This window comes from Paenibacillus sp. FSL R7-0345 (assembly GCF_038595055.1).
Classification (GTDB): Bacteria; Bacillota; Bacilli; order Paenibacillales; family Paenibacillaceae; genus Paenibacillus_AQ.
The window spans coordinates 4,313,770-4,429,112 of the sequence record NZ_CP152002.1; the positions used below are offsets into that span (position 1 = coordinate 4,313,770).

Here is a 115,343-nt window from a genome sequence, read left to right on the forward strand (position 1 = left end):
AGGCGCCTCTGTTCTGCGATTTGAATCTGCGTATACGGCATGGGGAGACAGTTGCGCTTGTCGGACCAAGCGGTGCAGGAAAAACAACCCTGATGCGGATGTGCTGTGGCTTGCTCATGCCCAATGCCGGTCACATCTCTGTTTACGGACGGTCTGCATCCGGCGGACTTAATGAAATGCGCAGTATGATTACTTATGTCCCGCAGTCCCCTTATCTGTTCTCCGGAACGATCAGGGACAATATTGCTTTCAGCAATGAGGCTGCCAGTGATGACGAGATCCGGGAAGCAGCCAGACTTGCAGGTGCAGATGAATTTATTCTGAAGCTGCAAGCCGGCTACGACACCCAGATCGGTGAGCACGGGTCCGGGTTATCGGGAGGACAGCGCCAGCGTATCGCCATCGCCCGCGCTTTTCTGCGGGATGCCCCGCTCCTGCTGCTGGATGAAGCGACCTCTGCCCTGGACAATGAATCGGAGCTGCTCGTCCAGCAGTCACTTGACCGGCTAATGCAGAACCGGACCACACTCGTGATTGCCCACCGGCTGTCCACTGTGCGGGATGCCTCCAGAATTATCGTACTGGATAAAGGCGCTGTCGCCGAGGAAGGCACGCATGACAGCCTGCTCTCCAGCAACGGATTATATGCGGAGCTGTACAGGCTGCAATTTAAGGAGCCGGAAGCGGCGGTGGCTTTATAAATAAAATATCAGACTGATTCATTAATAAAGCAGCGGCAGCCCAAGACTCAATGAAGAGTCCTTGACTGCCGCTGTTGTTGTTCGGCTGATTCAGCCTCTTTATTTAATCAGTAATTTTTTCAAGCTCAAAAATAGTCGCCTCTGATAACAGGATGAGCCTATCGTTATTAACAACCAGAAAGCTTAAACCTGCATGTATGCTTATTTTTGTAACAGGGTCACTTACATTTATTGCTTTTACTTCATCATTTATATTTAAGCCTGGGATATCTATCTTATACAATCTGTAAAATGAGTCAGAGTTATAGCATGCCGATGTAATCTGATATAACGGATTCTTTAATTCATATTGATAATTACTATAGTTTTTAAGTCCTTTTGATGAAAAAAGGTCTTTTTCGATGACCATTTTATCTCCAATAAATCTTTGCCCTGTTGGATATTCAGAAGCATCATTATATGAATTTGCAAATCCTAAAAGCTTCTCAACTTTCCAGGTTCCATAGAAATAGGTTTCAGTTTCACTATCCAAACTTATAAGTTCTGCATTAACACATTCGGATTTGTTTTTGGGAATGATAGACTCATCCGTTTCAGGCTTAAGCACACCAAACGGAATTGGATTTATTGTCGTTTCAACATTTCCGCGGGCAGATACTAGCATCAGCATTATCATAATACAAGCCAATAAAGTTTTCATATCTCACCTCCTGCTATAATTATTCCCCCGTATGTAGTTGGATTTTTGCTGCTTAATTTCATCCAATCACAACTTTTCCGATGATTAGGTGCGAAATCGCTACTTAATTTAGGCTGCAAACCTCATTTTCGGCGGAAACCGGATCATTAAGTGTCATTTATCCAACTAGATTTCTCAAACCGTCAGTTTACGCGGAATTAGTTGACTTATTTACACTTAGCTCGCTCAATCATCTTCTGTAGGATCTGTTCATTAAGAAGCTAGTCACATAGCTATACTTTGTACAAACTAAAATGGACTTTTTTAGTCGTAGAGCCAGTTTAGATATATTCTGTGTAGTTAAAATGATTGAATAGGATCTTTTTGGGCAATTCCCCGTGTTTTTTAATACTATGTCCATACGACTTCCAGATTAACCTGCCCGTTTAGCGTAATGCCGAAATCCGTAGGGCAGACTGGGTCAATAACTCCAATGCTTGAAGATGTAGCTATCTGATGGACTCAACTCTTCTGTATTTTCTTCGAGGCCAGTATCAACTGCGCATAATAAGAATGTCTAACAAAGCTCCTTAATCATCACCGCCTCGTTCTCCCTGGTATAACCGTTATTTCCATAAGTCCGCAGAGCCGAATCATTAGTATTGCCAGTCAGAATTTTTATGCTAACCACACTGCGGCGGCTTAACTCTTTTTCCAGCAGATCAAGCAGTGCCGTTGCAGCCCCTTGTCTCCGGTAAGCCTGTTCAATGTACATTTCTGTAATCTCACCATAAGTTTCGCTGTAACAAAAAGATCTATAGCTCTGAGCGCAGCCGAATCCAATTACCCGGCCCTCCTGCACAGCCACAGCCACGGCCACCAGCTCCCCGCCTCTGGTTAAGCTCTCTGCTATTGCTGCCGCCTGCCGATGCTCTCCTCCATTAAATTCATAGCTCAGTCTGGCCAATGCTGCGGCATCGTCTACTGTAGCCAATCTCACCTTAAAGGACACTTGTGTCACCCTTCCTCTTCCTGCAATTTTTCATCTGTTTAAGCTACTCCCCCCTACTCCCCATAAATCAGCTTACGCAGCTCCTCATGATTTCCGGAAGGAATCGAATAGCCTTTGCCGCTATCTTTAGAGTCCACGAGCAGCCCCCTTACCCCCTCCTTTTTTGAATCAGAGATGTTGAGGCTGTAGACCTTTTCCCCGCCGTTTTTATACGCTGCATACATCCTGAACATCACACCATAATCCAGCTCTCCCTTTATCCTGCTTGCCTTATTGACCGCATTTACGAAAGCCCTGATCTCCTCCGGGTCCGAAAAGGTCTTCTCAGTAATAGCCGCTGCCTGCGGATCTTCCCTGTTGCAAATATCCACACACTCGATCCGGATACTGGACAACTCACTAACTCTAAGATTGCTGCAGCCCGCGATTATTAAAAATAATAAACAAATTGTCAGCGGTAACCAACGTCTCAGCATAGCAAATCCCCCTTTACAGACTCTCTTCCCACATATTTCTATATAAACAGAAAAAAGCCTGTAAACCAACCCTTTTTTCAGGTCAGCCTACAGGCCTCATTTATAGTATTTTCCGTTAATCAGATTATTATTTTACTTCAGTAGCTCCAGTTACTTTGCCTTCCATAACAGCGGAGGCTTGCACGTCTGCATTTGCGAAGTACAGGTTGCCGTCGATTGTAGCATCCTTGTACAGGTTAAAGCCGTTAGCTTCTACATATACGTCACCTTTAATGGTACCGCCTTGCACTCTGAAGTTTTCGCTTTGCACAGTTACTTTAGGTGCAGTCAGTGTATAAGTAGCTGTTACATTGTGGTCAGCATCCTGTGCATATAGGGCAAGCTTACGGTAGATTGCATTTTCGGCAACGCCTTTATCATGGAATTCACCGGCTACAACAACATCCTGATCCAGAGTAAGATCATTCAGGATCGCAACGATCCAGTTGCCTTCTGCGCTTACTGCCTTCACGAACGGATCTTGTTCTTTGACGATGGAAGCTGTCGATACTGCATCCGGTTGCGCAGTGGCAGCCGCTTCATTTCCCGCATTATCCTTATTCGAACCGCAACCCGACAACAAAGCAGCAGCAATACCGGCAACCATCAAACTTTTTACAAATTTCATCTCAATTCCCCCAATTAATTAATTTAATTTCTTTTTAATAACCTTATTATATATTAAAATTTGATAATTATTAAGTGAACTTTTTCACAATATTGTGTCTATTCCTATTTATTTTGCGCAAAAGAAAGACATTGGCGTTTATAGATACCTGGAATGCTCTTCTCATTTCGTTTTTCACAATAAGGCTGGTACACTGTTAACAGATATGTACACTTATTATAAGCAATCACGCAAATCAGCAGCAGAAGAAAGGAACTCAAAAAAAATGGATACATCCAAACTGTCCGCAGCGGTTGCCCCCTATCAGTTACGCAGCTGTCTGATCAGCCGTAAAGGCCAGCTCATCTACGAGCATTATAGAGAAACGAATACAGCCAATGAACTCGCCAAAATCAACTCCTGCACCAAAAGCGTGCTTTCCGCACTTGTCTGCATTGCCATGGAAAAAGGTCTGCTGCCGCAGCCTGATACGCTGTTAGCGGATTTTTATCCGCGGATTCGCCAAGATCGTGATCCGCGTAAAGCGGCAATTACCCTGGAGCATCTGCTGACCATGACACCAGGCTTTAACTGGACCGAGTTTGGCGGGCACAACTCCTTCCCGCGCATGACGCGCTCAGAGAACTGGATCGATTTTGTGCTGGAGCAGAAGCTGTCCCACAATCCCGGTGAGCACATGGAATACAATTCCGGTGTTTCACAGCTTATAGCAGCTATTCTGGTAAAAGGCACCGGAATGCCGGTTGCCCGGTATGCGGAGCTCGAACTGTTCGGTCCGCTGGGCATTGAACAATATGAGTGGGAGCAGGATGCCCAAGGTATTCATACCGGGGGTTTCGGACTGCGTCTGCGCCCGGCCCATCTGCTGAGGTTCGGCCAGCTCTATCTGCAGCGCGGACAATGGGAGCACCGGCAGCTGATCGCACCAGAGTTAGTTGACCGTTCTACGCAAACTGCCATTCTGGTGGAAGCTCCCCGCCGCGGCGGTTACGCCTGGCATTGGTGGACGGACAGCTATATTCATCCGGACAAAGATTCCGCAGTAAGTGATCTCTACTATTATTATGCCAGAGGATATGGCGGGCAGTTTGTTTATGTTCTCCCTGAGCTGGAGACTGTGGTAGTCTTAACACAGGATCATCGCGGCAAGCAAAAGCCTGTTATAGAGGTATTCCGTGAATCTGTTGCCCCCCTGCTGGTTCAGCTATAACTGCATATAACAAAACGCATAAATCCCCGACTACCTTATCAACCTAGGTAACGGGGATTTATGTGTTTGATCCATTATTCAATTCAATCATTTCCTCCAGCCACAATCCATATCCCTGACATGGTCATTGTTCATTCAAATTCGGTGTTTCCCGTTCGCTCCTGAAAAGGAGTATTGCCCCATGTCCTGCATATGGGATGAGTTCCCCACGTACACGATTACACGAAAAACGTTTTCACTGACGTTTTCCCTACTGTGTTAACCGTAATTGTACGCTTCGCTAACCTGCTTCAACGGAATCACGCTCCTTCGATTGCAAGATGAGTCTTGCCTGAATAGCTTGTCCCTGGTTCATGGTTTCTTTGGGAATCTCTCCTTCCTTGAGTACTCACCATAAGTAAGCTTAGACGATAGCTGCTTAGCAGTTATCTATGCAGTTACTTGTTGGTGATGTCCCTATAGTAGCGCATATCCGATTAATTTTAAACTTCCATAATTTTTGGTATTTTGTCGTATTCCCCGGAAATTCCCATTCTTCGAAATTGGGCGCTCTGGGTCTGACGATTTCTCCTTTTTTTGCGGTTTTACGTGTATTTTACAATTTTACAATCGTAAATCCCTTGTAATCACAAGGTTTATCCGGTCAAGTTAAATAAAATTCGCCATCTATTCCAGGTATACCGTCAAGGAACAGATGGCGAAAATCCATCTAAAATTATCTTTAAGAATGAATCGTCAGCAGGCTAAGCACTCAACCGGTTATCCGGCGCAGCACCCAGCTTTTTGCGGCGGCGCAGGTTGTAGACCAGATAAATACCGTACAGCACGTACAATACATTCAGAATCGCAATAGCCGTCAGCTCTTTATCCGGATTCTCCTGGGTCATGAATGCAAGTACGTCAAATGCAAAATGAAACAGGATCAGCGGAATAATATTTTCCGTCGTTTCAATCAGCAGAGCCAAAATTAAGCCGATCAGAAAGGCATTGATTACCTGAAGCGCAACACTTAAAGGATCTTTTCCGTTTAACGCATTTGCCATATGTAAGATTCCAAAGAAGACCGAGGAAAAAACGATATAAAATACAGGGCCCTTAAATTTCAGCTTATCACGTATAATGCCTCTGAAGATACTCTCCTCCGTAAAACCGACTATCGCAGTAAGCACGATGAATAACAATACCTCGGCAGCAGTGAGCTGTACATTAAACCCGCCGCCCACAATCGGTTGAACCAGGGCAATAATCAGCAGCGGAATATAGTACAGCGCCGCCTTTGACCCTGCTGCACGAATGGGCTTGAATCCGAACTGCGCTAACGTGCGGCCGCCTCTGGTCATGTAAACAGCAACAAATACAGCCATTACCAGAAAAGCTGCAGCCTGGGCCATATACATCCCATTATCGCTTAATTCCATAATGCTCGCGGCGGCTGAGGCGGCTGAGATCAGAAAAGTCAGCAGAATACCCAGCATTAACGAAAAAATAATCGGGTGACCTTTTTTACCGGTCTTTGTCATGTTATATCTCCTTTGATCCTGTTTAGCCATGCCCCTCAGGGCAATAACGAATTAATTGTAATATATAGCCGTTTAATATTCCACATTTTTCTAGTCATCTCCATAGTCAGCACTTGTTCTCTTTTATCAGATTTCTCAGCGGCTGATCATCCCACACCTGCACTTCAATATACCTCTCCGGGCCATAGGTACCGTCTCTATTCCAGATTTGCGGCAGACCATACTTTTGGATAAGCGGCAATATTTCATTGTATGTATACACCTGACCGCGGTATTCCCTGCCGTCCTGCAACCTGGAGCTAAAAGTCGGAAACAAATCGCCATAAGTAAATGATAAAGTACCAGAATCAAAACTTGAAAGATGTAAATGAACCGCCTCACCGTCAGCGTACCAGGATTTCAGCCACTCGCATTCACCGGCGACCATATAATGCGGAGCTGTCCGGATGGGCTTTCCGCCTTTTGCAATAAACATCTCCCTGGCCAGCTGCTCCAGCTCTCTTCTGCGCTCCAGGTATCCATCCTGTCTGCGTGAAGCCATCACCTCTTTTTCCCGCCGGATCGATTCCAGCACTTCCATCGCCTCTGCTGCCGGTAAATCCGAGAGATTCCTGAAGGGACCCAGTGCCCTTTCGTAATAATGATACAGCATCTCCATGTCAGCTCCATTGCCTCCTTGCAGCATTAAATATCAAAAACCCAGCCTAAGGCTGAGTCTTTGACAGATCATATTCATAAATCCGGCCGTCCTGTACCGCCTGATTCTTAAACTTCAGCAGATTGCCGGTGCGCCCGGTAAATTCCAGCCGGTCACCGTAAAACGGAATGTCATTGGTTTCCGCATACAGCTGCTGGTCAGCATCGAGCAGTTCCTTGTAAAGTAGTGTTTTATTCCCGCTGTTGCGGTCGATCAGCATAAGCAGCCCCTTCTGGTTGGGACGGATCAGCAGAAAATCGTCATCCATGGCTTCGACCAGATATTTATCGTCGATCCCGCCGAGCTTGACCAGATCCAGCGTCTCCTTTACCTTTCCGGTCCCGTCTTCAATCACGCGCAGCAGCTTGCCGTCCGTCAAAATAAGGTTGTCCCCGTACATTTTCACATTATCCCCGTACCGTTGCCAATACCCCACACTGGCCTGCCGGATCACCATGCCGTCCTTCAGAATCAGGGTATACCACTTATTATTAATATGCGGCTCCCCATAGATATCTTTGATTGTCAGGTAGAGCAAACCTCCATCCGTCTTCCGGAAATTAAAATCAATCATGTCATACAGCTCGGAGCCCAGATTGGCAATCAGCCGCGGCTGTCCCGCCGGAGCTTGGGCATACAGTTTTCCCGTCTGTTTATCCACAGTGTAGGTTACTCCTCCATAAACAGCACTGGCACTTGAAAAGAAATGCAGATTCCTGGCAGTATATACACTGCTCTTGGCGTTCCAGCTTACCGTCTCCCCTCCCAGTGCCCCAACTACGAACCGGGCCGGAAGATACAGTTCGTCTTTATACACAAAAGACTTGCCGCCAAGGCTGACCGTCTGGCCATCAAGCTTTGCGGTTTTACTTGCCGTTGTAACAGTCACTGATTTCTTCCAGCTGCTGTAAGTGTATACCGTCCGGCTGCCGGAGCCGCTCCGGGAAGCCAGTAGTCCCGCAGATTCCAGGATGTTGGCATTCGTATAGACTACCCCCTCTTTCAGCAGCGCCGGACTTGTGGATTGACCCCCATTTTCCCAAATCGCAGTAAAATAAGCAGTTGAGGCAGCCGAGGTTACCGGTGGAAAGCCTAATAAAAACAGCAGAACAGGCAGAAGCAGCCAGCTCTTTTTCATAAACAATCATCCTTTTTTTCATATTTTTGATTTATCTATTCTATGGACTCCATAAACAGGAAAAAGTTGCAGACATGCCCTAATTTTCATACGATGCATTAGAATTAGTTCATTTGAACCACTTTACCATAACTTCCAGTGTAAAAAGCCTGTGCTGCATGATATAATCGCTTATGGTTTTGCCGCGAAGGAGGATTTGTTACTATGAACAGTCATATTAAAATTGTGAAAGTCTCGGCGGCGATCGAAAAGGATGAATTTGCCGTCAAGGTCAGTCATTGGAGACTGCTGCTGGAGACGAACCGTTATTATGAGATTAGAGCCGAGGATGGTCCGGTAAAGCGGATCTATAAAGAAAAGCTTAATACCGTAGTGGATGATACGAAGGCTTATAGCGCCGGCCAATTGTCCTGCTCAGCCTTTTGCGCGGAAGACCGGGTCAATGAGATGCAGATCGAAATGCTCCGCAAGCTGCAGCTCAAAATCAACCAATACATGAATGAGCTTGAGATGAACATGAAGGCGATCCAGCGGCAGAACATCTGCCTTGAAAATATAAACAAGCCGGATTAGCATTACGTGAATTGAAGCACAAAGAGCCGCAGATTGCAGACAGTAATTCTAGTTCTGCAGTCCCGGCTCTTTCATGTTTAAAAAGGTGTTTACAGCAGTCCCGCGTTCTTCACAGCATGTTCCCAGCTTGGAAAATAGTACAGGGCACTCCGCATTAATTCCGGGTCATGCTGCTTAACCTGCTTCTTGTTGATGCTTCCTCCGCCCGACTGGAGCTGCTTGATCCGGCTGATGACCTCATCTGATCCCAATGTAATATCCAGCTTTGCCACTCCCTTCTGTTAAGTTATTCCCTATTCTCAACCAACAATTGGATTTATATACACCGCCAAAAATGAAAAGGGAGTGCTTCGGCAGCCCGTATATCCGGCTGATTGAAGCACTCCCTTTAAAGTTAATGACTTACAAGATATGCGGCATCCAAAATAACGGCAACGCGTCCGTTTCCGAGAATCGTCGCTCCTGAGAGGTGGTTCATCGGACCCAGGTAAGAGCCGAGTGTCTTGATGACAACCTCCTGGTTGCCAATGATCTCGTCCACGGCAAAAGCAGCAATTTTGTCAACCGACCGGACAATGACGACCGGAATGGTCCGGGAAGACCGCTCTGCACGGGCATAATGCAGCTTGTCGCGCAGCCAGGAGAACGGAACAATTCGTTCGTGATTAATAATCGCCCGTTCCCCCTGAACCGTCTGAATCTCTTCCGGGAGAATCCGGACAATTTCCGCTACATTATACATCGGCAGAATGAGCACCCGGCCGCTTACTTTGACCAGCAGCCCCTTGATAATGGCCAGCGTAAGCGGCAGCCGGATTGTGAAGCGGGTTCCCTGGCCGGGATTTGTATCAATATCTATGATACCGTTCAAACGGCCGATCTGGCTGCGGACAATATCCATCCCGACACCGCGCCCCGAGACCTCACTCACTTCAGCGGCAGTTGAGAATCCGGGTTCAAAAATAAGATGTACCGCTTCCAGCGGCGATAACAGCGCTGCCTTCTCAGGGCTGATTATGCCTTTGTTAACCGCAGAGGATCTAATCCGCTCAGCATCAATTCCCTGGCCATCATCCTCCAGACGTATGACCACATGGTTCTCTTCATGGTAGGAGGTCAGGGTAATCCGTCCCTTCAGCGGCTTGCCGCGCGTTGCCCGGACTTCCGGAGGCTCCACCCCGTGATCAGCGCTATTGCGGATCAGATGAATCAGCGGATCGCTCAGCTCCTCAATAATCATCCGGTCCAGCTCTGTTTCGCCGCCCTGCACCTGCAGCTCAATCTCCTTGCCCAGCTTATGCGCAAGGTCTCTAACCATCCGCGGAAAACGGCTGAACAGCTGGTCGATCGGCAGCATCCGCGTTTTCATGACACCTTCCTGCAGCTCCTTGATGACAGTTCCCATATGATCCGACACATTGCTTATATTCTGCAGCACCCTGGCGGGATCATTCCGCAAGCTGGTGGCATTCAATCCAGCCAGTGATGTCTGGTCGATCAGCAATTCACCGACGAGATTCATCAGGTGATCCAAGCGCTCCACGCTGACCCGCACGGTTGGCTGACTGCCTTTGGCCCGTTCCTCTGAGGGCTGTCGGGCCGGCGCTGCTTCCTGTAGTGTTACGCTGCTGAGGACCGAAGCCTTCAATAAATAGGGTATGATCTCCATGGTCTGCACATCCGAATCACCTTCGAGCTGCGACTGCACCTGCAGGAGCGCCTTCTCTGTAGCCGCCACCACGGCAAAACTGCCGTAACGGTCATCCTCTTCACCCGAGGCAGACTCCCCTGACAGCCGGGAGGAAATCACTGCTCCGCAGACATCTTCAATCCGCTGCTGCAGCATGAAATATCTCGCTGCCTTCATCAGGCAATCATCCTTCAGCGTTACGCTCAGCATGATCAGCTGCTGCCCGGCAGCGGCAGATTCCTCTGCCTTCAGCGTTTCCGCAGCGTCCAGAATAAGGGCAGAGACCAGCGGTGCTGCCGCAGGCTTTTTGATCAGTGCCTTGATCTCCGAGACGACAGCACTGCAATCAGCATAAGACTCACCACGGATATACTGGGTCCGCAGCGTTTTCATCGCATCCACAGCCCGGAACAACGTATCAACCAGTCCTGCGCTGATTTCCGGCTTTTTCTCCCGGACCCATTCAAGCGCATACTCGACCTCATGGGTCAGATCGCTCATCTCCCTGAAGGCCATCGTTGAGGATGATCCCTTTATCGTATGCGCTGCGCGGAACAGGGTCTGGATCAGCTCCGGGGACGCGGAATGCTCCAGGGCAAGCAGGGATTGGTCCATCCGCTCAAGCTGGTCATTAAGCTCTTCTATAAAAATATCACGGTAGGCCGACAGCTCCATCATATGTTTCTCCCCCTTCCTATCCGCCCAAAATTTCTTCAAGCTTCAGGATGCCGACTAGCCGTTCGCCCTGCTGGCCAATGCCCTCAAAGACGGCTTCCCTGCTGCGGCCGTTACTTCCGGAGGAAGGATGAATCTCCTCGTAAGTCGTTACTTTATGAACCTTATCAACGATTAGACCCACGAATTCCTCACGATAACGGACCACGATAATCCGTGTCTCCCTGGTATACGGCTCATCCGGCATCCCCAGCAGATTACGCAGGCTCATAACACAGACTACCTTGCCCCGCAGGTTGACAACGCCTTTAACTTCACTGCGGCTGAAGGGGATATCCGTAATACTGAGCATCTTGATAATCTCATGGATCTCTTCGATACGGATTGCACAGTTCTCGGCACCCACGGCCAATTCAATATATTGTTCCTTCTGCAGCGAGGACATGGCTTCACCTTCTGTCTGTAGGATTAGTGTGTTTTAAATGCGGCTGCAGAATTGGCCAGTTCTTCGGACAGCTGAGCGAGTGACTGGCAGGTTGCCGCCGTTTCCTCAGAGGCAGCGGCAGACTCTTCACTGGAAGCAGAAATCGCTTCAACCGAATTCATGACCTCAGCGGCCTGGGCCGATTCTTCCTCGCAGGCAGCAGCAATTTCATTGACCTTCAGCGATGAGTTGTTAACCATTGTAATAATCTGTTCAAAGGCCTGGCTTGTCATTGCTGACTGCTGCACGCTCTCGGCAACAGCGCGGACGCTCTCTTTCGTATTTTCTTGCATCGCTTTGATAATTTTCGTAATTTCCTTGGTAGCGTCACTGCTGCGTTCAGCCAGCTTGCGGACCTCATCGGCCACGACCGCAAAACCCCGGCCCTGCTCGCCGGCACGCGCTGCTTCTATCGCTGCGTTTAGTGCCAGCAGATTCGTCTGCTCGGCAATATCGTCAATCACCTCGATAATGTCGCCGATTTTACTTGAATCCTCTTCCAGCCGGGTCATCTTGTGATTGACAGCTTGCATACCTTGGAGCGAGCTTTCGACCACATAGCCCCCCTCACGGGCGGTTCTGACTGTATCATTGGACAATTCCGCAGCCTCTTCTGCACTGGCAGCCACCGAATTAATGGCCATTGACAATTCTCTGAATAACTCGGTAATATTCGCAGCCGCTGCGGATTGACTCGTACTGGTGCTTGAAATCTCCTGTGTACTGGCTGAAATTTCTTCCGAGGAGGCAGCTACACTTTGTGAATTCATGACAATTCCGTTTATCAGCTCCCGCAGATTACTGACCATCCGGTTCAGCGCGGCCGCTAGCTGCCCGACCTCATCCTTCGTATTAATATCCGCACTACGGGTAAGGTTACCATTCGCTACTTCTGTTGCCAGACCCAGCATCTGGAGCAGCGGTCTGGAAATTGAACGGGCAATCAGATTCCCGATCAATACGCTGATGATAATGGCACCTGCAACTACTGAAATAGTAATAATAAGCGAGGAAGAATACGTTTGCTCCGATTGCTGATTCGTTTCTTCAGCCAGGTTTACATTGAAGCTGATCAGCTCTGTCAGAATATCAGTAACCTTATCCCCTTGAATTCTCAATTCTGTTTTGTTGAAATTATTGAACGCCGTCAGATCATCCTTCTCTGCAAGCGTAAGCGCTTGATCAAACAACATCAGGAAAGCAGCATATTCAGTATCAAAATCCTTCAGCAGACTCTGCTCCTCAGCAGTAACCGCCACTGGACGGTAGCTATCCAGCTTCTTGTCAATGTCCTCACGGGCTGCAGCAATGTCCGAGTGGAAATTCGCCAGTTCATCAGCACCGTTCTCAGTGCTCATATCACGTAGATATACGCCCATTTGCTGATAGCTGATCTGAGCTGCAGATAGATCCCTTACCGAAATCAGATTGTTGCCATACATTTGATTGGTGTTCTCATTCATGCTCTGCAGGCTGGAAATGGAATAGACTCCAAGTCCCGCCAAAATAATCGTTACGAGTAAAAATGCGGAGATAATCTTCTTAGCTGTCTTCATGTTTGCATACCACTTCATGTGTACTCCCCCTGATACGATCTTTGTGATCTGAAATCTTGCTTACGCTAATGAAGAAAAGCCACTTCTCCCCATGTCTTTCAGTCAATCTTCTAGATATTCTTCGACATTTTTCGTGCAATTTTTTATAGCAAAAATAAAAAATATACATTTTTAGAGATCACTAACTACTCTCACAAAATGGGGCCTCTGCTCTAGTGATTGGACAGACCTTTGCTGGGACGCCAAAGCAAATATATACAATGCAAAAAAGGCACTGACTGAGCGTCAGTGCCCTGCTTCTTATACAAATTTCCGTGTCATTTTCCTCTTCTCCGCCAGCCGTAAACCTGTACATGCACAATTCCCTTGGTCACCAGGTTGGCTATGATATAAAGCAGAAGCAGCAATAGCACCAGCGGTCTGAATACGATCCAGGCCACAATCCAGACTGTGAGAATCTGCCAGCGCTTCAGCCTGCGGATATATTTGGTCGGCCACAGGAACAGGCCCAGCAGCTTATTCGTCTGCTGCAGGGACTCCAGAAATTCATCGCGCAGCTGCTTGTCATCCGGATCAAGCCGGACCGCATTTCTCATATACGTTTCCTTCAGCTTATAATCCCCTCGGTGTCCAGCCGCCCAGCCCAGATACAGCAGCACATATTCATTTTCTACTCCGGTTTGAACCGCCTGCCTGTCCAGGCTGACCGATTCGGCCATATTGCCGAGCAGTGCTTCCGTATAGCTTAATGTTGCCAGATATACTGCATTCTCCGGACTCAGCTCCAGCGCCTGCAGCAGCTCTTCCCTTGCTTCCTTATATTTGGCCCGTTTGTTCAGCACATTAGCTTTGATAAAGTAATAATGCGGCTCGTACGGATCGATGCGCATGGCTTCGGGCAGCGTCTCGTTAAGCACCTTATAGTTCTGTAAATCATAATAGGCACAGACCCTGATAAACCAGGCCAGCTGCTGCTCGGGATCACGCCGCAGCGCTTCTTCCGCCCAGTGCAGCGCCTTGCCGTAATCCTCCAGAGAAAGCTGAATATGAGCGATTACCGCAAACACATCCGGGTCCTCGGGATCCTCGCGGAGCACCTGCTCCGCTTCAACCAGCGCTTCTTTGTACCGTTTCATTCCCATCAGCTCATGCACAGCAGCCAAACCGTATCCGCTTGATTCATACTCCATCGTCAGGACCTCCTGCCCCGCCTGTACTATTTAATGCCATGCTTCTTGGCATAGTCGAGCACAACCTGATAATCCCGGTTCACATCACTGAACGTGGCATAGTTCTTCGCCGTTGCGAACCACTCCAGCGTTGTCGCCTTGCGGTCCTTCGCTGCCTGCCGCAGATCATTCGCCGTAATCGGCTGGATCTCCCCGGTTTCGAAGGTACGTTCCATCGCGGTCTCTACGGCATCGCTCACTACCTGCTCCAGATCAGCCCCTGAGAAAAACTTTGTCTCACCGGCAAGCTTGGCCAGATTGAGCGCTTCAACCGGTTTGCCGGCAAGCTTCAGGCCGAGAATCGTTTCCCGCTCGGCTTCCGCCGGCGGCGGGACAAATACCAGGTGGTTAAAACGTCCGGGACGGCGCAATGCCGAATCCAGATACCACGGTGTATTGGTCGCTCCGATCACAAACACCTGATCATTCTCCGCCTGCAGCCCGTCCAGCTCCAGCAGCAGCTGGTTCACCAGCATCCGGTCATGGTGCTGGCGCATCTGATGGCGGCTGCCGCCCATGGCGTCCAGCTCGTCGATGAAGATGACGCAGGGCTTGTTTTCCCGCGCTTTAGCAAAGATATTGTGCAGATTATTTTCACTCTGCCCTACATACATTGCCAGGATTGCCTGCAGCTCGATATGCATGAAGTTGGCTTCGATCTCTCCGGCAACAGCCCGGGCCAGGAAGGTCTTCCCGCAGCCCGGAGGGCCATAGAGCAGCAGACTCCCGCCTGCCTCCTTACCGTACGCGGCAAACAGCTCCGGCTGCTGCAGCGGCAGGATGAAGTTCATCCGGATCTTCTTCTTGACATCTTCCAGCCCGCCAACGTCGGCAAAGGTCTCTTTAGGCTTGTCTGATTCAATCAGCGCATCGTCTTCTTTACTGAATTGAATGAGTTTCAGGTTTTTGCGTCTTTTCTCCGCCAGCTCATCATATTCATCCGCCATATGCCTCTCACCCCTAACATTATTAAAATAAGTGTACCATATTTCATTGCAGGATTAGCCCATAGTTTGGAGAATATTAACAGGGACTAAAGTAACAGCATTTCCACTTCGGTGGACTCAGGAGGGAATATAATGGCTAACTTGTTTGGCGGTTTACTGGGCAACTATTCAGAGGTGACCATTCCGGAGCTGAAGAACCAGTACGGGGCTTATCTGATGCCGGAGGAACAGATCCGCACAGGCTTCAAGCTGGTCCGGGACGCTTTTATCATTACAGATGAACGGCTGATTCTGGTTGATCATCAGGGGGTCACCGGCAAGAAGACGCGGGTCGCATCCATCCATCTCAGCTCCATTTATGAAGTGACGATGGAGACCGGCGGCACAGGTTTTGATGATTGTGAAATCGTCCTGCATTATATTACCTCTCCTTATCATAAATCTAACAATCTGCAGACCGCAGCCTATACATTTGAATTCGCCAAAAAATTCAACGTACAGCCGCTCTACACCGCACTCATCAGCATCGCTCATGAGAACCACAAACGGTTGAATGGTTAGTCCGGCTTAAAAAGAAAACACAAAAACCTCTCTTATTTCATAAAAAAGAGAGGTTTTTTGTGCTTTCAGTTAGCGTGCTGATCGCTATTATTTCTCCAGCGCAAATCTGAGCAGCCGGCTGAGCGCCGCCGGCAGGACGCTGACATGATTCTCCCCGGAGAATTTGGCCAGACTGACTTCGAGGCCTTGCCCGGTTAACGGCTCCAGCAGCAACGGCAGCTTTTCGGCATCATTAACCATATGGCCGAGCTCGTCGGCACCGATTGTAATCAGCAGCTTCCGCTGCAGGCCAAGCGCCGGATAATTAGCCGTAAATGCCTCAAGCTCCCGCATTACTTCATAATCCCCCCACCAGGCGGATGGACTGCCAGCTGCATAATGTGTGAACAATCCCGGCCTGACGGACAGGGCATGCAGGACGAGCAGGCCGCCGAGCGAATGGCCAAACACCGCCTGCCGCTGCGGATCTACCGGAAACAGGCCGGCAATCAGCGGCATGATCTCCTCCTGCAGAATATCCAGAAAGCTGCTTGCGCCGCCGTGCTCCGGCCAGGCGCTGCCGTCCGGGCGCTCCAGTAAGGTCTCGTCCTCAACGGGCATGGTGAAATCGTAGCAGCGCCGGGTCATATCAAACGGCTCGCCGGACGGGTATCCGATGGCAACGATCAGCACCGGATCAAAGCCGTGCGGCTTGCGGGTCTGCAGCCGCGCGGCTTCCGCCAGCGTGTGAAATACTGCGTGCCCGTCAAGCGCGTAGATCACCGGGTATCCGTCCGGCGGGGCTTCGCCGGACGGATGCGAGAGCAGCAGCCGGTATTCAGCATTACGCAGACCGGCGGTAATCACAATCTCCTCGCAGCCCTGATGCGGATAGGTGAGTTCCTTGATGCTGCTCATGGTACGATAATTTCCAGTACATCATCTATAACGTTACTGTAGGCGACTATGCCGCCGCCGAGCCAGTACCGGTCATCCACATTATAGACATGTCCAGCCTGTACGGCAGGAATGCTTTTCCAGATGGAACTTTCGGTCAGCTCCTTGTAGAAGATCTCCCCGCTGTTTGAAGTATCATTAGCCAGGAAGATATAGTCGGCATCGATCTGCGGAAGCAGTTCCAGCGACAGCTCCAGGCTGTTCTCGGCTGCAACCAGGTCGCTTTTGGCAATGCCCAGCTGATCTGCCAGCACGAACCCGCCGTATACGCCGCCCATCAGGAACATTCCCCGGGCGTTGAAGCGGATGATCAGTGCTTTTTTGCCATCTGTAAATGGGGCTAATTCAGCTTTGGCATCTTCAACCTTCTGATGATAAGCGGCCAGCCCTTCAGCGGCAGCCTCCTGCTTCCCAACGAGTTCTCCCAGCAGTGTTACAGAGCTGTCCAGATCACCTGCCGCCTGTTTGAATACATAGGTCGGGGCAATCTTGGAGTACTGCTCATATACCCCGTTCTCAGCATAATTGGCGTTATGCAGCACAATCAGATCGGGCTGCAGCTCCATAATGACCTCCGGTGAAGGCAGCCCGCTGTTAAAATCAAGCAGCGGCACCCCGGCAAGCTTGTCCTGCAGATAAGCCTGGCCCTCCCCGTTGTTCGCCCACTGGGCTACAGGCTTGATGCCCAGCACGACCAGGGAATCCTCCAGATAGGGAGCAAAAACCCGCTGCGGCGCAGCATCCAGCGTCAGCTCATGGCCCAGCTCATCTGTGACGGTGAGCGGATACGCTGTTTGCGCTGTTTGCGCTGTTTGTGCTGCCTGTGCGGTAGCCGCAGCCGTTGGTTCAGCCGAAGACTGTGTGCTTGCGGCGGCAGCTGCAGAGGCGGAATTGTCCGCTCCGCCATCCGCTGACTCCGAACTGCAGCCGCTGAGCAGTGCTGCGGCCAGCAGCAGGCAGAATGAAGCGGGCAGCAGTACTTTTCTTATTTTACCTGCTGAAATGATTATGTCTTGCATAATGGACCTCCCCCTAATGATAATCGTTCTCATTAAAGGAGATTATAAAGGATAGACCTGCGGGTAACCATGGACTCTGTCCCCCTGCAGGTTTGGACATTTTCCGGTAATCATCAGCTGCGTCTCCTCCAGCATCCGGTCTACCGCCACCGCCGAGTATTCAAACCAGGGATCGGAGGGCAGCAGATGCACATAGCCGTTACGCACCGCCTGAAGACTGCGCCAGCGCTCATTATGCTGCAGCGACAGCCAGCTCATCCGGGTCGGGGAATCCGGGCAGATCAGCAGCAGCAGCTGCTGGGGGTCGAGAGCCTGCAGTTCACTAAATGTAACAGGCTCATTGTAGAGCCGGCTTGAATGGGTATAAGCCGGGCTGAAGCCAAGCTGCTCATACAGCACATCCCGTATCCCCCGGTTGCAGTAAGCATACAGCTGATCGCCGCTTAGGCGCATCACTATCACTTTGTCCTCATCTACCGCTGCAGATACTTGTTCTTTTATAAGCCCTGCTTTCTGTTCATACCGCTCAAGCCACAGCCTGCACTGCGGCTCCCTGTCCAGAAAAACTGCCAGCTCCTGCAGCTGCTCATCCCAGCGGCCATCCTCCCGGGGAATAAACAGGTTCTGGGCATTGCGCAGCAGGGACTCCCGCCAATCTACATCCATACCGGCATGTCCGATAATGGCATCCGGCCGCGATCTGATCAGCTTGTCAACCTCCGTCTCCTGGTCGAGCAGATCGACCCTGAGATGTGTCTCAATAAGAGAGTAGTATTTATTGTAATAATAGTGGGTCCATTTCGCATCAAGCGGTGCGGCGGCCGGGATAATATCCAGCGCCAGCAGCTGTCCGGTAGCCGCGGCGGAGCAGGCGGCAATCCGCCGTTTCTGCCGGCGGACGAAGGCGGACGGCGGCACCCCGATCTCTTTTTTAAACTTCCGGCTGAAATAGAATTCGTCACTATACCCGACCTTATGGGCAATTTCCCGCAGCAGATAGCCGGATTCCTGCAAATATTGCTTCGCCCTGCTGATCCGCAGATCGGTCAGGTAGTTCATCGGGCTTTGCCCGTACGTCTTTTTGAACAGCTCACTGAAATACTTCGGTCTGAACCCGGCCACGCCGGCAAGCTGCTCGATCGACAGAGGCTCATGAAAGTGACTGGCCATAAAAGCCCGGATGCCGGCCATGCCGATTCGTTCACCAGTATCTGTATCGCTTATATCAAGCGGTTGTACCCGCTCCATCGGAATCCCTCCATTCAAGAAACGCAGTTTCACGTTCATATTATTGATAATGATAATCATTATCTATTTATTTTTCAATAAAAAAGAGCGCTCCAGGCGCCCTTCTCTCGTACATATTATTATTTTTTCCCGATAGTCACAGGCTTAGACCGATGGTTCCAGCATCTGTCCGGAGCACAAAAAAGATTTCCCGCTGCTCTCCCGCTTTCACACCCGTCAGCACAAAACCGCGGAGAATGGCTCCCGGCTCGTAATCTGCTGTGTTTGAGCTTAGGAAGGCTGCCGGATTGATACCAAGCTTAAACGATCCTGCGCCTCCGTTTATCTCAACAATTCCGGAATCGTTATCAGGCATAATATATTTATAGCTGCCATCCGGCATCAGCAGAACATCTGTCAGTTCATAGCCGGCATCGATCTTTTCTTCAAGTGAGAATTCAATGATTTCCCCCAGCTGTACATAGGGTATATCACCTGCTCCCTGCTGCTCTATAATTGCCTTGTACTGGGCCTGCCGGACTTTCTGATCAGACTTCTTCTCTTCTGTCGCCCGGACAGCCAGAGGGATTTCAGCACCGGCCGCCATTATCATGACCGGGGAAGCTGCTGTATCTGTTGCTGTACCTTCCTCGTAGTTCCATGGTCTGCAGGCTGAAATGAGGAATAGCAGTAGAACACTTAGCACTCGCACCCTCTTAAAATACATTCTGCACCCTTCTTCCTGTAATTATTGATTATTGCTTGCTTCATAAGCCAAACAATAATACGGAAGGGTCAGAACAGGGCGGAAGCCCAGCTTTTGCGCAAGACGGTATGATCCGGTATTCTCCAGGCGGCAGGCCCAGACCGGCTCCAGGCCGTGGTCCAGACAATACTCAATCAGCGCTGCGCTGACCAGGGACGCATACCCTTTTGCCCGGTGATCCTGCATCGTTTCGATCCCGATCTCCAGCTGGTCTCTGCTAACACAGGAGGAGAAGGCAGCAGCGGCTATTTCCCCATCCTCCACAAGCACAAAGCCGGCTCCTTCAGAGAGGAAATGTGCAGCATCCCGCCAAAAAAATCGGGGGACCACGCCCTGCTCCAGTGCTGCAAAATGTTCTCCGGTCATACGGGCTATCCGCGTGTCCTGCCGGCCGGCATTTGCTTTCGCGGCCGCAAAGAGCGGACGGTCCAGGACAAAATTAACTCTGGTGTTGCGCTGAATGACTCTGGTGCTATGTGCATCCTGTAAATAAGCTGCTATAACGCCTGGTGAATGGTTATAATCGTCCAGAATGTCATCAACAATGCCGCTCCACTCTCCCGCCGGATCTGCCTGCAGCCACTCTGCTGCCCGCCTGGTTTTTGCCTTATTGATTATGTAGTCACTGAGCGCCCGGTTAAAAGCATCATTTCCAGACTCCCCAAACAACAACGACATTCCGTAAGGATGAGCTATGTAAAAAGCACGCGGATCGTCCGCGTCATCCGCATAAACTTTGCCCGCAATCTTTTGCTCCAAAACGGCTCTTGCAAACAAGGTGTTAATCTTTACCGAATCCAGCGGCAGGAGGACCAGTGCATACTTTCCGGCATTCAGTTCAATCATTGCTCCACCTCAAATTCTTGCTTGAATTGCTGGTACAGCCAGCGAAAGTTCCAGTCGAACATATGTGACATTTCCCATTCTGTAAATGGTGCAGGGACACCCCGGGCAAGCCAGTACTCTTCCGGTTCACCGCTGGCTGCCGCCTGACGTACATATTCAGGGATACCGGTAAGATAGCTTAGCATCTCGTCAAGGCTGCTGCGGTCAGTGACCTCCCCATGTCCAGGAATCAGCTTGCTGAACGCAAGCTCGCGTCCGATCCGCTCTATAATGCGGGCCCAGTTATCCAGATTACCGCTCAGCATGGCCGGATGAGTACGGCTGAGAACCAGATCACCCGCAATTAATACACCGGCATCCTCTATGTAGACCATGGCATCACTTTCTGTATGCCCGCCTCCAAAAGTTAACAGGGTAATGGACCGAGCGCTGCCATGAACCACCATTTTGTCGGAAAAGGTTAGGGATGCCGTTACTCTGCGGATCCCCGGGACAGCTTCCAGCAGCGCAGCTTTGTCCGCAATTTCATTAGTTAAGGCCGTTTGAAGTCTGCTGTCCTTTGCAGCCTTACGGCCTTTTTCAAGGAAAGTGACTACTTGTTGTAAGCCGGACTGCCAGACCTCCGCCTCCGGAGTACCCTCTTTGATCAGAAAATCCCGGGTCATATCCGTAGAGATAATCTGACTGTCCGTAAACACCTGATTTCCATAATGATGGTCTCCATGGTAATGGGTGTTTATAACGTATTTTACCGGATTTCCGGTCAGTTCCTCAGCAGCCCCTCTTAAAAACTCTGCCGCCTGCGGAAGACTGAATGTATCCACAACGACTGTACTGTCTCCTAGATCAATAATCGCTGCATTCCCCAATGCACCGCTGCCCGGAACGACAATTGCCGCCCAGACACCTTCCGCTACTGTGAATAAATTAAAGTATCTGTTCAAATTCAGCTCCCCTTTTTAACTATTGATTTCCAGTATTCGATTGTGTCTTCACTTTGGATTTTGTCTTTTCTATATATTCGATTTCCAGGTAAAAACTTCCTTTACCAAAATGTTGTTGACTTCTTCCTTATTATAAGTTAGCTTTCTGACATAGTAGTTAAGACCGAAAGGAACCTATATATGATCATTCCAACACCGGAAGTAAATTTTACAGCCTCCCCCTTCTATAATCCCAATCTCAAAAATGTGGTTATCCTCGCAACTGGCGGTACAATCGCCGGCAGCGGTGAAGCCCATAAAACCTTAAATTACGAGCCTGGGGCCCTGCCGATTCAGGATCTGCTGGACAGTGTGCCCCATCTGGAACGCGTTGCCAACAGTGTCGGTATTCAGGTGAGTAACCTGGGCAGCGCCGATATTACCAGCCAGCACTGGCTCACGCTTGCCTCCATTATCAACACGTTAGCCCAGCGCGAGGATATTCACGGTTTTGTTATTACCCATGGTACGGATACGCTCGATGAAACCTCCTATTTCCTGAATCTGGTCATCAAAACAGATAAGCCGGTCATCATCACCGGTTCCATGCGCCCTGCTACAGCCATCAGTCCGGACGGTCCGCTTAACCTGTTCCAGTCCGTTGCTCTCGCTGCCAATCCGGAGGCATCCGGCCAGGGAGTTATGGTCGTGTTCGCAGAAGGCATCTATAGCGGCCGGGATGTGCAGAAGGTCAATACGTTCAAGGCCAACGCTTTTGATGAGCGGGACTTTGGCTGTCTGGGGTATATGCGCGACAGTGAGGCTTTTTTCTACACCCGGTCTCTGAAAAAACACACCACCGCCGCCCAGTTCGACGTCTCCTCGCTAAGCGGGCTGCCTGAGGTATCCGTTGCTTATTTCCATGTAGACGCCGATCCCGGCATTTTGGATTACCTGTCTACCATTTCCAAAGGAATTGTCATTGCCGGAGCAGGCGGGGGCATCTACAGCAAGCCATGGATCGATAAGGTCGGGGAGCTGAAGAATAACAATATCCCGGTAGTCCGCTGCTCACGGATCGCAAGCGGCATCACTCTCAAGGACACCTACATTGACCTGTCCGCCAACTCGATTCCCTGCAACAGCCTGGTCCCGCAAAAAGCGCGCATCCTCCTCTCGCTGGCCCTGACCCAGACGACGCAGTATGATGAAATCGCAGCAATGTTTGATGTTTATTAAAAAGCTTAAGCCGCCCGTGGTAGTAAACGGGCGGCTTTTTTTGTTATGAGTAGCTGGCCTATGTCGGCCATTTGGCTACTTGGGCCTAAATCAGAGGCATTTTTGCCTTACATTTCGGCTGTTTGGCTGCTTCGGCCCAAATCAAAGGCATTTTTGCCTTTCATTCAGGCCATTTGGCTGCTTCGGCCGGAATCAAAGGCATTTTTGTCTTTCATTATGGCCATTTGGCTGCTTCGGCCCAAATCAAAGGCATTTGTGCCTTTCATTATGGCCATTTGGCTGCTTCGGCCCAAATCAAAGGCATTTGTGCCTTTCATTTCGGCCATTTGGCTACTTGGGCCTAAATCAGAGGCATTTTTGCCTTACATTTCGGACATTTCGGCTGCTTACCCTCCCGCCTGATAAATTCCCCGCTCACCCGCGGTCCTCGCGGTCCCCGCCGCTTCCTCCGGGCTCTTCAGCGGCCTCCATCTGCGCCCGGGCTGCGGAAACACGCAGCTGCGGCGTTTGCATCCCGCTGCGGCCTCCAGCTCTGCGGGGCAGTCTGCCTGCCGCGTAGACCGCAGCAAAGAATACGACCAGCGCGATGCCGGCAGCCAGCCCGCCACCCTGGCCGGGAATCAGCGGCATACTGGCCAGGATAACGACCAGACTTGCGATCGCAATCCACGAAGTGTACGGATATCCGCGCAAGCCGTGCCGCTCGGTAAGCGGCCCTCCATGCCGTTTACGCAGCCGGTAATGGCTGGCCAGAATGATCAGATAAGAGAACAGCAGCGAAAAGCCCCCGGAGCTGACCAGAAACAGGTAGACTCCTTGCGGGAGCAGCATGCCCAGACCGAGGCCGGCGAGCATTGATCCGCCGGAGACCAGAATGCCCCGGTACGGGATGTCTGTCCGGTCACGCATCCAGGCTGGCGTATGCCCTTCCTCCGCCAGCGAGCGCAGCATCCGGCCCAGGCCGAAGACGGATGCCAGCATGGTCGACAGTATAGCGGATACAAGAACAACGTTCATTACAGTGCCTGCCCAGCCAAGGCCATAGCGGGTCAGCGCTGTCACGAAGGGGCTGACCTGTTCAGAGACAGCCGTTGCCGGTAACAGCAGGAACAGGGCTGCTATGGCTGCGATATATAGTCCGACCAGCAGTACTATGGTATAACGGATTGCTTTGGGAATCGTCACAGCCGGGTTCCCGGCTTCTGAGGCGGCCAGCCCAATCACTTCGAATCCGGCATAGGTGAACATAACCATCAGCATGCTTCCTGCAATGCCGGCAAGACCTCCCGGCATCCAGCTTTGATTCTGCAGAATTTGGACGCCGGCGTTCTGCTGTCCCCCGGACCAAATTCCGGCTGCGATACCGGCCGCAATGAGGATAAATCCGGCGATGGCCAGCAGCTTAAAGGCAGCAAGTCCGCTCTCCAGCCTGCTGAGACGCGCAGCCCCCAATAGATTCAGCAAGGTTACAGCAATGATGATTCCGGCTCCAAGCAGCCCCAGCGGCAGCAGCGGGAACCAGCCGCGCAGCAGAATGGAAGCCGCTGTTGCTTCACTGGACATAGCCAACACAAGTCCTGTCCAGTATACCCAGCCCACGGTGAACCCTGCACCTTTGCCGAATGCATGTTCAGTGTAGGTACGGAAGGAGCCGGCCGCCGGATTGGCTACGGTCATTTCCGATAAGGCCGAGAGAATGAAGTAGACCAGAATCCCTCCGATTACATAGGCCAGTATGACAGACGGACCAGCAGCACGAATAGCCACTGAGGTACCCAGAAAAAAGGAGCCCCCAACTACTGTTCCGAGTGCGAGCATCGTAAGCTGCCATACCGATAACCCCTTTTCCCTTTGTTTCATAATGCAAGCCTCCTGGTCTTTTAGGAAAAGTATTTGCAGAGACCAGGAAATTTACCCATAAGATCAACAGCACAACAAACCCTCCGGCATAATGGCACCGGAGGGTTTTACTAGATTATTGGAACAAGGTAACCCGGTTTCGCCCTTCAGCCTTGGACTGGTAAAGGGCATCGTCGCTAAGCTTGTAGATGTCCTCTTCCCCGGCATCGCTGACCCGGACACAGGCTGTACCGATCGACACGGTCACAATGCCGAACTGGGGGCTCCTTGTATGCGGTATCTTCAAATCAGCAATGCTCCGGCGGATGGTCTCGGCATATTCACGGGACTGAGCGGGAGTAAAGCCGGTGACGACGATGCCGAACTCTTCGCCGCCCAGCCGGATGGCGAAGCCGTCAGCCCGTTCCGCCAGCTCCTGCAGCAATTTGCCTACTCTGCGCAGCACCTTATCGCCTTCATAGTGGCCGTAGGTATCGTTGTATTTTTTGAAATAATCGATGTCGAGCATCAGATAAGTCAGGTATTTTTGCGTGGCAGCGGCTTTCTCAACTTCCTCGGCAAACACTCTATTAAAATATCTGCGGTTATACAGGCCTGTCAGCTCGTCCGTATTCGAAATCCGCTCAATCATCCCGATATACCGGTTAAGCTCCTCGTTGTTCAGCTCCAGCTCCTTTGTCCGCTCGGCCACGAGCTCCTCCAGATGCTCCTTGTGCCGCAGAAGCTCCTCCTCCGCCTGCTTGCGCAGGGTGATATCTTTTACCGTCCCCTGGATAGCCATGTTGTCCAAATAATTAATCAGGGTAACCTTGTGGATAACGATAACCTCTCGGATACGGTCCTTGTGCAGCAGTCTGGTCTCATACTCGAAGGGCGCAGATTTGCCTTCCACCCTCCGGCTGTAATAATACATGACTTTATCCCGCTCCGCCGGGCTGAGGAAGCTCTCAAACGGCTGATCCAGCATTTCCTCCACCTCATAACCGAGCATCCCGGCCAGCGCTTCATTGGCATATTTGCATATGAAGTCCTGCGTAATAAAAATTCCGTCCTGCAGGTTGTTAACCAGCTCACGGTATTTTTCCTCTGAACGCTCCAGCTCTGAGTACAGGCTGGCATTTTCCAGGGAAAACACCATTTCCCGTGACAGCAGATTAATGATCTTCATCCGCTCTTTGGTGAATACGCCGGTTACCAGATTATTCTCCAGATAGATGACAGCAACCGTCTTGTTCTGGTTGATCAGCGGCATACAGACCATGGATTTGGTGCGGTGCTTCACGATATAAGGATCATTTACGAACTGTGTCTCCGAATAAGCGTCATTATAGATCAGCGTTTTGCCGCTCTCCTCAACTGAACGCAGGATGGAATCCGGAAGATTGTCAAAGCCGCTCCGGCTCTGGACCCCGACCGAGATCCGATCCTCGTCAGCCAGATATTCGCCCTCCACCAGCAGCCCTGAGCTGCCGGTCATCCGGATACAGCCGCGCTGTGCCCCGGCATTTTTGATGACAATCTGCATCAGCGCCTCCAGCAGATTGTTTAGCTCAATTTCTTTGGAAATCGCCTGAGAAGCCATGATCATGGAATCCAGATCAATGCTTTCACTATAATCGGATACAGTCCGTCCATGCAGAAATTCCTTGATGTTGATTTTGCGGACGATGTCCGGGTACCGGGCTTTGAGGAACTGGATTTTGGCTTTGGCACCCCACACCGAATAATAATATACGGACTGTCTGAGCAGGTAGGCGGCAAACTCATTAAACTGCTTAGCGTAATAAAATTTAGCTGCGAGCTCGTTGGTAAGCGCCTTATACCTGACGAATGTGCCTTGCTCACTGGCCTCAATTGCCAGGTCATAATACTGTCCCGCTTCATCATCCCGTCCTGCAATCCGTGCCCATTCCGCCTTCATCAGCATTTCGTGCTGCCGGAAGGTTCCGGGAGCATGCCGGGCCCATTTACGGACCCTGCCCATCTCCTTCTTCATTCGTCTTCTTGCTTTATACCGCTCTCTTCCGCGCAGATCAGGATAGCTGTAGGCAAGGTTCAAAAAGGTATAAAGCGAGAACTCTTCCATAAAAGCAGAGCCGGAGAGCGCGCCGATAATATCATAAGCCTTGTCGATGTACACTAGGGCTTCCTGGTAGCTTTCATAGGTGAACAAGAGCTTCATTTTATAGATATAATATATGGCAATCCCGGAATTGTACTTGGCCAGCTCCAAATCCCGCAGCATGCTTTCTTCGTCAAAAGAACCGTCACTGAATGAGCGGTTGCCGCCCATTTCGCCCATTAGATTGCGGTAATACTGCCGTACCAGCTGCGCGGTCGCCAGTGATTCCTTGTATTTGGTGCTCTCGATCATCGATATCATCCGGTTGCTTTCCAGCAGATTGGTCGCCAGATCCATCTCGGGATTCCAGATGTTAACGTAAAAGCAGGAATGAGCCAGGTAGAGCAAATCACCTGTGCGCAGACTTGCTTCAATCGAGGTTGTGAACCAGTCCTGCAGGGTGTCCCAGGGCTCTGTCCAGGCGTGGCTGAACAAGGTGTATAACACATGTGCCGCACCCCGCCACTGCACGTCATTGAATTTGTCATTAATCCGGATGCCCAGCCGGCCGAATTCAAACGCACCCTTTACATCGCCAAATCCGGACAGCAGCATCGCATAACCGATAAAGGCAATTGCCGATTCAGGCGAGTTGCCGTATTTCAGCGTCAAGCCCACCTTTTTGAGCACCGCCAGGCCGAACAGCGAAGTCTCACCGGAGATAAAAGCCGGAGGGATAAAGTTAATCAGCAGCCTCATGATCAGCTGCATTTCCGGGTCCTTCATTTCGCCGGAGGCAAAGATATCCTCAGCCGTCCTCCCCCGGAGAGCGGCCTTGATCTTCACCAGCTCCGTAAGCACGGAGGCCATCCCAACACGCTGCGGAATCTGGATGCCCATCTCCTGCAGCCCCTGTCTTCCGGCAGCGATCGCCTCCTTCATCATTCCGAGATACATGTAATGGTCAGCCTGCAGCTCATAGATCTGCGCACGGTCCACTTTTCCCGGTGTATGTCCCAGCAGAATAGCACAGGCAGCATCCGCTTCTTCAATATGATGGGTAAGATAGCCGCACTGGGCCAGCAGCCGGTAAATCTCCGCTGCCGGAAGCTCATCATCCTCCCAGGCATTGTCCGGCAGCCGCGGCAGCACCGCTTCAAGCAGTGCATAAGCGGAGTCATAACCAAAAGCCGCCTTAGCCTTGCCGGCAGCGCGCAGGTTAAGCCTGATGACCCCGTTAATCTCTGCCTGGCTGCGGATGAACTCCAGCCCTTTGTTCATATGGGCGGCAATATCGACGATCAGCTCATCCGCTTCCTCCGGAGGCAGATTCGCAAGCAGTACTCTGCCGATCCTAAGATGCAGCTCCTTGCTCTCCCCCTCATCGATCATCTGGTAAAAGGCCTGCTGGATCCGGTCATGCGCAAAGCCGAATGAGATCTTTAGCTCCTGTGGCGGCTCCGGTTCTATATCGGTTTCGTCCAGATAACCGGAGAACATCGCATAGCTGGCATCCGACGGCACAATCAGCTCTTCGTCGACCGCTGAGGCAATTGCCCGGACAATACTCCCCCGCGGCTCTCCGCTGATCAGCTTCAGCAGGCTGAAGTCGAACACATTACCGGCCGCTGCACACAGCATAAGTATTTTACGGGTCTCCTGCGGCAGATTGTTCAGCTTCATCATGAGAAATTCAACGATATTCTCGTTCACCGGCAGGCTCATAATCTGTTCCAGCTGCCAGCTCCAGCTGCCCTGCGGATCATCGAAATACAGATAACCGCTGCGGTACAAATCCTTAAGCAGTTCACTCACAAAGAAGGAATTGCCCTTTGTCCGCTTATAGATCACTTCCGCCAGCATATCCACCCGTTCCCGCGGGCTGTACAGGGTATCTGAAATAAGCAGATTCACATCCCGGACGGTAAGCGGCTCCAGTGTGATAACGCCGACCTGGCGGTTTTTCTCAATCTTGGCGACAGAAGTAAACAGCGGATGGCCGTCATGGATCTCATTGCCCCGGTAAGAGCAGACAATGAACAGCCGGCGCAGCTGGTGATCCAGCAGCAGCCGTTCAACAAGCTGCAGGCTGGAGAAATCCGCCCATTGCAGATCGTCCAGGAACAGCACCAGCGGACGTTCATTGAAGGTGATCCCTTCAATGAACTTGGCAAAGGTTAGAAAGAACCGGTTCGTTTCCTCAGCGGGATTAAGCGGCTCTGCCTCCGGCTGAATCCCGATCCAGCCGTCAAGCTCCGGAATCAGGCCGGCGATCAGGCTTCCATTGCCGTCCAGACCCTCAGCCAGTGCTTGGGCCATCCGCTGCTTGTATTCTGCGTCAGGACTATCCTGCAGCTGGCTGATCAGCCGGCGGAAGGCCTGGATAATCGCGCTGTATGGAATGTTCCGGTTGTACTGGTCAAACTTTCCTTCAGCGAACAGCCCTTTTTCCTGGCTGATGGATTTGTGCAGCTCATGTACAAGCGCCGTCTTACCCACGCCGGCTTCACCGCTAACCAGCATCAGCTGCGGCTGGCCGCTGATGCTTTGCCGGAAAGCCTCTGTCAGCCGGGCCAGCTCTGCATCGCGGCCGTATATTTTTTGCGGAATCCGGAACACATTATGCCGGTCCTCTGCCCCGATTATAAAACCGGCTTCACCGGCCAGCACCTTTTTCAAATCGGCCTTAATCCCGTAAGCGCTGCGGTATCTCTCCTCGGAGGATTTCTCCATCAGCTTCATGATGATTTCCGACAGCTCGGCAGATACCCTCCCTCCGGTCAGCTGGTAGGGCGGAACGGCCTCCTTGGCAATTATGGAATAGATCTGTTCCAGCATTTCCTGAGTGGTATAAGGCTTGCTCCCGGTCATCAGCTCATACAGCACTACACCCAGAGAATAAAAGTCACTCCGGTAATCTATATTGCGGTTCATCCGTCCGGTCTGCTCAGGTGAAATATACTGGATGCTGCCTTCGAGCACCCCGCTGTTCTGAAACTCCTTTTTCTCCTTGGGCAGCTTTACGGCCAGATCGAAATCGATCAGCTGCACCACGTCATCTTCCCTGTTCCAGATCATATTGGAAGGCTTAATATCCTTATGAATGACGTTATGCTCATGAACTGCACCAAGAATATCTACAATTTTGATTACCAGCTTAAGAAGCGTTGCCGTATCCGGAGGATCGGACTCCATGATCTCTTTCAGGGAACGCCCATGGATATCCTCCAGCACCATAGTATAAAAGCCGTTTTTTTCTTCAAGTTTAAGGGGTTTGATCACACCTTCAATCTGTGTGCTTAGCTCTTTGAGCAGCCTGTATTCCTGCTTAAACCGCATCACAGCCTCAGGGCCGGTAAATTCAGCTTTTAAAACCTTTAAAATGACCGTATCACCGGATAAAGCATCCCTGCATCTGTAGACCGCTTTCGAATACTGATCCGAAATGGTTTCCACAACCTGATAGTTGTCCATCGCAATCATGCCCACTCCACCTTTAGCGATTCTTTCCGGTTAATTCGAAATCTGCATCAAATTTAAACACGTAGGCAGCGATCAGCCACACAATCCAACAGTTTACACCGAAGAAAAGATATCCGTAATAACCCAGAATCGGCATCTCGGAGAAGATATGGATTTTGTCGAGATAAGGAACAGAGTACTTCCAGTAATTCGGATTAGTAGGCACGGAATCATGAAACCATTCACTGCCAAAATTCCAGAGCTCCCAAAAGAACCCGTTACACAAGGTGGCGAGCGCAATTAGAATAAGCTTTGACCAGTCACCGTTCTTAGCCGGGCTAAACGGAGTCCAGTAGCCGCATAAGGCCATGGCAGCCGAAAGCATAGGCACAAGGGCGACCCACAGTACCCAGAACAGCAGATAAGGATAATAACCCATACCGAATGCCAGAAATAACCCGATTACAAAATAAAGGATCAAAAGCGTTCTCGATACGTTGAATTTCGGCCCGTTGCTGTAACGTTCCTTGAACCCCTTAAAGGTACCCAGCAGCAGATACCATTCTACAATTGCCGGAAGCACGGTCGTATAGGACAGGGAAAACCAGAAGACATTGCCGAAGTTGGAGAAGACGTCTTCATTGGGATAATACCAGTTCTCTACTACAAAAAAGTTCAAATATTCAAAGGCAAACCAGCTGAAGCAGGAAACCACCGCCAGCAGCTGCATCAGACGAGGCTTGTGGGAGATGATCGAATTGCCGCCTGTCCGCTTATAGACGAGCCCGTCCAATATCAGAATGAAGGACCACCACAGCGGGACAAAAGCATAATTCTCCAGCGGCTCCAGCAGATCCAGGCGGGCCCACATGAGGAACCAGCTGAGCGCAAGCACAGGCAGGCTCCACCAGAACCACACGGGAAAAGCAGTTCTGCCATTCTGGGGCTGCGGAACCAGGGTTACCTTTTTGAATCCGAACATACGGGGAAATACAAGCACCAGTGTTATAATGACGGCTACGATACAGGCGAGAGAGAAATAGAGCAGGCTGAATCCGGGGTCTGCCTCAACCTTCTGCGAGGGAAATTCCCCATACCCCGGAGGCAAGCCTTTCCACTTGGCCAGACTGCCAAGCAGCGGCAGCAAAAAAATCATAATAAACGTTGCGATCAGGAAAAGCGTTTTCTGCCCTTTTTTCACAATAATACCCCTCTGTCATATGTAGTCTAAAGGTCGAATTTTGTTGACCCGCTATCTATTCGCTGCCAGCCCAAATTATTCCTGCTTGTATTCCCCGGGACCCAGAACGAAAGTTGCATTTAACATTCATTTAATAGTGCCCGTTATAATTTTACCCAATAGAAAAGACACTAGTTTTTTCTAGTGTCTTTTCCTAGCAGGAACGCAAGTAGATTTTGTCGAATTCCTTTTTATCCCATTTATTTGGCAGGAGGTTATTTTCTGAGACAATTTATGATTGGACAGTACGGCGGTTTTGATGAACAGAAGTTCAGAAAAGATTTCCGGAGCGGATTCTATGGAATTGAAGCTTGTATGTTTGCCTCTGAAGAGGATACTGCATTGCTGGTTGAAGCGGCCAGGTACGGCGGATTCGCCATAGGTGTACATTTTCCGTTTCGTAAAAATAACACCAGGCTGCGGGACCCGCTTGTCCTGTCCGCTGATCATGAGGTGCGTGCTGACGCTTTCCGGCAGATCGCCGCAGAACTGGATGCTCTGGCCGCAATCAAGCCGGATTACGTGCTGTTCCATTATCCTAAACCGGTCATACTCGATGAACGCGTAGACTGGACCGGATGGCGGTTCGGAGACCGCCGGGAATTCATCTATGAGCATGAAATTACACCCGACGAGTTGATTATCCGCACTGAGCAGCTTTTCCAATGGCTTGATGAACAGGGCCGGACCTACCAGTTCACGCCGGTGCTGGAGTTCGATGCCATCAGCCGGCTTATTTATGAGCAGAATTTTCTTGAACCGTTATTGATCAAATACCCAAGCATCAGATTATGCCTGGACACGGCCAGACTATTTCTGCAGGACAAGCTGGACCACCACTTTGACGCCAGGAAAATACTAACGACCTATTCGAAGTATGCCTTTCTTATCCACCTGTCGAATGTCCAGGTTCAAGGCAGTGTGCAAAACAGTCATTATCCTGTACTCCCGGAATTACATGAGGCCGACGGATGGGCACCGGTTGAAGCTTACCTGCAGATCATCCGGGCAGAAAATCCGCAGGTCAGAATCATGTTCGAGCACCGCTCGGACCTTATTACTGAAGAACAGCTGGATCAGTGTTATGCCTGGGTGGATCATATAATTAACGGTACTTAAATCCGTGCTTATTACGGAAGCATCCGTACAACCAGCCCTTCAAGCATGCGCAGCTGCCATTCAGCTTCAGAGGCGAATTCCGGCTTGAATGGTTCCCCGCTCTCCAGCTTGTATGTACGGAGGCAATAGGCCATCTGGATACAGGCCATCACGGCGTCTCTGGCATGCTGATTGGCCTGTCCGCGGGCATCTGTTGCCCCCGCTGCCGCTTTTGCGCTGATTGTAACCTCAAAGCCGCTGTCGATCTGTGTTTTGAAGCTGGCGGGAATGTCCTGCAGGGCATCTGGCGCGCTGCTTTTCAGCTTCAGCGCCTTCCAGCCGTGGCCCGGATAGATTTCATACAAGCGGGAAACATCTTCACGGTACGGCTGGAACGGATAAACCGCTGCTTCCCCGTGCAGATTGTGCAGCAGCCGGCGTGCCCCGTAGAGCATGGCATGCATCGCAATCGGCGTGGAAGATACCGGACTTTTGCCGTCAACCGCAATGTCTGTCAACCGGAGATCACGGCTGCTTTTGCCGCTGTGAATCTGGCCGAACCGCTGCTTGAACTGGTCCCTGCTATCGTCATAAGCTCCCTGGATGAACTTGTCCCAGGATGAAGAATACTGCTGCTCCAGATAATACTCCGGAATGGAGAACGGGAAATCCATACCCCAGGGTGCTTTGGTAGCCCTGATTTCATAAAATAAATCCAGCCTGTCCTCACAGCTGGACACCTGTTCCACGATGAAGCTGTTCCCGTCCAGCCGGCCGGAAGCAATGAAGATTTTGCCTTCCGGGTTTTTGGCTCCGCTGAAATCACAGCCGTAAATGTTCATGTTGTCCTCCTCCTGTGTTTCCAGTCCTGCTATGCTCCTCCACTAATCGTTGCAGGCGCTCATAGTCCAGCTGTACCGCCGGGATACCATGCTCAATCCGCATCCGGTAGAGATTAAGAATCCGGATTTGCTCCTCGCTCAGCTCTTTTTTATTGAAGTACAGATGCATCAGGTTATACACGAACAATTCCTTCAGCTGGAGCAGCAGCGGTAAATGACCCAGCATCTCTGAGGTCAGCGTATGCTCCTCCAGATAGCCGGTAAGCAGACTCTCGGCGAGCCGCTGGCCGTAATCCCTGATATTTCCCTGCCCGGCAAAAGAAAACTCCAGCGCTGAGTAAAGCGGCACCGCCAGATCATACAGATAATAATGGCGCTCACAATCCTGAAAATCAATGAGCGTCAGCGTCTCTCCCCAAGCCAGCACATTTTCCAGCCAAATATCCCCGTGTATAATACCGTAATTCTCCCCGTCCCGGGATATGGCCTGCAGCTTCTGAAGTACCTCCTGCGCAGCCGCCCGGATCAGTGTTTCCTCCGGCGGAATGGACTGCAGGAACTGGTACTCCCTATTCTCGGTCCAGTCCTTAATCTGCTCTGCTCGGCCATGCTGCTGCTCATACCTTTCTCCGGCCTTATGCAGTCTGCCTATCACCCGGCCCAGCATTTTAAACACCTCACCGTCCCATTCCTTCAGCGGCAGATGAGCTCCCGGTGCAGCCGCAAACATAACAATTTGAACGGGGTCTGCAAGATTATGGCTTTCTATCAGCTTTCCGCTAACAGAAGGGATGATCTCCGCAACATGGACCCCGGCGCCGCGCAGATAGACGAGCAGCTTCACCTCCTCTGCCTGAGCTTCATAAGGCTTGTAATCACTGACTCTTGCAAAATAAACCTTATTATCCGCCAGACAACGGTACATTTCCCCGGTTACAGCCTCGGCAGCCTGCAGCTCCAGCGGGTAAAGGGCATTAAGCGCCTGCAGCACTGACTGTTCCTGTTCATTCACTAATAACTCCACCCTTCACTTTCAGCCAACTCTCAGCCTGACTTCAGGGAGACTTAACCTTTCTGTTCTAAGCTTAACGTACGGATACAGATGAAGGGAACAGGAGAGATTTATTTATATGAAAAAAATACATGCTAGCCTTGCCGTATCGCTTATACTTGCCGTGATCGCGTCGGGCTGCGGCTCCGCGAGTACGGCAAAGGTAAATACAGCTGCAGCCGCCACTTACGCAGACGTTATTCCTGATGCTTCAGTTACTACTGCCGCACCGGCTTCAACCTCAGTTCCTGACATTCCGCAGGAAGCTGAGAATATGGACACAGATATCATTCTGGGCGACAGCGTAAGGATTGAAGGCGGGGGTGCTGAAGCACACGGCCAGCAGGTTACGATCAGCTCACCTGGCATTTACCGGCTTAGCGGAATCCTGGCAAACGGCAGTATGGACATTAATGCTCCCGGAGGCAGCGTTGAGCTTGTACTTGAAGGAGTCAGCATCCGTAACCCGGCGGGTCCGGCCATACAGATTACCGCAGCGGCTAAGGCAGTTGTCACCTTGGAGCCGCTGACCGTAAATACGCTGAGCGGAGCACAGCAGGCCGGCGGGGATGCCGCCCTGCTCAGCCAGGCACCGTTAACGATTACAGGTGAAGGCTATCTAAATGTAGAGGGGTTATATCAGACAGGGATTGCCGCCGCGCAGATTCTGGCCGTTGAAGACGGCATCCTGCATGTAAACTCTGCCGGAGCCGGCTTGCAGGCTGCTTCAGCCCTGACTCCATCCGGCGGCACCAGTGCCGGCAGCATCAATATAAGCGGCGGCTACCTGTATGTAGAATCCGCCGGCGCTAGTATGGAGGCAGATGGTGACATCAACATTTCAGGAGGCACCGTCATTGCTTTAGGCAGTCTTGATGAAGCCGCCGGTGATAAGAACCATGCGCTGAACATTAGCGGCGGGACCGTGATAGCCGCGGGAGCCACCGTTCCGGAGGCCGCTTCCGGCTCAGCCCAGTCTTCTGCTATGATCAGCTTTGATGCTCTGCAGAAAGCCGGAACACTGGCTGTAATTCAGTCCGGTGCAGGGAACCTGCTGATTTTCGCTCCGGCAGCCGCTTATGGACAGCTGCTTTATAGCGCTCCTGCCCTGCAGGAAGATACGGAGCTAACTGTGCGCACAGGCGGCATCGCAACGGGAGAAGCCGATGACGGCCTATACAGCAGCAATGCATACACCAGCGGCACTTATGCTGCTTCCTCAGCTTCCGTCACCATTAACGCGGGCAGCTGACCAGCCTCTGCAGCTTAAGACAGTATGGCAAAAGCAAGCCCCAAAAGTATATTTCTCTTTGGACAAGGCCATGCTACTATGTGGAAATAAAGCACTTTCCTTAATTTAACATCCTAGGAGTGAAGCCAGTGTCAGTTGATGTGTATATGAATTTCAATGGAAACTGCCGGGAAGCTGTCGAATTTTACGCCAAGGTGTTCGGTAACAGTGATCCGCAGATTATGACCTTTGGTGAAGCACCGCCGAATCCCGACTACCCGCTGCCGGAAGAAGCCCAAGCGCTGATTATGCATGCGCGGCTGAATGTTGACGGCAGCAACGTCATGTTCTCCGATGTGTTTCCGGGAATGCCCTTTACAGCAGGCAACAACATCAGTCTTGCGCTGGTCACCCGGAACGAAGAGGATGTGAAATCCTGGTTCCATCAGCTGAAGGAAGGCGGAAGCGTAACGATGGAACTGCAGGAGACCTTTTGGAGTAAACTCTATGGGAGCCTGAAGGATAAATTCGGCATAGAATGGCAGGTTAGCCTTGAAAGCACGGAAGCAGCAGGCCAATAAAGCTATATCTTTGTAGCTTCATTCGCTCACAATATGAGGGATACGACACACATGGCGGGGCACTGCTCCTGCCTTGGAGTGACGTATCCTTTTTTAATGCCTGCGGCGTCCGCCGTCTATTTTCCAGCCCTGGTACAGAATTAGTAATACGCTTACAATAGAATTTGTGGTTTAATGGATATACCGTTAGCACTCATCCTAATGTAAAGGAGACTAGCCATGGAAATATCTGCCTTTTTGCTGCCCAAGGATCAGGTCGCTTACATTACCTCCTCCATCTCCATGCTTGAGGCAATGGAGCAGCTGGAGCAGCACTATTATTCCGCCATACCGATTATCGACCACGAGGGGAAATATGTTGGAACGCTGGCTGAAGGGGATCTGCTGTGGAAGCTGAAGAATACGGCAGGACTCAGCTTCGATAACATGCGTGAGGTTAAGGTCAGCGACATCCAGCGGCATGTGCATAATGAGAGTGTCTACATCAAAGCCCAGATGGAGGATATGCTGACGCTGGCTGCAGACCAGAATTTTGTGCCGGTTGTTGACAGCGAGGGTGTCTTTCTCGGCATTATCCGCCGCAAGGATATTATTGAGTACTATACAAGGAATATAACGGATTAGCCGCACTAAATAGAAAAAGGGGCTGCCCTGCAAGCAGATTCATCATCTGCCCCGGGCGCCCCTTTTTACCGGAAACACCTGCTATATAATTTCAAAAACGTTGGTTAGCCGGGTCAGCTCAAAAATTTTGCGCACGTTCGGGTGAAGTGTGCGCAAGCGGATCGTGCCACCGTTCTCCGCACATTTTTTGTACAGGCTGACAATGACGCCAAGACCGGTGCTGTCTATAAAAAGGCAATCCTTGAAATCCAGTAAAAAGCTTGTCTGGCCGCTGTTAATGTAATCCTTAACGGTATCGCGGAAAGTGCCTGCCTCATCTACCGCAAACATTGCCGGCATATTCATTGTAATCTCATTCAAGCTACTCACCCCTTATTTTAAATTTCTCAACCAGGAATTCCAGCTCGCCTGCCATCGCACTGATTTCTTCTGCTGTAGATACAAAATTATTAACCGTAGCCGCCTGCTCTTCAGTAGCGCTGGACACACTCTCCGTATTCTGTACAGACATTTCCGAAATGGTCCCCATGGAATCAATCAGCTTGATAATCTGGTCTGAAGTAGCTACTTCATCCCTCGTGATTTCCAGTATTTCCTGAACACTTGCTGTTATCAGCTCAACCGATTCAATAATATGAATAAAGGCATGGTCGGTCTCCTTGACGATCTGTACTCCGCTGTCTACGGCAATGGAAGCTCCCCGCATTGATTCTACAGCCTGTCCGATTCTCCCTACCATATCGGAAACCAGACTGCTGATTTCTTCGGCCTGCAGATGTGTTTCATCTGAGAGCTTGCGGACTTCCCCGGCCACCACACTGAAGCCGCGTCCGTGCTCTCCTGCCCGCGCCGCCTCAATCGCCGCATTCAGCGCCAGCAGATTTGTCTGCCTGGCGATCGTATTGATCGTGCCGATAATAGCGGACACCTTGTCCGACAGAACGCTTACTGTAAGCAGCTGCTCCTCTGTTTCCCGGGTGCTGCTGCTGATGGAATCCATCGCGGTTACTGTGTTCATTACTCCGGTTCTCCCGGCCTGTGCCGCCTCGTTCGTATTATCCGCATTCTGTGAGGTAGCTGAGGCTTTGCTCTGGGCAAGCTGCACCAGGCTGGAGAGCTGAACCAGCACCTGTGAGGCGTTAACAACAGAGTGGTTAGCATTCTCTGCCCCCGCGGCAATTTCCTGGGTGCTGGAGCTGATCTCTTCAATCGAGGCGCTGATCTCCTCCGAGGAGGCTGCCATTTCCTCTGACATGGAGGTCAGGACGGCTGAGCCGTGTCTTACCTTTTCGATAATGGCTTCCTGCTTGTCGATCATGGCATTAAAGGATTCACTCAAGGATTGCAGCTCGTCCCGTGTATGTATAGCGGTATGTACAGTCAGGTCACCATTCCCGGCCAGCGACATGGCGGCCTGCAGCTGCTTGACCGGATTTATAATATTGCGGGTGGTGAAGAGATATCCCAGCAGCAGGGCAACCAGAATGAACGAGATGACCACAATCAGCGTTGTCGTGCGGATCTCGGCGGCCGGCTTCATGTATTCACTGTAATTCGCTGTCGTCGCTACAACCCAGCTCCCGGCCGGCTCGAAGGAGACATACTTATAAGTGCCTTCATATGTATAAAATCCGTGTGCAGTCTCGCCATTTTTCATCTGCTGCACAAGGGCATTCAGCTCAGCGTTACTGTTGCCATCCAGGTTCTCCTTCAGCACCTTGCTGCCGTCAGGGTGATAGACGATCAGGCCGGTCCGGTCCAGCATATATCCGTATCCGCTCTCCCCGATTTCGCTCTCAGCTACAGGAGCGGCAATCGAATCAAACAGGATCGTCCCGATCAGCACTCCGGTAATGTTGCCGTCCTGGCGCAGCGGCCGGGCCACCGCCACAATATTTTTATTGCTGTCCCTGGATACAAGAACTCCGCTTAACGCCTTTTCACCCGCCAGCGCCTGCCGGAAATACTCCCGGTCCGCCACATTCAGCTCCGGCGCCTCTGAGCTGCTGGTCAGCAGCACCTTGCCGTTCACATCAACAAGGATGAGCGATTCCAGCAGCATGGCATTGTCCTGCTGGATACCCGATAGATATGTATACACCGTCTGCTTGGCATTCTGTCCTGACGGATCAGCAGCCAATGCAGCCAATGCACCGTTGCGGCTGGCGACATCCAGGAAGTTACCCGCTGCCGTCAGCTCCGTTTCAACCGCCTTGGCGGCTGAGCTTGTTGTTCCTTTTAATTCCTCTTCAATGGTTTTCTGCAACGCGGTTGAAGCCAGATTATAAGAGACCGCGCCGGAGATGCCCAGCGGGATGCTGATAATCAGGAATAAAAGGATACTCATTTTAACCTTAATACTTAACTTCACTACACTCTCCCCTTTTCAGTGAACACATACGCTCTTGCTGATAAACATCGTATTGCGGATCATCTCCACACTGTCCGAGAAGCAGCGGATCAGATACAGCCCTCTTCCCCCGTCCTCCAGCAGCTCCTCGTCGGCGATTGCCTGCGGAATCAGCAGCTCACCCGCCCCGTCCCCGGAATCCTCAACCTGGAGATTGAGCAGCCCGCCGCACAGCAGGTAACGGATAATGATGGGCTTTGTACAATCGCTAAGATTTCCATGATAGTAAGCATTGGTTACAGCTTCCATGAGGATGAGCCGGATATCAAACGCATATGGTTCCAACTCCAGCTCCTGTATAATATTATCAATGATCGTTAGGTGACTCCCCAGACCGCAGAACATGACTTCCTTGTGTAAAGCCTCCATAGTTCACTTCCTTGGCTTATGTAATAAGCAGACTCAGCCATGTGCAGTCATCCTGCAGCACTGAACCTGCGATCTTTCCCTGCAGATATTCATATTCCCGGCACAGCTCATCGCTGCTAAACAGCAGCTCCATACCGTCGCTATAGAAGCAGAAGCGGTCACCTGCCTGAAAAGGAATTGCCGTTTGTTCGAAGGTACTGCCCGCGAACATCCCCAGCGGAGTGCCTTTTACAGTTATCCTCATTCCTTCTCCGCCGCCGGGCTTGTACATGAACTCGTTGATGCCTGCTGCAGCCGCCTTCATCATTCCCCTGTTAAAATCAAAATGAAAGCAGCAGCCCGCTATATAATCCTCACCCATATGCTCGATTGCCCTGCGGTTTAAATCCTGCAGAATCTCTACCGGTGCAAGGCCGCTGTGCAGGCTGTCCATAAACATCACACGCAGGGCGGAAATGCTGAGCGCAGCTGAAATCCCTTTGCCTGCTACATCGCCGATAATGCCAAGCACCTCGTAATCACTGATTCTGTGAAAAATAAAGAAGTCTCCGCTTAGCGTATTCGCCGGTATGTACAGCTTGTCCAGAACAGCTTTGTCTTCAAGGGGAAAGCCGACCGCATGCCGCTGCTCCTGAAGCCGGACCGCCCGCTCCGTCTCCTTTTTCTTCTGCGTAATATCACGGCATACCAGCTGCAGCGTTGCGGTCTCGTTATATGTAATCGGGACCCCGGAGATATCAAGGTCAAAGACCCGCCGGTCATGCCGCCGGATAAAGCGCTGCTCGATCCGGAAGCTGTCCTTGATGCCGCTCATCGCTTTCAGCTTATTATATTCCGAGCTGCTGAGCGGCTTTTCGATAAAAAAATCATCAATGCTTCTGCCGAGCAGCTCCTCCTTCACTATGCCGAACAATTTCTCTGTCCGCTGGTTGGCGAACAGGATCGTACCGCCGCTGTACACCAGAATCGCCTCCGGGCAGAGCTCAACCAGATCCCGGTAGCGCTCCTCACTCTCGCGCAGCCGCTTCTCCGAGCGCATACGCTCACTGATATCGTGGATCACCGTGTACACACAATCCCGGCCGAGTATTCTCATGGCTCCGGTGTGAATCTCTACATCAATGTGCTGGCCGGAGGCAAGCCGGTGATGTTCATGAAAAACCTGGTTCCCGCGGTACTTCCCCCCGGGCAGAGCCCTGTCCAAAAAGCTGCCTGTATCGTCTTCCTGTCCCCCATTCAGATCCGTTATCAGCAGCTTCCTGAATTCACGCAGCCTGTAGCCGTAAAAGCTACAAGCCGCCCTGTTCGCATCCACGATGCTGCCGTCAGCCGGGTCTACCATCAGGGTAATCAGATGGTTGTTCTCATAAATACATCCGTAATGATCCATACACTGGTCCGCACTTGGTGCCGCCAGCTCATTTTTGCAATGCTTGTCTGTTGCCATGTATTAATCCTCTATTCGATTCGCCATAAATTCACCCTATTATATTCATTTTCCTGACAGGCTGCCGTGAATTTCGACACATTTAGCAATGGAAAACAAGCAGAAACGGCTGCGCCGTCGTTCAGGAAGGGCGGCAACCGTCTCTGCGGAAAGATAAGGATTATTGATAGGCTAGAACATATACATTCTTATATTACAAAATAAACCCGGCCAGAGTCATACGTTCATGACAGACTGGCCGGGCTAAAACCGTTACAGATTACAGCTGTGTGAGGATAATGGTTCCCTGCGGCGTAATGGCCAGCGTGTGCTCATATTGAGCCGAGAGCCCGCCGTCAATCGTCCGGGCTGTCCACCCGTCCGCATCCACCTTGGTGCGGTAGCTTCCTGTATTCAGCATCGGTTCAATGGTGAATACCATACCTTCCTTCAGGCGCGGGCCTTTGCCGGCAGGGCCGTAGGAAGGCACATCCGGCTTCTCATGCATTTCGGAGCCGATGCCGTGGCCGATGAAATCACGAACTACCGAGAAGCCGTTTGACTCGGCATAGGTCTGGATGGCGTGGGCTACATCGCCGATCCGGTTGCCGGCAACCGCCTGCTCAATTCCCTTGAACAGCGATTCCTTGGTGGTGTCGAGCAGCTTCTGCGCCTGCTCACTGATGCTGCCTACACCGTAGGACCAGGCGGAATCCGCCAGCCAGCCGTTCAGATTCACGACCATATCAACCGTTACAATATCTCCGTCCTTCAGCGGCTCCTTCTTGGGAAAGCCGTGGCAGATCACATCGTTCACTGAAGCGCAGGTTGCGTACGGATACCCGTGATACCCTTTTTGCTCCGGAGTCGCTCCTTGGGAGAGGATGAACTTTTCAGCAAATTCATCAATTTCCCAGGTGGTAATACCCGGTTGTATCATTGCGGCAATCTGCCGGTGGCATTCGGCCAGAATGATGCCGGCTGCCCGCATTTTTTCGATTTCTTCCATCGTTTTCATGATAATCATCTGATTCGCCTCTTCTGTGCAGAACGCATTACTCACTATAATGGCTCTTGAATATGTTTTTGTTCCTTCTTTATATTATGTAAGAAAACCGCCGAAAATCCAAATTTAATCTGTGATTAGTGACGATCTTCCTGTTTTTTCATAACATAAGACAGTACAGCATCTGCAGAAAGGATTGTAAGAACCTCATGATAAAAAAAACAGACGCCGGATAAAACACTCCGCCAAAACCGTCCGCCTGGATCTTACAACCAGAAAATTTATTACTAAAACTGTTGTCCGGGCGCTTAAAATGATGCCCCAGCAGAACTACCGCTTACCCGAATCTAACAGCGATCATCCTCAGATCTCAAGCTTCGTTGAACATAAGCAAATCCGCATTCTGATGGTTTCGTTCATGGCAGGAGACACCATGTGGCAAATTGAACAGATGATTGCCGAGCAGCTAAGGCTGTTAGCCAAGGAACTGGTTGCCATCAAGGCTTTCCAGAGCTTCTCCTCAGCCCTGCACCAGCTGAACCCCGACCTGCTTCTCGTTGTGGGCAATGAAGAGCCGCTCTCAAGCAATGACTTGGATGCCATCCGGGCTGCTTCTGTCAAAAAAGCGATCTGGCTATCCGATGGCCCGGCCACCAGCAATTCTACCGCAGAGCTCGCTCTGCTGTTTGATTATGTATTTACACAGAACAGCCTTCATATTCCCTTTTATCAGCATTCCGGCTGCAGATCGGTGTTTTATTTACCTTTTGCCGCTAACCGGAGCCACTTCAATCCCCGGCCTGCGGATGAAGCGTACAGGTCAGACCTTTTACTGCTTGGCGATGTCAGCGCATCCGGTAAAGATTATGCTGAGACAATCAAGCATCTATTCCCCTTGAAAAAAGTGATTGCTTACGGGAGCGGCTGGGAGGTTTATCCGGAGCTGACTGTGCTGCCGACGGACATCGAGCCCCTGCCTTACTATAACGGGTCAGAGATCATTATCCATTGGGGCAGTCCGCCAAACCGTTTATTTGATATTGCGGCTTGCGGAGCATTTCAGCTTGCCGAGGCGCATCCCAACATATACGAATATATGAAGCCAGGCGAGGACATTGTTACTTTTCACACAGCAAAAGAACTGTTGGAAAAGCTGCATTATTACAGTAATCATCCGGATGCCAAGAGAGCCGTTGCATCCCGCTCCTTATGGAATAGCACCTACGATTACTCTTTTCTCCAAATGACTACAAAGCTGCTTCACATCGTATTTAACCGCTGATCCAGCATGATGGACCGCAGCAGGAGGTATGCTACTTGAAGCTGATCGCTTATTTACTGCCACAATTTCACTGTATTCCCGAAAATGACCGGTGGTGGGGCAAGGGATTTACAGAGTGGACCAACACTAAAAAAGCGGTTCCGCTCTATGGAGGTCACCATCAGCCCAAAGAACCGCTTGATCATTACTACTATGATTTGACAGATGCGGCCGCGAGAAACTGGCAGGCGAAGGTAGCGAGAGCCTACGGAATTTACGGGTTCTGTTACTATCATTACTGGTTCAAGGGGAAGACGCTGCTCGAACGCCCGTTCAAGGAAGTCTTAGCCTCAGGCCAGCCGCAGTTTCCATTCTGCTTATCCTGGGCAAACGAATCCTGGACACGTAAATGGGACGGGGGAGACCATGATGTTTTGATCCAGCAGGATTACGGGGATGAGGCGGACTGGGAACTACATTTCTTTGAGCTATTGGACGCATTCCGCGACGCAAGGTATATCCGTATTGACAATAAACCTGTATTTATCATTTACAGACCGGGGAAGATTCCCCGGTGTGAAGACATGATGAAGCTGTGGAACAAGCTGGCGGTGAGAAATGGGCTGGACGGCATTTATTTTGTCAGGACACTGGGCGGCTTTGAAATTCCCAGCCAAGGCGGATTCCAGGCAAGCGTCGAGTTCGAACCTCATTACACCTTTGCCCACGGGGACACGCAGCGCCTCTGGCATTACATGAATATAAGCGGCCGGGAGCATCTCGTATTTGATTATGACCAGGCCTGGCTAACGATCCTGAACCGGTCCCATCACCGTAACGGTGAAACTATTTTCCCCGGCGCATACGTCAACTGGGATAATACACCGCGGCTGGGCATACGGGGACAGAGCGCCATCGGAGCCTCCCCGAGTAAATTCGGCTGGTACCTGACGAGGCAGATTGAACGCGCTATGAAGCTGTACAGAAGCGAATTTCTGTTTATCAATGCCTGGAACGAGTGGGCTGAAGGCGCTTTTCTAGAGCCTGACCTGCAGCATAAGTTCCGCTATCTGGAGGAAGTTAAGAAGGCGCTGGAGCACACGGGTGCTTTTCCAATGGCAGATTCCACGTTGTAAAGGGTTCCGATACGGTATTCTGTGCTTAAGCAGGTTGAATAGCCAGGCTTGGTGTGCCGCTGCTGACATCTATGAATAGCACGTAATCCAGCCCGTCTGTTCCCTTCAGCATCAGTCCCGGCTGGGATGCTGCACCCGTAGCATAGAATCTGAGCTGCTGCAGACTTGCTCCGCCAGCGGGAAGCACAGGCTGATTGCTCACCCCTGCCCGGTAATTGGACCAGAGGCTGCCGCCGGCGTCTACATCCGCTCCGGTTGCCAGACTATTAACTATCGATTGATTGCCGTTAATCTGCAAATCTCCCTGAATCGTTTGACTGCCATTGACATTCAGATTAATCTGCACGGTTTCGTTTCCGTTCACATGGAGGTCCTGCTGTATAAGCTGGTTACCGGTAACAAGCACGTTGTCAAAAGTAGGCACGGCTATCATTCCTTTCATTTGTATTACTATATTGTATGTAACTTATAGAAAACGGATATAGTACAACCATACAAATTTTAGATTGTTTCCAGTGTGAAGACAGCATCGAAAAAAAAACCTGCCCTCCCGCCAACTTTCAGCTTGGGAAGACAGGTTCTTTATATTTGCCGCTTAATCCCATAATTCCGGGTCAGTCGTGGAAATTAAGTCCGGAGGTTACAGCCGCGACGTATCCGCTGCGGATGACGAAGTCACCGAAATGCTCGCCGCTGATCCGTTCGCTGGCGTAGCGGTGAATCATCGGCTCCAGTGTCTCCAGAATTTCCTGCTCGCCGATATTTTCCTTGTACAGCTTGTTCAGACGGTCACCGCTGAAGCCGGCTCCCAGGTACATGTTGTATTTGCCCGGCGATTTGCCGATAAAGGATATCTCCCCTAGCGCAGGACGAGCGCAGCCGTTAGGGCAGCCGGTCATCCGGATGACAATCTCCTCATCCCGCAGGCCGGCCTTATCAATAATCGGCTCCAGCTTGTCGAGCAGATGCGGAAGATAACGCTCCGCCTCCGCCATGGCCAGACCGCAGGTCGGCAGAGCCACGCAGGACATGGCACTGCGCCGCAGTGCGGAATGATGGGCGCCGTCAGTCAGGCCGTATTGCTTGGCCAGCTCGGCGATCCGGCGTTTCTTCGCGCTGCTGACTCCGCCGATAATCAGATTCTGGTTCGGGGTAAGCCGGAAATCACCGGTATGAATCTTGGCGATCTCACGCAATCCCGTCATCAGCTGATACCCTTCCTGGTCCTGAATCCGTCCGCTCTGGATATAGAGGGTCAGATTCCATTTGCCGTCATAGCCCTTTACCCAGCCGTAACGGTCGCCGTTATGATCGAAATGGTAGGTGCGTGCCGCTTCGAGCTCCCAGCCCAGCCGGTGGTGCAGCTCACCTCTGAACCATTCCAGCCCGTGACGGTCAATCGTGTATTTGAACCTGGCGTTCTTGCGGACAGAACGGTTGCCGTAGTCGCGCTGAATCGTGACGGTCTTCTCCGCAACGTCAATGATCTGTTCCGGACGTACAAAGCCGATAACCCGGCCAAGCTGCGGATAGGTGTTGGTATCGCCGTGCGTCATCCCCATCCCGCCGCCGACAGATACATTGAAGCCGGCCAGCTTGCCGTCTTCAAGAATGGCGATAAAGCCCAGATCCTGCGAGAATACATCAACATCATTGGAAGGCGGAACCGCCAGACCAATCTTGAATTTACGCGGCAGATAAACAGGCCCGTAGATCGGCTCAACCTCCACATCCGCCTTGCTGTCCACTACCTTCTCGCCGTCGAGCCAGATTTCGTGGTAAGCCGGAGTCTTCGGAGCAAGGTGATCGGTGAGCTTGCGGGCCCATTCATAGACCTCGGCATGCAGCTCAGACTGGTACGGGTTCGGGCTGCTCATCACGTTGCGGTTAACATCGCCACAGGCCGCCAGGGTGGTCATAAGGGTATCATTTATGGTTTTGATTGTTTTTTTGAGGTTCCACTTAAGCACGCCGTGCATCTGAAAAGCCTGCCGGGTCGTCAGACGCAGTGTGCCGTTGCCGTACTTATGAGCGAGCTCATCCATCACCAGCCATTGCGCCGCCGAGGCTACGCCCCCCGGTGCTACTACGCGAAGCATAAACTGATAGGCCGGCTCCAGCTTGGAGCGCTCGCGTTCTGCACGCAGATCACGGTCATCCTGCATGTAGCTGCCGTGGAATTTAAGCAGCCGGTTGTCATCCTCCGGCAGTCCGCCGGTAATAGGGTTCTGCAGCGTCGATTCCAGGGCGCCGCGCAGGTAATTGCTCTCCAGCTTGATATGTTCAACATCGCTAGGCGGTCCGCCGATCGGCTTCACCGCTGATTCATTATTTGCCACTATTGATCTTCTCCTTCCGGGGCCATCCGCTGTCCTTAATATACATCGCGCTGATAGCGCTGTTCCTGCTGCAGGTTATCCAGATATGCCGCCGCGCCTTCAGGGCTGAGGCCAGCTTCCTCCTGGATTACGGTCAGGAGTGCCGCATGAACATCATGCGCCATATGCTTCTCGTCGCCGCAGACATACACATGTGCGCCCTCTTGCAGCCAGGCATACAGTTCTTTGCTGTGCTCAAGAATGCGGTGCTGCACATATACCTTCTCCTCTGTATCCCGCGAGAAGGCTACATCCAGCTTGTTCAGTACGCCTTCCTTCAGCATCCGCTGCCAGTCTGTCTGGTAGAGGAAGTCGGTTACGAAGTGGCGGTCACCGTAGAACAACCAGGTCTTGCCGCCTGCCCCCTGCTCGCCGCGTTCCTCCAGGAAGGAACGGAACGGGGCAACGCCTGTGCCCGGACCGACCATAATAACCGGTACATCCGGATTCGCCGGAAGCTTGAAGTTCGGGTTGCTCTGGATATACACCGGCAGCGCATCTCCCGGCTGGACCCGTTCGGCGCAATGCACCGAGCAGACACCGTAGCGCTCGCGCCCGTGCGATTCATAGCGCACTGCCCGGACGGTAAAATGAACCTCTTCCGGATTGGCATTATAGCTGCTGGAGATCGAATATAATCTCGCTGGCAGCTTACGCAGTATAGATACAAAGCTGCCCGCTGCAACATTCCATGGTCCGAAATCTGTGATCAGATCAAGCAAATCACGGCCCTGGATGTAGGATTTCAGCTCCTGCTGGGCTTCCGGTGCCAGCAGTGCCTGCAGGCCGGGTGCGGCGGACAGTTTAGCCGCCTGCTCCAGCAGCGGTTTGGTCAGGACAGTGATTTCGTAATGGCGCAGCAGCGCTTCGCGCAGCGTGCCTTCTTCGCCTTTCTTATTAAAAGGAACGGTTTCGTCGGGATTCCAGCCCATGGCCGCTATAATCTCTGCTACAAGCTGCGGATGATTCTCCGGATAGACACCGAGGGAATCTCCCGGTTCAAAGGTCAGATCCGAGCCGGCAAGCGACAGCTCCAGATGCCGGGTCTCCCGGTCCGATCCGCGTCCGTTCAAGTTCAGATTCTCCAGTACTTCAGCATAAAAAGGATTATTGCGTGAATACGCAGATTGCGGCTCGTCAGCTTTCTCGGCTGCCGCCACTGCCTGATCCGCGATCTGCGGGGCATTCTGCGGGCCGTTCAGCGAGCCAAGCACCTGTTCAAACCAGTCAGCAACCGGCTCATCATAATCCAGATCGCAATCCACCCGCGGGCTCAGGCGCTGGCCGCCGAGCTGCTCAAGCCGCTGGTCAAAGTCTTTGCCGGTCTGGCAAAAGAATTCATAGGAGGTATCGCCCAAGGCCAGAACCGAGTAGCGCAGTGCTTCAAGCTGGGGTGCTCTTTTGCTGTGCAGGAATTCGTGGAAAGCCCGGGCGTTGTCAGGCGGCTCTCCTTCCCCGTGTGTACTGACCAGGATCAGCAGGTTCTCGACCTTCTTGAGCGTATTCGGCTTAAAGGCATTCATCGCTGATACGGTCACTGTGAAGCCCTGCTCCTCCAGCTTGCGGGACAGGCTTGTCGCCAGCCGCTGGCAGTTGCCGGTCTGTGAGCCGAACAGTACAGTCACCTCTCGGGATAATGGAGGTGCCGCTGCTGCAGCGGCAGGCAATATTCCCTGGGCTGCTGCTGCAGGCGCCGAAGGTTCAACGGCTGCAAGTAGCGCCCCGGCTCCCCGCAGGGACATTGCGGACAAATATCCGCCAAGCCAGATTTGCTGCGACTCTGTCAATGTCGGCAGCAGCTGGTTCAGAAGCTGGGCCTGGCTCTCGTTAAACGGGCTGTTCGTAACTTGTAGTTGCACCAATATGGACCTCTCCTTAGCGTAAACTCTTCTTCTCTTCTAACATCTTGAACTCAGGCTATCATAATTATCAGAAACGATCAACGAGTCTGATCATGACTTAAATTTTACATTATTGTCATTTTATCCAATAAAATGACGAAAAGCGGCTTAAATCAGAGTAAAACACTCCGATTTGGGCCGCTTCATTATTATTAATGATAAGTTGCATTAGATAATCTGATATTACAATTTTGCTCCTGACTCCTTTTTGAGCATTCCGTTTCCTTCAAGCAGCCCTTCAGCAGGGATATTCCCCCGTTTTCGGCGAATGAGCAGCATCAGCGGGAATCCGGTCAGCACCAGCAGCGCTGCAACCACAAACACGTCATTCACACCCATTGTAAAGGACATCAGTCCGATATTTCCGCTGCCAGATGTCCCGGCGGTTCCGGCCAGCTCCTTCGCATGTACTGCCTCCCTGCTCGACAGCAGCGAGGTAAATACAGCAATCGCGAGTGAGCTGAGCACATTGCGCACCCAGTTATTAATCGAGGTCGCATGCCCGGACCATTCCGCCGGGATTTCCTCCATGGATGCGGTACTGCTCGGAACATTCGCCAGCCCGATCCCCAGGTTCCGTACAACCATCGCCCACAATATAAAGTTATGGTCGATGCCCACATGCAGCCTGCTCATCAGAAACAGGCCGGCAAAGATGAAGGCGATACCGGCGGCGATCAGCTTCACCGGACCGAAACGCGGGTAAAGCTTGCCGACCACCGGACTGAGCAGTGCCAGCAGCACGGATGAAGGAAGCAGAATCAGGCCGGTCTTGAGCGTAGTAGCCCCTTCTACCGTCTGCAGGAACAGCGGTGTCAGATAGGTTCCGGCATACATGGCTACCGTAACAATGCTATAGATGCTCAGCATCGCCGTAAACCGCCGGTTTTTTAATACACGCAGGTTAAGCAGCGGTACCTCAGCCTTCAGCTCCCGCAGCACAAACAAAATAAGTAAGACAATGCCGAGCGCGATCAAGGACATTGTCTTCCAGGAGGTCCAGCCCCAGCTGCCGCCCTGGCTGAATGCACCCAGCAGAGACAGGCTGCCTAATACAACCGTTAACAGCCCCGGCACATCAAAGGACTTCGGAACATTCATCCGGTAATAGGGAATCAGCAGCTGCGTCAGGATGATTGCTGCCACCCCGACAGGCAGGTTGATCAGGAACAGCCAGTGCCAGCTGGCGAACTGGAGCAGCCAGCCGCTGAAGGTAGGGCCGATCGCCGGAGCCACCATGGCCGACAGCGACCACAGGCTGACGGCAAAGGGCCGGCGCTCCTGCGGAATGACCTGAAAGATGATGGTCATCGTACAGGCCATAATCAGTCCGCTGCAGGAGCCCTGCAGCATGCGGAATACGATCAGCATCGCAGGATTCCAGGAGACGGCACACAGCAGTGAAAATAGAGTAAAGCCCGTTAACGCGAACGTATACAGGCGCTTGTAACTGAACCGGCCGCCCAGATATCCGGCCAGCGGCGCTGTAACTCCTGTAGCGAGCATAAACCCGGTAACCATCCATTGCATCGTGTGCAGCCCGGTCTGGAAATGATCCATCAGGATCGGAACGGCTATATTTATCGTTGTCGTGCTGAGCACGGAGAGAAAATTCCCGAAAAAAATGGCGGTCATAACCGGCCAGAAATGAATTTTGCCTTTAATTGCAGCTTCCAAGAATGATTCCCTCCTCATCTATATGTCTACTTTTACATATGTAACTTGACTTTATTAATGTTATAATCACACAATATATATGTCAATGCTGACATATAGGAGCTATCTGCAGTAAAATCGGATTAACAGAGACTGGAGGACACTACAGCCATGAATACACTGTCTTACGGGCTGCTTGCATTGCTTACAGCAAATCCCCTGACGGGCTATGAACTGACTCAGGGCATCAAGCCTTTATGGCGGGCAGGCCACAGCCAGATCTATCCCCTGCTGCAAAGGATGGAGGAAAACGGCTATATCCGACACGAGCGGATTGAGCAGTCCGACAAGCCGGATAAAAAAATATACACTATTACAGAAGAAGGTATCGCCGTTCTGCAGGAATGGGTCAGGCAGCCGGCAGAACCAGCCGTCCTGCGCGATGAGCTGCATTTCAAGCTGTACAGCCTCTGGCTGACCGAGCCGGAGGAAGCCAAGGCGCTGCTGCTGCAGCGGGCGGAGTTTAACCGCAGTGAGCTTGAGCGCTACAAGCTGCTGCTCAAAGCCAACGAAGCTCTGCGCGATGAGCGCGGGGAGACCCGGGAGCTGAAGGCAACCACCTTCGGGCGCTACCTGCTGCTTCAGAAGCGGGTAATGGCGATGAAGGCCTCCATAGAATTCTGCGAGTGGGCGATAGGCGAAATGGAGCAGGGCAACCCGCCGCCGGCCGAATAGGTCTGGTGAGCCTGCTGTACCGCATGCCAAAAGGCTGTCCGCAAGTCATCTTTTCATGACTTGCGGACAGCCTTTTCATTTTGAACATTTTCAGCTGTGGTTGATTTGCTTGCGCTTCTGCAGGCTGCTCTTTACTTGTTCCACAATCAGATGAAGGATGAACAGCAGCGTTCCTGCATTAATCGCAAGATCAGCCAGATTCAGGATTCCCCCGCCATCGCCGAACACCAGAAAATCAGTCACCTGATGATACAGCACACGGTCAAGCCCGTTGCCGGCAGCCCCGCCGACCAGAAAACCGCTGGCAGCCTCGAGAAGCGGTCCCTTCAGCTCTCCCTTACGCCGATAGTAGAACACTACTGCCACAAATACCACTGATACTATGGCAAAATATTTTCCGTACCCCTGAAACGAGCTGAAGGCTGCACCGCTGTTCTCATAATAAGAAAACGTCAGATGACCTTCCCAGAACGGTATAATTTCCCCGAGCTGCATATTTGCCCGTACAATCCACTTGGCAGCCTGGTCTGCCGCAAATACCAGTATTGCAATTACATAAAAAAGCAAAACCAGCGCCTCCTTTACTTTGTCTGATTTTCTTCAACCGGTTATTCTTCCTTCAGCTTATCACATGCGGGCAGCTGTTTTCATCTTTGCCACATTTGACATAGGTTTCATCTGCCAGCCGGTAAAGACAGGCATCTGTTACGAGCAAATCGCTAATGGTTAAACATTCTTAGATAGATTGACCGACTGGAGGCGGGCACCGCATGGAAGAATACGGACTGATACTCATCAAACTGGTTGCAGGCTTTATCGGACTATGGGCAATGACCCGGCTGCTCGGCAAAAAGGAAATTTCCGCCCTCACTCCGTTCGACTTCATTTCGGCGGTTATCCTGGGCGATCTTGTCGGCGAAACGATTTATGAAAAAGAGCATACCGTGCTGATGCTGCTGTTTACGCTGGCGGTATGGACTATATTATCAATTACTTTTGAAAAAATAACCCTCCGCCTGCCCAAGCTCCGCAAACCGCTGGAGGGCGAGCCGGAAATTCTGATCCGGGACGGAAAAATGGATATGGGCAAGCTCCGCAAAAATAAACTGGATTTCGAGCAGCTGCGGATGATGCTGCGGGCGAAGGACACCTTTTCCGTCAGCGAGGTCGCTTATGCCATCTATGAAACAAACGGCTCTCTGAGCATCCTCAAAAAAGCGCAATACGAGCCGGCCACCCGGGAGGATCTGCTGGTCCCTGTATCGGAATCCGTCCTGCCGAAAAGCGTCATTGAAGACGGGATTGTCCAGCGGGGAACCCTCGACAGGCTCGGGCATGACGAAGAATGGCTGGCCAAGGAGCTCCGCAAGCTGGGCTATAACGGACCACAGTCCGTAGCTTACGCAGAAATTACAGAAGAGGGCGAGCTGGCTGTCATCTCCTCGGTTTCGCACTAAGGTCACTGGCGAGAGGGCAGACTTTTGGCGATTTCAGAGGCATTTTTGCTCTTCATTTCCGCCTCTCGCCCACCTTTGGCGATTTCAAAGGCATTTTTGCTCTTCATTTCGCCCTCCCGCCCACCTTTGGCGATTTCAGAGGCTTTTTTGCTCTTCATTTCGCCCTCCCGCCCACCTTTGGCGATTTCAGAGGCATTTTTGCTCTTCATTTTCGCCTCCCGCCCACTTTTGGCGATTTCAGAGGCATTTTTGCTCTTCATTTCCGCCTCCCGCCCACCTTTGGCGATGGCGTAAAATAAGTTGTGTACCAAGATTTGGAGCCTAGCAGGCAACAAAAAAGTAGGGTATTCTCGGGATTACCACACCACCGAGAAGGAGCCCTACTCAATGACTATTGTACCCGAAAATATGCTGAATAATCTATTTGAAAAACTTGTCACTGACTTCGTAAAAGAAAATTTGGAATCGATCCTGCGTGCGGAAATTGGGGCCTTCATGTCCAGTGAAGCTGCCGGTACACGCAACAGCCGCAACGGATACTACACCCGAAATCTACACACGAAGTATGGCAATGTGGAGGATCTAGAGGTCCCCCGCGACCGTCAGGGCCTATTCCAGACTCAGATGTTTGAACCGTACCAAAGACGAGACGGTTGGCTAGAAGAGGCTGTCATCCAAATGTACAAAGCAGGCATGGGCACACGGGATGTAGCCCGTTTCATTGAAAGTATGTTTGGCAGCCACTACTCTGCGACCACCGTCAGCAACATTACAGCAACTGTACTCGAAGACATCCAGCAATGGCAGAAACGGCCGCTAAACAAACGTTACTCGGTCATCTATCTGGATGGTTTATACGTCAAACTGAAGCGCGGAACCGTGAGTGGTGAAGTCGTCTATTTCGCGATGGGAATCGACGAAGATGGACAGCGCCAGATCCTTGGCTTCTATGTCGGCGGCCAGGAGAGCGCAAACGGCTGGCGTGAGGTGCTTAAAGATCTGTACAGCCGCGGCGTCCATGAAGTCTTGCTGGGTGTATTTGACGGGCTGCCAGGACTAGATACCGCCTTCCGTGAAACCTATCCCAAGGCGGATGTGCAGCACTGCGTCGTCCACAAAATCCGTGGAACCTTTCCTAATATTCGGGTTCAGCACAAGACCGATTTTTTTGAAGATTTGAAGACAGTGTATACAGCTGTAGACCATGAATTAGCACTGGCTGCGTTCGATACGGTGAAGGCGAAATGGGGCAAGTTGTATTCAAAAGAGTTACAGTCTTGGGAGAACCAATTCTCTACCTTGCTGACATTCTACAAGTACCCTCCGCTCATAAAGGAGGCCATTTACACCTCGAATCCAATTGAACGAATGAACAAGGAAATCCGCAAGCGTCTTAAGCCGATGAACAGTCTGACGAACATGGACGCAGCAGAGAAAATTATTTACCTTGAAATAATGGAGTACAACAGCCGTTTTGCCGAGCGAGTCACTCGTGGCTTTGGCGATCCGGGAGTCCGGAAGAAACTGACTGCTATGTTTGAAGCCAGGTACCCGGTGCTAGAAGACCTGTAGCAAGCAACCTAATTCCCGTGTTCTAGGGCCGGGGTTCCCCCGCCCCTAGAACACCCATATTGAAATAATAAAGACCTGAGAACCCACTTTTCACTTTCTTACACAAACTTCTTGACGCTACCCCTTTGGCGATTTCAGAGGCATTTTTGCTCTTCATTTCACCCTCCCGCCCACATTTGGCGATTTCAGAGGCTTTTTTGCTCTTCATTTCGCCCTCCCGCCCACATTTGGCGATTTCAGAGGCATTTTTGCTCTTCATTTCGCCCTCCCGCCCACTTTTGGCGATTTCAGAGGCATTTTTGCTCTTCATTTCCGCCTCCCGCCCACCTTTGGCGATTTCAGAGGCTTTTTTGCTCTTCATTTCGCCCTCCCGCCCACCTTTGGCGATTTCAGAGGCTTTTTTGCTCTTCATCTCGCCCTCCCGCCCACCTTTGGCGATTTCAGAGGCATTTTTGCTCTTCATTTCCGCCTCCCGCCCACATTTGGCGATTTCAGAGGCATTTTTGCTCTTCATTTCCGCCTCCCGCCCACATTTGGCGATTTCAGAGGCATTCCTTCCCTGCACGACCTCAACACAAAGGAGCGGCCTCCCTGTTAACGGGAAGCCGCTCCTTTGCTGTTAACAGCTATTTACCAGGCGTAAGCCTCCGGTGCCGGACGGCCCGGACCCGGGAAGATTTCATCCAGCTTTTTCAGGGTTTCCCCATCCAGCTCGATTTCGGTTACGCGCAGTGAATCTTCAAACTGTTCAATCGTTCTTGGCCCGATAATCGGGGCTGTAACCGCCGGATTAGCCAGCACCCAGGCCAGAGCAACCTGATCCTCATGCTCGCCCAGCTCTCTGCAGAGCGCGGAGAACTGCTCCAGCTTGCTGCGGTTCTGCTCCAGCTTGGCTGAGCGGGCGCTGCGTACGCCGCTCTTGGCCAGCGCGTTGCGGCCCAGCAGCCCGCCGGCCAGCGGGCTCCACGGAATAACGCCGAGGCCAAGCTCCTGCGAAGCAGGCAGAACCTCCAGCTCCGGTGTCCGCTCCAGCAGGTTGTACAGATGCTGCTCCGAGACGAGGCCGAGGAAATTGCGCGCTTTAGCCTGGGCCTGGGCAGCAGCAATATGCCAGCCCGCAAAGTTGCTGGAGCCGATATAATCGATTTTCCCCTGGGCGATGGCATTCTCGAATGCGCCCCACAGCTCATCCCACGATACATTCCGGTCAACGTGGTGCATCTGGTACAGCTCAATATGATCAGTCTGCAGACGCTTCAGTGAACCGTCGAGATGACGTCTGATCTTATAGGCAGACAAGCCGGAGCCGGAGTTAGGCCCGTCAAGCTCATCAAACATATCACCGTATACTTTGGTCGCCAGCACCACCTTCTCGCGCCGTCCGCCGCCCTGCTTAAACCAGCGTCCGATAATTTCCTCTGTCCAGCCGCGGCGTTCCTGGCCCCCGTAGACGTTGGCCGTATCAAAAAAGTTAATTCCCGCATCCAGCGCGGCATCCATAATCCGGAAAGCATCCTTCTCTTCGGTTTCCGGGCCAAAATTCATCGTTCCGAGACAGAGCTGGCTAACCTTAAGGCCTGATTTACCCAAATAACTGTACTTCACTCGTATTTCCTCCCTTTAATCCCTTAGTGGTTGTCCGCCATTCATTTTCCACTATACCCCTTAGAGTCCACTATAAGGCAAGCTTTTTCTTTCCCCCACAAAGTGAAGCCTTTCATGGATGCTGACCCAGGTACTTTCCGGGGACCCCGCAATTATAAAAAAAAAACAGGCGTTATCCTGTATAAGATACGCCCGTCCTACTAATTACTGCTGTTCATCTGATTGTCCGCTGTCCGGAAACAGCACTTCCCCGGTCCCCTGGCTGATATTGTTTACAATCTCCTGCAGGGTGCCGGTCAGCTCATTCGGCGGATACGGCTTGGTCAGATATTTTTGCACATTATCCATCATATTCTTGTCCGTCTTATCCAGCGCGGAAGAAATGACAATCGGCACATGTTCGGTGCGTCTGTCGTTCTTCAGCATCCGGATCAGATCCCAGCCGTCCAGCTCATCGCCGAGCATCAGATCCACAACGATGGCCACGAACGGGGTCTTGAGCGCCTGTTCAAAAGCCTGCTGCGGATGATAATGGTGGGTTACGCGGAAGCCCTTGCCCTTCAGCTCCTCGGAGAGCAGCAGAGACAGGCTGTAATCATCCTCCACAATCATTACGTTCGGCTTCTGATCCTTTTCGGCACTCAGCTTGACCGGCTCGTCTTCATGACGGCTACCCGAGGTTTGCACAACGGGAAGGCTGAACCATACTGTCGAGCCTACACCTTCCTCCGACTCAATGCCGATAGAGCCCTTCTGCTTCTCGATAATTTCTTTACAGATAGCAAGACCCAGTCCGGTTCCGCCGATCCGTTTCGAGGCACTGTTGTCCACCCTTCTGAACTTCTGGAACAGCTGGCCGATCTGGTTCTGGGGAATGCCCAGTCCATGATCCTGAATCTGTACGATAATGCTGTCAGCCTCGTTATGCAGTGAAACCCTGATCTCGGAGGCACCGGGAGAAAATTTGATTGCATTGCTGAGCAGATTCGTCATCACCTGTACGATTTTATCCCGGTCTACCTCAACCTCGGCGTTATGTGCCTCATCCTCGAACAGGAAAGTATGCGTGCCGCTGAGCTTGTATTGATCAATAACGCCAAGGACAAGCTCGCTGAGGCTAAGCGGCTGCGGATTGTACTGCTGGGTGCCGGATTCCATCCGCTGCAGATCCAGAAAATCATTGATCAGATCGGTCAGCCGCTGGGCCTCCCGGTGAATGGTCTCCAGATATTTCAGCTGCTTCTCCGGTTTCATCGTTCTGGACAGCAGCAGCTCGGTGAAGCCCAGCACGCTCGACAGCGGGGTCCGCAGCTCGTGGCTGACTGTACTGACCAGCTCTGATTTCATCAGATCAAGCTCATATTCGCGGGTGATGTCGCGGTGGACGAACAGCGTCCCGAAGCGCATCTCCCGGCGGAAGACCGGTATGGCGTACATATCCACATGCTTCAGCGGATCTGAGCCGATGGAATATTTCATGGAGCTGGACTCTATGAAATACTCGGACATGGCCTTCTGGTAGAATAGTTCAAGCTCTTCCGATTCATTGGCTGTCCGGATGAAATGTCTCATCCAGCGCTCTTGCGGAATCAGATCACCTTCTGACCAGTCATGATAGTTGAACAGCTGCGCCAGGGACTGATTCATCTGCAGCATGCTGCCGTCCATCTGTACAAACTGGATACCCTCATTGACATTGTTCACGATGTCCCGGTTCAGCCTGCGGCCGTGCTCTATCTCCTCATACATGAACAGACGCTCGATGGCCAGGGCCACCCGGTTCATCATGCCCTGAATTTCGTTGATCTCGTCGTCGCTGAAGGAATGCCCGATCCGGGTTCCGCAGAAGACAGCGAGCACCTCGTTCTCGGCATTTACAACGGTCGAATAGTAATCATAAGAGAGAACCGGCTCAGGTGCGATTCCCTGTTCCCGTAGCGTGGCCGGACGTTTGGTAATATAGGATTTCTCCGTCTGCATCCGGTGGAGCATGTTGCCGCTCTCGCTGCCCAGGTAACGCTCAACATTCTCCTGGGGAACTCCCCGGACCACCGTAATCTGATCCTTTACCAGGAAAAAAACGCTGGAATCAAAGGCATACTGCCGGTTCATAAATTCGATGAACTTCTCGGCGAACTCCTGTTTGTCGAGCGTGTAGGTAATATCGTGATTCAGCTGATTGCTGCGCTCCAGCATGATTTTGGTCTGTTCCGTACGCTTGAGCGTCTCCGCCAGCTCTTGCTGGACATTTTTCATGGAGGTAATATCATTCGCAATCAGGATGTACTGGTAAATCTGCCCTTCATCATTCAGATAAGGCATAATAGCCATTTGCAGCCAGAGCGGGGTGCCGTTCTTCTTATCCATCAGCACCTCGTCACTCCATACACCGCCGGTGCTCAGCTTGCCGACAATCTGCTGCATCTGACCGGCAGCAAGATTCTTCAAATCAAGCAGCCGGTAAGTAAAGCCGATCAGCTCATGATTTTTGTAGCCCGTATATTCGCTCATATTCTCATTGGCATACGTAAAGATGCCCTTAGGCGATAGGATGGCTACAGCGGATGACTGGTCCAGCGCCTTCATCATGCTCTCGATCTCGCCAAGCGAGCGTTCCAGCTTGAACTGCTGATCCTGAAGCTCATCCTGCTGGGCATGGAGCTCCTCATTCTGCATCATCAGCTCTTCCTCTTTATCCTGGATGCTGTGCGCCATATTGAGGAACGCCTCGTAAAGACGCCCGATTTCATCCTGCTTATGCAGCTTGCCGAGCATTACGCCCTCTCCGGCAGCCAGCGAATTGGTAGCCTCCTCGAGCTTAACGATCGGATCGATGAGGATTTTGAGCATCCGCCAGATCATCAGGGTGAACAGCAGCAGCAGCAGTGTGCTTAAGCCGAAGGCCAGCAGCGTAAACTCATTCGCACGGCTCAGGGAATGATCCACCATATCGTTCAGCTGCTTGTCGGAACGCATTTTGTACGCTTTGGTATATGTTATGAACTCATTCACTGCCTGCGTATTGCCGTCACTTGCCAGAGCTCGCAGGCTTGTATAATCATCCTGCTCGACAAAGCCGATGGCCTTGGGCAGGGTCACATTCCGGTACTGGTCCACAAATGCCGCCAAGTCTTCCTTGAAGCTGGCTTCCTCTGCAGAAAGCTTGAGCCCGGAATAGTCAGCGAGCACATCCCTGAGCTTGTCCAGCGCATCATAAGCCAGCTGAAGCTCATTGCCGCTCTTGAGCAGACTGTATCCTCTGACCCGGAAAAACACATCATTCAGCGTAACTGCCATCTCGTTGATCGTAGCCGCCTTGTTCTGCAGCACTTCCTGATCATGGTTCAAGCGGGCCTGCTCTGCATGTATGTAAACAAAGAGACCAATACCTGACAATAAAACAGCTGTAATCAATCCGGCAATTATGCGGAAATATTTGTTTTTGATGCTCATTTTACTGAGGTTTCTTCTGATCACCAAGAATTCCCTCCACAATCTGCAGCAGCTCCATCGGGCTGAACGGCTTAGGCATAAAATAGCGGGCTCCCGCTTCTCTGGCTCTGATCCGGTCACCTTCCTGCGCCTTGGCAGTCAGCATCAGAATGGGAGTAGCCGACTTGATCTCATCGCTCAGCAGGCCCAGCACTTCAATTCCGGTCAGCTCCGGCATCATATAATCCAGAATGACCAGATCGAACTCGTTGTTAGACAGCTTGGTCATCGCCTCGCGCCCGTTCTCCGCAGTATGAAGCTCAACCTCCTCCAGATCCTCGAGGGTGTCTTCAATCAGCATACGCAATACATCTTCATCATCAACAATTAATACCTTTTGCATCTTTCTCTCACCTTTCAATTTGCAGTGACGCTGCTTGCCTTAAAATAAAAACCTGTGTGCCAGCCGTTCGACCCTGATCAGCAGCTCCGGTAGGTGGAACGGCTTAATGATATAATCGTCCGCCCCCATCTGCAGCGCGTGGATAATATCCTGCTGTTCATTACGGCCGGTAAGCATAATGACAAGAAGATTGATCTCCGGATAGCGGCCGCGGAGCTGCTCCAGCACCTCCAGCCCGTCCAGCCCCGGCATAACGCCGTCCAGCAGGACGATATATTTATCATCGGGAGAATACCAGTCAGATTGAAGGAACCGGACCCCGCTTTCGAAGCTGGTCACCTCGACCCTGGAGATATTCTCCGGCTTCCACTCCATGAACTGCTGGACAACGATTCTGCGCATCAGCGCATCGTCATCAACCATAATGACCTTCAGCAGCTTCTCCGCCTTGCCAACCGGGAGGTAATCATCGTACAGGGTTGTCTGATTTCTACCGGCATGCTTGCTGGCATACAGTGCCTGGTCCGCATCCCCGATCAGCGCCTTCGGATCATCCCGTGTAACCCGGATTTCGGTAATTCCGCATGAAAAGGTTACACGGAACTGCTCATGCTTGGCCTGGAAATCCATCCCCGCGAACTGCCGCTGAATCCGTTCAACCACAAGCAGCGCAGAGTCTGCCGGCGTATTGGGCATAAACAGCGCAAACTCCTCTCCCCCATAACGGCAGAAGGTATCTTCCACCCGGATTGAGCCCCTTACCAGCTCGGAAAAGGTCTGCAGCACCTCGTCCCCGACAAGATGTCCATACGTATCATTGATCTGCTTGAAATGGTCCAGATCCATCAGCGCCAGCGAAAAGGTCCGTTCAGTCCGTCTGAAATCAGATATCAGCTGTTTCATCGTCTGATTAAAATATTTGCGGTTAAACGCACCGGTCAGCTCATCGATAATAATGGACTTCTGCCACTCCTTCTTCAGCTCAAAGCGGTTTTTAATCAGCATCAGGAACAGATCGATATCCACCGGCTTAGGCAGGTAATCCATCACACCTAAAGAATACGCGTACAACTGGATGTCCTTGGAATACTCGCCGCTGATGATAATGATCGGAATCCGCTCTTTTTTAGCTTTGCCGATAATCTGGTGCAGCACATCTATTCCGCTCTGATCCGGCAGCAGGATGTCCAGCAGAATCATATCCGGCCGGCTTTCATAAAACAGCTTGAGCCCGCGCTCAGCCGACATGGCTATATTCACATAATAGGACTGGCGCTCCAGCGATTCTCTTAAAAAGGCCACCAGCTCCACATCATCGTCAACGAGCAAAATTTCATATTTCTGCTGGATTGTGCCGTCTGACAGGCTGACCTCATGAGCGGTATCGGGCACCGCCCCTGTAGATTCCTCACGGCCGAACAGACCGAGCAAAGGAAATAAAACCTCGCGCCACTCTGCCTCCAGCCAGACTTTGTCACTATGATCCGAGAAATACAGCTGCGCACTGCCGGCAAACTGCTCTACAACGTCCAAGCCGACTGTTCCCGCAGTTCCCTTCAGATTATGCAGAAAACGGTATATCTCCCGCTCCCCGACCGACTGCTGCCCCGCCCACTTTTCCAGAGTCTGCCTAGTCCGCTGCTCCACCAGCTCTTTATATTTTCTCGTAGTCGTCATGTATACTCCTTTGAAACGTACTATCAAACTGTCAAGCTATCAGTTCATCATTTTTTTCATATACTGTCAACACTATTGTAAAGAATAAAAACGTCAAGATCAAAATTGTAATCAAACCGACAAAAAACCTTTGGTTGATGACTGTGCCGCCATTTGCAATAATGATAAAAACGGTTCATCCCGTTAAAGCGGCGATGAAGATTAAATTAATAGGAGGCTTTTTCATTGAAAGGAATTATTACTGTACTGGGAAAAGACAAAGTAGGGATTATCGCCAGAGTCTGTACATACCTTGCCGAGCACAATCTGAACATCCTGGACATTTCGCAGACGATTGTGCAGGACTATTTTAACATGATGATGATTGTCGACATTTCCGCACCAAGCAAGACTTTTGAAGACATCGTCCTGGATCTGCAGCAGATCGGCGGGGATATCGGAGTGGAGATCAAGCTCCAGCATGAGGATATCTTCAATATTATGCACCGCATCTAGCAGCCAAAGGAGACGATGACAATGATATCACGGGTTGAAGTACAGGAAACGAATCAGATGATCCGGGAAATGAATCTGGATGTCCGCACCATTACAATGGGAATCAGCCTGATGGACTGCGCCCATACCGACATGCGCGTATTTAACCAGAATGTTTATGATAAAATTACGCGCTCGGCCGAGAAGCTGGTCAAGACCGGCGAGGAGCTGGAGCGGCAGTTCGGCGTACCGATCGTCAACAAGCGCATCTCCGTTACTCCGATTTCGATTGCTGCAGGTGCTGTACATACAGATACCTATGTGCCGGTTGCAGAAATTCTGGACAAGGCCGCCAAAGAAGTCGGTGTTAACTTTATCGGCGGATTCTCCGCACTTGTGCAGAAGGGCTGCACCAAAGGGGACCGCATCCTGATTGACAGCATCCCGGAAGCGCTGGCTGTAACCGAACGTGTCTGCTCCTCCGTCAACGTGGGCTCGTCCCGGAGCGGGATTAATATGGATGCCGTCAAGCTGATGGGCGACATTATTCTGCAGACTGCAGCGCGTACCAAAGACCGTGACTCGATCGGCTGCGCCAAGCTGGTTGTGTTCTGCAACGCGGTAGAGGACAACCCGTTCATGGCCGGCGCTTTCCACGGGGTCGGAGAGCGCGAATGTGTCATCAACGTGGGTGTCAGCGGACCCGGTGTAATTAAGCGGGCGCTGGAGGAAGTAAAGGGCCAGGACTTCGAAACGCTCTGCGAGACCATCAAGCGGACGGCCTTCAAGGTAACCCGGGTCGGCCAGCTTGTCGCCCAGGAAGCCTCTAAGCGGCTCGGCGTGCCGTTCGGCATTATCGACCTGTCACTGGCGCCTACTCCGCTGATCGGGGATTCCATCGCCGAAATCTTCCAGGTTATGGGACTGGAGGAAGCCGGGGCTCCGGGAACTACCGCCGCACTGGCAATCCTTAATGACAATGTCAAAAAAGGCGGCGTTATGGCCTCCTCCTACGTCGGCGGTTTAAGCGGCGCCTTCATCCCGGTCAGCGAGGACCACGGGATGATCCAGGCCGTGCAGCGCGGTGCGCTGACGCTGGAGAAGCTGGAAGCTATGACCTGCGTCTGCTCGGTCGGCCTCGATATGATCGCCATTCCGGGCAGCACCAGCAAAGAGACCATCTCCGGCATTATCGCCGACGAAGCGGCCATCGGTATGGTCAACAACAAGACGACCGCAGTCCGCGTGATCCCGGTAATCGGCAAGGAAGTCGGCGAGATGGTCGAATTCGGCGGTCTGCTCGGCTATGCTCCGGTTATGGCCGTGAATCCGTTTAACTGCGCCGGATTTGTTAACCGCGGCGGCCGGATTCCCGCCCCGATCCACAGCTTCAAGAACTAGAATGTACGCCAAAAGGCGCCGCCCCCTATGTATTTAGGCGGGCGGCGCTTTTGTATTGCGATTAACAGATCAGTTAGGCGTTGCTTGCATCCATTCAGAGATAATAGCGGTTTAATTAATCGGCCGGTGCAGGCAGGATATGGCCAAGCTTCTCCGGGCCCATAATCAGATAGAAGCTCTGGATCTGCTCCCCGCTGCGGTTCAGGGCCAGACACAGCACCCCTTTGACTTCCCCCTGATATCTATAGACAAGATTGGGCTCCCCGTTAACCTGTTCAATAGCAGCCTCCCAGCTTCTCATCCGGCTGAGCACTCTGTGCGAGGTTAACAGGGCCAGCACGCCTTTGCGGCCAATCATCGGCCGCAGGATGGTATGTACATCCTGCCCGCCGCCGTCGGCCACAAGTACAGGCTGCTCGGTCAGCAGCGCCAGCATCCCGCTCACATCATGAGATGTAAAAGCGGCTGTAAACCGCTGAAGCAGCCCCCTGCGGGCCTGCTCCGGCGCTGTTGTGAGCGCCTCCGCAGCAGGCGCTGCCTGCAGCGTCCGCTTCACGCGGCTGAATATCTGCCGGCAATTGCTTTCCGTTTTGCCGATCATTCCGGCAATCGTCTCATACTCGTATTGATACGCTTCGCGGAGGACAAACACCGCTCTTTCGACCGGCGACAGCTTCTCCAGCAGCACCAGGAAGGCAAAGGTGAGCGTATCCTTTCGCTCAGCCACCGCCTCCGGCCCGTCGTACAGCTCACTCACCGGCTCAGGCAGCCATTCGCCGACGTAAGTCTCCCTGCGGACAGAAGCAGATTGCAGGAGGTTCAGACAGCGGTTGGTAATGCTTTTGGCGATATAGGCCCTGATGTTCTCAATACCGCTCCGCTCACGATGCTGGAGGTCGGCGAAGCAGTCCTGGACCACATCCTCGGCATCTGCCACTGTGCCCAGCATACGGTACGCGATCGAGAAGGCATATTTTTTATAGGTAACGTACAGCTCCCCGAAATCAGCCTCCCGCCCTGCTTCCTTCTGTTGTTCAGCATCCGCCGGCTTCCCATGCTCTGTTCCTGCCGCTCTGCTGTCGCGTGTATTTAACACAAGCTGTCCCCCCGCTCCTTCTATTTAGAACAAGCCCGGATACATCCCTGTAGAAATGGCAATCCGGTTCCAGCTGTTAATCATATTGATGCTCATGATCCAGTCGACGTACTCCTCTTCGCTGACGAATTCGCGCACCTTGTCATAGACTGCCTGCGGAACACCGTCATGGCTGATATGGGTAACGGCCTCGGCAAGCTCCAGCACTGCTCTTTCCTTCTCCGTAAAAACCGGCGCCTCGCGCCACACACTGACCAGAACCAGCTTATCCTGGTAATCCCCCAGCTTCAGCAGATCCTTGGCATGCATATCCAGGCAGAACGCACAGCCGTTAATCTGTGACACTCTTATTTTAACCAGCTCGGTAAGCACCTTGTCCAGTCCGCGTCCGCTCGTATGCTGCTCCATTGTCATCAAGGCCCGGAATGCGGGCGCGTTAACCTGTCTGTAATTGAATCTCAAGCTCATTTCAATCGCCTCCATAAGTGTTGTTCACTAATAGAGACAAATCAGACTGCAGATGTGTGACAAATCCGGCAAAAAAAAAATTTAAGCCCGGGCCCGCTTGCTCTTACGGATCGTGATCATCCGCCAGCCAGTCAGCACCGCCGATACAAGGCAAATGGCTGAAGAGGTCATGAACACCACATGCATTCCCGCGAGGAAAATATCCGGCCGGCCGGCAACCAGCCCGGTTACCCGGTACCCGGCCCTGCTGCTCATTACGTTGAACAGGATTGAGGTGGCAATGGTAATCCCGACCACCATACCGACGTTGCGGACCAGGGAATTGACACTGCCGGCTGAACCGAGCTGGGTGCGCGGCACCTTGCTCATAATCAGCGAGTTATTCGGTGACTGGAACAGCCCGCTGCCGACCCCGAGCATCGCAATCCACAGGCCAACGAGAATGACGGAGCTTCCCTCATGGAGCCGGGCCAGTCCAAACTGGGCGATCACCATTACAATCAGGCCGGCAAAGGTCAGAAACTCGGAGCCGATTTTGTCGGAGAGTGCCCCGCTGAGCGGTGCAATGATCACCATCGAAATCGGGAAGAGCATCAGCAGGAACCCGGCGTAAAACGGCGACAGGCCCAGCATATTCTGTGCATAGAACGGCGAGATGATGTTAAAGCAAAAATTGGCGGCAAAGACCAGGAAAGCACACAGAATACTTAAGGAAAACAATGAATTTTTGAAGAGCGACAGCTGTAGCAATGGGGCTTGGCTGCGCAGCTCGACAATCAGAAAAGCGGCAAACGAGACAGCAGCGGCAGCAAGTGCCGCAAGGATCCGGCCGTCGCTATATCCAAGCTGCTGCCCCAGCAGCAGGCCTGCGAACAAGGTAATGATAAAGAAAGAGAACAGCAGGCTGCCCGGCAGATCGATTTTGGATTTTACCCGGACCAGATCTTTAGGCAGTACCTTTGTCCCCAGCACAATCGCAATCAGGCCAATCGGCACATTCACCCAGAAAATGTACTCCCAGCCCAGCGTAGACACAATGATTCCGCCCAGGCTAGGACCGGCGATGCTGCCCAGCGACACAAAGGTCCCGATCAGGCCCAGCGCCTTGCCGCGTTCATTAGCCGGGAAAATATCCGTCACAATCCCCTGGCTGTTCGCCATCGTCATCGACGCACCAATCGCCTGGATGACCCGGGAGACAATGAGAAACGGAAGATTGGTGCTGAGACCGCAGAGCAGAGACCCGATAATGAACACAATTGTACCAATTTTAAAAATTTTGATCTTGCCGACCATATCGCCGAGCTTGCCGAAGAACAGAATAACGGAGCAAATAGCCATTAAATAACCGGTAGTGACCCATTCGACCTGGGCTACCGGCAGATTGAGCTGCTTTACCAGCACTGGTAGGGCAATATTGACAATACTCCCGTCCAACGTGGACATAAATGTAAACAGGTTAAGAACGATTAGAATAATCCAGCGTTTTTTCTGAATCGCTGCATCATCCTGATAGGTTGCACCAATAGAACTCAATACGAACACCCTCTTGCTTTATTTTTCAGATTTAGTTGCGTATGCAACAATCTACATTACACAGTGTACAGCAATTTAGTTGCACGCGCAACAAGTTTCCGGTAAACTTTTGGCAAAGGCGAAAATGTTCGGTCAGAATGTTCAGCCGCATTAATCCAAAGAGGTGTCCGTAGTGAAAAAAGAACCCGTCGGCAAGCTGATCACCTATCTGCAGCGCCAGAATACCAAAATACTAAGCAGGGAGCTTCAGCCTTACGGGCTGGGCAGCGGCGGACAGCACAGCTTCCTCAAGCTGATTCTCGGCAATCCCGGGATTACCCAGGACCAGATGACCAATGAAATGAAATTTGATAAAGCGACCACCGCCCGCTCGGTCAAGCACCTGGAGCAGCTGGGATACATTGAACGGCAGCCCGATCCCAAAGACCGGCGCTCGTCCCATTTGTACCCTACGCCCAAGGCACTGGCTTTTGCCCCTGAATTCCAGTCGATACTGGATGAGCATAATGCCAGAATGACTGCCGATCTGACCGGTGAGGAGGCCGACATGCTCGTAGCCCTGCTCCAGAAGGTCATCTCGACTACCGAAAAACTGCTGTAACACAATATGCCTCTCATTTGGCCCGTTTAGCCGTACCGGGCGGAATGAGAGGCCTTTTTGTCTTTCCTTTAGGTATTCGGCCTGCCTGGGCGGAATCAAGAGCATTTTCCCCTCTAAATTCTGCTACCGCTGCTTACATCAGACTGATGCCGTCGAGAATATAGTCCCAGGTAACGTTATCCCCTGCCCGGTTCGGAATGCTGAGCGAGCAAATGCCCGGGTAGCCCCAGCCGTTGTTGACCACGCTTTCCAGCCCGTCGACCCCGTTGACAATCAGAATCAGAAACGCTCCGCCGGTCAGAGGCATTAGCGACTGTTGAAGCGCGGCGGCTTCCTCGTACGTGCTGCCCCAGCGGATGAATAATGTCCTGCGGCTGACGGCCAGCTGATCCAGAAGACGCTGGCTGCGCATCTCGATTTTGCTTTTGAAGCCGGGATAGACCGCGCTCCACTCCTGCCCGTCCAGCACAGGGAAATCATGAACTGAGATTACATTGTAATGAAAATCTTTTATAAAATATGATTTGACCGGCATAACCACTTCATTCTCCACAAATACATCATTACCATCAATCGGCGACATATTCTCCAGCTCCATATAACCTGCAAAACGGCTGCTGAGAAGCCTGTTCACATCCGTAAGTGATAACGAAACAACCCAATCAAGCGGAGAAGAAAAGGTTCTTAGCCCCTTTCTGCGCAAATGAGCCGCCGGTTCACAGGAGCTGCCCAGGCTGACGATGCAGTCGTACGTTCCCTTGATTTCATTTATATCCATCTGCCTCACCCCATTAGATGTTATATCTCCATATTAAATGCATCTGCTGGCTAAACGGCTTGGATGGTGGTGACCCGTCAGTTTTCTTTTGCCCAAACCGCTAAAAACAGTTAAAATGTAAGACAACATGAAAACGCATGAAAGAACATTGTAATTCATGAATATTCAATATAGGAGTGTCAGCTGTGTCTATTGCCAGAGTAAAAGATCAATTCCGTGCCTGCGGCAGCACGAATTCCGCCACTGAGCTGACCTGTGCAGAGCTTGCACTGGACTCCGGCTCCAAGGAACGGGTAGATTTTTTTGAAAAATGGTCCGAAACCTCCCCCGGGAGCAGAGACGGGCGGGCCTCATGAAAAAGAACACGTCCAAACAGGCCGGCAGCCGTTTTCCGCTGTCTCTGCTGTGCCTCACTCTCGGTGCTTTTGCCATCGGCATGACCGAGTTCATCATCATGGGCCTGCTTCCCAATGTCGCAAATGATCTTGGCGTAAGCATCCCGCAAGCCGGCCAGCTGATCACCAGCTATGCGCTTGGTGTGGCCATCGGTGCGCCGATCCTCACCGTGTTCACCCATAAGCTGCCGCAGAAAAAGCTGCTGGTCATCCTAATGTGCATCTTCATCGCCGGCAATGCCATATCCGTTATCGCGCCTACCTATCTGCTGCTGATTACTGCGCGGGTACTCACCGCATTCGCTCACGGTACATTCCTTGGCGTTGGAACGATTATCGCCGCCAGACTGGTACATCCGGACAAACGTGCCGGTGCAGTATCCGTGGTCCTGGCCGGTCTGACCGTTGCCAATATCATCGGCGTGCCGTTTGGAACCTTTATAGGCCAGCAGCTCGGCTGGCGGGCTTCCTTCGGTGCCATTACGGTACTCGGAATCATCTCATTATTCGGCATCATCCGGTTTATTCCGGTTATTGTGCAGCAGGAAACTGCGAACCTGCGCGAACAGGTGCGGGGCCTTCTTAATCCGCAGGTGCTGCTGATTCTGCTTACCGGAGCACTCGGATGCGGAAGCCTATTCTCTCTGTTCACTTACATCACGCCTATGCTGACGGACATCACAGGCTTTGCCGAGCAGAGCGTGACCTGGATTCTGGTCCTGTTCGGAGTCGGCGTAACTGCCGGCAATATTGCCGGCGGCAAGCTGGCTGACTGGAAGCTGATGCCCTCGCTGATGGTCAACTTTGCCGTGCTGGCAGTGGTCATCTCCCTGCTGACTGTAACGATGCAGCATCCTGTACTTGCGGTCATTAACATTTTCTTCTGGGGGATTGCTGCATTCGGCATTATGCCGGGCATCCAGCTGCGGATTATGAATCTGGCGCATAAAGCTCCGCTGTTAGCTACCACCTCCAGCCACTCTGCACTCAATCTGGGCAATGCGGCCGGAGCTTATCTTGGCGGAGCTGCAATTAATTCGTTCGGACTGACCTCAATTCCCTGGCTGTCTGCAGTCCTGGCCATTCTGGCTTTGGCCGGTGCCTGGTTCAGCTATGTATCAACTAGAGGTAAAGCCTCTGGTTCAGCTAAGAGTGATACTTCTGCTGCATAGCAATTATATTTGCTTAGCAGTGCATGCTGGTGGAACGAATATCAGAAAAAGGCCGGAATCTCCTGAGCGGAGGATTCCGGCCTTTTTGATTGGGAGCAGCAGCATCGGAGGAGTGCAGCACTGGGGACTGGTAGCTCGGCGCAGAAGGAGGAGAGGCTGTAACCTGCCCAAATCCCCTCGCTTCGGGCTATCCCGCTGCCTGATGCTCACTTTTGATTCAGTACTGTATGGTCTAACGGACTCAGATGACGTTAAAGAAAGAAAAACGGGCATTTCCGCAGTCTAACGGACTCCAGCACCGTTATTATGGAAGAAAAGCCCGTTTTGGGGCGCAGCGAACGCAAATAAAGTCACTTCGGTCCGTTAACGGCAGAAATAGCAGTTTTACTGCAAGATAAGGGCGCTGGTGTCCGTTAGCTTAGTGTGTTGTAGTGGTGCCGGGTAGTGCTGAGTTGCTGCTGAGTTACTCTCGGGCAGCTCCGAGTCGGTGTTAGGTCAACTCGGGGTAACGGCGGCCAGTGGCGGGTCAGCAACGGGGCAGTATTGGACGGCTAGCCTCCCCATCCTCATCATCTACCAGCATCCCTGTTAACCGCCGCTGTCACCTCCTGCGTAATCCGTTCCCCGCCCAGGCGCTTCCATTCCTGAACAAACTCATCGAATGCGCTCAGCGGCGTCTCGCCGACGATGATGTTCAGAAAGGTCTCGCTCTCGAGCGTCTGCAGCTTCGGCCACACGGCCGGCATGCTGGGGGTGCTGCCGTAGAATACGCTTTCCACTTCTTCAATTGCGGTTGAGGTCAGGACAGCTGCCCCGTATTTATACGCGTTAGTAGCTTTCCAGCCTTCAAGATTCTTCTTGGGCTGCTCTTCTTCCGCAATCCAGCGGTCATAGAGGAGCCTGGTGTCCGGGTCGAGCAGCTCCGGATCGATCTTGCCGTGCAGCGCCTGCTGGACATCCGTATAGTGCTGCTCAATTGCATCGCTGTAGTCGATCAGCAGGTCGAACGGATAATAGGCGCGCGGCTGGATGCCCGTCTCCGCCGAGAAGTCGTCGAGCGCTTTGACCTCTGCGGTGTTCGGGTCACGTCTTCTCTCCAGCCGGGTGAACACGTTCAGCAGCTTCACTACAGCCTCGGGGTGCTCGTAGTCCTTGCGGACCACGAGATAGCGGTCCGTCGGCGCTGCCATATGGGCAACGAACTTGCCGCTCTCATCAAGCGGAGCCGCAAAAGCCCTCCACTCCGCCCGGGTATCGGCGGCTACCGCTTCGGACAGCGGATAATACGGCATCCACCACGGGCCGAAGAACATCCCGGACTGCCCGGCGATGATCGGCTCCTGGGTCTCTTTGTACAGGGCAAAGCCGGGATCAATCAGCCCCTGCTTATACCAGTCAGCGAGCTTGCCGAGTGCGGCCTTCGTCTCAGGGGTAATAGATCCGTAAACAATCGAGCCGCAGCTGTCCTTGATCCAATTGGTCGGAAAAGAGTGGAACGCGCTGAATACAGCATCCAGCCCGTTGATATGCGGCTTCGCCCCGTAGATGATATTTTTGTAGGCGCTGAGACCGGTGGTATCACGCTTGCCGTTTCCGTCAGGGTCCTGCTGGGTGAACGCCTTGGCAATCCGTTCAATATCCCCGAAGGTAGACGGACCCGGAAGCTCCAACCGGTCCAGCCAGTCTTGGCGGACCCACAGCAGCATCGGGGAATCGGCCCGGATCGCCACATTCGGCAGGCCGTACAGCCTGCCGCCGCGTGAGGCATCTTCCAGTGCGCGGCCCCCGGTTGAGTCGTACATATCTTTGATCAGCTCGGAGCCGTACTGCCCGAGGACGTCTGTAAGATCGGCAATCATCCCGCTGTCCATCAGCTTTTTCAGCTGATCCCGGTCAACGACCATCGCATCCGGCAGGTCGTTGCTGTCGATGGCCAGCTGGGCTTTTTGCGTATACGGCTCCTCGCCCTTTGCCTCCCAGGAATGGATGACCCTGATATTCGTCCGGCTCTCCAGATAACGGGAGATCGGATTATTGTCGTTACTGTCCCCGTTATTCAGCCTGGCATCAGGCACCTTGAAGCCGATCCGCATCGTAACCGGCTGCTCATATCTGCCGTAAGCAGCAGCTTCGGCAGCATCTGTCACCGGAGTCTCTGCATCCGGACCGGGCCGGTCGCCGCTGCAGCCCTGCAGCATGAGCGCCGCCAGTAAAACAAGCACGAACCTTAAGCCATGTTTCATAGCCCCATCCTTTCTGCACGGCAACGGCATGGCAGCCGGCCAGTAGCGGGCCAGCATGAACAAGCAGGCGTACAACCCTTCTTCACAGCTTCTCTCCTTGCGCGCGGTATTCGCTAGGCAGCCGGCCAACCCGTTCCCGGAACAGCCTGCTGAAGTACCGGTCGTCCTCAAAGCCTGAGCGGCAGGCGATCTCATGCACCGGATGAGCGGTCTCCAGCAGCAGCGCCTTGGCCAGCTCCAGCCGCATCCCGCGCAGCACCTCGCCGAAGCTCTCCCCCGCCAAGCGGGCAAAGCACTGGCTGAAGTACCCCCGGCTCATATTGATATGGGCCGCTACATCGCCCTGGTTGATTTTGAGGCCGGCGTTCTGCTTCATGTACAGGACAGCACGGATCAGGCAGAACATGACCTCTTTGCTCAGTCCGAGCTCGATCATCCGCCGCTGGACATGCCCGGCGAACTCCCGGAGCCACTGCTTCCAGCTGCACCAGTCCACGTTGCCGCTAATAGCAGCCTCAAGCTCAGCAGCCTCTGCCGGACTCAGCAATAGCGGGCTCCAGCTCTCCAGCAGCGAATGCCCGAAGTCCGCTATCACTTCAGGAGCAGGCCGGCGCAGCAGCACTTCCGCAGTGAAGCTGTCCCAGTCTCCCCGCTCAAGCGCCCATCTGAGCTGATGCCCCGACGCCGGAAACAGCTCCTCCCCGGCCGCTCCCTCCGCTGCCAGCGCAAGCTCCGCGAACTCTAGCTTCGGCGGCAACTCCGCGCCGCCGTAATAGAACAGCGCCAGGCGCGCCGCCTTGCCCAGCACCTGCTCCAGCTCCCGGCACGGCCTGCCCTGCAGCCCGCTGACCAGCGCGGCCTGCCAGCGCCCTGCCGGCAGGGCAGCCAGCTCACGCTGGAGCCCCTCACCACTCAGCCGGCTCTGCAGCGGTACAATCCACTGCCCCTGCAGGGCAATCATCGGCTGATTCTTCGCCAGGGGGAGCTGGAACAGCTCCTCTTCGCTCTCCTGCCCCTTCAGCGGCACCAGGAGCAGCGCCCTGTCCGCAGCCAGGCCGGCCGCACCATCCCTCCGGCTGAGAGATTCCCGCGCGGTGTCCTCCCACCTTACCCGCTCGACCAGCCGGCTGATTGTCTCATCGGCGTTCTCCACCTCGAGCAGCGTTTTAACAATATAATCGACAGCTCCCAGCCGCAGCGCTTCCTGCACATAGTCGAACTCATGATGGCAGGTCAGCACAACACAGCGGATAGCCGGAAACTGCTGCCTCACCTGCCTGATCAGCTCAAAGCCGGACATGCCCGGCATCGTAATATCCACGAACAGCAGATCGGCCTCCTGCTCACGGAGCAGCGCCAGCGCCGCATTGCCGTCCCCGGCTTCACCGACAATCACCACTCCGAAGGACGGCCAGTCAATCAGCGAAATAAAGCCCTTGCGCACCAGCCGCTCATCATCGACCACAATTGCTTTAATCATCGAAGTCCTCCTTGCTTTTGCGGGGAATGGTAATGGAGATGTCCGTCCCTTCTCCCTCGCCGCTTTTGATCTGCAGCTGCATTTGTCCGCCATAATAGGTATGCAGCATCCGCATGACGTAAGCGAAGCCGATTCCGAGCCCGCGCTTTTTGGCACTGTCGTCCGACAGCAGCTCGTCGATCTGGGCCTCATTCATCCCGGAACCGTTATCCCGCACGCACAGCCGGATTTCAGCTTCCCCCTGTCCCGCGATAATGACCTCCACCCGCCCGTGGTCGCTGAGCCCGTGGTAGATTGAATTTTCCACCAGCGGCTGAAGCAGGAACCTTGGTACCGCCGCATCCAGCACCCCGTCCTCCGCCTGCACCTTGAATTCAAATTCATAATCATAGCGGATTCGCTGCAGCTCCATATAGTTGCGGATCGCCTCAATCTCCTCCCCGATCGTGACAATAAGGCTCTGCTTGCCCAGATTATAATGCAGCACCTTCACCAGCAGCGTAACCAGCCGGTCTATCTCCTTCTGCCCGTTCAGCCGGGCCAGCCACTGCACCGTATTAAGCGTATTATGCAAAAAATGCGGGTTAATCTGGCTGAGCAGCTTTTCTATCTCAAACTGGCTTTTCTGCTTCTCATTGCGCGCTACCGCCTGAATTAGCTCGTTGACCTGGTCCTTCATCTGCTGGAAGTTGCTCAGTACAAAATCAAACTCCTCCACATTCGTAAAAGCAACCGGCGCGGTAACATTCTCGGCCATACGGATAATCTCCAGGTTAACCTTGCGCAGCGGACCATAGATCCGCCTCCAGATCAGCCAGGCCAGCAGACCGGCGAACAGCAGGGTCGAAAGGGCGAGCAGAATCATTTTGTAGAACCAGGCGTAGATTTCGCTGTTGAACACCGATTTTTTGACGGCAGCCACCAGCTTCCAGCCCTGCGGGCTCTCGTAGCGGAACAGATGATAGCCCTCCAGCTCCTCATGGGCCGGACGGCCCCTCAGCCCCGCAGCAGCGAGTATCTTGTCAGGCACCTCACCATCAATCGCATAGGTCGACGTCCCCGCCTGATTGACCAGCAGATGGTTCACCGCCATCCCGTAGGCCTGTTCATTAAAAATTTTGCGCAGCAGGCTATAGTTCGTCTCGAGATAAATATACAGCTCATGCTGGCCGCTCACCCGGACAATCCGCTGCTCCGAGAAAACCACATTATCGCCGACAGCGTACATCGTCCCGTGCGGTCCAAAATAATCCGCCCCGTTGTAGCGCATAAAAGCAGGCAGCTTCCCCGTATCGAATCCCCGCCGCATGCTCATGTTGGTGAACAGCACCGGGTCCTTGACGCCGGGCATAACATAGGCAGTCAAGCCGATATAGGGATTGGTGAAATTGACGAGATTGATCTTCTGATTGATGGAATTCATAATCTGTGATTTGCGGTAAATCTGTTTTTCCTGCAGAAAAGAGGACATTTCCTCCACAATCTGCCCGTCAAGCGCAAACTGCTTGGAGGCGAAGTCCAGATTGTCGATGGCATTCTCCAGGCTGAGCGCTTCCTGGCGCAGACTTGCACTGATGCCGCTGCCTATTTTACCGGACAAAATGGAATAGATAGAGGTGTAGGATACGATTCCGACAATCAGCAGCGGCAGCAGCGTACCAACCAGCAGATAGATAACCAGTGTTCTCCTCAGGGATTTCACAGCCGGCGTGGGGCTCCCGTTCTTCATTCTGCGCATTCTGCTAGCCCACTTCGCTTTCTGTAAGCGTTTTATCTGATAGGATCAGAATACCAGATTTACCCTGGATTGAATAGAATAAGGCAGAACAGCTGCTGCGCCGCCCTGCCTCCTTTTTACCTACTTCACACTTTTGCGGGCCTCGAACAGCTCCTCCGCTTTTTTAATGGAAAAATCCATCACTTCAGCATAACCCAGCCCGTTCACCTTATCGTGCATTTCCTTGTTCAGCTTATCGAATTCAGCCTGATCTTTGGCAAAAACCATCTTCCAGGACATCTGCTGGATCACGGTGCCGATCTGTTTGTTTTTCTGCTCCAGCGTTTTGTCCATCGTCAGCGGCTCTTTACCGGTGAAGCCCTGAGGGGCAACGGCAAGCAGATTATTTTTCTCAAAATATTCCTTCGGCGTCAGCACGCCCATCTTCGCTCTCCAGTCACTATCCAGCTTGGACGGGTTGCGCTCCAGCGTTGTCTGCCACAGATTGTGGTCAAACGGCTCATTCGTTTCGGGATTGACCATTGCCGGTACCACAAACGAGAAGTTCATCTGGTTCGAGCCGTAGTAGTAATCCCCGCCGCCGTATTCCGCCGGAACCTGGGTGTTCTGCTGATCCGTGTAGGCCTGCCAGCCAAAATCCGTTACGACCGGCTTGCCGTTTGCGTCTATATCCCAGGTCAGTCCTTTCGGCCCGTTAGGTACAGCTGTCCCGCTGCCTGCCGAGAGCATCGCGCCTTCCGGGGTGTACATCCAGTTCAGGAATTCCATAATCCGCGCCGGTTCCTTTGCTTTGGCTCCGATTGCAATGATGCCGTTGCCGCCGTATACGTTGAAGCCGGTGGAATACATCAGCTCATCCTTGAACGGCACCATGGCGAAGCCTTTTCCTTCAGCCGTTCTTTCCGCGGTGTTATAGTTGGCGGCGCCAAGCCACGGGAACCAGGAGAACAACAGGCGGCCGTCTTTATATTTTGCCACTACATCATCAAACTTCTGGGTCAGGGAGTCCGGATCAAGCAGCCCCATCTGGTTGGCCTCGTAGTACAGCTTCAGCGACTTCATATACCAGCTGTCCTCGGACAGGAAGTCGTAATATTTCTCTTCATCGGCTTTGACGAAAATCGCGGTCTCCGGAATTTCATCATAGCCCATCATGTTGGCGAACTGCTTCGCCAGCGTCATTTTGTAATTGCCGTCCCAGTCCGCCCAGAGCGAGAAGGCATAGGTTTTTTTACCCTGCTCATTCTTCGGCTCCAGCTCCTGCATCTTTTTCAGTACTGGCAGGTACTCCTCGATCGAGTTAATCTCAGGTGCGCCGATTTGCTGATACAGATCCCAGCGCAGATCCGGTCCCCAGGTCATATCCTTGCCCTCGGAAGGTCCTGACGGGTTCGAGGCCACATTGTTCCCGATGCCGTAAACCGAATTCCCTCCGCCAAAAGCAACCTTAGCTTTTTCTATAGCCTTCGGAAACTGCTTGGCAATGTCAGCGCCGTATTTGTCCAGCAGCCCGTCCTGGGTCCAGTCCAGCAGCAGCTTGCCTTTGATCGCATTCGGATAATGATTTTTGTCATCACCGAAAACAATGATGTCGCCCAGGTTGCCGGAAGCCATCATCGCCGAGATTTTCGTATCCCCGCCGGTCAGATTGGACGCGACGATATCCAGCTCGATATTGAATTTATCTTTGATCACTTTAGCGAACCAGCCCGTCTGCGGCCCGGCATAGTTGGCGGTTGTCGAGAACACGGTCAGCTTCAGCGGCTTGGAATGATCCAGCGCACCGTCATCCGGCGCAGCCGTAGCCTCCGTACCGGCAGTGGCCTCTGCCGCAGGCTTTTCTGTACTTTCCGCCGGGCCTGCGTTACCCCCGTTATTGTTGCCCCCGCCGCAGGCTGCCAGCACGAACACCATAATCGCGCTCAGCAGGAGCAGCGGCAATTTTTTCAACTTCATACTTTTACCCCCTAATAAAGTTTATAGACCTGTACATGCATGAAGCCGGCTGCGGCCTCCTCAGCCTTTGACCGCGCCGATCATAATGCCTTTGACAAAAAAGCGCTGAAAAAACGGATACACAATCAGAATCGGCAGCACAACAATCATCGTCACCGTCATCCGCACAGAGGTCGGCGTCTGCATATTCTGCACACTGGCCGCCATATCCGGGGAATTGCGGATCAGCGCCGCCAGCGAGCTGGACTCGTTGAGGTAGCGCCAGAGCAGAAACTGCAGCGTGAAGTATTTGGTGTCGGTCATGAGAAACGCCGTATCGATGAACGAATTCCACTGGCTGACCGCTGAAAAAATCGTAATCGTCGCCAGAATCGGCGTCGTCAGCGGAACGATAATACTCCAGAATACCCGCAGATAACCTGCCCCGTCGATGCTGGCTGACTCCTCGAGTGAGGGTGGAATCGCCTCAACAAAGGTTTTGACCAGAATGATATTGAATGGGGTAATAATGGTCGGCAAAATATACGCCAGATAGTTGTTGGTCAGATGCAGATTGTGCATGGTGATGTACCACGGAATCAGTCCAGCGCTGAAATACATGGTGACGACAATGCTGCGGTACCAGATCTGACGGCCCCACATCTCCTTTTTGGTGAACAGGTAGCCGAGAAAAGCCGAAGCGCCGACGGTCAGCAGCGTACCCACCACTGTCCGGTAGACGGATACCAGCGCCGCGTGGCTCAGCCCGCTGATCCGCAGCACTTTCGAGTAGTTGTCAAAATGGATATCCCGCGGGTAAAACTTGATGTAACCCGCCGCACTGAGATCATTGGAGCTGATGGTGTTAATGAACAGGTAGTAGAACGGATACATGCAGCTGAGCGTGAACACGCCGAACAGCATGTAGATGATTCCCTGGAACAGGGCATCGCCTGGCTTGAGCTTTTTGCGCAAATGGAATCACCCCTTAAATAATCGATTCATCCCGCACAACCTTGGATAAGGTGTTGGCTGCGAACAGCAGCGCCACGCTGACGACCGATTTCAGCATGCTGACGGCTGTCGCGAACGGAAAATTGTTGGCAAACGCGATATTGTACACATATAAATCCAGCACCTCAATCGTGTCCTTGTTCATCGCATTCTGGAAAGCGAAGTACTGCTCCATCCCGTTGTTCACAAAGTTCCCGATCGAGAGCAGCAGCAGCACGAAGAAGGTGGGGATGAGTCCCGGTACGGTGATATGCCAGATTTTGCGGAACCGGCTGGCCCCGTCCACCTCTGCCGCCTCATACAATTCCTGGTCAATGCCGGCAATCGCCGCCAGATAGAGGATCGCTCCCCAGCCGAGCGACTTCCACCAGTACCAGGCAATCATCGTCAGCCAGATATGGGAGCTGGAGGCCAGAAAATTGAAGCCCTCATCCACCAGTCCAAGCTGAACCAGCACATGGGTCACGACGCCGTTGTCTACTGAGAACAGCGAGAACGCCAGCGCATAGACGAGAATCCAGCTGATAAAATTCGGGATCGTGGTCAGTGTCTGCACCATTTTGCGGTACCAGCCTGCCTTGATCTCCGTCAGCAGAATGGCGAAAATGACCGGAAACACTGAGGTGACCAGCCCGAGTGAGCTCATCGCCACCGTATTTTTCAGCACACGCAGCACCTCTGCGGTCTGGGTCGGATTCTCGACCATGGTCCGGAACCATTTCAGCCCGACATACGGCGTATCCGACAGCGGAATACCCGGTATGAAGTCATAGAAGGCGTAAATCCACCCGCTGACCGGCAGATAATAGAAAATAAAAGTAATCACCAGAAACGGCAGCGCCATCAGGAACAGCTTATACTTGCTCTGCAATGTCCCGCGGGTCCGGCGGGCCGGCTCGGCGCTGTGCTGCAGCTTGCCAGAAGGTACTCCCATGCCTCTATCTCCTACGCTCCAGATTTTTGTTTACGCTTTCATCGTAGCAGATGAATCGGCTTTTCCGGGATAGAGGCCAGCCACCGGTTAAGCGAGAGCCGTCCGGAAATTGCGGACCATTTTCGCAGGGGAGTGAACCGTTTTCGCAGGAGAGTAACATTTCACAGGGGAGTGAACCGTTTCCGCAGGAGAGTAACTTTTCGCAGGAGAGGCAACCATCATCACAGCGTGGAGCTTTCGCATACCCTTTAGCACGCAAAAAGGCTCCACGTTTGTACGGGAAGCCTGACTGAAGATTTTATTAATGAAATAGGGGCTGCTTTCAATATTAAATTTAGGCAGAGAGAATGTATCCGGTTCCATATCTCCATACCTACCGATTCGTTGCCGCTGAGCAACACCCTGCGCGCCCGTTAAACTTGGATGGCTCCGCCAGACTGTAGCGCTCCGGCAGCTAATTGGATTTTTGCTACTTCATTCTACCGATTATCAACTTTTCTAAACATTAGTTGGAGAATCATCACTTAGATTAGCCTATAAAGCCCATATGGCACGAAAACTGCTGGATTAAGTGTTGTTTTTCCAACTACCTTCTCTCATGCGGCAAGTTTCCCAAAATTAGTTAGCCATTTTCCACTTAGCCCGCTCAGCAGACAGCTGAAGACTCGCTCCCGCCACTCAATGAACAACATAGCTGCATTTTGTACACTTAAAACACCTGATTTTCAAGCTAACGGCCGTTTAAGTGTACTCCGTACAACTATATCACCGTAAAAAGCCCATTTTGCCCGATTTAGCCGGATTTAGTTGTACAAACTGCAGTTATCTCGCGCACTTACACCAACTTACTATTTTTAGTTGCACCAAATACACTTATTCGGCCGGCTCAATGTAAATAGTAGGCTGGGCGGTAACGCATCCAAGCAACATTACCTTCATGTGCTGCACAAGCAGGCAATCAGCCATAAAAACAGTTTTCCTGCAAGGCGTTTGTTTGCCGGGAGCTCATATCATCCTGCTCGTCCACTTATTCCCCCGGCTAATAACTGTATCTGTCACTGCTTACATGCCGCATCAGTTGCAGCATCACGCTGCAACCGCTGCGACTCATACACATCAGCATCATTCACTCCGGAAAATATTAGCCGCGTTCCCCTGCACGCCCGGCTTGAACCGGAACAGCCCGCCTGTCAGCGGCCAGCGCTCCAGCTGTTCTTCGCTCATCCCGTTGCGCGCTGTCGTGATGTACAGCTCGTCCAGGTCTTCACCGCCAAAGGTACATGAGGTTACATTCAGCGCCGGGACTTCCACCCTGCCGATCTGCTCCCCGGTATGGGGATTCCAGCGCGACACGCAGCTGCCGCCCCACTGGGCGACCCAGAGCATGCCTTCACGGTCGATCGTCATCCCGTCAGGGACATCACTGCCTTCGGGCAGATGAATAATCGCCCGGCGGTTGCTCACCTTTCCGGACTCCAGATCATAATCCAGCGCATCTACCGCTCTGGTTACGGAGTCAATGTAGTACATGCGGCTGAGGCTGTCATCCCAGGCCAGACCGTTGGAAATGCCGACGCCGTTCAGTACCTGCTGCACCTTGCCGTCCCGTTCCATCACATACAGGCTGCCAGCCGACCGGTCCGAGCCCATGCTCATCGATCCGAACCACAGCCTGCCGGCGCTGTCACATTTGGCATCATTCAGCCGGTTACCCGGCAGCTCCGGCTCCACCTCGGCCAGCTGCTCAAGCTGGTCCGGATCGCTGCCGTCATACCTGTAGATACCATCCTGAAGCGCAAGAATCCAGCCGCCATTAGCGCCAGGGACTGCGGCACTAATTCTCTGCGCGAACGTAACCGCCTGCTCATCACCTGTCGCCGGATCATAGCTGCGCAGCTGCCTGCCCTCTATATCAACCCAATACAATTTGCTGTCTGCGTCATTCCAGTGCGGACCTTCACCCAGCACCGCCCTTGCGTCTAATACCAGCTCTGCCTGATTGGTCATTATCCCCATCCTCCTAAGCTTCCTTGATGTTAGTATTCTCCCGTCTATTCTACCTTTCATTACCGGGAGAATCCAATGTGCGGCGAGGCGGCATTTATTTATTTTAGAGTCATGTATAATGCCGGAGTCAGTTCTTCACTTTCAATTCCATTTATTTCACAATCTTCACCGGCTGCTTAACTACCGCACTTTTATGAATCTCCAAGTAGCTGCTATATTCCACCTTCTGAATAACGCAGCCCGCACCAATAATCACCTTTTCGCCCCGCACGATGTCCGCATGCGTATTCTCCAGCTCTATATAGTCGCCTTCAATCAGCCCGGAGGTGAACCGCATCTCCGCATGCTGTCCCGGCTGGAGCAGCGCTTTGCTCTTGCTCCGCTTGACCGTAATCGTGCCGCCGCCAACCTCAGCTGCGCTGCCCGGACCATACAGCTTCAGCTGCAGCTTATCCGCACTCAGCAGCCCCTTCACTTGCAGGGCTCCGCTCAGCTCCAGCTCCTCGGCCTCACAATTTCCGCTCGTCTCCAGGCTTCCGCTGAGCTTCAGCCGCTCGGCGGCGAGGCTGCCTGCCTTGATGTCCCCTTGCCCGCGCAATGCTCCGCCTTTCAGCCAGCCGTTCACCGTAAGCTCACCTGCCAGTTTCAGCTTCTCCACCTTCAGGCTGCCGGACACTTCATTTTCCCCGGTTATGCTGAGGCTGAAACAGTCAACATCCCCGTTAAATCTGCACTCTCCGGTTATCTTTACGTCCTGAAAAAAACCGCCTAATGAACTTGAGGTACCAAGTACCTTCAGATTGCTCCGATCTGCAGCTTCATTCACCATTTTTCTCCACCCTTCCTACTGCGGCATCCGGATGAACCGTCAGCTCAGTCAAATATTCCACACGGCCGATGCTGCACCCCGGTCCGATCCTTACCACGCCGCCGCGCACCACTTCCGCGCTCGTGCATTCCAGATCCAGCACATCACCCTCAATTATTGTCGTGATCAGCTGCGCTTTAAGCTTTGATATGATGCTGGACGCCAGCTTATTCCAGATTCCTCCGTCCAGGCTGCGGATAACCAGACTCTCTACGCCGATTCCTCCTGCTTTCGCCTGCCCATGCAGTGTAAAATTCACATGCCCTGCGCTAAGCAGACCTTTGATTTCGAATACACCCTCACCGTTCAGTTCTTCCAGGTCACAGTTTCCTTTGACGTTCAGCTTACCGTTCAGTCTGCAGCTTTCTCCGCGCAGATCCCGGTTTACAGTCACCAGGCCGTCTCCCCCGATCCGCTCCGCCTGCAGGCTGCCGTTAATCTTTATTTTCCCGTTAGCCTGCAGCTCTTCCGTCACAGCATCCCCCAGAACGGTGATGACCCCGTTTCCCTGAAACATCCTGGCACTGACATTTCCGTTAACCTTGCACACCCCGTCCAAAGACACCTTGTTATAACGGCCCCCTGCTCCTCCGGTAACTCCTGTCAGCAATAAATCCGGCAACTGCTGTTCATCCATCTTTAAGCCCCTCCCGTAACATTCATGGTCTGTTTAATTTTCCGTTGAGCTGCTCCATTATGTCAGTCAGACTTATCCGCACTACCAGCCGGGCTCCCTTATCGAATAGGATTTCTGCCGGTGCTGCACTGAGCAGGAAGAAGCTAACCCCCATTTTCCGGATAAAAAACAGCTCCCAGCCCTTCGCTCCAAACCTCGGTGTCTGCTCGGCAAGCGTGTGAAAAAGCTGATCCGCCTCATCCAGGTTCAGCTCTCCACCGCTGAGCAGCCGGTCTAACGTGAACAATTGTACAACTTGCCCGAAATCATACGTCTTCGTTTTGTCCATAATATCCCCGAACCGCTCCAGGCACACTCTCGAAACAATGTTACGTTCTATAATCTGGTCCGCTGTAAAAGCTAGTCCGTTAACCAACGCCGTATCAGTCAGTTTATCCGCCAGTTCATCCAGAGAAAACCCGTCTTTCAGGTTAATGATGTTATGGATACGCCCCAGAATCCGTTCCTTTGGAAAAAAGGTTTCCTGACCAGTAAACACCGATTTGCGGATGAACCATTCCTCCGGAATCAGTTGCTTGCGTTTCCAGCGGTAGAGCTGGCCGTAAGAGATTCCTGTCAGTTCAAGCAGTTCCTTCTTGGATATCAATTCTTCTTCCATACGATCACTCCTTGGCGCTATCGTAACATAACACTGTTACGTTGTAAATCCCGATAAAGGACCGCTCCCTTCTCTCCTTCACACTACTTTGATCTATCCCGGCTGTTTAACCCACTACACAAAAAGGAGCAGGCCGCTCCCGCTAAGGAAAGGCCTGCTCCTTGTATATACCCTGCTGTTACGCCGGGATATTATTCTTCTGTCTTGCCTTCGTCCGCATTCTCCGCAGCTGCCGGTTCTTCTGCAGCTTCGCCTTCTGCCGGATCTTCTTGGACAATCGGCGGTGAGATCCGCACAATCAGTGTATCCTCCGGTGTCAGTACCTCCCAGCCTTCATGCTTCGGCAGGTCAGATACCAGCAGCTGGTCACCGATCTCCAGATTGGTGATATCCACTTCAAAGGTCGGGGTCAGCTTATCCGGCAACGTTCTGATATCCAGCTCATAAAGCTCGACCTGCTGGATGCCGCCTGCTTTTACACCGGCTGGTTCGCCTGTGAACTGGAAAGCAACCTTCGTATCCAGCTCTGCCTTCATATCAATCTGATGCAGATCGACATGCAGCAGCTTGCGGGAAAGCGGCTGGCGCTGAATTTCTGCGATTACAGCGTTTTTGGTGCCGGAATCCGGGAGCTCAACCTTGAGGATCGCCCGGGGGTTTTTGCCGACAATTTCTGTAATGGCCTTGGCATCTGCCGAAAAGGATTGTGTATCTGAACCTGCACCGTAGACGACAACCGGTACAAAGCCTTTGTTCCGCGTTGCAGAAGCCGAGCCGGATCTTTCAGTCAAACGAATTGTAGTATTCATGATAGTTCCTCCTAGTAGTTTAGTTAGCTTCTGCTTCCGTGAGTCTCTTTGAACGAAACTCGCTCCGAAAGCATTTGCCATGATTTGTGGGTCGCCGACAAGCATGGTGCACATGCTGTCAGCTTAGCTGCGTCGCATAGTGCTTCTGTAGATGCTGCCTGAGAAGACTGAACCTTGCGAATAGAAACAAGGCCTACTTGAGCTACAGGCCCGATTAGTCTTTTATTAACCCCATTTTGCCGCCGGGTAAACATCAGACCTCGCTTTTTGTCATTTAGAATAGTAAAATAAAGCCATATTACAGAGGCAGGAGTGAAGAATATGGAACAAATTGAACAAGGTGAAGGCCGTTTGTATATTGCAGGTGACGGAAAGAATCTTGCCGAGATTACATACAGGCTGGAAGAGGCTACAGGGAACTGGATTGTTGATCATACCTATGTCTCGGAAGAGCTGCGCGGACAAGGGACTGCCGAGAAGCTGGTGCGGGAAGTAGTGGAAAAGGCCCGTGAAGCGGGTGTCAAAATTATTCCGGTCTGCCCTTATGCCGTCAAGCAGTTTGAACGGCACAAGGAATATTCGGACGTGCTCAGCGGAGACGGAAGCGCATCATAACGCTGGCCGTTTCCTTGGGGAGCATGAAGAGCGGCAAGAGTATTAGCTCAACTTGAGGAGGAAACGGATTGAATTCTGCGGATACGTTAAAAGATATTGAAGAGCTCCAGCTGCGCTGCGAGCAATATGAGGGAATTTCCCTGAAGCTGAACTGGGACATGCTGCGCAATACCCCTGAGGCCGGAGGAACAGAATGGCTTGTCACTTATGAGGAGGAGCAACTGGTCGGCTTCATCGGCCTGTACGGGTTCGGCGGCGAGATGGAGGTATGCGGCATGGTCCGGCCGGGTTTCCGGCGCAGAGGCATCTTTACATCGCTCTGGGAGCTTGCGCAGAACAAGATTCATAAGCGCAATATCTCTACCCTGCTTCTGAATGCCCCGGCGGTCTCATCATCTGCTGCCGGCTTCCTGAAGACGCTGCCTCTGAAATTCAATCATGCCGAATACCAGATGAAATGGGATCAGGCAGCCGTCCTGCAGGGGCCGGGAGAAGTGAGCTCCGCTGCCGGAACGGTAACGCTGCGCCCTGCCCGTGAGGACGAATCCTCTGTCCTTATTCAGCTGGACAGCGCGGGATTTGATCTGTCTGAGGAAGAAGCAGCAGAAATGTTTGAGGAGCAGCGGCATGAAGCGCTGCAGGAGCATATTATCATCGAGCTGAACGGCCGGCCGGCCGGCAAAATGCGGCTCTGGACCGATAACAACGAAACCTGGATTTACGGCTTTACCGTTGACCAGAAGCTGCGTGGACTCGGTATCGGCCGCAGTGCGCTGCAGCAGACGATCGAACGGGAGAGCCGTAATTACAACGGGGTGAATCTGGAAGTATCCCTGGACAATCCCAACGCCCTGAAGCTATATGAAAGCTGCGGCTTTGTTATTGTGAACCGGCAGGACTATTACCGGTACACCGGCTCCCTTTAGGACATACCAAAGCCCCCGCCTTCCGGCAGATTTGCCGGAGGACGGGGGCTTTCTTTTCATATCTGCCTCGTCTCAATAAAACTACATCAGTCCGAACCCGCCAAAGGCAGCCTCGCTCTTCTCATTCCTGCGGCTGTCCACACTGACGTTCCGGTCTGCCGTCTTATCCTGTTCCAGGAATACGGACAGTAGCCGCACATAATCCAGCGATTCCGTGAGCGGCACGCCCGCCCCGTCAAAAATATGCCTCCGGCCGTCCATCAGCGAGTAGATTTCGATCGTATCCGCCGGCTCCCCGTAAGCCTTGTGACAGAACACATTGGCCATGTGCAGGAAACCGGTGATTACATCCTCATGCCCGGACACCATAAATTTCTGTATGTTCAGGCAGCGCCCGCTGCGCTGCGAATTCCAGGCCAGCTGAAAGATCATCGCCAGCTCGACTGACAGCTCGGGTACCGGGGTGTGCCACTGCTCATAGAGCATAACTGGAATCTCCCCTGTATGATTGACTGGTGCCAGCCGCATCAGCTCATCGGCCACCGCCGTCTTTACATCCCAATAATGCATCAACGACGGAAAAGCGGTGCTTCTCAGCGGCCAGCGCCGCTCCAGCAGAAACTGAACCGGTGTCTCCCGGCGCACCGCAGGCTGCAGGCTGTAGAAATCATTCAGCGTATGGCCGATTGCATATTGTACCTGCTGTCTCCAGCGGGGAAGCCCGGTCGAAGCGGCTCCGACGGCAAGCGACTCCGCGCCGCCCAGCATGATGTGCTCCATGCGGAAATCGTTCAGCCTGGCGTACCGGACCGCCTGCGCATCCGCTTTTCCCGTGTCCATCATTCCTGCCGCGCCGCCCATCGTCAGGAAACCGCCGCGCAGGTCTCAAGAAACTGGCGTCCGAAATTCCGGCAGCTGTCCTTTTCCGCCGCATTCGGGCCGTATTCAATCTTCAGGCTTTCCTGCACAACTTCCGCCCCGCGCTCCTTCAGCTTCTCTTCAATCAGATCTACAGCACCGCAGTATATGGAATATCCGGTATCTCCGCTCCCAAAGGCAGCCGCCTTATAGCCGGCCAGATTCAGCTCATCCATCTCCTCATAGAAATCAAGAAATTCATCCGGCAGCTCGCCGTCGCCCCAGGTATAAGCTCCCAGCAGTACAGCATCATAGTTATTTATCTCATCTGCGTTACAGTCGGTTACCGATTTCAACACGGCCTCCCCGCCTGCCTGGCGTATTCCTTCTGCGATCAGTTCTGCAATCTCTTCCGTGTTACCCGTTAAGCTGGCATATGCCACAAGCACCTTAGCCATGATTCTGTCCTCCCTATTTATGCTTGAAGTATATAACGGCCCCTGAACGTACCCAGAAGCCAGAATGAATTATTCCTATTCTATTTGATAATGATTCTCATTGTCAACATATAAAAAAACGGACAATCGCCCTGCAGTCAGGCTATTGTCCGTCTCCCTCTTTTACACGCTGTGTTCGGAAAATATTCTTAGGCTTAATATGCGCCTTCAAGCAAAGTAATGCTGTTGCCGTCAGGGTCTTTGAAGTTCATCTCTCTGCCCCCGTATTCCATCGTAACCGGCGGTTCGCAATCAAGCCCGCGGGCTTTAAGCTCCGCATAAGTCTCATCCAGGCTGCTGCAGGAGAATACCAGGTTGACAACCCCTGTCGTAAGCTTGTCCCATTTGTGCTCGTCCCAGATAATAATACCCGGCAGCCCGCCCGCAAAGCCGATCTTTGCCCCGTCACTGTTGCCGAACCCCTCGAACGGGACGGGAATTCCAAGAACCGCTGAATAAAAAGCCGCCAGAGCAGCGGTGTCCTTCGTATACAAGTTAATTCCTTCAAATGCTGAGATCATGCAGAGCTCCCTCTTTTCCTATGTGATGTCAGCCATTCCCGGCTACTGTATCCATTCTAACCGCCAGTCCCGCCCCTGTATTGTAAAAATGCGACCTTCATTTCCGCGCATATGCCAGCGCCTCACGCGGAGTCTGTCCGGCAAACCTCCTGAAGCTGTTGTTAAAATGCGACTGGTCGCTGTAACCGAAGCCATGGACGAGATCCTGAATATCACGAAACTGCGGTGCAGGGGAATACAGATTCCGCCACACATTCTGAAACCGGACCAGATCGGCTGTCTGCTTCGGGGAAATGCCTATATATTCGCGGAACAGCCGCTCAAGCTGCCGGCTGCTGAGCACCGATTCGGCAGATAGTCCCGACACCGACATCACTCCTTTGGCCTGCAAAATGGCATGTACCGCGTTCATCAGCCCGCTGTTGACATTACCCGCACTATTCAGGCGGCGCAGCAGATACTCCTCAGCCCAGGCAATCCGCTCTGTCAGTGTCCGCGCTGCAGCCAGTCTTTCCCCCAGCTCCTTGCGGAAGGAATTGAAGTAACGGTCTACTTCCCCGTAGAAATTCTTTACATCCCGGAGATGTTCATCCGCAAACAGCTGCACGGCCCAGAAGTGAAACCGGATGGCAAAACGTTGCCTGCCTGCTGTCCCGCCATCTCCGGCCACTTCAAACGGAGTATCATTGATTCCGCAAAATACGCCATCTGCAGCACCGGAGGCTGTATCCCACTCCCAGATGATGTCCATGCACGTATCAGGGATAATGATTTCCCGCTCCGCCGGCCGGCCGGGCAGCTTGTCCGTCAGCAAGGAGTACTCCGGCTGCTCCATTGCAGTGCCCCAGAAGCAGCGGATATAGGGCCGTAGCGCCTTGCACGGCATAAATTCCCCTGCTCCGCCCGGTCTGGCGGTAACCGGATAATACAACTGTGCCAGATTGTACACACTTGTTCCTCCTCTCTCTCTTGGAATAACGCCCGCTGTCCACGCTTCCTGTAACTCTGATCATACACAATCAGTAACGGCATATAAAGTCTGGACGTAATTACTTTGAGCCATTATGGCGGGCAGGCCGGATGGGCAAGCTGAGAATAGTCGCAGCTTCGCAACCTTTTTGTTTGTAGCTGTCCTGTTAAATGTTGTACAATAAAGTCTAAATGAATTTTTGAAGGATGGATTAATGATGTATATTGCAGGCGATTGGAAAGACTATGAAGTTATTGATACCGGAGGCGGAGAAAAGCTGGAACGCTGGGGTGACATCATCCTGCGCCGTCCGGACCCGCAGATTATCTGGCCGTTGACCCAGGAGACAGCAAAATGGCGTGATGTGCATGGACATTACCACCGCAGCTCCTCCGGCGGCGGACAATGGGAAATGAAAAAAACGATTCCGGACGACTGGAAGATCAGCTACGGCAAGCTGAAGTTCCACCTGCGTCCGACTAATTTCAAGCATACAGGCCTCTTCCCTGAGCAGGCAGCCAACTGGAGCTGGATGATGGACAAGATTTCTGGCGCGAACCGCCCGATTTCTGTACTTAACCTGTTCGCTTATACCGGTGGAGCTACTGTAGCAGCAGCCAGTGCCGGCGCTTCGGTTGTGCATGTTGATGCAGCCAAAGGCATGGTTCAATGGGCAAAAGAAAACATTCAGCTGTCCGGTCTCGGCGAACGTCCAGTCCGTTTTATCACGGACGATGTATTCAAATTTGTGCAGCGCGAACAGCGCCGCGGCAGCAAATACGATGCGATTATAATGGACCCGCCGTCCTACGGCCGCGGACCGGGAGGCGAAATGTGGAAGCTGGAGTCCAGCCTCTATCCGTTCCTCGAAAGCTGTATGGAGATCATGAGTGACAGACCGCTGTTCATGCTGATCAATTCCTACACCACCGGCATCTCGCCGACCGTTCTGCGCAATATGCTCTCTATGACCATGGGCAAGCGTTACGGCGGCAAGCTGACCTCAGGTGAAATCGGACTGCCGATCACCACTTCCGGCATGAACCTGCCTTGCGGAATTCTGGGCCGCTGGGAGGCGTAAGCCATGAATACGCAGCATAACGGCGCCGCAGAAGGACAATCCGGCGGACAGTCGCGTTTTGAGATCCTGTTCGAGGACAACCATCTGCTCGGCATTGTGAAGCCGGTAAATATTCCTGTGCAGGAGGATGCCACCGGCGACCCAGATCTTCTGAGCCTGCTCAAGGAGGATATCAAGGAACGGTATAACAAGCCCGGCAATGTCTTCATGGGGCTTGTGCACCGGCTGGACCGTCCGGTTGGCGGCGCCATGATCTTCGCCAAGACCTCCAAGGCAGCCTCACGGCTGTCGGACAGTGTCCGCACCCATGTCTTCCGCAAGGTGTATCTGACCGTTGTCCACGGCAAGCCCCCGGCTTCCCAAGGCCGGCTGGTCAACACCTTGCTGAAGGATGCCAAGAGCAACACCGTCTCCATTGTCCGCAAAGGGACTCCCGGCGGCAAGGAGGCCATTCTTGACTACACCGTGCTCGGCAATGCCGAAGGCTATAGCCTGCTGAAGATCGATCTGCTGACCGGCCGCTCGCATCAGATTCGTGTACAGCTGAACGGAATCGGCTGCCCGCTGTTCGGAGACCAGAAATACGGCGCTGCCGTGAACCGTCCCGGCCAGCAGATTGCCCTCTGGTCGGCTGTGGTCGGTTTTCCGCACCCGGTTACCAAAGAAGATACCGAGCTCATCTCGCTGCCCCCGCAGGCCCATCCCTGGGATCTGTGGCCGCAGCAGGTACAGAAACAGGCCATCCGCTGAGGATGGCCTGTTTTTTGGGTGTGATATGATAGACAACTGGTTCCAGATTCAATCTAAGTGGAAAATCGCTATCTAATTTACCCTTGAACGGGTGAATTAGAAATCTAGTTGGAAAAACGCCACTTAATCTGCTCCAAATGGATCCTAGAGCTATAAACAGCCAATTTAGTTGACGTTTTTCCACTTAATAGCCTTTTTTCAAGAAAAATTATATTTAGTTAGCATTTTTCCACTTAGCTGTTTCAGCTACATCCTGTGGAATCGTTTCCTAAAGCAGATAACCTTCATCCACTCCGGAGTTTACGGTGTCGAGCCTTCAGGTGCCGGGGCTGGAGCTACCGCCATCTTGCCCATAAGATACAACAGCAGCTGCTGATTATGCGATGAGATCGGGTCGAGCGCCTCGGCAAAAAAATCACTGCGCACCTTAAGTCCGCGCGCGGTCTCGTTCCGGCCTACCTCGGTAATGCTCACCCAGACAATCCGCCGGTCTGCCGCATCGCGTTCGCGCTTGATCAGTCCGTTCTTCTCCATCCGGTCAAGCAGCATCGTTACCGCCGCCGGGCTGGTTGCCAGATGGGGCGCCAGATCGGAAGGCTTCATAGCATCTCTTTCCTGCAGCAGTTCCAGTACGGTGAGCTGGGCATCAGTCAGTGTAGGGGCAAGATTGCTGTCCATATGTAATTTGTAATCCTTTAATATTTTGTGCCATATTTTACTGAATTCAGAGGAGTGCACACTTATTCCTTCCTTCCCTGCGGATCTCTATCCGGTATATCTACATTTTCGAGAAATAAATTCCATTTCCTGCTAAACAAAAAAATATTTATATGACCAGCCCGCAGGATTAATTTTTCCTTTCGGCAAAATAAAACGGCGCATGCTCAGCTTCCGGAAAGCTGCGCACGCGCCGTTGTCACTTATATTATTTAAACTGGCTTTATCCGCTATTTAATGGCCGGGAAAAGCGAGAGAATCTCATCCTTCTTCTCCACCGGAACCAGGACCTTGCCGATGGAACGGCGTTCGCCAAGCGGTGCCGATTCAGTTGAGAAGGTATGCACCTGCCCGTCACGGGTAATAGCGACCAGCTCCAGCGGCTCCTTGCAGTGGAACGCACCGGCGATCCGGCTGCCGTTCGGTTTAACACGTTTGCCTTCCTTGAATTCAAAGGTCGGCATCCCCTTGCCGCCGCGGCTCTGCGAAGGATAATCTACCAGCAGGCTGCGCTTGCCGTAACCGATATCGGTCACTGTAAGAATCTCTCCCTCATCTTCACTAACCCAGAAGCAAGAGACCACTTCGTCGCCTTCGCGCAGCTGAATACCTCTAACCCCGCTGGCTACACGGCCCATCGGGTTCACTTCGCTTTCCTTGAACCGGATGCTCATTCCCTCACGGCTTATCAGCACGATATCCTTTTCCCCGCTGCTTAGCGCGACTGTGAGAATCTCATCGCCCTCAGCAACCTTGCAGGCCGCTACAGCTCCTGAACGGCTGGTAGAATACTCCTTGAGCTCCGTACGCTTCACCTGACCTTTGCGGGTAACAAAGACAAGACTGGACTGCGGATCGTCCAGATTGCTGACCGGCAGCATGGTGACGACACTGTCACCCTTGGCCAGGCTGATGACGTTAACGATTGCTGTCCCCGGCTCCTTCCATTTGAAATCCGGTATCTGATGAACCGGAAGCAGGAAGTACTGTCCTTTCCGGGTAAAGACAAGCAGGCTGTCCCGGGTATTCAGATCGAGCAGCTTGACGATATGATCGCCTTCCTTGACCCCGGAAGCATTGCGTTCGCCGCCGGAGCGTGTAAAGGACGGCATGCCCGTCCGCTTGATATAACCGTCGGCTGACAGCGCCACTAACACATCTTCTGCATTAACCAGCACTTCCAGGCTGACCTTCAGCTCCTCTACTTCGCCTTGAATGAGCGAGCGGCGATCGATGCCGTATTTATCGCGGATTTCCAGCAGTTCCTTGCGGATAACCGAAATCAGCTTCTTGTCGCTGTTCAGAATGCCGTTCAGCGTGTTGATCCGGGCCAGCATTTCATCGAGCTCTTTCTGCAGTGAATGAATCTCCAGATTCGTCAGCCGGTACAGCTGCAGGGTAAGGATCGAATCAGCCTGCCGCTCACTGAAGCCGAACATCCAGACCAGGTTATTCTGGGCATCCTGGCGGTTTTTGGAAGCTTTGATCGCAGCAATAACCTCATCCAGAATGTTAAGCGCCTTAACCAGTCCTTCCAGGACATGCGCACGGTCTTCTGCGCGCTCCAGGTCAAACTGGGTGCGGCGGGTCACAACCTCACGCTGGTGGGCGATATAGGCCTCCAGAATCGCTTTGAGTCCAAGCTGCTGCGGAGCTTTGTTGACGATGGCTACCATATTGAAGTTATACGTAACCTGCAGGTCAGTTTTCTTCAGCAGATAAGCCAGCACACCCTGTGCATCGGCTTCCTTCTTGAGCTCAACTACAATCCGCAGCCCTTCCCGGCCGCTCTCATCGCGGACTTCAGCAATACCGTCGATCTTTTTCTCCAGCCGGATATTCTCCATCGCGGTAACCAGGCGCGATTTTACGATCTGGAAAGGAATTTCGGTAATAATAATCTGCTGCTTGCCTCCGCGCAAATTCTCAATTTCAGTCTTCGAGCGCAGGTAGATCCGCCCTTTACCGGTACGGTAAGCGTCCATAATGCCGTCGCCGCCCATAATCGTACCGCCGGTCGGGAAATCCGGACCTTTGATAAAGGTCATGATATCTTCCAGCGGAATATCCGGCTTCTGCATCACGGCGATGCAGGCGTCGATAACCTCACGCAGGTTATGCGGCGGAATTTCAGTCGCAAAACCTGCGGAAATCCCGCTTGTTCCGTTAACCAGCAGGTTCGGAAAACGCGATGGTACAACTACCGGTTCCTTCGCGGTATTGTCAAAGTTGTCCTTGAACAGGACGGTGCGCTTCTCGATATCGCGCATCATCTCCATCGCAATCGGAGACAGGCGGGCTTCGGTATAACGCATCGCAGCTGCCGGGTCATCGTCCATCGAGCCCCAGTTACCGTGACCGTCTACAAGCACATGTCCCATTTTCCACGGCTGGGCCATGCGGACCATACCGTCATAGATGGACGAGTCACCGTGGGGATGATAGTTACCCATAACGTCCCCGACGGTTTTAGCCGATTTGCGGTACGGCTTGTCCGGGGTATTGCCCGAGTCGTACATCGCATACAGAATCCGGCGCTGCACGGGCTTCAGCCCGTCGCGTACGTCGGGAATCGCCCGGTCCTGAATAATATATTTGGAATACCGGCCAAAGCGGTCACCGACGACCTCTTCCAGAAAAGCCGGCGAAAATTGTTCTGATAAACTGCTCACTTGGCTCACCTTCTGTTCCTCAATCTATCCGAGCATTTGATTCAGTGATTCACGCGGGGCTTCGCAGGCTGGCTTGTTCTTCCGCTCTCCGCTACTTACAATCTTCAAATATAGCAACAATATAGATTAAATCTGAGTTTTTTATTTAAGGCTTCGCTGTGACTCCAGAGAATATTTGGACTTCCGGCCGCTGTTGTCTGCAGATTTCCTGATTATAACCGCCTTTCGCGGTAGAAATCCGCAGACTGCATATGCTTCCGTAGCTAGCTTTTCTGCGAAAAGCTTTCAGGCGGTCGCTACCGCTCCTACAGTTCCAAAATTCCCCTCCGCCACTTTTTCCTAAATATATTTTTTCAGAATCAATCTATATAGTACCTTTGAAATTTGAATTTAAGCCTACGCTACGCTCCTACAGAACAAATCCGCCTGCTCCGCACGCGTATCACGAAAATCAACAATCACGGAAGCAATCGTCACTTCCGCTTATAACTTGACCGCTTCTACTCGATTATCTCTGTGAAATCAACATTCTCAACGATCCAGCGCTTGCGCGGGTCAACCTTGTCACCCATAAGCGTGGAGACACGGCGCTCCGCTTTGGCAGCATCCTCAATCTGCACCTGCAGCAGGGTCCGGGTGTCCTGGTTCATCGTGGTTTCCCACAGCTGATCCGGGTTCATCTCGCCGAGTCCCTTATAACGCTGCAGCTCAAAGTTTTTGCCGAACTCTTTCAGGTAGTTCTGCAGCTCTTCATCACTCCAGGCATAACGCACGGTCTGCAGCTTGCCCGATTTGCGGGTCAGCTTGTACAGCGGCGGCTGGGCGATGAACACCTTGCCGGCATCAATCAGCGGCTTCATATAACGGTAGAAGAAGGTCAGCAGCAGCACCTGAATATGTGCGCCGTCCGTATCGGCATCAGTCATAATAATAATTTTGGAATAATTGCTGTCCTCTACGGCAAAATCCGGGCCGATCCCGGCGCCAATCGCCGAAATGATCGCCTTGTATTCATCATTCTTCAGAATATCCAGCAGCTTGGCCTTCTCCGGATTCATCGGCTTGCCCTTCAGCGGCAGAATCGCCTGGATCTTGGAATCACGGCCCTGCTTGGCCGATCCGCCGGCGGAATCCCCTTCGACGATAAACAGCTCGGTACGGGTCACGTCCTTGGATTGTGCCGGTGACAGCTTGCCGCCGAGATTGGAACTCTCGCTGCGCTTCTTGCCGCTGCGGATCTCGTCCCGGGCTTTACGCGCCGCTTCGCGTGCCTTCGAAGCCTGGATCGACTTCTTCAGCAGGCTCTGGGCCACCTGCGGGTTCTCTTCAAGGAACCGGGCCATGTTCTCGGCCACGATATAATCGACGGCGCTGCGGGCAGAGGCGCTGCCGAGCTGATCCTTGGTCTGGCCGACGAATTCGACCTCAGCCATCTTGATGCTGATGACGGCCATCATACCTTCGCGCAGATCGTTGCCCTCGAGATTCTTGTCCTTTTCCTTCAGCAGCTGCGTCCGGCGGGCGTATTCATTCATCACGCGCGTATAGGCTGTCTTGAACCCGGTCTCATGGGTTCCGCCGCTGCGGGTAGGAATGGAGTTTACGAACGAAGCCAGCGTTTCGGTGTAACCGGCGTTATACTGCAGCGCTACTTCAACTTCGATGTCATCCTTCTCCGAACTGAAGTGAATGACATCGTGCAGCGTGTCCTTACCTTCATTCAGGAACTGTACAAACTGGCTGGCGCCGCCTTCATAGAAATATTCGTCCTGGCGTCCGCTGCGTTCGTCACTCAGCGCGATCCGCAGGCCCGAGTTCAGGAAGGCAATCTCCTGTACCCGTTCTGCAAGCGTATCATAGTTCAGGGCAATCCCGTTTGCGAAGACGCGAATATCCGGCTTGAAGGTGATCTTCGTACCGGTTTTGTTCGTATTGCCGAGAACCTCAAGGCCGGTGACAGGCTCCCCTACATGCTCCTTGCCGTTCTTGTCCACCCAGTATTCAAACCGCTGGCGGTGGGTTTTGCCGTCACGGTATATTTCAACCTCCAGCCACTCGGACAGGGCATTGGTGACCGAAGCGCCAACGCCGTGCAGTCCGCCTGATTTTTTGTAGCCGGAGCCGCCGAATTTACCGCCTGCATGCAGAATCGTAAAAACAACCTGCGGAGTCGGCACCCCGGTCTTGTGCATTCCGGTCGGGATTCCCCGGCCGTTATCGATGACGGTAACCGAACCGTCCTTACGTAATGTAATGTCAATTTTGGAACAAAATTTGGCTAAATGCTCATCAACGGCGTTATCCACGATTTCCCATACAAGATGGTGCAGTCCCGAAGAACTCGTACTGCCGATATACATGCCGGGCCGTTTGCGGACCGCAACCAGACCTTCGAGCACCTGAATGTCGTCAGCATCGTATCCGGTCCGGCCTGCTTCGCCGTCCTTGGAGACTTTTGCAAACATATCGATCTGTTCGAGCATTCATGCTCCTCCTTCTCTATCTCACTTACTCTGAAATGCAAACAAACGTTTTCGTTCACTTTGTACATTCTAATTCAAAATATCCCGTTTCGTAAAGACGGCGAATGAAATGATTATCGCGGCGAGTCCCCAAACAGACAGTACTGCCAGCGAAAAGGGCAGTGTCATTCCCTCAATCGGAGCAGGTGTGCCCGCCAAATACCCGGTAAGACCCAGGTTGACCATAAATAAATACTTTGCGGTCGACCAGGCTGCAGCCATATTCGTGAGTATGGTTCCGGCAATCAGCGCCGCCATCATTACCACAATGCTCGCTGCCGTACTTCGTACCAGAACTGAAACCATGAAGGCCAGCAGGGCTACAACTACGCTTACAAACCAGATTAGCCCGCCCTGCATCAGCAGGTACTTCCACTGGGGCACGGAATGAACGCCGCTCATATCGACGGTATCCCCGCTCAGCTGAAAGCCGGTGAATACCGGAATGCTAAACCCTTTATAACCAAAAGCGAGCCCGGAAACCAGGTAGCTGACCACAAACACCGATAGCACAATTAGAGAAACGAACATGAGCAGGGCAGCCATTTTGCTGAACAATACCTTCCAGCGTCTAACCGGCCGGGTCAGCAGCATCTTAATGGTGCCTGTCGTCCGTTCACCGGACACAAGGTCCGAAGCAACCGCCATAATCAGCAGCGGAATAAACAGGGAGACCGAGTTATCAAGAAATTCACGGGTAAAGGTTACCCCGCTCGGCTCATTGGGATTAACATCATGGTCCAGATAATACTGCAGCTGCTGGATAAAAATCCGCCGGTACGACTTCCACTCCTCAGGAATGCGGTCGCTGCTCAGCGAGTTCTGGTTATCCGTGATCCGCTGCTGGATTTCTAAACGCCAGTCCGAATTGAACTTGTCCCGGCTCCGTTCAGCTACCCGCATCTGCGCATAGGTAAACATTGGTACAAGCACTAGCAGAATCAGCAGTATAACATAGAAGCGCTTCTTTTTGATAATTTTTGTGCACTCATTGCGGATGAGCGGAAGCAGATTAGTCAATAGATTCACCTTCCGTTAGCTTCAAGAATAGCTGTTCCAGTGTAGGATTGATTTTATGCACGGCATTTACCTCCACTCCTGCCGCAACCATGGCTGCAACAGTTTCCGGAATGATGGCTTCGTCCATAGCTGTAATGACTGATCCGCCGCCCATTCCGGCGATTACCGAGTCATCAAGCGTAACTTCATCCAGCCTGAGCAGCCGGATACCGTGATGCTTTTCCAGAATGCTTCTGGCTGCCGGAACGGGCGCAAGGTCCCATAGCACATAAGGAGAATTGCGGGCAACAAGCTCATCGACTCCGCCGACAGCCAGCACCCGGCCCTTGCTGATAATGGCCACCCGGTCGCACAACAGCTGGATTTCACTCAGCAGGTGGCTGGAGACGAAGACAGCCAGGCCGCCCTCAGCCAGCTTGCGGATAAATTCACGCAGCTCCTTGATTCCCTTGGGATCAAGCCCGTTGGTCGGCTCATCCAGAATGAGCAGCCGCGGGCGGCCAAGCAGCGCCTGGGCAATACCGAGCCGCTGCCGCATCCCCAGGGAATAGGTGCTGACCTTGTCATGGATACGCTGGTCCAGCCGGACAATCTCCACTACCTCGGCAATCCGCTGCGCGTCCACTCCCGGCTGCATCCGGGCGAAATGCTGCAGGTTTTCCCAGCCGGTCAGATAGGTGTAGACTTCCGGATTCTCGACGATCGACCCGACGTATTGGAGCGCTTTTTCGGGATTACGGTTAACGTTGTAGCCACAGACTGTTATCGTCCCCTCAGTGGGACGGATCAGATCGACGAGCATCCGGATTGTGGTGGTTTTGCCGGCGCCGTTGGGCCCGAGAAATCCGAAGATTTCCCCTTTCTTCACATCAAAAGTGACATCGTCGATGATCCATTTCCGGCTGATTTTTTTGCGGACGCCCCTTACCGACAGCACCACATCTCCCGGCTCTGTCTCTCTCACCTTTTCCATATTTAAACAACTCCTTGCTGTCGCTCATGTCTCATATTGTTGGATTGCATTCTGCTATTAGCGTATAGCCTGTACAATCCGTTCGCTGATCCGCTGGTAACCGTCGCCGTTCGGGTGAAAATGATCATTCGAGAGATACTTGTCCAGATGGCGGTTAAACAAATCAAAGGTCGGAACAAGCGTCATATTGCTGTGCGTGTTGATGATGTCCATTGCGGCATTGTTCCAGGCGGTTACCGCCTGATTCCCAGGCACAAGCAAATCCTCAATATCGCCAAAAGGGTTGTACAAGCCCACATAGTAAACCTGCGCCTGCGGATTGATCTCTGCAATCGTCTCCAGAATCTCCCCCAGCCGCTTTGCCGCATCCGGCAGGGCAGCCAGCAGCGCTTCCGGTGTCAATTCATCTTCATTTGGCTTCGGGGTAGAGGTAACAAGCGCGCTCGGCTTTCCGTCAAGAATACCGCCGGGCTGCGCTGCGCTGGTGTCGCCCTCAGCATCGCCGGCCGGAGCCTGCTCCGCCTGTACTCCCTCTTCTGTCTGCATCCCTGTTCCGGTTCCCAGTAGATCCGAGCCCCGGAACAGGTCGTTGCCGCCGATGGATACCAGCACCACACTCGCCTGCCGCAGCGCATACTGGACGCCCTCCTCCTGCAGCTTGGTCTGCAGTCCGGCCGTTGTCAGCCCGTTAATCCCCATATTCCCGAGCAGCTCCGCCTGGCCTCCGCCTTCGGTTAAGCCGTCCAGCGTCCGTCTGACAAAACCGCTGCCGCTGTTGTCGCCTGTGCCTTTGGCCAGGGAGTCGCCCAGCGCCAGTATCTTCAGCTTATCTGCTGCAGCCGGCGCAGGTGTGGCGCTCTCCTGCGGCAATGAGCTGGTCAGCGTTTCGCCCTGCGGATTAATAATATCGTTTGCTGCATACACAAACCCCACAATTAAAAGAAGTGTAGCCGCTATGGAAATCAGGCTTACTATCCGCCAGGTCCATTTCGAATCCTTCACAGCAATCCCTCCGTATGCCTCTATTCTCCATTGTTCCACATTTTACAAACTTCTTAACGTATGTAAATAAACATAATTCTTCTATACACAATTTGCAAATAAGCAGCTAGCATTACAAAGCCGTTAACCCTTTTTCACTTTCTTTTAATATTAAGGCTGTATGCTGGAGACAACTAAGCGTTTAAGGGGTGGACACGAATGCCTAACATTTGGATGCATCTGGAGTACGGACAGCAGCTTGCGGAGGAGCTTCAGGGGGAAATTGCTTGTCTGGCAGACATTAAAACCTCACCCGAGCTGTACCAGCTGGGCTGCCAAGGGCCGGATATTCTGCTGTATCACAGCTTTCTTCCCTGGAAAAAAGAAAACCGGGCCCTCCGGCTCGGTGATATCATGCATACAGAGAAATGCGGCCCGGTGCTGATCGAGTTCTGGGAGCGGACAATGGCCCTGCCTGACGGGGAGCGGCGGGAAGCCCAGCAATATTTTCTCGGATTCGTCACCCACCATCTGCTTGACCGCAATCTTCATCCCTATATCAACTGGAAAGCAGGCTACAAGCACCGTAATCACCAGCGTTTTGAGATTGTGCTGGACACTTTGTTCATGAAGTCACTGAAGCAGATGAATACCTGGCAGCATGCCTCCTGGAAAAGAATCAATGTCGGCTCCCACCTGCCTGTAAATGTCCACAGTATTCTGCATGAAACGGCTTTGCGTTGGTATCCGGAAACCGGCAGACTGCCTGCAGAGATGTGGGATGAAGCCTATCTCGATATGCTGCTGGCCCATAAGTTCCTCTACGATCCGAAGGGCTGGAAGAAATCCCTGCTGCGCGGCAAAGCCCTCCGGCTCTTCTCACAGCCGCTGACCCCTGCTGAGGAGCAGCTGGATTATTTGAACGAACAGCGTGGCGAGTGGCGGCATTCCGCCCTCTACTCCGAGGTGCGCACAGAGAGTGTCTGGGATTTGTGGGAGCAGGCGCTGGCAGAAGGGCGGACTGTCCTGCGGGCGCTTGCTGCTTGGCTGAACAGCCCGTCAACAGCGGAAGGAAGCCGGGCACTGGAGCATTTTAGGCTGGTGCTGGGTGACCGTTCCTACGATACAGGCAAAGAATGCAGCAGCCGGCTGAAGAATCAGTATGCCGAACCGATCTGGGAGGCAGGCATTTCCTGAACATCCGTTACGGGATTCCGCCAAAAAAAGGACTGCGCTGGAGTGAGCTATTTTCGCGGCTCATCTAGGCAGTCCTTTATATTTTAACTATGCAGCTTATTTCCCGATAAACTCCTGTACCCAGTAGTTGTTGTCATACCCTACTCCGATATAATTAAAGTTAGCACTGAGAATGTTGGCACGGTGACCCGCACTGTTCATCCAGGCCGTCATAACCTCCTGAGGTGTTTTCTGGCCCATAGCAATGTTCTCACCGGCTGCCCGGTACGTTACGCCAAAGGACTTCATCATATCAAAAGGTGATCCATACGTCGGCGAAGTGTGGGAGAAATAGTTGTTAACACGCATATCTGTCGCCTTGGCCGCCGCCACCTTGTTAAGACTGTCCAGGGCAGACACAGGAGACAGTCCGGCTGCAGCGCGCTCTTTATTCACCAGGTCTACTACCTGTTTTACAAAAGAAGCCTGTGCAGTAGTTGCAGTTGCGGCCGGTGCTGCAGTTGCGGCTGGCTTGGCAGTGGCTGCAGGTGTTGCTGCTGGCTTAGCTGTAGCTACTGGTTTAGCAGTCGCTACAGGTGCAGCTGTTGCAGCAGGCTTGGCAGTTGCGGCCGGTGCTGCGGTATTCTGAGGTACAACCGGTGTTTTAAACTTCGTTACTGTTACTGTATTTCCGTTAAAAGAAAATTCCTTGTTGCTATATTTAGTGAAGTATTGCATGAATTGGGCAAAGCTTGTAGTGTTCGCTGCTGTAGTTGTTCCGCTGGCTGCATCCGCCTGTAACGGAAGAGAAATGCTCAGCGCCATCACCGCTGCTACGCTTCCACCAATCATTGCTTTTACAGTTTTGCTCTTCATTATGCCATCTCCTTGTTTGTTCTTGTTGTGTGTACAGTGCTGAAACTGTGCTGAATCATTTATTACAAAGTTGTCATTTCTTCCTCAGTCATTGTAGCATAAAACTATCAGCTGTGCGTTGCTAATTTTTTACACTGCGAGATTCAGAGAAAGGCTTGTCCGGCCTATATACCTAAAAAACTGCCACCTGATCTACAGGAAGCAGTCTGCGTTGCATGCTAATGCTTGCTATTCTATTTATCGGTACAGCTGTCTGTTTTGTTAATGAAAAGACTGCCAGAAGTCACCTTCTGTCGAGATCAGGCCCATAATCTCTGCATACGGAATCCGGAAGGTCGGAAAGCCGGCGGCGTATGGAGCAATCTCATAAGGTGCAAAATACAGGTACAGCGCATCCTCATCCACATAAAACGGCTGGTCTGCTGTAATGCCCTTATACGTATCCGGAAAAACATAAGAGTACTGCGGATCATTAGCGATCTGCTTGCCGACGATCTCACTGAGCTTTTCGACGTATCTGCTGCCCGGCTTGAACAAATCACTGAGCTTATAAAATCTGCCGCTGCGCAGATTGACATGCTCATACAGCTTGGTAGGCATGCCATGAGCTGCGCCGAACGGGTAATTATAACCGTTAAGCTCCAGCACAAGCAGATTTTTACGGAAAAATGCTACGGCAAAATCCCCGGTGTAGCTGAAATCCTGCGACGTCCCGCCGCTGCCCACCCCTTCGGCCTTGGAAAGGCTGCGCAGCCTGCTGTTAACGGCCTTGGACACTTCAATGTCTGCGATGCCTTCAATGACCGGGTAGTAAACGAGATAATCCCTGTTCGGTTTATATTTTTTCTCCAGTACAGAGTATGGAGGCCGGAGCGGAATGACGCCGTTCTGCCGCCATACCTGCTTGCCCCTGCGGTCATAATACGCTGTGCGCTGATCAACATCCGCCCGGATCAGGCTGCCGCTGAAGGATAAGGTACCGGACCCGGCGATAACCGGCGGCTGGGATGCTCTTTTCCCGCTTTTATCGATAAAATAAGTATCCTTGGCATCGTAGACGGAAGCCAGCCCGTGCTGATAATTGTTCACCCCGAGCAGCGGATGATTGCTGAGCACTCTGCCGGTTACAGCATCTGCAATCACATATCGTGAGCCCCGGTAAGGCTGGTCGGCATAGACAGGCGTTCCCAGCGCAACCCGGTTCTCACCCAGCTGCTGTACCTCGTAATAGGTGGCCGGAATGATCTGTTTGCCCTGTTTGTCGATCAACCCGTAGGCATTCCCGTAATTCTCCGCTGTGTTGATCACGGCCCGCCCTTCCGAAAAAGGCAGCGCAGCCGTAAATTGCGGCTTAATTGCGACACTCCCATCCAGGTTAAGGTAGCCGTATTTGCCGTTCTCCGTCTCCTGATAGGCCAGCAGCCCGTCACCCGGGTTCCCCACAAAAGCGTGTTTGTACGCATGCAGCACCTTGCCGGCCGGATCAATCAGCGCGTATTCGCCTTCAGCGGTTTTTACCAGGGCAGTTCCATTCATGAAGTCGCCCGCATCCAAATAGACGGCAGGCAACACTTCCTTGCCCTGTGCATCAATATATCCGTAACGCGAGCCGCCTGCAGTAGTACTTTGCCTGGAAAAAAGCGCCCGCCCCTCATGCAGCGAATTCAGATAATCGTACCGCGCCGCAGTGACTTCCCTGCCTTTTTCATCAATCAGCGTATAGCCTTTGGCATCAGAAACGACAGCCCGCCCTTCCGCGAACGGTGCGATAAAGGAGTAATAGGGTTTGACTTTTTCACGTCCGCTGCTGTCAATCAGGCCGCTGCTGTTTTTGCGCTGCACGATCGCCAGACCGTTATCCTGAAAATCCTCGGCATACTCATACCGGGGTTCTATTGCAGTCCGTCCTTCATTGTTGATGTATCCCCACAGTGTACCTTCTTTGGTTTTAAAAGGGGCCGGATGCAGCACTTCTGCCCGCAGACCGTCTGCAGCATCTATGCCCAATGTGATGAGAGGCTCCAGCGGCTTGACGAAGTAATCCACCCGGTACAGCCCCGCCTCGGCGGGAAGCGTTACGAACAGCTCATCATCCGCGCGGATGAAATCCTCCTCCTGCTGGGCCACGTATTCATTCCAGCCGATCCCGTCCCACTTCCACACTTCCGTCTGCAAAAGACCGTTGTCATTTCCTTTTGCCAGCTCATTCAGCTTAATTCTCAGCATGCCCGTCGCTCCTTTATAAAGGCTTTTGCCTATAGCGTATGAAGTTGAGGGGGAAAGGGTGTTTTTGTGCCAGGTTGGTAAAAAAGAATGCGGGAGTGCGGAATGTAGAGCTATGGTTGCGGGAATGTGAGGAATTGCCGGGTGTGACTGCGGACTGCGAGGATTATGCGGGACTTCCGCGGTTTTTGGACTTCCGGCCGCTGTTGTCTTCGGATTTCCTTTATTTATACCGCTGTCAGCGGGTGAAATCCGAAGACAGTATTGCTTCCGTAGCGAGCTTTCCTGCGGAAAGCTTTCAGGCGGACGCTACGCTCCTGCAGTTCCAAAATCCGCTCCGTCCCTCCCATCCTCTTCGTTGGGAAGATCAAAAACAGCACAAAAACACCCTTTGGCGGGTGTTGGCCGAAAGCTAAGGGCAGCTGCGCTCTGCCCTTGGTCTTTGACTGGAATTATGATGCCCTATGGGCTGTCAGCAATTGTCTAATCACACTTCCTGACGGTCCACGTCTACAGATGCTAATGAGATACCGGAGGTGTTTAGGCGTAGTTACAGTTTAAAAGACTTCAGAGATGGATTGGGCACGTTTATTACACTAATTTTTGAGCTACCTGCTACCTTCGATAAAACAATATTACTGTCAGATAAAATAATATGACTGCGGATCAGAAATCTATCCTGTACTCATTCCCGAAACTTCTCTAACGGACTCAGATGACCTTACTCGTGGGATTTCGGGCATGTTCATATTCTAACGGACACCAGCGGCGTTATTTGGCGCACTTTTGCCCAAAGTGGGGCTTAAGAGCATGAATAACGGCATCTGTGAGTTAGACTAATAAGTAGACACGGTAAATCCAACCCAAGATAATAGAATAAACTCTAAAAGAGGTGGTAACCGTGGCGGAACGGAAGCGATATAACAAACAGTTCAAAGAAGAAACGGTGAAGTATATCCAGGAACAAAGAAAATCCATGGACGAGATTGCCCTGGAACTTAATATTCCCAAGGGGACTCTCAAGAGCTGGATGATGACCTACCGGCAGTTCCCCGATGAACCGTTTGTAGGAAGTGGTAAGCTGCGTACTCAAGAACAACAGATTGTAACGCTAGAACAAAAGAACAAAGATCTCGAAGAGGAAGTCGCTATCCTAAAAAAAGCGTTGCACATCTTCAGCAAAGACCGGAGCTGAAATTTCAGTTTATTGAGGAGCACCGCTCAACATTCCGGATCGAGAAGATGTGCAGCGTACTCGGTGTATCCCGAAGTGGATATTACAAATGGCGGACAGCCCCTCCTAGTAAACGGAAGCAGAGCCGGGACTATCTGGTCGAGCGTATTAAGTATCACTTTCATGACAATGATGCGATTTATGGCAGTCCAAAAATCACCAGAAAACTGCATGAAGAAGGACTCTCGGTTGGTGAAAAAACCGTAGGTAGACTCATGCGGGCACATGAGCTCCGCTCCCAGGCGATGGGAAGATTTAAAGTCCAAACCACAGATTCAAACCATGACTCCCCCATTGCTCCGAATTGGCTAAACCAACATTTTGATGTGTGCACAAAACCTAACCAAGTTTGGGTTACAGATATTACCTATATCCGTACGCGCCAAGGCACGGTCTATTTAGCGAGTGTTCTTGACTTGTACACGCGTAAAATTGTGGGTTGGCAGCTCGGAAACCGAATGAAAGTAGAGTTGGTTTCTGCGGCGCTAGACAAGGCCTACGCAGCCCAGAAACCGGACAAGGGAGTCATTCACCATTCGGACCGGGGAAGCCAGTACGCCTCCGTAGAATACCGCAAGAAGTTAAAAGAGTACCATATGATTCGCAGTATGAGTCGCAGGGGAAACTGCTACGACAATGCGTGCATTGAATCGTTCCACAGCATTCTTAAGCGAGAAATGATTTACCGTAGGGCGACCTTCCAAACTCAGAAAGAAGCTGCAAACCATCTGTTCCGTTATATTGAGTTCTTTTACAACCGGAAACGAATACACAGTAAGCTAGGTTATCTCTCCCCGGATCGCTTTGAGTCACAGTATTACAGCACACTTAAACGTGCCAACTGACCCTTTTTACCGTGTCCACTCTGTTGACTTAAGCACACTGAGTCCGTTAGGCGGGCAGAAAAGCGAAAAATCAGCAAATAGCGGCTCCTCTGTCCGTTAGAAATTTCCACCAGTAAAAACGACTCGCTAGTTCCGTCATATTGGAGCATCACGAGGTATTAGAACCAAGTATTGCTCATACGTGTGAAACACAATTCGAGCATCCGAGTAGAATCTCGGAGCGCAAAATTGTAATGTTTGGGGGTAAGCTCGTTATTATAATGTACGACAGCACTAGGCCAGTTTAGCGACTGGTCGCTATTCAAGCGCATCACTTAATGTCCGCTAATCAAGAATCGGTACCTTAATCAAACCAGCTGCTGCGCAAGCTCCCAGATATGGCCTGCCGGATCTGCAAAAGCAAGGGTGCGCACTCCCCATGGCCGGTTCAAAGGGCCGTTCAGCAGTTCAACTCCCTGCTGTGCCAGTTGCTGGGCTGCTGCATCCGCATCCTCCACCTGGATCGTAAACTGGAACCGTGATCCGGATTCCGGGCCGGCAGGCTTTGCCGGTTGAATCAGGCCGGAGGCCTCGGAAATGTTCAGCAGATTAATACTCATGTTTCCGAAATTATATACTGCTGATACCTCGTCTTCGTACACAGCTGACAGCTGGAATACCTCCTGATAGAACAGCTTGCTCTTATGCAGATCCTCAACAAACAGCGTAATTACATCAACGTTTAATGCACCCAAATTTATCATCACTAACTGCCTCCCTCAAATTGGATTACTTCATCCGCAGGTTACCACCACGAGCTCACCATTAGTACAACTATAACTATGTTAACGACTGGACAGGCAATCAGGCACAGTGTTAGCGATGTCATTTTTTTTGCTCACTGCCGAGTCTCCCGCTAATCCCCCTGCGTACTGTAAAGCTAGCATCATTCTATGATTTCAACCTCCGGCTCCAGCAGCACCTCCTCAATCTGTTCTACATCGTTCTCATTAAACCGGAATAACTCTAAGATTAGATCCCCTTCTTTACGGACTCCTATAGTGAAGAACGGACTGGATATCTTTAGCAGGAACATCTGACCGGAAGCAGCGTCTTTATAGAATTTTAAACCGTAATTAATTTCATTATCTTTACCCCCTGCCTTTCTCGAATTGATCTGATCCATACCTTTGAATTGCCGTGTATCCTCATCAGCTGCAATGATCTCCCAGTAATTTGGTGCATACCCTACAGTAGTTAACCAGAGTTGAACAGTAAATTTAAATGTATTATTGTTCTTTTCATCCGTTACTTGTACGTCATAAGCGGGTTGTTCGGTCAGTTTGGTAACTGTAGCATCAGGTGATTTAAGTATTTCATATTCATTCAAGGTATCTAGCTCGGCGCTGCTGATGACGTTTGACCAAGGCTCCGGAAGCGCAGATACCTCATAAGTATAGTTAACTTCCAGTGTCTTTACCGGTTTGAAGGTTAACCCCTCTGCTTCATATTCAATAACCGCATTGGTAAATTTCGTTTCAAAGTCAGCTATAATATCCAAAAAATGAATCTCATTATTATATTCATAAGGCATAATACCCCCTTCAAAAGTATCAATCCAGCTGTAAACCTCTCCGTCCCGTTTATAAATATGCCCATAATATTGACGGATCGAGCCTTCACAGGTAATTACATAAAGCTCGTCTACCCCATCCTTGTCAAAATCGATAAAATAAGCGGATCTATATGAGCCCGTTGAAAAAAAATACTTTGATTCATCGCCCACTAAAGTAATATCACCCTGCTCTACCTGCTCCTGCAGATTAATCTCGAATTTCTGCTCAGCAAAAAACAGATATTCTTCCCGCCGCTCGACGACCGAGTGAAGATAATCCTCCCACGGTTCCTGGCGCTGGCCAGGCGTTGGTGCTACTGTTGGTTCTATTGTTGGTGCTACTGTTGGTGCTACTGTGGGTTCTGCCATTCGCTCTACCATCGGTCCTGCCACTGGTTCTATCGCTGGCTCAACCATGTTCCCGTCAGAAGCCGCGTTATTTACCTGTGCATCTCCCGGAAGTGTTTCCTGATTGCTACAAGATATAGCTATAATGCCCACAATGAAAAATACAGCCACCCCTTGTACAGCTTTCAAAATCCCCATAAGCTCCTCTATCTCCCCGGTTCAATCTCAACCATCCATCCACCATGAGACCGTTAAAAAGCTGCCTGTTCCGGACATATTTAGTCACGGAAAAACCTGTCAGGGTATATAACCATCAGCAGTATGGCTGTTCTAACAAAATTTGACGGCGCACAGGAATATTCCTGCTTCCGACTTCTCCCGAACGCAGCTAAGCCGTACGGAATATCCCGTACGGCTTGCACAAACTTATAATAATCCCTTTATAGCGGGATAGTAATCTTATCTCCAGATCTCGTCAGCAATTTCCTTAATATAAGCCAGCTTGTTCCACTGCTGCTCTTCAGTCAGGTGATTGCCCTCTTCGGTGGAAGCGAAGCCGCATTGCGGGCTCAGGCAGATCCGGTTCAGGTCGACGTACTGCTTGGCTTCCTCGATCCGCTTGAGAATATCTTCCTTGTTCTCAAGCTCGCCGAACTTGGAAGAGAACAGGCCAAGCACAACCTGCTGGTTCTCCTTCAGGAAACGCAGCGGTTTGAAATCCCCGGCACGGTCGGTATCGAACTCCAGGTAGTAGCCGGAGTAATTGTCGATGCCAAGCAGGGTCTGCACGATCGGCTCATAACCGCCGCCTACACCGGCATAGGTCGATACATAGTTACCGCGGCATACATGGGTCGTTACAACCAGATCTTCCGGCAGGCCGGCTACGACGGCAGCGTTCACCTGGGCCAGCTCGTTGGCATAGTCAGCCACATTCACGCCGATCTGCTCCATGATTGCTACGAACTGCTCGTCGCACAGCGCGCCCCAGGTGCAGTCATCGAATTGAATGCTGCGGCAGCCTGCATTATACAGATCAAGCACCGCACCTTTATAAGCCTTGATTGTGTCAGCCAGCAGCTCTTCACGGTTCGGGTAAACTGCGCTGGTGCTTTCTTTATTTTCCGCACGGTCCAGCTCGAACAGGAACTGGGCAGCTGCCGGAACGGATTGGCGGGCAACCACGTCATCGCCGGCAATGCCTTTAAGGAAGGAATAGTGGGCGACAAACGGATGGCTGCTGTAGCTGATTTTGCCGCTGAGACGGGCGGTTTCCGGTCTGGACTGGGCTCCGTTGAACTGATAGCCCTGGTCAATAAAGGTCTGCTCAACACCGTCAAAGCCCCAGAAGAAATCCAGATGCCACCAGGAACGGCGGAATTCACCGTCAGTTACAGCCTGGAGGCCGACTTCTTTTTGCTTTGCTACGAGCTTGACGATTTCAGCGTCTTCAACTTCTTTCAGCTGGGCGGCGGTAATTTCACCGTTTTTATATTTTAACCGGGCATCCTTCAAAACGGCGGGGCGCAGGAAGCTGCCTACAATATCATAGCGGAATGGAGTAACGGTACGTTTCAATGGTTCGGTCTGAGTGCTCATCGGTTAATCTCCTCATCAGTTCAATTAGTACAGCTACTATAGCATATCCGTTCAGTTATATAGTTCTACTAATCAACTATCATCCGTTATAATTAATAGCTATAACAGCATTTTATTAATGAATTTGCATTCAGGATGAAAAAAATGACTCTCCGCCTGCAGCCATCGAAGTAGCAGAGGGTAAAGTGACGTTTCTGTCACTTAGCGGGAATGGATTACCGGAAACCGGCCTCAGACCGGAATTGTAATCAGGAAGGTTGTTCCCTTGCCCTTTTCACTCTCCACCTCAATGATTCCTTTGAGCTTATTCACCGTGCTGTAAACCATGAGCATTCCCAGTCCGGTCCCTTCCTCTTTAGTGGAATAGTATGGCTTACCGAGGCGGGAAATTTCCTCTTTGGTCATGCCAACCCCGGTATCCCGGACGCTGATCATGATATTTTGCTTATTTTCTGAAATATGGATCGTCAGTGTGCCGCCTTCCTTCTCTTTCATCGCTTCTATCCCGTTTTTGTAGAGGTTGATCAGGCACTGCTGGATCTGATTTTTGTCATAGCTGGTATTCAGCGTATTGCTGAATTGAAACTGAACGCCAACCTTATGAATGGAGGCAAAGGGCATGATGATATTTTTGGTATACTCTGCTTCAGCCAGCATGTTAGAGTGCACCATATTACCCGATTGCGGCTTGGCAAAAGAAAGATAGTCGCTGACAATCTTCTCAGCCCGGTTCAGCTCCTGCAGGGACAGCTCCACGTACCCTTTTTCCTCAGGCGAAATGTTGGTGGATTTGTTGAGCAGCTGCAGGAAACCGCTCGTCACCGTAAGGGGGTTTCTGATCTCATGGGACACACTGGCGGCCAGCTCGCTGACCACATTCAAGCGCTCCGACTGGAGAATCCGGTCACGGTTTCGGATATTGGTGATGATCTGCTCGATCAGAATCATAATGATGCTCATTACACCGACATGCGTCGTCAGGGCATAGAACGTCAGGGTCCAGAACTGCTTGTCCAGCGTCCCTTTCATCATTCCAAGGGTAATCAGATAGATACCCATTGTCAGCGCCGCAATAAAGGTTGCCGATACAATCCGCCGGTTGGCGCTCTGCCTGATAAACCATTTGCTTAAAAATGGAACTATCAGCAGCACCGCTGTGGAGAACAGGAAGGACGGAAGAATCCCGGCTCCGCCTACATATAACCGGTATACATTTAATATCAGGTATAACGGAAGCACATTTCTGTACCCGCCGAATAACGCCACAAGAATGAATGGAACATACCGCAGATCATAAATAAAGCCCATCTCCAGCTTAATCGGCTTGGCAATGCACAGGATCATCGTGACTGCGGACATAATCACCAGTATTTTGTTGTTGTAACGGTTGGCTCTGTTTTCGAAAAAAATAACAACAATCAGTACCGGAAACAAAATAAACAGAAAGTTTAATAGTAGGGTTTCAAACAAAAATTTAACGTCCTCTCAGTTGTGCTAAAGCTATCTCTATTCTTCCATTATAAGAAAAGTATTAACTTTTCCTAGAGCAATTGTTGGAAATTTTATACCTTAAGATTAAAGATTATGTTGATTATGATATAAAAAAGCCCTATTCTCACTGGATGTGAAAATAGAGCTTGGTTTAAAGCGGCCTCTTAGCGGGAATTTGTGGCGGTCCGTTCTTCCATCATATCGGCAATATCCTCAATCTGACCCTCTACCGAGATCGGATCGGAGAAGTAGAAACGGTAGGCGTCAATTTCATACAGCTCGTTCTGTTTGACTGCTTCAACCGTTCCCTATACCGGATCATTCCCGTAGTCATAGCTTCCTTTTGATGCATCAACAGCCATGAAAATATGATCACCAGTGTAGTCGTTAGCCACTGTATTAGTTACAGGCTGAACTTCACCACAAGTTCTCTCATATAAGGAATTAATTCGAATCCATCCTCAAAATCTTCATCTGCCAAAGCCCAGTAACGGATGGTTTCCCGGAACATATCGAGATCACTGATTAAGTGTTCTTTGATTCTAAACCAAAGTTCCTTATTGTCCTCCCCGCCACTGAGTGCATCATCGAAGGATGAAAGGATTAATTTCATTAAAGCAAACTTTTCACCGCCATTAAGCGGGGTATTCAGGCTTTCATAATAATTAATAAATTCAGTAACCCTGGATGATTCTGCCGCCTCGATTTCCCAGTCTTGAGAATACTCAGACAGCTTCATCAAATTTAGTTGTTTTGTCAGACTTTCGATGGCTTCTTTGGTAACAAAATAACGGGGACGGTTAAACGGTCTATCTATAATAAAATATCCAGCAGGATAGTTTTCATCTTCTTCCCCATTTACATCAGGGTAACGATTAAACACCGATTGAAAGTGATCATTTTCAATTAAATGGTTAATAAGTTGTTCTATTCTTTCTCTGCTGATAACATCAATTAAAACCATATCGCTGGACCAAAAATATGATCCGTACATACATTCTCCGGTTAGTAAATTTTTTTGCCTTAACGATTCAATGTTTTGGTAAGTAAAAAAGCTTGCAATCCATTTAGAGCGATTTGGGAATACAACAATGACATCTGTATTACAATCGTTACAGTCCCACGAAGTTTCTTCCCATAATTCAGCTTCAATCCATACATGACGGTTCGAATAGTCGATGGCTATCTCCTCCGAAAACTTAAATATCCCTTTACTTCTTCTTTATTTACTAATTGATTTCCGAAGTTTCGAAAGTAAGCAACATACGTTAACTCCTTTATTTCTTGTTATAAGCAACACACTTTGGACACGTCCGGCTTACCCCTGATAATCCCTTTTGGATTCCAGCTCGGCCAGAATATCCTTATCCTCAGCGTTGTCCCGGGTCACTTTCTGCACGCCGATGGCACTATACGAAATCAGCAGAATAACGGCGATGTAGTACCCTTTTACATTTAACTGAAATGGAGCGTTATAAAGGCCAATAAAGAACATACCGTAACCGATCACTAGCCCTGCAATGGCCATACCGGTAAAAGCGGCCGTATTTCTCATCCGGTGCTTCGGATTTTCCAGGCGGAGTTCTCTATCTTCCGTATTGTCCCGGACGACCTTCTGCATGACAATACAGCTGATCGTAATCAGCACCATGCACAGAATATAATACCCCTTCACATTCAGCTCCCAAGTGTCGTTGTAGACACCCAGACAGAATAAGAAAAGTCCGGCCGCCAAGGCAAAATAAGAGGCCAACGTGAAGGCAGTCGTGTTACGCTTGCGGTACGTTTGATTCATCTGCTGATCTCTCCCCCCACTGCAATATGGAATGCACTATTCCACCTCCACTATACCCTGAAAGTTCGGTAAAATTCTACCATAATTTACTTTTCTCCCGCTCAATCTAGGATGCACCCGTGTTAACGATAAATATTGCTGAATTGAGAAGTATAATCGGATTCTGTGAAGGTTAATTCCGGAATTTTATCCAACCAGTCCACCGTTGTTCCAATATGATCATAGCCAGATAACATATCTGTCCTACTGCTCCTATCGATACCAAGCTTCTTCCAGGCCACTCTGCTTCCCGTCCGGACTACATGTGCAACCACCACCGTACAGCTCAAATCACAATCGTCCGGGCACATCAATATTGGTATGATAAACTCACCACTGGTGCAATTGTACCTTGATAAAATAAACCCTTTCTCCCCTGGAACATCAAGCCAGTCCGGCATCACCCGAATTAATCCTTCAAGATTGTATGAGGGATAATGTTTATGCAGCAATGCATCAAGAGAAACGCCGTCTATAACGATAATGTGATGTTCAACTTTACAAAAAAGACTCTGCCCCAGTACTACTTCTATGTTATTAAAAATATCGGCCATTATCGCCACGCCCCTATTGCATTATTCTCTATTAACTTTGAAAATCCACAAATCACTCTATATACCGCATGGCCAGCTCTGTATGATATTTTGCCAGCCCCCTGGAAAATTCCTGATCCGGATAGCCGCGGTGCAGCAGCTTCAGCCCGCCCGAAATTAAAGATATATGATGGTGGAACCGGTAAAACCGCAGCCGGTCAGGATCAAGGTAATCGTTCTTCAAGTAACGGTAGTGCTCATTGAATCTGAATTCCAGAAAGCTGTGCTCATGCTCGATATCAAAAAAGCGCATTCCCTCAATATCGATCAAATAAGACTCCAGCCTGTCGTTCACCAGTATATGGTCGGGACCAAGCTCATCATGGATCAGCCCGTAGTCTGAACGGGGTTTGATTGCTTCCTCAAGCTCATGCAGCTTATCCAGCAGTTTCTCCTGGTTAGCGTTAATAACATCGATATGCTGCACTGCGTAAGCCAACTGAAGCTTCGCATTTTCCAGAAGCAGCAAATGACATTGCCCGGTGTTACTCTCATTGTAATGCTGCTCTGGTGCGCCAAAAGTGTTTCTTTTAATACTGTGCATTGCGTTAACCAGACTCCCGATCTGCTGCAAAACATGCTCCTTAACTGCTGGATTCGGATGGCTGAAATAGGCTTCTGCTTTTTGCCCGGCTACATACTCAACCAGAGCGTAATCAAATGTATAGTCTGTTCTTTCATTATTCAGATCGTAAAGCGCCGGCGTGCGGATGGAATGCTCCTTCAAGAATCTGTTACTGGATGCAAATAAATCACTGCCGTAGGACCGTGCATTGATATTATTTTGCTCTATTTCTTGTTGAAAAAAATTCATAGCCAGATCCCACACATACAGTACACAGCTGAATCCATTCGCGCAGTCTACCTTATAAACTACCTTTTGGGCACCGCCTTGCATTCTGGACACACTCGAAACTAAATATGAGCTTCCAAACACCTTACTCATATACTTCTGCAATGCATCGGGGTCAAGGTGGCTGCTAAGGTTAACATTCATTGAACAACACTCCTAATCGTCTGTATTGCCGGCTACCCCACTGTATAATATTCCCTGAAAAAAATATAGACTGTTTCTTTCCGTTCTGATATGATGTTGAATAAGGTCTTTATAAAAATAAACATACAAAACAGCCCTTCGATTATTCAAAAGGGCTGTTTTTTATTGCATTACAGAAATCCGGTTAGTCATCCTAACTTTTTAAGCTTCATATCCTCAATATCCAGAATGCTTTGATAAAAATCGGATTGGGATTCTTTGTGTGAAATTCCGATGACCATTGTATCAGGTAATTCCTTGCGCAGCAGTCTATATAAATCCGCTTCTCTGGATCCATAAAGGTCTGTTGTCGCTTCATCAATTAATAATAATTCCGGCTTGAGCAGCAAACATCTTCCCATATTAAGCAACTGCTTTTCTCCTTGGCTAAACATGTCTTGTTCAGTAGTCATATCTTGTTCAAGAGAGCTTATTCTGCCTTTAAGATTTAACTTATCAAGCATGGACCATATTTCCTGATCCATACATTGCTGCTCAGGATCTAAGTTTTCTCTAAGGGTTCCGGGGTAGAGCATCGGCCGTTGGGGCAATGTTATGATTTTTTTTGCTAATATGCTTTCTGGAATATGCTTAACATTAATGCTCCCAAGCAGAATCTCCCCATCATAATCCATGCATTGCATGAGGCAGTAAAATAAAGTAGACTTTCCACTCCCCGTTCTGCCTTTAATCAATAAGTGTTCTTTTTGTTCAAGTTTCAATGTCAATCCCGAAATGAGAGGCTTCGAATCATTATATCGAACGCTCAAATTCCGGATAGTCAGCCCCCCGTATGTATCCGAGCCCGATGACAGGTATGAACCTTCATTCGGTCTATCCGTTCCAAGCCCCAAAATTCTTTCAAGAGAATTCGTACCAATTTCCATATGCCGAAGATCTCGGAGCAGAACCTCAAAATTAGAGAAAGCAGTTAATGTATAGGTTAAGGTAACATAAATTACAGCTGAGTTTCCCAAAAAACCCTTTACACTCATAAGAATTAGGAAAGCAGAAAATGTGATATACCCTGCAACCTCCATCCAGAACAAATAATACCTGTTAACAGATTGTCTTGTATATTCAGCATTTTGGGCATAAGAGATTTTTTCGGTCCAACTTGCCGTTAAAAAAGCCTGCAGCCTTTTCCTCCTCACATAACTGGAATCTGCCGCCGCTGTTTTCAGAAGAGCAAGACATGGCTCGTGGGCTTCATTTGCTATTTTAGATGTAATCTTACCTGTAACCCGGACCTCCTTCTGAATTCTGTTAAAAAAGAATAAAAAGACACCCAGAACAAGAATCATATAAGCATCCGAATAGGCTATAAGCAGGGCTGCAGTAATAATTTTAAAAAATGATTCTAACAGATTACTGACATAACCGCTCATATCCATATCTATTACTTTCATGTCATTGGAAAAACGGGCCGATAGAGCTCCATTTTCCTGTTTACTGAATTGTAAAAAACTAAGATTGGCTACCCTCTGTAATAAATTCTGATGCAGTGTTTCACCAGCCCTGATACTGCCCAGATAAATGATGCTAATACGAATAATGTTTGTTATGACCAGCAAAAAAGCAATACCAAAATATATAGCCGAGAAAAAAATGGGGTTCGCTATATCCCCTCCAAAGCGCGGTACGATATATATGGATGCGGCATCGATTATCTGTGCTAAAACAAATAAGAATACAAAAAGGATCAGTAACGGCTTACTTCCTAACGCTAAAAAGTAATATATTAAAATTCGCAGATTGGATTGCTTCTTCTCAAACTGTACATCTTCCCTTTCTTTCTGCTGCACAGCCTGCTCTTTGAGCCGTTCTTCTGCCCTCTCTTCATTTCTCAGCGGACTACTGTACTCGACCGGAATAAATTCTGTAATTTTATTATAATCTAA

At 51.6% G+C, this 115,343-nt stretch carries 103 protein-coding genes (2 of these 103 only partly in view); 26 read left to right on the forward strand and 77 right to left on the reverse strand.

Annotation, left to right across the window (positions count from 1 at the left end; genetic code table 11):
* Positions 1–701 carry the final stretch of an ABC transporter ATP-binding protein gene (locus tag NST84_RS18565; protein WP_342561650.1) on the forward strand. Its footprint begins 1,096 nt before the window's first position, so 701 of the gene's 1,797 nt are visible here — the last part of the coding sequence; the start codon falls outside the window, past its left edge; its stop codon occupies positions 699–701.
* Between the two features lie 103 nt (positions 702–804).
* Here NST84_RS18565 and NST84_RS18570 read toward each other — a convergent pair whose 3' ends face one another.
* The 4 genes from NST84_RS18570 to NST84_RS18585 form a co-directional block, all read right to left on the reverse strand.
* The gene (locus tag NST84_RS18570) at positions 805–1,401 is read right to left on the reverse strand and encodes a hypothetical protein (RefSeq protein WP_342561651.1); all 597 of its coding nucleotides are present in this window, start codon (positions 1,399–1,401) and stop codon (positions 805–807) included.
* 556 nt (positions 1,402–1,957) lie between these two features.
* Positions 1,958–2,380, reverse strand: coding sequence for a GNAT family N-acetyltransferase (locus NST84_RS18575; RefSeq protein ID WP_342561652.1), 423 nt, complete (start codon positions 2,378–2,380; stop codon positions 1,958–1,960).
* Positions 2,381–2,445: 65 nt separating this feature from the next.
* Entirely contained in the window at positions 2,446–2,868 is a 423-nt protein-coding gene (locus NST84_RS18580) for a hypothetical protein (protein WP_342561653.1), read from the reverse strand.
* Positions 2,869–2,995: 127 nt separating this feature from the next.
* A complete protein-coding gene (locus NST84_RS18585; protein ID WP_342561654.1) occupies positions 2,996–3,535 on the reverse strand; it encodes a hypothetical protein in 540 nt (179 codons plus the stop codon).
* Between the two features lie 265 nt (positions 3,536–3,800).
* On the opposite strand from NST84_RS18585, the gene NST84_RS18590 reads away from it, so the two are divergent.
* Entirely contained in the window at positions 3,801–4,745 is a 945-nt protein-coding gene (locus tag NST84_RS18590; RefSeq protein ID WP_342561655.1) for a serine hydrolase, read from the forward strand.
* Between the two features lie 743 nt (positions 4,746–5,488).
* Here NST84_RS18590 and NST84_RS18595 read toward each other — a convergent pair.
* The 3 genes from NST84_RS18595 to NST84_RS18605 form a co-directional block, all read right to left on the reverse strand.
* The gene (locus NST84_RS18595) at positions 5,489–6,265 is read right to left on the reverse strand and encodes a CPBP family intramembrane glutamic endopeptidase (protein ID WP_342561656.1); all 777 of its coding nucleotides are present in this window, start codon (positions 6,263–6,265) and stop codon (positions 5,489–5,491) included.
* 106 nt (positions 6,266–6,371) lie between these two features.
* Complete coding sequence (locus NST84_RS18600; protein ID WP_342561657.1) at positions 6,372–6,923, reverse strand: hypothetical protein; 552 nt, start codon at positions 6,921–6,923, stop codon at positions 6,372–6,374.
* 46 nt (positions 6,924–6,969) lie between these two features.
* Positions 6,970–8,100 carry a stalk domain-containing protein gene (locus tag NST84_RS18605; RefSeq protein ID WP_342561658.1) on the reverse strand — a complete coding sequence of 377 codons (1,131 nt, stop codon included), beginning with the start codon at positions 8,098–8,100 and terminating at the stop codon, positions 6,970–6,972.
* A 204-nt stretch (positions 8,101–8,304) separates the two neighbouring features.
* Here NST84_RS18605 and NST84_RS18610 point away from each other — a divergent pair, with 204 nt between their 5' ends.
* Entirely contained in the window at positions 8,305–8,673 is a 369-nt protein-coding gene (locus tag NST84_RS18610; protein WP_342561659.1) for a hypothetical protein, read from the forward strand.
* A gap of 89 nt (positions 8,674–8,762) precedes the next feature.
* Here NST84_RS18610 and NST84_RS18615 read toward each other — a convergent pair whose 3' ends face one another.
* The 6 genes from NST84_RS18615 to NST84_RS18640 form a co-directional block, all read right to left on the reverse strand.
* Positions 8,763–8,945, reverse strand: coding sequence for a hypothetical protein (locus NST84_RS18615; protein ID WP_342561660.1), 183 nt, complete (start codon positions 8,943–8,945; stop codon positions 8,763–8,765).
* A gap of 122 nt (positions 8,946–9,067) precedes the next feature.
* Positions 9,068–11,041, reverse strand: coding sequence for a chemotaxis protein CheA (locus NST84_RS18620; RefSeq protein ID WP_342561661.1), 1,974 nt, complete (start codon positions 11,039–11,041; stop codon positions 9,068–9,070).
* Positions 11,042–11,057: 16 nt separating this feature from the next.
* Positions 11,058–11,483 (reverse strand): chemotaxis protein CheW, encoded by a 426-nt coding sequence (locus NST84_RS18625; protein WP_342561662.1) that lies wholly within the window; start codon positions 11,481–11,483, stop codon positions 11,058–11,060.
* 23 nt (positions 11,484–11,506) lie between these two features.
* The gene (locus NST84_RS18630) at positions 11,507–13,096 is read right to left on the reverse strand and encodes a methyl-accepting chemotaxis protein (protein ID WP_342561663.1); all 1,590 of its coding nucleotides are present in this window, start codon (positions 13,094–13,096) and stop codon (positions 11,507–11,509) included.
* Positions 13,097–13,395: 299 nt separating this feature from the next.
* Positions 13,396–14,268, reverse strand: coding sequence for a tetratricopeptide repeat protein (locus NST84_RS18635; RefSeq protein ID WP_342561664.1), 873 nt, complete (start codon positions 14,266–14,268; stop codon positions 13,396–13,398).
* A 26-nt stretch (positions 14,269–14,294) separates the two neighbouring features.
* Positions 14,295–15,254, reverse strand: a complete 960-nt coding sequence (locus tag NST84_RS18640; RefSeq protein ID WP_342561665.1) for an ATP-binding protein — start codon at positions 15,252–15,254, stop codon at positions 14,295–14,297.
* 132 nt (positions 15,255–15,386) lie between these two features.
* Between NST84_RS18640 and NST84_RS18645 the strand changes: the two genes are divergently transcribed.
* Positions 15,387–15,815 carry a PH domain-containing protein gene (locus NST84_RS18645; protein WP_342561666.1) on the forward strand — a complete coding sequence of 143 codons (429 nt, stop codon included), beginning with the start codon at positions 15,387–15,389 and terminating at the stop codon, positions 15,813–15,815.
* 87 nt (positions 15,816–15,902) lie between these two features.
* On the opposite strand, the gene NST84_RS18650 is transcribed toward NST84_RS18645, so the two are convergent.
* The 6 genes from NST84_RS18650 to NST84_RS18675 form a co-directional block, all read right to left on the reverse strand.
* Positions 15,903–16,712, reverse strand: a complete 810-nt coding sequence (locus NST84_RS18650; RefSeq protein ID WP_342561667.1) for an alpha/beta hydrolase-fold protein — start codon at positions 16,710–16,712, stop codon at positions 15,903–15,905.
* Positions 16,709–17,770 (reverse strand): ABC transporter substrate-binding protein, encoded by a 1,062-nt coding sequence (locus NST84_RS18655; protein ID WP_342561668.1) that lies wholly within the window; start codon positions 17,768–17,770, stop codon positions 16,709–16,711. The genes NST84_RS18650 and NST84_RS18655 overlap by 4 nt, the downstream gene beginning before the upstream one ends.
* Before the next feature lie 42 nt (positions 17,771–17,812).
* Positions 17,813–19,018: a helix-turn-helix domain-containing protein gene (locus tag NST84_RS18660; protein WP_342561669.1), complete on the reverse strand. Its 1,206-nt coding sequence runs from the start codon at positions 19,016–19,018 to the stop codon at positions 17,813–17,815.
* 136 nt (positions 19,019–19,154) lie between these two features.
* Positions 19,155–19,703: a hypothetical protein gene (locus NST84_RS18665; protein ID WP_342561670.1), complete on the reverse strand. Its 549-nt coding sequence runs from the start codon at positions 19,701–19,703 to the stop codon at positions 19,155–19,157.
* A 42-nt stretch (positions 19,704–19,745) separates the two neighbouring features.
* Positions 19,746–20,609 carry a GNAT family N-acetyltransferase gene (locus NST84_RS18670; protein WP_342561671.1) on the reverse strand — a complete coding sequence of 288 codons (864 nt, stop codon included), beginning with the start codon at positions 20,607–20,609 and terminating at the stop codon, positions 19,746–19,748.
* Positions 20,606–21,553, reverse strand: a complete 948-nt coding sequence (locus NST84_RS18675; protein ID WP_342561672.1) for an MBL fold metallo-hydrolase — start codon at positions 21,551–21,553, stop codon at positions 20,606–20,608. The genes NST84_RS18670 and NST84_RS18675 overlap by 4 nt, the downstream gene beginning before the upstream one ends.
* A gap of 180 nt (positions 21,554–21,733) precedes the next feature.
* Between NST84_RS18675 and NST84_RS18680 the strand changes: the two genes are divergently transcribed.
* On the forward strand, positions 21,734–22,771 hold the full coding sequence (locus NST84_RS18680) for an asparaginase (protein ID WP_342561673.1): 1,038 nt from the start codon (positions 21,734–21,736) through the stop codon (positions 22,769–22,771).
* A gap of 164 nt (positions 22,772–22,935) precedes the next feature.
* Here the strand turns inward: NST84_RS18680 and NST84_RS18685 are convergent, their stop codons facing one another.
* The 4 genes from NST84_RS18685 to NST84_RS18700 form a co-directional block, all read right to left on the reverse strand.
* The gene (locus NST84_RS18685; RefSeq protein WP_342561674.1) at positions 22,936–23,097 is read right to left on the reverse strand and encodes a hypothetical protein; all 162 of its coding nucleotides are present in this window, start codon (positions 23,095–23,097) and stop codon (positions 22,936–22,938) included.
* Between the two features lie 88 nt (positions 23,098–23,185).
* Positions 23,186–24,631 (reverse strand): amino acid permease, encoded by a 1,446-nt coding sequence (locus tag NST84_RS18690; RefSeq protein ID WP_342561675.1) that lies wholly within the window; start codon positions 24,629–24,631, stop codon positions 23,186–23,188.
* Positions 24,632–24,746: 115 nt separating this feature from the next.
* Entirely contained in the window at positions 24,747–30,176 is a 5,430-nt protein-coding gene (locus tag NST84_RS18695) for a diguanylate cyclase (protein ID WP_342561676.1), read from the reverse strand.
* Positions 30,177–30,189: 13 nt separating this feature from the next.
* Positions 30,190–31,356 carry a small-conductance mechanosensitive channel gene (locus tag NST84_RS18700; protein WP_342561677.1) on the reverse strand — a complete coding sequence of 389 codons (1,167 nt, stop codon included), beginning with the start codon at positions 31,354–31,356 and terminating at the stop codon, positions 30,190–30,192.
* 273 nt (positions 31,357–31,629) lie between these two features.
* On the opposite strand from NST84_RS18700, the gene NST84_RS18705 reads away from it, so the two are divergent.
* Positions 31,630–32,514: a sugar phosphate isomerase/epimerase gene (locus tag NST84_RS18705; RefSeq protein WP_342561678.1), complete on the forward strand. Its 885-nt coding sequence runs from the start codon at positions 31,630–31,632 to the stop codon at positions 32,512–32,514.
* An 11-nt stretch (positions 32,515–32,525) separates the two neighbouring features.
* On the opposite strand, the gene NST84_RS18710 is transcribed toward NST84_RS18705, so the two are convergent.
* Both NST84_RS18710 and NST84_RS18715 read right to left on the reverse strand, forming a co-directional pair.
* Positions 32,526–33,335: a hypothetical protein gene (locus NST84_RS18710; RefSeq protein ID WP_342561679.1), complete on the reverse strand. Its 810-nt coding sequence runs from the start codon at positions 33,333–33,335 to the stop codon at positions 32,526–32,528.
* Positions 33,316–34,347: a phosphotransferase gene (locus NST84_RS18715; RefSeq protein WP_342561680.1), complete on the reverse strand. Its 1,032-nt coding sequence runs from the start codon at positions 34,345–34,347 to the stop codon at positions 33,316–33,318. The genes NST84_RS18710 and NST84_RS18715 overlap by 20 nt, the downstream gene beginning before the upstream one ends.
* Positions 34,348–34,465: 118 nt before the next feature.
* On the opposite strand from NST84_RS18715, the gene NST84_RS18720 reads away from it, so the two are divergent.
* The 3 genes from NST84_RS18720 (at position 34,466) to NST84_RS18730 (ending at position 36,822) form a co-directional block, all read left to right on the forward strand.
* On the forward strand, positions 34,466–35,638 hold the full coding sequence (locus tag NST84_RS18720; RefSeq protein WP_342561681.1) for a carbohydrate-binding domain-containing protein: 1,173 nt from the start codon (positions 34,466–34,468) through the stop codon (positions 35,636–35,638).
* Between the two features lie 128 nt (positions 35,639–35,766).
* Complete coding sequence (locus tag NST84_RS18725) at positions 35,767–36,198, forward strand: VOC family protein (protein ID WP_342561682.1); 432 nt, start codon at positions 35,767–35,769, stop codon at positions 36,196–36,198.
* Between the two features lie 219 nt (positions 36,199–36,417).
* On the forward strand, positions 36,418–36,822 hold the full coding sequence (locus tag NST84_RS18730; RefSeq protein ID WP_068726316.1) for a CBS domain-containing protein: 405 nt from the start codon (positions 36,418–36,420) through the stop codon (positions 36,820–36,822).
* Positions 36,823–36,903: 81 nt separating this feature from the next.
* On the opposite strand, the gene NST84_RS18735 is transcribed toward NST84_RS18730, so the two are convergent.
* The 5 genes from NST84_RS18735 to map form a co-directional block, all read right to left on the reverse strand.
* A complete protein-coding gene (locus NST84_RS18735; RefSeq protein WP_342561683.1) occupies positions 36,904–37,182 on the reverse strand; it encodes an STAS domain-containing protein in 279 nt (92 codons plus the stop codon).
* 1 nt (position 37,183) lies between these two features.
* Entirely contained in the window at positions 37,184–39,193 is a 2,010-nt protein-coding gene (locus tag NST84_RS18740; RefSeq protein WP_342561684.1) for a methyl-accepting chemotaxis protein, read from the reverse strand.
* A gap of 15 nt (positions 39,194–39,208) precedes the next feature.
* Complete coding sequence (locus tag NST84_RS18745; protein WP_342561685.1) at positions 39,209–39,601, reverse strand: ATP-binding protein; 393 nt, start codon at positions 39,599–39,601, stop codon at positions 39,209–39,211.
* A gap of 16 nt (positions 39,602–39,617) precedes the next feature.
* The gene (locus NST84_RS18750) at positions 39,618–41,048 is read right to left on the reverse strand and encodes a PAS domain S-box protein (RefSeq protein WP_342561686.1); all 1,431 of its coding nucleotides are present in this window, start codon (positions 41,046–41,048) and stop codon (positions 39,618–39,620) included.
* Between the two features lie 259 nt (positions 41,049–41,307).
* Positions 41,308–42,054: a type I methionyl aminopeptidase gene (map, locus tag NST84_RS18755; protein WP_342561687.1), complete on the reverse strand. Its 747-nt coding sequence runs from the start codon at positions 42,052–42,054 to the stop codon at positions 41,308–41,310.
* A 397-nt stretch (positions 42,055–42,451) separates the two neighbouring features.
* On the opposite strand from map, the gene NST84_RS18760 reads away from it, so the two are divergent.
* Positions 42,452–43,315, forward strand: coding sequence for a glycosyltransferase (locus NST84_RS18760; protein WP_342561688.1), 864 nt, complete (start codon positions 42,452–42,454; stop codon positions 43,313–43,315).
* 35 nt (positions 43,316–43,350) lie between these two features.
* Positions 43,351–44,430 carry a glycoside hydrolase family 99-like domain-containing protein gene (locus tag NST84_RS18765; protein WP_342561689.1) on the forward strand — a complete coding sequence of 360 codons (1,080 nt, stop codon included), beginning with the start codon at positions 43,351–43,353 and terminating at the stop codon, positions 44,428–44,430.
* Positions 44,431–44,455: 25 nt separating this feature from the next.
* Here NST84_RS18765 and NST84_RS18770 read toward each other — a convergent pair whose 3' ends face one another.
* The 4 genes from NST84_RS18770 to NST84_RS18785 form a co-directional block, all read right to left on the reverse strand.
* Positions 44,456–44,863: a hypothetical protein gene (locus NST84_RS18770; protein ID WP_342566468.1), complete on the reverse strand. Its 408-nt coding sequence runs from the start codon at positions 44,861–44,863 to the stop codon at positions 44,456–44,458.
* A gap of 181 nt (positions 44,864–45,044) precedes the next feature.
* Positions 45,045–46,769 carry an assimilatory sulfite reductase (NADPH) hemoprotein subunit gene (gene cysI, locus NST84_RS18775; RefSeq protein WP_342561690.1) on the reverse strand — a complete coding sequence of 575 codons (1,725 nt, stop codon included), beginning with the start codon at positions 46,767–46,769 and terminating at the stop codon, positions 45,045–45,047.
* 35 nt (positions 46,770–46,804) lie between these two features.
* Positions 46,805–48,667, reverse strand: a complete 1,863-nt coding sequence (locus tag NST84_RS18780; protein ID WP_342566469.1) for an assimilatory sulfite reductase (NADPH) flavoprotein subunit — start codon at positions 48,665–48,667, stop codon at positions 46,805–46,807.
* A 225-nt stretch (positions 48,668–48,892) separates the two neighbouring features.
* Positions 48,893–50,386 carry a DHA2 family efflux MFS transporter permease subunit gene (locus NST84_RS18785; protein WP_342561691.1) on the reverse strand — a complete coding sequence of 498 codons (1,494 nt, stop codon included), beginning with the start codon at positions 50,384–50,386 and terminating at the stop codon, positions 48,893–48,895.
* A 150-nt stretch (positions 50,387–50,536) separates the two neighbouring features.
* Between NST84_RS18785 and NST84_RS18790 the strand changes: the two genes are divergently transcribed.
* Entirely contained in the window at positions 50,537–51,100 is a 564-nt protein-coding gene (locus tag NST84_RS18790; RefSeq protein ID WP_342561692.1) for a PadR family transcriptional regulator, read from the forward strand.
* A gap of 90 nt (positions 51,101–51,190) precedes the next feature.
* Here NST84_RS18790 and lspA read toward each other — a convergent pair whose 3' ends face one another.
* Positions 51,191–51,667 carry a signal peptidase II gene (gene lspA / locus NST84_RS18795; RefSeq protein ID WP_342561693.1) on the reverse strand — a complete coding sequence of 159 codons (477 nt, stop codon included), beginning with the start codon at positions 51,665–51,667 and terminating at the stop codon, positions 51,191–51,193.
* A 203-nt stretch (positions 51,668–51,870) separates the two neighbouring features.
* On the opposite strand from lspA, the gene NST84_RS18800 reads away from it, so the two are divergent.
* Positions 51,871–52,557, forward strand: coding sequence for a DUF421 domain-containing protein (locus NST84_RS18800; protein ID WP_342561694.1), 687 nt, complete (start codon positions 51,871–51,873; stop codon positions 52,555–52,557).
* Positions 52,558–52,559: 2 nt separating this feature from the next.
* Here NST84_RS18800 and NST84_RS18805 read toward each other — a convergent pair whose 3' ends face one another.
* The gene (locus tag NST84_RS18805) at positions 52,560–52,817 is read right to left on the reverse strand and encodes a hypothetical protein (protein ID WP_342561695.1); all 258 of its coding nucleotides are present in this window, start codon (positions 52,815–52,817) and stop codon (positions 52,560–52,562) included.
* Positions 52,818–52,944: 127 nt separating this feature from the next.
* On the opposite strand from NST84_RS18805, the gene NST84_RS18810 reads away from it, so the two are divergent.
* Positions 52,945–54,129: an IS256 family transposase gene (locus tag NST84_RS18810; RefSeq protein WP_342561696.1), complete on the forward strand. Its 1,185-nt coding sequence runs from the start codon at positions 52,945–52,947 to the stop codon at positions 54,127–54,129.
* Positions 54,130–54,151: 22 nt separating this feature from the next.
* Here NST84_RS18810 and NST84_RS18815 read toward each other — a convergent pair whose 3' ends face one another.
* The 5 genes from NST84_RS18815 to NST84_RS18835 all read right to left on the reverse strand — a co-directional run bounded on the left by NST84_RS18815 (position 54,152) and on the right by NST84_RS18835 (position 61,246).
* Entirely contained in the window at positions 54,152–54,643 is a 492-nt protein-coding gene (locus NST84_RS18815; RefSeq protein WP_342561697.1) for a hypothetical protein, read from the reverse strand.
* A gap of 116 nt (positions 54,644–54,759) precedes the next feature.
* Complete coding sequence (locus NST84_RS18820) at positions 54,760–55,734, reverse strand: aldo/keto reductase (protein ID WP_342561698.1); 975 nt, start codon at positions 55,732–55,734, stop codon at positions 54,760–54,762.
* Positions 55,735–55,938: 204 nt separating this feature from the next.
* Positions 55,939–59,211 carry an ATP-binding protein gene (locus tag NST84_RS18825; protein WP_342561699.1) on the reverse strand — a complete coding sequence of 1,091 codons (3,273 nt, stop codon included), beginning with the start codon at positions 59,209–59,211 and terminating at the stop codon, positions 55,939–55,941.
* On the reverse strand, positions 59,189–59,569 hold the full coding sequence (locus NST84_RS18830) for a response regulator (protein WP_342561700.1): 381 nt from the start codon (positions 59,567–59,569) through the stop codon (positions 59,189–59,191). The genes NST84_RS18825 and NST84_RS18830 overlap by 23 nt, the downstream gene beginning before the upstream one ends.
* A 39-nt stretch (positions 59,570–59,608) precedes the next feature.
* Positions 59,609–61,246 carry a diguanylate cyclase gene (locus tag NST84_RS18835; protein WP_342561701.1) on the reverse strand — a complete coding sequence of 546 codons (1,638 nt, stop codon included), beginning with the start codon at positions 61,244–61,246 and terminating at the stop codon, positions 59,609–59,611.
* Between the two features lie 225 nt (positions 61,247–61,471).
* On the opposite strand from NST84_RS18835, the gene NST84_RS18840 reads away from it, so the two are divergent.
* Together NST84_RS18840 and NST84_RS18845 are read left to right on the forward strand one after the other, a co-directional pair.
* The gene (locus NST84_RS18840; protein ID WP_342561702.1) at positions 61,472–61,741 is read left to right on the forward strand and encodes an ACT domain-containing protein; all 270 of its coding nucleotides are present in this window, start codon (positions 61,472–61,474) and stop codon (positions 61,739–61,741) included.
* Between the two features lie 24 nt (positions 61,742–61,765).
* On the forward strand, positions 61,766–63,121 hold the full coding sequence (locus NST84_RS18845) for a PFL family protein (RefSeq protein ID WP_342566470.1): 1,356 nt from the start codon (positions 61,766–61,768) through the stop codon (positions 63,119–63,121).
* A 115-nt stretch (positions 63,122–63,236) separates the two neighbouring features.
* On the opposite strand, the gene NST84_RS18850 is transcribed toward NST84_RS18845, so the two are convergent.
* From NST84_RS18850 to NST84_RS18860, 3 genes are all read right to left on the reverse strand, one after another.
* The gene (locus tag NST84_RS18850) at positions 63,237–64,115 is read right to left on the reverse strand and encodes a sigma-70 family RNA polymerase sigma factor (protein WP_342566471.1); all 879 of its coding nucleotides are present in this window, start codon (positions 64,113–64,115) and stop codon (positions 63,237–63,239) included.
* A gap of 126 nt (positions 64,116–64,241) precedes the next feature.
* Complete coding sequence (locus NST84_RS18855; protein ID WP_342561703.1) at positions 64,242–64,685, reverse strand: carboxymuconolactone decarboxylase family protein; 444 nt, start codon at positions 64,683–64,685, stop codon at positions 64,242–64,244.
* 81 nt (positions 64,686–64,766) lie between these two features.
* Entirely contained in the window at positions 64,767–66,221 is a 1,455-nt protein-coding gene (locus tag NST84_RS18860; protein ID WP_342561704.1) for an MFS transporter, read from the reverse strand.
* A 172-nt stretch (positions 66,222–66,393) separates the two neighbouring features.
* Here NST84_RS18860 and NST84_RS18865 point away from each other — a divergent pair, with 172 nt between their 5' ends.
* On the forward strand, positions 66,394–66,822 hold the full coding sequence (locus tag NST84_RS18865; protein ID WP_342561705.1) for a MarR family transcriptional regulator: 429 nt from the start codon (positions 66,394–66,396) through the stop codon (positions 66,820–66,822).
* Positions 66,823–66,955: 133 nt separating this feature from the next.
* Here the strand turns inward: NST84_RS18865 and NST84_RS18870 are convergent, their stop codons facing one another.
* A complete protein-coding gene (locus tag NST84_RS18870; protein WP_342561706.1) occupies positions 66,956–67,600 on the reverse strand; it encodes a DUF1796 family putative cysteine peptidase in 645 nt (214 codons plus the stop codon).
* Positions 67,601–67,785: 185 nt separating this feature from the next.
* Between NST84_RS18870 and NST84_RS18875 the strand changes: the two genes are divergently transcribed.
* Positions 67,786–67,956 carry a hypothetical protein gene (locus tag NST84_RS18875; protein WP_342561707.1) on the forward strand — a complete coding sequence of 57 codons (171 nt, stop codon included), beginning with the start codon at positions 67,786–67,788 and terminating at the stop codon, positions 67,954–67,956.
* Positions 67,953–69,167: an MFS transporter gene (locus tag NST84_RS18880; protein WP_342561708.1), complete on the forward strand. Its 1,215-nt coding sequence runs from the start codon at positions 67,953–67,955 to the stop codon at positions 69,165–69,167. The genes NST84_RS18875 and NST84_RS18880 overlap by 4 nt, the downstream gene beginning before the upstream one ends.
* Positions 69,168–69,736: 569 nt before the next feature.
* Here the strand turns inward: NST84_RS18880 and NST84_RS18885 are convergent.
* The 11 genes from NST84_RS18885 to NST84_RS18935 all read right to left on the reverse strand — a co-directional run bounded on the left by NST84_RS18885 (position 69,737) and on the right by NST84_RS18935 (position 83,490).
* Positions 69,737–71,410, reverse strand: coding sequence for an extracellular solute-binding protein (locus tag NST84_RS18885; protein WP_342561709.1), 1,674 nt, complete (start codon positions 71,408–71,410; stop codon positions 69,737–69,739).
* A gap of 82 nt (positions 71,411–71,492) precedes the next feature.
* Entirely contained in the window at positions 71,493–72,890 is a 1,398-nt protein-coding gene (locus tag NST84_RS18890; RefSeq protein WP_342561710.1) for a response regulator, read from the reverse strand.
* Positions 72,883–74,619 carry a histidine kinase gene (locus tag NST84_RS18895; protein WP_342561711.1) on the reverse strand — a complete coding sequence of 579 codons (1,737 nt, stop codon included), beginning with the start codon at positions 74,617–74,619 and terminating at the stop codon, positions 72,883–72,885. The genes NST84_RS18890 and NST84_RS18895 overlap by 8 nt, the downstream gene beginning before the upstream one ends.
* Positions 74,620–74,748: 129 nt before the next feature.
* Entirely contained in the window at positions 74,749–76,584 is a 1,836-nt protein-coding gene (locus NST84_RS18900) for an extracellular solute-binding protein (RefSeq protein WP_342561712.1), read from the reverse strand.
* Between the two features lie 60 nt (positions 76,585–76,644).
* Complete coding sequence (locus NST84_RS18905; RefSeq protein ID WP_342561713.1) at positions 76,645–77,538, reverse strand: carbohydrate ABC transporter permease; 894 nt, start codon at positions 77,536–77,538, stop codon at positions 76,645–76,647.
* Between the two features lie 13 nt (positions 77,539–77,551).
* A complete protein-coding gene (locus NST84_RS18910) occupies positions 77,552–78,511 on the reverse strand; it encodes an ABC transporter permease subunit (protein WP_342561714.1) in 960 nt (319 codons plus the stop codon).
* 1,122 nt (positions 78,512–79,633) lie between these two features.
* On the reverse strand, positions 79,634–80,518 hold the full coding sequence (locus NST84_RS18915) for an SMP-30/gluconolactonase/LRE family protein (protein WP_342561715.1): 885 nt from the start codon (positions 80,516–80,518) through the stop codon (positions 79,634–79,636).
* Between the two features lie 151 nt (positions 80,519–80,669).
* Complete coding sequence (locus tag NST84_RS18920) at positions 80,670–81,347, reverse strand: hypothetical protein (RefSeq protein WP_342561716.1); 678 nt, start codon at positions 81,345–81,347, stop codon at positions 80,670–80,672.
* Positions 81,337–82,023, reverse strand: a complete 687-nt coding sequence (locus tag NST84_RS18925) for a hypothetical protein (protein ID WP_342561717.1) — start codon at positions 82,021–82,023, stop codon at positions 81,337–81,339. Before NST84_RS18925 ends, NST84_RS18920 begins: the two co-directional genes overlap by 11 nt.
* 22 nt (positions 82,024–82,045) lie before the next feature.
* The gene (locus NST84_RS18930; protein ID WP_342561718.1) at positions 82,046–82,681 is read right to left on the reverse strand and encodes a YhbD family protein; all 636 of its coding nucleotides are present in this window, start codon (positions 82,679–82,681) and stop codon (positions 82,046–82,048) included.
* 191 nt (positions 82,682–82,872) lie between these two features.
* Positions 82,873–83,490: a 50S ribosomal protein L25 gene (locus NST84_RS18935; protein WP_342561719.1), complete on the reverse strand. Its 618-nt coding sequence runs from the start codon at positions 83,488–83,490 to the stop codon at positions 82,873–82,875.
* A 321-nt stretch (positions 83,491–83,811) separates the two neighbouring features.
* Between NST84_RS18935 and NST84_RS18940 the strand changes: the two genes are divergently transcribed.
* Both NST84_RS18940 and NST84_RS18945 read left to right on the forward strand, forming a co-directional pair.
* Entirely contained in the window at positions 83,812–84,105 is a 294-nt protein-coding gene (locus tag NST84_RS18940; RefSeq protein WP_342561720.1) for a GNAT family N-acetyltransferase, read from the forward strand.
* A 68-nt stretch (positions 84,106–84,173) separates the two neighbouring features.
* The gene (locus tag NST84_RS18945; protein WP_342561721.1) at positions 84,174–85,031 is read left to right on the forward strand and encodes a GNAT family N-acetyltransferase; all 858 of its coding nucleotides are present in this window, start codon (positions 84,174–84,176) and stop codon (positions 85,029–85,031) included.
* A gap of 81 nt (positions 85,032–85,112) precedes the next feature.
* Here NST84_RS18945 and NST84_RS18950 read toward each other — a convergent pair whose 3' ends face one another.
* The 4 genes from NST84_RS18950 to NST84_RS18965 form a co-directional block, all read right to left on the reverse strand.
* On the reverse strand, positions 85,113–85,892 hold the full coding sequence (locus NST84_RS18950; RefSeq protein WP_342561722.1) for a hypothetical protein: 780 nt from the start codon (positions 85,890–85,892) through the stop codon (positions 85,113–85,115).
* Between the two features lie 2 nt (positions 85,893–85,894).
* Positions 85,895–86,347 carry a flavodoxin gene (locus NST84_RS18955; RefSeq protein WP_342561723.1) on the reverse strand — a complete coding sequence of 151 codons (453 nt, stop codon included), beginning with the start codon at positions 86,345–86,347 and terminating at the stop codon, positions 85,895–85,897.
* Positions 86,348–86,541: 194 nt separating this feature from the next.
* A complete protein-coding gene (locus tag NST84_RS18960; RefSeq protein ID WP_342561724.1) occupies positions 86,542–86,907 on the reverse strand; it encodes a VOC family protein in 366 nt (121 codons plus the stop codon).
* Positions 86,908–87,004: 97 nt separating this feature from the next.
* The gene (locus NST84_RS18965; protein ID WP_342561725.1) at positions 87,005–87,856 is read right to left on the reverse strand and encodes a helix-turn-helix domain-containing protein; all 852 of its coding nucleotides are present in this window, start codon (positions 87,854–87,856) and stop codon (positions 87,005–87,007) included.
* 238 nt (positions 87,857–88,094) lie between these two features.
* On the opposite strand from NST84_RS18965, the gene NST84_RS18970 reads away from it, so the two are divergent.
* The gene (locus tag NST84_RS18970) at positions 88,095–88,958 is read left to right on the forward strand and encodes a class I SAM-dependent methyltransferase (protein ID WP_342566472.1); all 864 of its coding nucleotides are present in this window, start codon (positions 88,095–88,097) and stop codon (positions 88,956–88,958) included.
* Positions 88,959–88,961: 3 nt separating this feature from the next.
* The gene (locus NST84_RS18975) at positions 88,962–89,708 is read left to right on the forward strand and encodes an RluA family pseudouridine synthase (RefSeq protein WP_342561726.1); all 747 of its coding nucleotides are present in this window, start codon (positions 88,962–88,964) and stop codon (positions 89,706–89,708) included.
* A gap of 300 nt (positions 89,709–90,008) precedes the next feature.
* Here the strand turns inward: NST84_RS18975 and NST84_RS18980 are convergent, their stop codons facing one another.
* The 6 genes from NST84_RS18980 to NST84_RS19005 form a co-directional block, all read right to left on the reverse strand.
* Positions 90,009–90,446, reverse strand: a complete 438-nt coding sequence (locus NST84_RS18980; protein WP_342561727.1) for a MarR family transcriptional regulator — start codon at positions 90,444–90,446, stop codon at positions 90,009–90,011.
* 209 nt (positions 90,447–90,655) lie between these two features.
* Positions 90,656–93,097, reverse strand: a complete 2,442-nt coding sequence (gyrA, locus tag NST84_RS18985; RefSeq protein WP_342561728.1) for a DNA gyrase subunit A — start codon at positions 93,095–93,097, stop codon at positions 90,656–90,658.
* 500 nt (positions 93,098–93,597) lie between these two features.
* Positions 93,598–95,580 carry a DNA topoisomerase IV subunit B gene (parE, locus tag NST84_RS18990; RefSeq protein WP_342561729.1) on the reverse strand — a complete coding sequence of 661 codons (1,983 nt, stop codon included), beginning with the start codon at positions 95,578–95,580 and terminating at the stop codon, positions 93,598–93,600.
* Positions 95,581–95,649: 69 nt separating this feature from the next.
* The gene (locus NST84_RS18995; RefSeq protein ID WP_342561730.1) at positions 95,650–96,639 is read right to left on the reverse strand and encodes an ABC transporter permease; all 990 of its coding nucleotides are present in this window, start codon (positions 96,637–96,639) and stop codon (positions 95,650–95,652) included.
* A complete protein-coding gene (locus tag NST84_RS19000) occupies positions 96,632–97,612 on the reverse strand; it encodes an ABC transporter ATP-binding protein (RefSeq protein ID WP_342561731.1) in 981 nt (326 codons plus the stop codon). The genes NST84_RS18995 and NST84_RS19000 overlap by 8 nt, the downstream gene beginning before the upstream one ends.
* Before the next feature lie 57 nt (positions 97,613–97,669).
* Entirely contained in the window at positions 97,670–98,614 is a 945-nt protein-coding gene (locus NST84_RS19005; protein WP_342561732.1) for a GDSL-type esterase/lipase family protein, read from the reverse strand.
* A gap of 198 nt (positions 98,615–98,812) precedes the next feature.
* Here NST84_RS19005 and NST84_RS19010 point away from each other — a divergent pair, with 198 nt between their 5' ends.
* Positions 98,813–99,790: a zinc dependent phospholipase C family protein gene (locus tag NST84_RS19010; protein ID WP_342561733.1), complete on the forward strand. Its 978-nt coding sequence runs from the start codon at positions 98,813–98,815 to the stop codon at positions 99,788–99,790.
* A gap of 96 nt (positions 99,791–99,886) precedes the next feature.
* Here the strand turns inward: NST84_RS19010 and NST84_RS19015 are convergent, their stop codons facing one another.
* Both NST84_RS19015 and NST84_RS19020 read right to left on the reverse strand, forming a co-directional pair.
* A complete protein-coding gene (locus NST84_RS19015) occupies positions 99,887–100,645 on the reverse strand; it encodes a CAP domain-containing protein (protein WP_342561734.1) in 759 nt (252 codons plus the stop codon).
* A 261-nt stretch (positions 100,646–100,906) separates the two neighbouring features.
* The gene (locus NST84_RS19020; protein WP_342561735.1) at positions 100,907–102,871 is read right to left on the reverse strand and encodes a WG repeat-containing protein; all 1,965 of its coding nucleotides are present in this window, start codon (positions 102,869–102,871) and stop codon (positions 100,907–100,909) included.
* Positions 102,872–103,769: 898 nt separating this feature from the next.
* Between NST84_RS19020 and NST84_RS19025 the strand changes: the two genes are divergently transcribed.
* Together NST84_RS19025 and NST84_RS19030 are read left to right on the forward strand one after the other, a co-directional pair.
* Positions 103,770–104,063 (forward strand): transposase, encoded by a 294-nt coding sequence (locus NST84_RS19025; RefSeq protein ID WP_342561736.1) that lies wholly within the window; start codon positions 103,770–103,772, stop codon positions 104,061–104,063.
* A gap of 11 nt (positions 104,064–104,074) precedes the next feature.
* Positions 104,075–104,947 carry an IS3 family transposase gene (locus NST84_RS19030; RefSeq protein ID WP_342566390.1) on the forward strand — a complete coding sequence of 291 codons (873 nt, stop codon included), beginning with the start codon at positions 104,075–104,077 and terminating at the stop codon, positions 104,945–104,947.
* A gap of 347 nt (positions 104,948–105,294) precedes the next feature.
* Here NST84_RS19030 and NST84_RS19035 read toward each other — a convergent pair whose 3' ends face one another.
* From NST84_RS19035 to NST84_RS19075, 9 genes are all read right to left on the reverse strand, one after another.
* Positions 105,295–105,690 carry a VOC family protein gene (locus tag NST84_RS19035; protein WP_342561737.1) on the reverse strand — a complete coding sequence of 132 codons (396 nt, stop codon included), beginning with the start codon at positions 105,688–105,690 and terminating at the stop codon, positions 105,295–105,297.
* A gap of 182 nt (positions 105,691–105,872) precedes the next feature.
* Positions 105,873–107,087 (reverse strand): PT domain-containing protein, encoded by a 1,215-nt coding sequence (locus tag NST84_RS19040; protein ID WP_342561738.1) that lies wholly within the window; start codon positions 107,085–107,087, stop codon positions 105,873–105,875.
* Between the two features lie 261 nt (positions 107,088–107,348).
* A complete protein-coding gene (locus NST84_RS19045) occupies positions 107,349–108,488 on the reverse strand; it encodes a 5-methyltetrahydropteroyltriglutamate--homocysteine S-methyltransferase (protein ID WP_342561739.1) in 1,140 nt (379 codons plus the stop codon).
* Positions 108,489–108,719: 231 nt separating this feature from the next.
* Entirely contained in the window at positions 108,720–109,958 is a 1,239-nt protein-coding gene (locus tag NST84_RS19050) for an ATP-binding protein (protein WP_342561740.1), read from the reverse strand.
* A gap of 424 nt (positions 109,959–110,382) precedes the next feature.
* Positions 110,383–110,943 carry a hypothetical protein gene (locus NST84_RS19055; protein ID WP_342561741.1) on the reverse strand — a complete coding sequence of 187 codons (561 nt, stop codon included), beginning with the start codon at positions 110,941–110,943 and terminating at the stop codon, positions 110,383–110,385.
* A 354-nt stretch (positions 110,944–111,297) separates the two neighbouring features.
* Positions 111,298–111,774 carry a YiaA/YiaB family inner membrane protein gene (locus NST84_RS19060; protein ID WP_342561742.1) on the reverse strand — a complete coding sequence of 159 codons (477 nt, stop codon included), beginning with the start codon at positions 111,772–111,774 and terminating at the stop codon, positions 111,298–111,300.
* A gap of 122 nt (positions 111,775–111,896) precedes the next feature.
* Positions 111,897–112,367 (reverse strand): hypothetical protein, encoded by a 471-nt coding sequence (locus tag NST84_RS19065; protein ID WP_342561743.1) that lies wholly within the window; start codon positions 112,365–112,367, stop codon positions 111,897–111,899.
* Between the two features lie 52 nt (positions 112,368–112,419).
* Positions 112,420–113,352, reverse strand: coding sequence for a phosphotransferase (locus NST84_RS19070; protein ID WP_342566473.1), 933 nt, complete (start codon positions 113,350–113,352; stop codon positions 112,420–112,422).
* A gap of 239 nt (positions 113,353–113,591) precedes the next feature.
* Positions 113,592–115,343: the end of an ATP-binding cassette domain-containing protein gene (locus NST84_RS19075; RefSeq protein WP_342561744.1), read on the reverse strand. It continues 1,818 nt past the right edge of the window; 1,752 of the gene's 3,570 nt are visible here — the last part of the coding sequence; its start codon lies beyond the right edge, outside the window; it ends in the stop codon at positions 113,592–113,594.

Coding starts and splice junctions, on each gene's coding strand:
- NST84_RS18680 (WP_342561673.1), top strand. CDS start 21,734: ATGATCATTCCAACACCGGAAGTAAATTTTACAGCCTCCCCCTTCTAT.
- NST84_RS18685 (WP_342561674.1), bottom strand. CDS start 23,097: ATGGCCGAAATGAAAGGCACAAATGCCTTTGATTTGGGCCGAAGCAGC.
- NST84_RS18640 (WP_342561665.1), bottom strand. CDS start 15,254: ATGGCGGATGAATATGATGAGCTGGCGGAGAAAAGACGCAAAAACCTG.
- NST84_RS18895 (WP_342561711.1), bottom strand. CDS start 74,619: ATGAAGAACGGGAGCCCCACGCCGGCTGTGAAATCCCTGAGGAGAACA.
- NST84_RS18610 (WP_342561659.1), top strand. CDS start 8,305: ATGAACAGTCATATTAAAATTGTGAAAGTCTCGGCGGCGATCGAAAAG.
- NST84_RS18595 (WP_342561656.1), bottom strand. CDS start 6,265: ATGACAAAGACCGGTAAAAAAGGTCACCCGATTATTTTTTCGTTAATG.
- NST84_RS19070 (WP_342566473.1), bottom strand. CDS start 113,352: ATGAGTAAGGTGTTTGGAAGCTCATATTTAGTTTCGAGTGTGTCCAGA.
- NST84_RS18625 (WP_342561662.1), bottom strand. CDS start 11,483: ATGTCCTCGCTGCAGAAGGAACAATATATTGAATTGGCCGTGGGTGCC.
- NST84_RS18770 (WP_342566468.1), bottom strand. CDS start 44,863: ATGATAGCCGTGCCTACTTTTGACAACGTGCTTGTTACCGGTAACCAG.
- NST84_RS18805 (WP_342561695.1), bottom strand. CDS start 52,817: ATGAAGAGCAAAAATGCCTCTGAAATCGCCAAAAGTGGGCGGGAGGCG.
- NST84_RS18910 (WP_342561714.1), bottom strand. CDS start 78,511: ATGGGAGTACCTTCTGGCAAGCTGCAGCACAGCGCCGAGCCGGCCCGC.
- NST84_RS19060 (WP_342561742.1), bottom strand. CDS start 111,774: ATGAATCAAACGTACCGCAAGCGTAACACGACTGCCTTCACGTTGGCC.
- NST84_RS18745 (WP_342561685.1), bottom strand. CDS start 39,601: ATGGAGGCTTTACACAAGGAAGTCATGTTCTGCGGTCTGGGGAGTCAC.
- NST84_RS19020 (WP_342561735.1), bottom strand. CDS start 102,871: ATGCTGAGAATTAAGCTGAATGAGCTGGCAAAAGGAAATGACAACGGT.
- NST84_RS18705 (WP_342561678.1), top strand. CDS start 31,630: ATGATTGGACAGTACGGCGGTTTTGATGAACAGAAGTTCAGAAAAGAT.
- NST84_RS18695 (WP_342561676.1), bottom strand. CDS start 30,176: ATGATTGCGATGGACAACTATCAGGTTGTGGAAACCATTTCGGATCAG.
- NST84_RS18635 (WP_342561664.1), bottom strand. CDS start 14,268: ATGGAGTATGAATCAAGCGGATACGGTTTGGCTGCTGTGCATGAGCTG.
- NST84_RS18580 (WP_342561653.1), bottom strand. CDS start 2,868: ATGCTGAGACGTTGGTTACCGCTGACAATTTGTTTATTATTTTTAATA.
- NST84_RS18955 (WP_342561723.1), bottom strand. CDS start 86,347: ATGGCTAAGGTGCTTGTGGCATATGCCAGCTTAACGGGTAACACGGAA.
- NST84_RS18650 (WP_342561667.1), bottom strand. CDS start 16,712: ATGAGCAGCATCAAGGAACTCACCTATCCGCATCAGGGCTGCGAGGAG.
- NST84_RS18810 (WP_342561696.1), top strand. CDS start 52,945: ATGACTATTGTACCCGAAAATATGCTGAATAATCTATTTGAAAAACTT.
- NST84_RS18900 (WP_342561712.1), bottom strand. CDS start 76,584: ATGAAGTTGAAAAAATTGCCGCTGCTCCTGCTGAGCGCGATTATGGTG.
- NST84_RS18800 (WP_342561694.1), top strand. CDS start 51,871: ATGGAAGAATACGGACTGATACTCATCAAACTGGTTGCAGGCTTTATC.
- NST84_RS18960 (WP_342561724.1), bottom strand. CDS start 86,907: ATGATCTCAGCATTTGAAGGAATTAACTTGTATACGAAGGACACCGCT.
- map (WP_342561687.1), bottom strand. CDS start 42,054: ATGATTATCATGAAAACGATGGAAGAAATCGAAAAAATGCGGGCAGCC.
- NST84_RS18970 (WP_342566472.1), top strand. CDS start 88,095: ATGTATATTGCAGGCGATTGGAAAGACTATGAAGTTATTGATACCGGA.
- NST84_RS18880 (WP_342561708.1), top strand. CDS start 67,953: ATGAAAAAGAACACGTCCAAACAGGCCGGCAGCCGTTTTCCGCTGTCT.
- NST84_RS18720 (WP_342561681.1), top strand. CDS start 34,466: ATGAAAAAAATACATGCTAGCCTTGCCGTATCGCTTATACTTGCCGTG.
- NST84_RS18605 (WP_342561658.1), bottom strand. CDS start 8,100: ATGAAAAAGAGCTGGCTGCTTCTGCCTGTTCTGCTGTTTTTATTAGGC.
- NST84_RS18870 (WP_342561706.1), bottom strand. CDS start 67,600: ATGGATATAAATGAAATCAAGGGAACGTACGACTGCATCGTCAGCCTG.
- NST84_RS18585 (WP_342561654.1), bottom strand. CDS start 3,535: ATGAAATTTGTAAAAAGTTTGATGGTTGCCGGTATTGCTGCTGCTTTG.
- NST84_RS18600 (WP_342561657.1), bottom strand. CDS start 6,923: ATGGAGATGCTGTATCATTATTACGAAAGGGCACTGGGTCCCTTCAGG.
- NST84_RS19040 (WP_342561738.1), bottom strand. CDS start 107,087: ATGGGGATTTTGAAAGCTGTACAAGGGGTGGCTGTATTTTTCATTGTG.
- NST84_RS18930 (WP_342561718.1), bottom strand. CDS start 82,681: ATGGAAGAAGAATTGATATCCAAGAAGGAACTGCTTGAACTGACAGGA.
- parE (WP_342561729.1), bottom strand. CDS start 95,580: ATGCTCGAACAGATCGATATGTTTGCAAAAGTCTCCAAGGACGGCGAA.
- NST84_RS19000 (WP_342561731.1), bottom strand. CDS start 97,612: ATGGAAAAGGTGAGAGAGACAGAGCCGGGAGATGTGGTGCTGTCGGTA.
- NST84_RS18925 (WP_342561717.1), bottom strand. CDS start 82,023: ATGGATGAACAGCAGTTGCCGGATTTATTGCTGACAGGAGTTACCGGA.
- NST84_RS18935 (WP_342561719.1), bottom strand. CDS start 83,490: ATGAATACTACAATTCGTTTGACTGAAAGATCCGGCTCGGCTTCTGCA.
- NST84_RS18835 (WP_342561701.1), bottom strand. CDS start 61,246: ATGACGACTACGAGAAAATATAAAGAGCTGGTGGAGCAGCGGACTAGG.
- NST84_RS19010 (WP_342561733.1), top strand. CDS start 98,813: ATGCCTAACATTTGGATGCATCTGGAGTACGGACAGCAGCTTGCGGAG.
- NST84_RS18710 (WP_342561679.1), bottom strand. CDS start 33,335: ATGAACATTTACGGCTGTGATTTCAGCGGAGCCAAAAACCCGGAAGGC.
- NST84_RS18660 (WP_342561669.1), bottom strand. CDS start 19,018: ATGGAGCGGGTACAACCGCTTGATATAAGCGATACAGATACTGGTGAA.
- NST84_RS18750 (WP_342561686.1), bottom strand. CDS start 41,048: ATGGCAACAGACAAGCATTGCAAAAATGAGCTGGCGGCACCAAGTGCG.
- NST84_RS19035 (WP_342561737.1), bottom strand. CDS start 105,690: ATGATAAATTTGGGTGCATTAAACGTTGATGTAATTACGCTGTTTGTT.
- NST84_RS18915 (WP_342561715.1), bottom strand. CDS start 80,518: ATGACCAATCAGGCAGAGCTGGTATTAGACGCAAGGGCGGTGCTGGGT.
- NST84_RS18855 (WP_342561703.1), bottom strand. CDS start 64,685: ATGAGCTTGAGATTCAATTACAGACAGGTTAACGCGCCCGCATTCCGG.
- NST84_RS19045 (WP_342561739.1), bottom strand. CDS start 108,488: ATGAGCACTCAGACCGAACCATTGAAACGTACCGTTACTCCATTCCGC.
- NST84_RS18620 (WP_342561661.1), bottom strand. CDS start 11,041: ATGATGGAGCTGTCGGCCTACCGTGATATTTTTATAGAAGAGCTTAAT.
- NST84_RS19015 (WP_342561734.1), bottom strand. CDS start 100,645: ATGAAGAGCAAAACTGTAAAAGCAATGATTGGTGGAAGCGTAGCAGCG.
- NST84_RS18890 (WP_342561710.1), bottom strand. CDS start 72,890: ATGATTAAAGCAATTGTGGTCGATGATGAGCGGCTGGTGCGCAAGGGC.
- NST84_RS18590 (WP_342561655.1), top strand. CDS start 3,801: ATGGATACATCCAAACTGTCCGCAGCGGTTGCCCCCTATCAGTTACGC.
- NST84_RS18885 (WP_342561709.1), bottom strand. CDS start 71,410: ATGAAACATGGCTTAAGGTTCGTGCTTGTTTTACTGGCGGCGCTCATG.
- NST84_RS18670 (WP_342561671.1), bottom strand. CDS start 20,609: ATGATTGAACTGAATGCCGGAAAGTATGCACTGGTCCTCCTGCCGCTG.
- NST84_RS18815 (WP_342561697.1), bottom strand. CDS start 54,643: ATGAAGAGCAAAAATGCCTCTGAAATCGCCAAATGTGGGCGGGAGGCG.
- NST84_RS18950 (WP_342561722.1), bottom strand. CDS start 85,892: ATGGGCGGCGCGGCAGGAATGATGGACACGGGAAAAGCGGATGCGCAG.
- NST84_RS18760 (WP_342561688.1), top strand. CDS start 42,452: ATGGCAGGAGACACCATGTGGCAAATTGAACAGATGATTGCCGAGCAG.
- NST84_RS19065 (WP_342561743.1), bottom strand. CDS start 112,367: ATGGCCGATATTTTTAATAACATAGAAGTAGTACTGGGGCAGAGTCTT.
- NST84_RS18830 (WP_342561700.1), bottom strand. CDS start 59,569: ATGCAAAAGGTATTAATTGTTGATGATGAAGATGTATTGCGTATGCTG.
- NST84_RS19055 (WP_342561741.1), bottom strand. CDS start 110,943: ATGGTTTTAATTGATGTTATCAGCAGAGAAAGAATAGAACAACTTATT.
- NST84_RS18940 (WP_342561720.1), top strand. CDS start 83,812: ATGGAACAAATTGAACAAGGTGAAGGCCGTTTGTATATTGCAGGTGAC.
- NST84_RS18645 (WP_342561666.1), top strand. CDS start 15,387: ATGGCTAACTTGTTTGGCGGTTTACTGGGCAACTATTCAGAGGTGACC.
- NST84_RS18655 (WP_342561668.1), bottom strand. CDS start 17,770: ATGCAAGACATAATCATTTCAGCAGGTAAAATAAGAAAAGTACTGCTG.
- NST84_RS18920 (WP_342561716.1), bottom strand. CDS start 81,347: ATGGTGAATGAAGCTGCAGATCGGAGCAATCTGAAGGTACTTGGTACC.
- NST84_RS18690 (WP_342561675.1), bottom strand. CDS start 24,631: ATGAAACAAAGGGAAAAGGGGTTATCGGTATGGCAGCTTACGATGCTC.
- NST84_RS18570 (WP_342561651.1), bottom strand. CDS start 1,401: ATGAAAACTTTATTGGCTTGTATTATGATAATGCTGATGCTAGTATCT.
- NST84_RS18730 (WP_068726316.1), top strand. CDS start 36,418: ATGGAAATATCTGCCTTTTTGCTGCCCAAGGATCAGGTCGCTTACATT.
- NST84_RS18975 (WP_342561726.1), top strand. CDS start 88,962: ATGAATACGCAGCATAACGGCGCCGCAGAAGGACAATCCGGCGGACAG.
- NST84_RS18790 (WP_342561692.1), top strand. CDS start 50,537: ATGAATACACTGTCTTACGGGCTGCTTGCATTGCTTACAGCAAATCCC.
- NST84_RS18630 (WP_342561663.1), bottom strand. CDS start 13,096: ATGAAGTGGTATGCAAACATGAAGACAGCTAAGAAGATTATCTCCGCA.